The organism is Azotobacter chroococcum, from assembly GCF_004339665.1.
In the GTDB taxonomy this organism is placed as follows: Bacteria; Pseudomonadota; Gammaproteobacteria; order Pseudomonadales; family Pseudomonadaceae; genus Azotobacter; species Azotobacter chroococcum.
Genome location: NZ_SMMU01000010.1, coordinates 1 through 115,343, shown reverse-complemented (window position 1 = coordinate 115,343; position 115,343 = coordinate 1). Strand labels below are relative to the sequence as shown.

Annotated in this window: 92 protein-coding genes, 1 pseudogene and 1 riboswitch (1 of these 94 running past the window's edge); of the genes and pseudogenes, 55 read left to right on the top strand and 38 right to left on the bottom strand. The window is 67.2% G+C overall.

Going from position 1 to position 115,343, the window contains the following annotated elements:
* The 3 genes from EV691_RS10970 to EV691_RS10960 all read right to left on the bottom strand — a co-directional run.
* On the bottom strand, positions 1-126 hold the start of the coding sequence (locus tag EV691_RS10970) for an SPOR domain-containing protein (protein ID WP_131296722.1). The gene continues 726 nt to the left of window position 1, outside the view; 126 of the gene's 852 nt are visible here — the first part of the coding sequence; the start codon lies at positions 124-126; its stop codon lies off the left edge, out of view.
* A 22-nt stretch (positions 127-148) separates the two neighbouring features.
* Positions 149-1,888, bottom strand: a complete 1,740-nt coding sequence (gene argS / locus EV691_RS10965) for an arginine--tRNA ligase (protein ID WP_131296724.1) — start codon at positions 1,886-1,888, stop codon at positions 149-151.
* 151 nt (positions 1,889-2,039) lie between these two features.
* The gene (locus EV691_RS10960) at positions 2,040-4,259 is read right to left on the bottom strand and encodes a primosomal protein N' (RefSeq protein ID WP_131296725.1); all 2,220 of its coding nucleotides are present in this window, start codon (positions 4,257-4,259) and stop codon (positions 2,040-2,042) included.
* A 174-nt stretch (positions 4,260-4,433) separates the two neighbouring features.
* On the opposite strand from EV691_RS10960, the gene rpmE reads away from it, so the two are divergent.
* From rpmE to EV691_RS10940, 4 genes are all read left to right on the top strand, one after another.
* Positions 4,434-4,646: a 50S ribosomal protein L31 gene (gene rpmE / locus EV691_RS10955; protein WP_039801850.1), complete on the top strand. Its 213-nt coding sequence runs from the start codon at positions 4,434-4,436 to the stop codon at positions 4,644-4,646.
* Positions 4,647-4,669: 23 nt separating this feature from the next.
* Positions 4,670-5,470, top strand: coding sequence for a thermonuclease family protein (locus EV691_RS10950; protein WP_207390111.1), 801 nt, complete (start codon positions 4,670-4,672; stop codon positions 5,468-5,470).
* Positions 5,467-6,900: a M48 family metalloprotease gene (locus tag EV691_RS10945; RefSeq protein WP_131296727.1), complete on the top strand. Its 1,434-nt coding sequence runs from the start codon at positions 5,467-5,469 to the stop codon at positions 6,898-6,900. The genes EV691_RS10950 and EV691_RS10945 overlap by 4 nt, the downstream gene beginning before the upstream one ends.
* 100 nt (positions 6,901-7,000) lie before the next feature.
* A complete protein-coding gene (locus EV691_RS10940; RefSeq protein WP_131296729.1) occupies positions 7,001-8,269 on the top strand; it encodes a malic enzyme-like NAD(P)-binding protein in 1,269 nt (422 codons plus the stop codon).
* A 60-nt stretch (positions 8,270-8,329) separates the two neighbouring features.
* Here the strand turns inward: EV691_RS10940 and EV691_RS10935 are convergent, their stop codons facing one another.
* Positions 8,330-10,603, bottom strand: coding sequence for a penicillin-binding protein 1A (locus EV691_RS10935; protein ID WP_377802343.1), 2,274 nt, complete (start codon positions 10,601-10,603; stop codon positions 8,330-8,332).
* A gap of 372 nt (positions 10,604-10,975) precedes the next feature.
* Here EV691_RS10935 and EV691_RS10930 point away from each other — a divergent pair, with 372 nt between their 5' ends.
* From EV691_RS10930 to hemE, 11 genes are all read left to right on the top strand, one after another.
* Complete coding sequence (locus EV691_RS10930; protein WP_131296733.1) at positions 10,976-12,040, top strand: pilus assembly protein PilM; 1,065 nt, start codon at positions 10,976-10,978, stop codon at positions 12,038-12,040.
* On the top strand, positions 12,041-12,697 hold the full coding sequence (locus EV691_RS10925; protein WP_131296735.1) for a PilN domain-containing protein: 657 nt from the start codon (positions 12,041-12,043) through the stop codon (positions 12,695-12,697).
* Positions 12,694-13,317: a type 4a pilus biogenesis protein PilO gene (gene pilO / locus EV691_RS10920; protein ID WP_089167131.1), complete on the top strand. Its 624-nt coding sequence runs from the start codon at positions 12,694-12,696 to the stop codon at positions 13,315-13,317. Before EV691_RS10925 ends, pilO begins: the two co-directional genes overlap by 4 nt.
* Complete coding sequence (pilP, locus tag EV691_RS10915) at positions 13,314-13,838, top strand: type 4a pilus biogenesis lipoprotein PilP (RefSeq protein WP_131296738.1); 525 nt, start codon at positions 13,314-13,316, stop codon at positions 13,836-13,838. The genes pilO and pilP overlap by 4 nt, the downstream gene beginning before the upstream one ends.
* A gap of 53 nt (positions 13,839-13,891) precedes the next feature.
* Positions 13,892-16,009, top strand: coding sequence for a type IV pilus secretin PilQ (locus tag EV691_RS10910; RefSeq protein WP_165496501.1), 2,118 nt, complete (start codon positions 13,892-13,894; stop codon positions 16,007-16,009).
* A gap of 4 nt (positions 16,010-16,013) precedes the next feature.
* Positions 16,014-16,532: a shikimate kinase AroK gene (gene aroK / locus EV691_RS10905; RefSeq protein ID WP_131296743.1), complete on the top strand. Its 519-nt coding sequence runs from the start codon at positions 16,014-16,016 to the stop codon at positions 16,530-16,532.
* Positions 16,533-16,583: 51 nt separating this feature from the next.
* The gene (gene aroB / locus EV691_RS10900) at positions 16,584-17,687 is read left to right on the top strand and encodes a 3-dehydroquinate synthase (protein WP_131296745.1); all 1,104 of its coding nucleotides are present in this window, start codon (positions 16,584-16,586) and stop codon (positions 17,685-17,687) included.
* Between the two features lie 7 nt (positions 17,688-17,694).
* Entirely contained in the window at positions 17,695-19,332 is a 1,638-nt protein-coding gene (locus EV691_RS10895; RefSeq protein WP_131296747.1) for an AAA family ATPase, read from the top strand.
* Positions 19,333-19,530: 198 nt separating this feature from the next.
* On the top strand, positions 19,531-23,976 hold the full coding sequence (gltB, locus tag EV691_RS10890) for a glutamate synthase large subunit (RefSeq protein ID WP_131296750.1): 4,446 nt from the start codon (positions 19,531-19,533) through the stop codon (positions 23,974-23,976).
* A gap of 106 nt (positions 23,977-24,082) precedes the next feature.
* Positions 24,083-25,501, top strand: coding sequence for an FAD-dependent oxidoreductase (locus EV691_RS10885; RefSeq protein WP_131296753.1), 1,419 nt, complete (start codon positions 24,083-24,085; stop codon positions 25,499-25,501).
* Between the two features lie 111 nt (positions 25,502-25,612).
* Entirely contained in the window at positions 25,613-26,680 is a 1,068-nt protein-coding gene (gene hemE, locus EV691_RS10880; protein WP_089167139.1) for a uroporphyrinogen decarboxylase, read from the top strand.
* A 130-nt stretch (positions 26,681-26,810) separates the two neighbouring features.
* On the opposite strand, the gene EV691_RS10875 is transcribed toward hemE, so the two are convergent.
* The gene (locus tag EV691_RS10875) at positions 26,811-28,052 is read right to left on the bottom strand and encodes an MFS transporter (protein ID WP_131296755.1); all 1,242 of its coding nucleotides are present in this window, start codon (positions 28,050-28,052) and stop codon (positions 26,811-26,813) included.
* A gap of 131 nt (positions 28,053-28,183) precedes the next feature.
* Here EV691_RS10875 and EV691_RS10870 point away from each other — a divergent pair, with 131 nt between their 5' ends.
* Complete coding sequence (locus EV691_RS10870; RefSeq protein ID WP_131296757.1) at positions 28,184-29,107, top strand: LysR family transcriptional regulator; 924 nt, start codon at positions 28,184-28,186, stop codon at positions 29,105-29,107.
* A 69-nt stretch (positions 29,108-29,176) separates the two neighbouring features.
* Complete coding sequence (locus EV691_RS10865) at positions 29,177-29,947, top strand: ParA family protein (protein WP_131296759.1); 771 nt, start codon at positions 29,177-29,179, stop codon at positions 29,945-29,947.
* Between the two features lie 26 nt (positions 29,948-29,973).
* On the opposite strand, the gene EV691_RS10860 is transcribed toward EV691_RS10865, so the two are convergent.
* The 3 genes from EV691_RS10860 to EV691_RS10850 all read right to left on the bottom strand — a co-directional run bounded on the left by EV691_RS10860 (position 29,974) and on the right by EV691_RS10850 (position 32,406).
* A complete protein-coding gene (locus EV691_RS10860) occupies positions 29,974-30,789 on the bottom strand; it encodes a universal stress protein (protein WP_131296761.1) in 816 nt (271 codons plus the stop codon).
* 101 nt (positions 30,790-30,890) lie between these two features.
* Positions 30,891-31,325 (bottom strand): thioredoxin TrxC, encoded by a 435-nt coding sequence (gene trxC, locus EV691_RS10855; RefSeq protein ID WP_131296763.1) that lies wholly within the window; start codon positions 31,323-31,325, stop codon positions 30,891-30,893.
* Between the two features lie 103 nt (positions 31,326-31,428).
* Complete coding sequence (locus tag EV691_RS10850) at positions 31,429-32,406, bottom strand: sulfite exporter TauE/SafE family protein (protein WP_131296766.1); 978 nt, start codon at positions 32,404-32,406, stop codon at positions 31,429-31,431.
* 191 nt (positions 32,407-32,597) lie between these two features.
* On the opposite strand from EV691_RS10850, the gene EV691_RS10845 reads away from it, so the two are divergent.
* Positions 32,598-32,924, top strand: coding sequence for a DnaJ family domain-containing protein (locus EV691_RS10845; RefSeq protein ID WP_131296768.1), 327 nt, complete (start codon positions 32,598-32,600; stop codon positions 32,922-32,924).
* A 10-nt stretch (positions 32,925-32,934) separates the two neighbouring features.
* Here EV691_RS10845 and selO read toward each other — a convergent pair whose 3' ends face one another.
* The 5 genes from selO to EV691_RS10820 form a co-directional block, all read right to left on the bottom strand.
* On the bottom strand, positions 32,935-34,398 hold the full coding sequence (selO, locus tag EV691_RS10840; protein WP_131296770.1) for a protein adenylyltransferase SelO: 1,464 nt from the start codon (positions 34,396-34,398) through the stop codon (positions 32,935-32,937).
* Positions 34,399-34,457: 59 nt separating this feature from the next.
* Complete coding sequence (gene mscK, locus EV691_RS10835) at positions 34,458-37,814, bottom strand: mechanosensitive channel MscK (protein WP_131296772.1); 3,357 nt, start codon at positions 37,812-37,814, stop codon at positions 34,458-34,460.
* Between the two features lie 82 nt (positions 37,815-37,896).
* On the bottom strand, positions 37,897-39,645 hold the full coding sequence (locus EV691_RS10830; protein ID WP_131296774.1) for a potassium/proton antiporter: 1,749 nt from the start codon (positions 39,643-39,645) through the stop codon (positions 37,897-37,899).
* A 230-nt stretch (positions 39,646-39,875) separates the two neighbouring features.
* On the bottom strand, positions 39,876-40,091 hold the full coding sequence (locus tag EV691_RS10825; protein ID WP_089167147.1) for a 2-hydroxymuconate tautomerase family protein: 216 nt from the start codon (positions 40,089-40,091) through the stop codon (positions 39,876-39,878).
* A complete protein-coding gene (locus EV691_RS10820; protein WP_131296776.1) occupies positions 40,079-41,284 on the bottom strand; it encodes a YbfB/YjiJ family MFS transporter in 1,206 nt (401 codons plus the stop codon). Before EV691_RS10820 ends, EV691_RS10825 begins: the two co-directional genes overlap by 13 nt.
* Positions 41,285-41,393: 109 nt before the next feature.
* Here EV691_RS10820 and EV691_RS10815 point away from each other — a divergent pair, with 109 nt between their 5' ends.
* Together EV691_RS10815 and EV691_RS10810 are read left to right on the top strand one after the other, a co-directional pair.
* Positions 41,394-42,269, top strand: coding sequence for a LysR substrate-binding domain-containing protein (locus EV691_RS10815; RefSeq protein ID WP_131296778.1), 876 nt, complete (start codon positions 41,394-41,396; stop codon positions 42,267-42,269).
* A 48-nt stretch (positions 42,270-42,317) separates the two neighbouring features.
* A complete protein-coding gene (locus EV691_RS10810; protein WP_131296780.1) occupies positions 42,318-43,211 on the top strand; it encodes a 23S rRNA (adenine(2030)-N(6))-methyltransferase RlmJ in 894 nt (297 codons plus the stop codon).
* Between the two features lie 34 nt (positions 43,212-43,245).
* Here EV691_RS10810 and msrA read toward each other — a convergent pair whose 3' ends face one another.
* The 3 genes from msrA to aceE form a co-directional block, all read right to left on the bottom strand.
* Positions 43,246-43,896 carry a peptide-methionine (S)-S-oxide reductase MsrA gene (gene msrA, locus EV691_RS10805; RefSeq protein WP_131296782.1) on the bottom strand — a complete coding sequence of 217 codons (651 nt, stop codon included), beginning with the start codon at positions 43,894-43,896 and terminating at the stop codon, positions 43,246-43,248.
* A gap of 127 nt (positions 43,897-44,023) precedes the next feature.
* Positions 44,024-45,655 (bottom strand): dihydrolipoyllysine-residue acetyltransferase, encoded by a 1,632-nt coding sequence (aceF, locus tag EV691_RS10800; RefSeq protein ID WP_131296784.1) that lies wholly within the window; start codon positions 45,653-45,655, stop codon positions 44,024-44,026.
* Between the two features lie 11 nt (positions 45,656-45,666).
* Positions 45,667-48,315, bottom strand: a complete 2,649-nt coding sequence (gene aceE / locus EV691_RS10795) for a pyruvate dehydrogenase (acetyl-transferring), homodimeric type (protein ID WP_131296786.1) — start codon at positions 48,313-48,315, stop codon at positions 45,667-45,669.
* Between the two features lie 230 nt (positions 48,316-48,545).
* Between aceE and glnE the strand changes: the two genes are divergently transcribed.
* From glnE to EV691_RS10720, 15 genes are all read left to right on the top strand, one after another.
* Positions 48,546-51,488 carry a bifunctional [glutamate--ammonia ligase]-adenylyl-L-tyrosine phosphorylase/[glutamate--ammonia-ligase] adenylyltransferase gene (gene glnE / locus EV691_RS10790; protein ID WP_131296788.1) on the top strand — a complete coding sequence of 981 codons (2,943 nt, stop codon included), beginning with the start codon at positions 48,546-48,548 and terminating at the stop codon, positions 51,486-51,488.
* Positions 51,489-51,589: 101 nt separating this feature from the next.
* Entirely contained in the window at positions 51,590-52,513 is a 924-nt protein-coding gene (locus EV691_RS10785; RefSeq protein ID WP_039801907.1) for a branched-chain amino acid transaminase, read from the top strand.
* A 164-nt stretch (positions 52,514-52,677) separates the two neighbouring features.
* The gene (gene waaF / locus EV691_RS10780; RefSeq protein WP_131296790.1) at positions 52,678-53,727 is read left to right on the top strand and encodes a lipopolysaccharide heptosyltransferase II; all 1,050 of its coding nucleotides are present in this window, start codon (positions 52,678-52,680) and stop codon (positions 53,725-53,727) included.
* Complete coding sequence (gene waaC, locus EV691_RS10775; RefSeq protein ID WP_131296792.1) at positions 53,728-54,789, top strand: lipopolysaccharide heptosyltransferase I; 1,062 nt, start codon at positions 53,728-53,730, stop codon at positions 54,787-54,789. It abuts the gene before it with no gap.
* A 70-nt stretch (positions 54,790-54,859) separates the two neighbouring features.
* Entirely contained in the window at positions 54,860-55,984 is a 1,125-nt protein-coding gene (locus tag EV691_RS10770) for a glycosyltransferase family 4 protein (protein ID WP_131296794.1), read from the top strand.
* Positions 55,985-56,075: 91 nt separating this feature from the next.
* Positions 56,076-56,891: a lipopolysaccharide core heptose(I) kinase RfaP gene (gene rfaP / locus EV691_RS10765; RefSeq protein WP_131296796.1), complete on the top strand. Its 816-nt coding sequence runs from the start codon at positions 56,076-56,078 to the stop codon at positions 56,889-56,891.
* The gene (locus EV691_RS10760) at positions 56,888-57,625 is read left to right on the top strand and encodes a lipopolysaccharide kinase InaA family protein (protein ID WP_131296798.1); all 738 of its coding nucleotides are present in this window, start codon (positions 56,888-56,890) and stop codon (positions 57,623-57,625) included. The genes rfaP and EV691_RS10760 overlap by 4 nt, the downstream gene beginning before the upstream one ends.
* 76 nt (positions 57,626-57,701) lie before the next feature.
* Positions 57,702-59,159, top strand: a complete 1,458-nt coding sequence (locus tag EV691_RS10755; protein ID WP_131296799.1) for a lipopolysaccharide kinase InaA family protein — start codon at positions 57,702-57,704, stop codon at positions 59,157-59,159.
* Between the two features lie 14 nt (positions 59,160-59,173).
* On the top strand, positions 59,174-60,928 hold the full coding sequence (locus tag EV691_RS10750; protein ID WP_131296801.1) for a carbamoyltransferase family protein: 1,755 nt from the start codon (positions 59,174-59,176) through the stop codon (positions 60,926-60,928).
* Positions 60,915-62,042, top strand: a complete 1,128-nt coding sequence (locus tag EV691_RS10745; protein ID WP_131296803.1) for a glycosyltransferase — start codon at positions 60,915-60,917, stop codon at positions 62,040-62,042. Before EV691_RS10750 ends, EV691_RS10745 begins: the two co-directional genes overlap by 14 nt.
* A 4-nt stretch (positions 62,043-62,046) precedes the next feature.
* Entirely contained in the window at positions 62,047-63,321 is a 1,275-nt protein-coding gene (locus tag EV691_RS10740) for a polysialyltransferase family glycosyltransferase (protein ID WP_131296805.1), read from the top strand.
* 100 nt (positions 63,322-63,421) lie between these two features.
* Complete coding sequence (locus EV691_RS10735) at positions 63,422-64,078, top strand: glycosyltransferase family 25 protein (RefSeq protein ID WP_131296807.1); 657 nt, start codon at positions 63,422-63,424, stop codon at positions 64,076-64,078.
* A 482-nt stretch (positions 64,079-64,560) separates the two neighbouring features.
* Entirely contained in the window at positions 64,561-65,544 is a 984-nt protein-coding gene (locus EV691_RS10730; RefSeq protein ID WP_131296809.1) for a glycosyltransferase family 8 protein, read from the top strand.
* A 74-nt stretch (positions 65,545-65,618) separates the two neighbouring features.
* Positions 65,619-66,641, top strand: coding sequence for a UDP-glucose 4-epimerase GalE (galE, locus tag EV691_RS10725; RefSeq protein ID WP_242672457.1), 1,023 nt, complete (start codon positions 65,619-65,621; stop codon positions 66,639-66,641).
* A gap of 166 nt (positions 66,642-66,807) precedes the next feature.
* Positions 66,808-68,046, top strand: a complete 1,239-nt coding sequence (locus EV691_RS10720) for an O-antigen ligase family protein (RefSeq protein WP_131296811.1) — start codon at positions 66,808-66,810, stop codon at positions 68,044-68,046.
* Positions 68,047-68,077: 31 nt separating this feature from the next.
* Here EV691_RS10720 and EV691_RS10715 read toward each other — a convergent pair whose 3' ends face one another.
* Positions 68,078-68,728, bottom strand: coding sequence for a protein kinase family protein (locus tag EV691_RS10715; RefSeq protein WP_131296813.1), 651 nt, complete (start codon positions 68,726-68,728; stop codon positions 68,078-68,080).
* 33 nt (positions 68,729-68,761) lie between these two features.
* Here EV691_RS10715 and msbA point away from each other — a divergent pair, with 33 nt between their 5' ends.
* From msbA to EV691_RS10700, 3 genes are read left to right on the top strand one after another with little or no spacing between them, the layout of a single operon-like run.
* Positions 68,762-70,552 carry a lipid A export permease/ATP-binding protein MsbA gene (msbA, locus tag EV691_RS10710; RefSeq protein WP_131296815.1) on the top strand — a complete coding sequence of 597 codons (1,791 nt, stop codon included), beginning with the start codon at positions 68,762-68,764 and terminating at the stop codon, positions 70,550-70,552.
* On the top strand, positions 70,552-71,448 hold the full coding sequence (locus EV691_RS10705) for a GNAT family N-acetyltransferase (protein ID WP_131296817.1): 897 nt from the start codon (positions 70,552-70,554) through the stop codon (positions 71,446-71,448). Before msbA ends, EV691_RS10705 begins: the two co-directional genes overlap by 1 nt.
* Positions 71,449-71,452: 4 nt before the next feature.
* Positions 71,453-72,937, top strand: coding sequence for a PIG-L deacetylase family protein (locus EV691_RS10700; RefSeq protein WP_131296820.1), 1,485 nt, complete (start codon positions 71,453-71,455; stop codon positions 72,935-72,937).
* A 23-nt stretch (positions 72,938-72,960) separates the two neighbouring features.
* On the opposite strand, the gene EV691_RS10695 is transcribed toward EV691_RS10700, so the two are convergent.
* On the bottom strand, positions 72,961-73,791 hold the full coding sequence (locus EV691_RS10695) for a lipopolysaccharide kinase InaA family protein (protein ID WP_165901250.1): 831 nt from the start codon (positions 73,789-73,791) through the stop codon (positions 72,961-72,963).
* Between the two features lie 91 nt (positions 73,792-73,882).
* Here EV691_RS10695 and hldE point away from each other — a divergent pair, with 91 nt between their 5' ends.
* A complete protein-coding gene (gene hldE / locus EV691_RS10690) occupies positions 73,883-75,307 on the top strand; it encodes a bifunctional D-glycero-beta-D-manno-heptose-7-phosphate kinase/D-glycero-beta-D-manno-heptose 1-phosphate adenylyltransferase HldE (RefSeq protein ID WP_131296824.1) in 1,425 nt (474 codons plus the stop codon).
* A 93-nt stretch (positions 75,308-75,400) separates the two neighbouring features.
* Entirely contained in the window at positions 75,401-77,425 is a 2,025-nt protein-coding gene (locus tag EV691_RS10685; protein WP_242672458.1) for an acyltransferase family protein, read from the top strand.
* A 60-nt stretch (positions 77,426-77,485) separates the two neighbouring features.
* On the opposite strand, the gene EV691_RS10680 is transcribed toward EV691_RS10685, so the two are convergent.
* Genes EV691_RS10680 through EV691_RS10670 form a run of 3 tightly spaced genes read right to left on the bottom strand, consistent with a single transcriptional unit; the run spans position 77,486 to position 80,448 of the window.
* Positions 77,486-78,415 (bottom strand): metal ABC transporter ATPase, encoded by a 930-nt coding sequence (locus EV691_RS10680; protein ID WP_131296826.1) that lies wholly within the window; start codon positions 78,413-78,415, stop codon positions 77,486-77,488.
* Positions 78,416-78,457: 42 nt separating this feature from the next.
* The gene (locus EV691_RS10675; protein WP_131296828.1) at positions 78,458-79,276 is read right to left on the bottom strand and encodes an aldo/keto reductase; all 819 of its coding nucleotides are present in this window, start codon (positions 79,274-79,276) and stop codon (positions 78,458-78,460) included.
* The gene (locus EV691_RS10670) at positions 79,273-80,448 is read right to left on the bottom strand and encodes an NAD(P)/FAD-dependent oxidoreductase (RefSeq protein ID WP_131296830.1); all 1,176 of its coding nucleotides are present in this window, start codon (positions 80,446-80,448) and stop codon (positions 79,273-79,275) included. Before EV691_RS10670 ends, EV691_RS10675 begins: the two co-directional genes overlap by 4 nt.
* A 250-nt stretch (positions 80,449-80,698) precedes the next feature.
* Between EV691_RS10670 and waaA the strand changes: the two genes are divergently transcribed.
* Both waaA and thiC read left to right on the top strand, forming a co-directional pair.
* A complete protein-coding gene (gene waaA, locus EV691_RS10665) occupies positions 80,699-81,973 on the top strand; it encodes a lipid IV(A) 3-deoxy-D-manno-octulosonic acid transferase (RefSeq protein ID WP_131296832.1) in 1,275 nt (424 codons plus the stop codon).
* 65 nt (positions 81,974-82,038) lie between these two features.
* Positions 82,039-82,143, top strand: a riboswitch (TPP riboswitch).
* Between the two features lie 90 nt (positions 82,144-82,233).
* The gene (gene thiC, locus EV691_RS10660) at positions 82,234-84,120 is read left to right on the top strand and encodes a phosphomethylpyrimidine synthase ThiC (protein ID WP_131296834.1); all 1,887 of its coding nucleotides are present in this window, start codon (positions 82,234-82,236) and stop codon (positions 84,118-84,120) included.
* Between the two features lie 162 nt (positions 84,121-84,282).
* Here the strand turns inward: thiC and EV691_RS10655 are convergent, their stop codons facing one another.
* Positions 84,283-85,014 (bottom strand): DUF3298 and DUF4163 domain-containing protein, encoded by a 732-nt coding sequence (locus EV691_RS10655; protein ID WP_131296887.1) that lies wholly within the window; start codon positions 85,012-85,014, stop codon positions 84,283-84,285.
* A gap of 187 nt (positions 85,015-85,201) precedes the next feature.
* On the opposite strand from EV691_RS10655, the gene EV691_RS10650 reads away from it, so the two are divergent.
* The 3 genes from EV691_RS10650 to EV691_RS10640 all read left to right on the top strand — a co-directional run bounded on the left by EV691_RS10650 (position 85,202) and on the right by EV691_RS10640 (position 88,080).
* A complete protein-coding gene (locus EV691_RS10650; RefSeq protein WP_131296836.1) occupies positions 85,202-85,819 on the top strand; it encodes an NUDIX domain-containing protein in 618 nt (205 codons plus the stop codon).
* The gene (locus EV691_RS10645) at positions 85,810-86,265 is read left to right on the top strand and encodes a DUF1249 domain-containing protein (RefSeq protein WP_089167178.1); all 456 of its coding nucleotides are present in this window, start codon (positions 85,810-85,812) and stop codon (positions 86,263-86,265) included. Before EV691_RS10650 ends, EV691_RS10645 begins: the two co-directional genes overlap by 10 nt.
* Positions 86,266-86,487: 222 nt before the next feature.
* Positions 86,488-88,080: a diguanylate cyclase domain-containing protein gene (locus tag EV691_RS10640; protein WP_242672459.1), complete on the top strand. Its 1,593-nt coding sequence runs from the start codon at positions 86,488-86,490 to the stop codon at positions 88,078-88,080.
* 18 nt (positions 88,081-88,098) lie between these two features.
* Here the strand turns inward: EV691_RS10640 and EV691_RS10635 are convergent, their stop codons facing one another.
* Together EV691_RS10635 and EV691_RS10630 are read right to left on the bottom strand one after the other, a co-directional pair.
* Entirely contained in the window at positions 88,099-88,815 is a 717-nt protein-coding gene (locus tag EV691_RS10635; protein WP_131296838.1) for a 2OG-Fe(II) oxygenase, read from the bottom strand.
* Between the two features lie 46 nt (positions 88,816-88,861).
* Positions 88,862-89,884: a glycosyltransferase family 2 protein gene (locus tag EV691_RS10630; protein ID WP_131296840.1), complete on the bottom strand. Its 1,023-nt coding sequence runs from the start codon at positions 89,882-89,884 to the stop codon at positions 88,862-88,864.
* 140 nt (positions 89,885-90,024) lie between these two features.
* On the opposite strand from EV691_RS10630, the gene EV691_RS10625 reads away from it, so the two are divergent.
* Entirely contained in the window at positions 90,025-91,095 is a 1,071-nt protein-coding gene (locus tag EV691_RS10625; RefSeq protein ID WP_131296842.1) for a phosphotransferase, read from the top strand.
* Between the two features lie 31 nt (positions 91,096-91,126).
* On the opposite strand, the gene EV691_RS10620 is transcribed toward EV691_RS10625, so the two are convergent.
* Positions 91,127-91,945 (bottom strand): metallophosphoesterase family protein, encoded by an 819-nt coding sequence (locus tag EV691_RS10620; RefSeq protein ID WP_131296843.1) that lies wholly within the window; start codon positions 91,943-91,945, stop codon positions 91,127-91,129.
* A gap of 177 nt (positions 91,946-92,122) precedes the next feature.
* Here EV691_RS10620 and EV691_RS10615 point away from each other — a divergent pair, with 177 nt between their 5' ends.
* Both EV691_RS10615 and EV691_RS10610 read left to right on the top strand, forming a co-directional pair.
* A complete protein-coding gene (locus tag EV691_RS10615; protein WP_131296845.1) occupies positions 92,123-94,489 on the top strand; it encodes an ELM1/GtrOC1 family putative glycosyltransferase in 2,367 nt (788 codons plus the stop codon).
* 78 nt (positions 94,490-94,567) lie between these two features.
* Complete coding sequence (locus EV691_RS10610) at positions 94,568-95,335, top strand: aspartyl/asparaginyl beta-hydroxylase domain-containing protein (protein ID WP_089167185.1); 768 nt, start codon at positions 94,568-94,570, stop codon at positions 95,333-95,335.
* A 57-nt stretch (positions 95,336-95,392) separates the two neighbouring features.
* Here the strand turns inward: EV691_RS10610 and EV691_RS10605 are convergent, their stop codons facing one another.
* The 6 genes from EV691_RS10605 to lptF form a co-directional block, all read right to left on the bottom strand.
* A complete protein-coding gene (locus EV691_RS10605; RefSeq protein ID WP_089167186.1) occupies positions 95,393-96,157 on the bottom strand; it encodes an aspartyl/asparaginyl beta-hydroxylase domain-containing protein in 765 nt (254 codons plus the stop codon).
* A 72-nt stretch (positions 96,158-96,229) separates the two neighbouring features.
* Positions 96,230-97,204: a hypothetical protein gene (locus tag EV691_RS10600; protein ID WP_131296847.1), complete on the bottom strand. Its 975-nt coding sequence runs from the start codon at positions 97,202-97,204 to the stop codon at positions 96,230-96,232.
* Positions 97,205-97,212: 8 nt separating this feature from the next.
* Positions 97,213-98,181, bottom strand: a complete 969-nt coding sequence (locus EV691_RS10595; RefSeq protein ID WP_131296849.1) for a diacylglycerol/lipid kinase family protein — start codon at positions 98,179-98,181, stop codon at positions 97,213-97,215.
* Complete coding sequence (locus EV691_RS10590) at positions 98,174-99,280, bottom strand: CDP-alcohol phosphatidyltransferase family protein (protein ID WP_242672460.1); 1,107 nt, start codon at positions 99,278-99,280, stop codon at positions 98,174-98,176. Before EV691_RS10590 ends, EV691_RS10595 begins: the two co-directional genes overlap by 8 nt.
* A gap of 153 nt (positions 99,281-99,433) precedes the next feature.
* Complete coding sequence (gene lptG / locus EV691_RS10585) at positions 99,434-100,504, bottom strand: LPS export ABC transporter permease LptG (RefSeq protein WP_131296853.1); 1,071 nt, start codon at positions 100,502-100,504, stop codon at positions 99,434-99,436.
* A complete protein-coding gene (gene lptF / locus EV691_RS10580; protein ID WP_131296855.1) occupies positions 100,501-101,574 on the bottom strand; it encodes an LPS export ABC transporter permease LptF in 1,074 nt (357 codons plus the stop codon). The genes lptG and lptF overlap by 4 nt, the downstream gene beginning before the upstream one ends.
* A gap of 146 nt (positions 101,575-101,720) precedes the next feature.
* Between lptF and EV691_RS10575 the strand changes: the two genes are divergently transcribed.
* Positions 101,721-102,500 carry a phosphocholine cytidylyltransferase family protein gene (locus tag EV691_RS10575; protein WP_242672461.1) on the top strand — a complete coding sequence of 260 codons (780 nt, stop codon included), beginning with the start codon at positions 101,721-101,723 and terminating at the stop codon, positions 102,498-102,500.
* Here EV691_RS10575 and EV691_RS10570 read toward each other — a convergent pair.
* The gene (locus EV691_RS10570; protein ID WP_131296857.1) at positions 102,491-103,321 is read right to left on the bottom strand and encodes a nucleotidyltransferase family protein; all 831 of its coding nucleotides are present in this window, start codon (positions 103,319-103,321) and stop codon (positions 102,491-102,493) included. The genes EV691_RS10575 and EV691_RS10570 overlap by 10 nt on opposite strands.
* On the bottom strand, positions 103,305-104,459 hold the full coding sequence (locus EV691_RS10565) for a GNAT family N-acetyltransferase (protein WP_242672462.1): 1,155 nt from the start codon (positions 104,457-104,459) through the stop codon (positions 103,305-103,307). Before EV691_RS10565 ends, EV691_RS10570 begins: the two co-directional genes overlap by 17 nt.
* 363 nt (positions 104,460-104,822) lie before the next feature.
* On the opposite strand from EV691_RS10565, the gene EV691_RS10560 reads away from it, so the two are divergent.
* From EV691_RS10560 to EV691_RS10540, 5 genes are all read left to right on the top strand, one after another.
* The gene (locus EV691_RS10560; RefSeq protein WP_131296859.1) at positions 104,823-106,568 is read left to right on the top strand and encodes a fatty acyl-AMP ligase; all 1,746 of its coding nucleotides are present in this window, start codon (positions 104,823-104,825) and stop codon (positions 106,566-106,568) included.
* 6 nt (positions 106,569-106,574) lie between these two features.
* Complete coding sequence (locus tag EV691_RS10555) at positions 106,575-107,486, top strand: NAD-dependent epimerase/dehydratase family protein (protein WP_131296862.1); 912 nt, start codon at positions 106,575-106,577, stop codon at positions 107,484-107,486.
* Positions 107,487-107,526: 40 nt separating this feature from the next.
* Positions 107,527-107,790: an acyl carrier protein gene (locus tag EV691_RS10550; protein WP_039801983.1), complete on the top strand. Its 264-nt coding sequence runs from the start codon at positions 107,527-107,529 to the stop codon at positions 107,788-107,790.
* Complete coding sequence (gene spt / locus EV691_RS10545; RefSeq protein ID WP_165496503.1) at positions 107,774-108,976, top strand: serine palmitoyltransferase; 1,203 nt, start codon at positions 107,774-107,776, stop codon at positions 108,974-108,976. Before EV691_RS10550 ends, spt begins: the two co-directional genes overlap by 17 nt.
* A gap of 93 nt (positions 108,977-109,069) precedes the next feature.
* Entirely contained in the window at positions 109,070-110,824 is a 1,755-nt protein-coding gene (locus tag EV691_RS10540; RefSeq protein WP_242672463.1) for an ABC transporter ATP-binding protein, read from the top strand.
* Positions 110,825-110,896: 72 nt separating this feature from the next.
* Here EV691_RS10540 and EV691_RS10535 read toward each other — a convergent pair whose 3' ends face one another.
* The 4 genes from EV691_RS10535 to EV691_RS10520 form a co-directional block, all read right to left on the bottom strand.
* Positions 110,897-111,775 (bottom strand): YsnF/AvaK domain-containing protein, encoded by an 879-nt coding sequence (locus tag EV691_RS10535; RefSeq protein ID WP_131296864.1) that lies wholly within the window; start codon positions 111,773-111,775, stop codon positions 110,897-110,899.
* A 62-nt stretch (positions 111,776-111,837) separates the two neighbouring features.
* Positions 111,838-112,257: a YsnF/AvaK domain-containing protein gene (locus EV691_RS10530; RefSeq protein ID WP_131296866.1), complete on the bottom strand. Its 420-nt coding sequence runs from the start codon at positions 112,255-112,257 to the stop codon at positions 111,838-111,840.
* A 403-nt stretch (positions 112,258-112,660) separates the two neighbouring features.
* On the bottom strand, positions 112,661-113,002 hold the full coding sequence (locus tag EV691_RS10525) for an FKBP-type peptidyl-prolyl cis-trans isomerase (protein ID WP_089167198.1): 342 nt from the start codon (positions 113,000-113,002) through the stop codon (positions 112,661-112,663).
* A gap of 115 nt (positions 113,003-113,117) precedes the next feature.
* Complete coding sequence (locus tag EV691_RS10520) at positions 113,118-113,813, bottom strand: spermidine synthase (RefSeq protein ID WP_131296868.1); 696 nt, start codon at positions 113,811-113,813, stop codon at positions 113,118-113,120.
* Between the two features lie 657 nt (positions 113,814-114,470).
* On the opposite strand from EV691_RS10520, the gene EV691_RS10515 reads away from it, so the two are divergent.
* A complete protein-coding gene (locus EV691_RS10515) occupies positions 114,471-114,827 on the top strand; it encodes a DUF2141 domain-containing protein (protein WP_207390113.1) in 357 nt (118 codons plus the stop codon).
* Between the two features lie 405 nt (positions 114,828-115,232).
* Here EV691_RS10515 and EV691_RS10510 read toward each other — a convergent pair.
* Positions 115,233-115,343, bottom strand: a pseudogene (locus EV691_RS10510) (IS1595 family transposase); the annotation flags it as partial.

Here is a 115,343-nt window from a genome sequence, read left to right as displayed (position 1 = left end):
GGTCAGAAACATCGCGAAGCCGCCGACGGCCAGGCCGCAGGCCAGCCAGAGCCAGCTCGGTATCTCTCGCCGGTGCGGCGGCGGGGTGCGGCTGGCGCCGCGCTTGGGGGCAGTGTTCTTTGCCATGCTGGTGGGTAAGTCCCTTTACTTACATGCGTTCCAGGGTTTCCAGGCCGAGCAGTTCCAGGCCCTGCCGGAGAGTGCGGCCGGTCAGCGCGGCCAGCAGCAGACGGCTCTGCTGGCGGGCCGGGGTGTCGGCAGCGAGGATCGGGCAGTTCTCGTAGAAGCTGGAGAACAGCCCGGCCAGATCATAGAGGTAGGCGCAGAGCAGGTGCGGCAGACCCTTCTCGGCGACGTTGCCGAGCACCTCGCCGAACTGCGCCAGCCGGGCGGCCAGTGCCTGCTCCTGGTCGGCCTCGAGGACCAGGCTGCCGTCGATCTCGGCGAAGCCCTTGCCCAGCTTGCGGAACACGCTGGCCACGCGGGTGTAGGCGTAGAGCAGGTAGGGCGCGGTGTTGCCCTCGAAGCTCAGCATCAGCTCGAAGTTGAAGCTGTAGTCGCTGGTGCGGTGCTTGGACAGGTCGGCGTACTTCACCGCGCCGATGCCGACCGCGCGGGCGATGCTGCGCAACTCGTCCTCGGGCAGGTCAGGGTTCTTGCCCTTGACCAGAGCGTAGGCGCGCTGTTCGGCCTCGTCGAGCAGGTCGATCAGCTTCACCGTGCCGCCGTCGCGGGTCTTGAACGGGCGGCCGTCGGCGCCGTTCATGGTGCCGAAGCCCATGTGCTCGAGGTCCGTGCCCTCGTGCACGAAGCCGGCGCGGCGCGCCACCGCGAAGGCCATCTGGAAGTGCAGGGCCTGGCGCTGGTCGACGAAGTAGAGCACGCGGTCGGCCTCGAGCACCTTGCTGCGGTAGCGCATCGCGGCGAGGTCGGTGGTGGCGTACAGATAGCCGCCGCCGGCCTTCTGCACGATCACCGGCAGCGGGTTGCCCTCGGCATTCTTGAATTCGTCGAGGAACACGCACTGGGCGCCGTCGCTCGCGGTCAGCAGACCCTTGTCGCGCAGGGCCTGGACGATGCCCGGCAGTTCGTCGTTGTAGGCGCTCTCGCCGCGGATGTCGTCCGCGCTCAGGCGCACGCCGAGGCGCTCGTAGACTTCCTGGCAGTGCGACAGGGAGACCTCGTTGAAGCGCTGCCACAGGCGCAGGCATTCCGCATCGCCGGCCTGCAGCTTGACCACCAGTTCGCGGGCGCGGTCGGCGAAGGCCTCGGACTCGTCGAAGCGCTTCTTCGCGGCGCGGTAGAACTGTTCGAGGTCGGCCAGCTCGCTCTCGGCGGAGGCCGGGTTCTCCTCCAGGTGGGCCAGCAGCATGCCGAACTGGGTGCCCCAGTCGCCGACGTGGTTCTGGCGGATCACGGTGTCGCCGAGGAACTCCAGCACCCGCGCCACGGCGTCGCCGATGATGGTCGAGCGCAGGTGGCCGACGTGCATCTCCTTGGCCAGATTGGGCGAGGAGAGGTCGACCACCACGCGCTGCAGGTCGCCGTGCTTGCGCACGCCGAGGCGCTCGTCGGCCAGCGCCCGCTGCAGGCGCTGGGCCAGGGCATCGCTGTTCTGGAAGAAGTTGAGAAAGCCCGGGCCGGCGATTTCCACCTTGCTGATCGAGGCACTGGCCGGCAACGCGGCGATCAGCTTCTCGGCCAGCTCGCGCGGCTTCAGCCCGGCCGGCTTGGCCAGCATCATGGCGATGTTGCTGGCGAAGTCGCCGTGGCTCTTGTCCTTGCTGTTTTCCACCTGGATCGCCGGCGTCAGGCCCGCGGGGAGCACGCCGTCATCGGTCAGGCGGGTCAGGGCTTGCTGGATCAGCTGGCGAATCGTGTCTTTCATGGTCTGCTCGTGGCCGCGGAGGGGCGCTGCACCGGGAAGGCGGGTTGTGAAAACCGGGCATTATCCGCGGCAGGGGCGGGCTTGCCAACCGGTGCGAGTCCGGGCGGCGGCCGTGCCGATCGACAGGCCGGCTGGCGCCAGAGTTCGTGTCTCAGTACAGGTCGACCGGGTCGACATCCAGCGACCAGCGTACCGTGCGGGCGCCGGGCAGGCGTTCGAGAACCGCCAGCCACGGCCCGAGCAGGCGGCGCAGCGGCGCACGGCTGGCGGCCTGCAGCAGCAGCTGGGCGCGGTAGCGGCCGGCGCGGCGCTCCATGGGCGCCGGCACCGGGCCGAGCAGTTCGATACCGGAGAGCTGCAGCGCATCGAGCAGGTGCTGGGCCTCGGCGGCAGCCTGTTCGAGGAAGTCCTCGGCCTGGCCCGGCCGGTGCGCCTCGGCGCGCAGCAGGGCGAGGTGGGAGAAGGGCGGCAGGCCGGCGGCGCGGCGCTCCTCGAGGGCCTGCTCGGCGAAGGCCAGATAGCCCTGTTCGGCGAGCTGGACCAGCAGCGGGTGGTCGGCCAGGTGGCTCTGGATGATCACCGTGCCCGGCTCTTCGGCACGCCCGGCGCGCCCGGCGACCTGCACGATCAACTGGGCCATGCGCTCGCTGGCGCGGAAATCGGCGGAGAACAGGCCGCCATCGGCATCGAGGATCGCCACTAGGGTGACCCGCGGGAAGTGATGTCCCTTGGCGAGCATCTGCGTGCCGACCAGCAGGCAGGGTTCGCCGCGGTGGATGATGGCAAGCAGCCTGGGCAGTGCGTCCTTGCGCGCGGTGCTGTCGCGGTCGACGCGCAGCACCGGGTAGTCGGGAAACAGGATGGCCAGGCGCTCCTCGGTGCGCTCGGTGCCGGCGCCGACCGGGCGCAGGTCGACCCGGGCGCACTGCGGACAGGCGGTCGGCTGGCGCTCGACGTGGCCGCAGTGGTGGCAGCGCAGCTCGCGCTGGCGCTGGTGCAGGGTCATGCGCGCGTCGCAGCGCGGACACTGGGCGATCCAGCCGCAGTCGTGACACAGCAGGGTCGGCGCGAAGCCGCGGCGATTGAGGAACACCAGCACCTGCTGGCCGGCGGCGAGGGTGCGGGCGATGGCTTGCTGCAGGGGCGGGGAGATGCCGGCGTCGAGCGGACGGCTCTTCACGTCCAGGCGCAGGAAGCGCGGCGGGCGGGCGTGGCCGGCGCGCTGGCGGAGCTGGAGCAGGGCGTAGCGGCCGGTGTGGGCGTTGTGCAGGCTCTCCAGTGAGGGCGTGGCGGAGCCGAGCAGGATCGGGATCTCCTCCTGCCGGGCGCGCACCACGGCGAGGTCGCGGGCGTGGTAGCGCAGGCCTTCCTGCTGCTTGTAGGAGGCGTCGTGCTCCTCGTCGACGATGATCAGGCCGGGGTGCTTGAGCGGAGTGAACAGCGCCGAGCGGGTGCCGATGACGATGTCCGCCTCGCCGTCGCGGGCCGCCAGCCAGGCGTCCAGGCGCTCGCGGTCGCCGATGCCGGAGTGGAGCAGGGCGATCCGTGCGTTGAAGCGGCGGGTGAAGCGCTCCAGGGTCTGCGGTCCGAGGTTGATTTCCGGGATCAGCACCAGTGCCTGCCGGCCGGCCTCGAGTACCTGGCGGATCAGTTGCAGATAGACCTCGGTCTTGCCGCTGCCGGTGACGCCAGCGAGGAGGAAGGCGTTGAAGCCGCCGAAGCCGGCGCGCACCGCCTCGAGCGCCTCGCGCTGTTCGTCGTTCAGCGGCAGTTCGGCCTGGAGCAGCCAGCTGCCGTGCCGTTCGCGGGGCGCGTGCTGGCGTACCTCGGTGTGCAGCAGGCCCTTGGCCAGCAACAGGTCGAGGCTGGCCCTGTTCAGCTGCAGCTTGCCGAGCAGCGTCTGGGGCACGCCGTGGGGGTGCTGGGCGAGGACCTGCAGGGCCTCGCGCTGGCGCGGCGCGCGGGCCAGGCGCGGGTCGTCCGGGCGGGCGCCTTCGGCCAGATGCCACCAGCGCTCCTCGCGCCGCTCGGCCGGCTCGCCCTGGCGCAGCAGCGCCGGCAGGGCCCAGCCGAAGGTATCGCCGAGGCTGTGCTGATAGTAGTGGGCCGTCCACCGGCACAGCCTGAGCAGGCTCGTCGGCAGCGCGGGCCTGGGATCGAGAAGCTCGAGGGCGGCCTTCAGTTTGTCGGCCGGCACCTCGCTGTGCCCGCTCAGCTCGACCAATACGCCGACCACCTCGCGCCGGCCGAAGGGTACGCGCAGGCGCACGCCCGGCTGCAGGAGGGCAGGTGGCACGCCAGGCGGCGCGCGGTAGTCGAACAGGCGGCGCAGTGGGGAGGGCAGGGCGAGACGGAGGATCGGGGCGGGCACGCGGGCAGTCCTTGGCGGGGAGCAGCGATCTTAGCAGGCAACGAGATCGGTACGGCGACCAGCCGGCTTTGCGCGCTTGCATCAGGGCAGTGCTCTGGTATCATCCGCCGCCTGTTTCCGTACGGTGCCTGACATAGGGTCGGGTGGCGGTACGCCAGAGTCGAGGACTTTTCCATGAAAGCCGATATCCATCCGAATTACGTCGAGATCGAGGCGACCTGCAGCTGCGGGAACGTGATCAAGACCCGCTCCACCCTGGGCAAGAACCTCAGCATCGACGTGTGCTCCGAGTGCCATCCGTTCTATACCGGCAAGCAGAAGGTGCTCGACACCGGCGGCCGTATCGACCGCTTCAAGCAGCGTTTCGGTGTGTTCGGCGCCAAGTAAGCGCCGATGGCCAGGACGGCCTGATGGACTGTTTCGAGCTGCTGAAAAAGGCGCCCCTCGCGGGCGCCTTTTTCGTTTCCGTCGTCTGGGGATTTCCGGCCCAGGCGTTCTGTCCGGCACCGGGCAAACTGTCGACCGCTCGCGTGGAGCAGGTGCTGGACGGCGATACCCTGCGCCTCGCCGACGGTCGCCGCGTGCGGCTGATCGGCCTCAATACGCCGGAGCGCGAACGCCGGGGGCGGCCTGCCGAGCCTTTTGCCGAGGCGGCGCGCGAGCGCCTGCGGCAACTGGTGACAGCCAACGACAGGTGGGTCGGCCTGCAGCCGGGGACTCAGGCCAAGGATCGCTATGGACGCACCCTGGCCCATGCCTATGACGGGCGCGGGCGCAACTGGGAGGCGCAGCTGCTTGCCGAGGGGCTAGGCTATCAGGTGGCGATGACGCCGAACGTGGCGCTGGCGGGCTGTCTGCAGGAGGCCGAGCGCCACGCGCGGGCGGCCCGGGAGGGGCTCTGGCGGCGCCCGGCCTGGAAGACGCCGGAGCAGTTGCAGCGTGGCGGCTTTGCCCTGATCCGCGCGCGGGTGAGCGGGGTCGAGCGCAATCGCGGCGGTCTGTGGATCGAGCTGGACGGGCCGCTGGTCCTGCGCATCGAGCCGGAACGGCTCGGCCTGTTCGACCTGCCCGCTCTGCAGCGCCTGCCGGGACGGCACATCGAGGCGCGCGGCTGGGTGGTCGACCACTCCCGCCGCGAGCGCATGGACGGGGGGCAGATGCGCTGGATGCTGCCGCTGACCCATCCGCTGATGCTCGAGGTGCCGCCATGAAGCCATGTCTGGTCCTGTTGCTGCTGGGGTTGCTGGCAGGTTGCGCGACCAATCCGGTCAGTGGGCGCAGCGATTTCGTCATGCTGAGCGAGCGTCAGGAACTGGAGATCGGTCGTCGCCTCCACCCGCAGGTCCTCGAGCAATATCCGCGCTATGCCGACGAGCGGCTGCAGGACTATGTGCAGCAGGTCGGCGAGCGGGTCGCCCGCTACAGTCACCGCAGCGCCCTGGATTACCGCTTCACCGTGCTCGACTCGCCGGATCTGAACGCCTTCGCCTTGCCCAGCGGCTATGTCTACATCCATCGCGGCCTGCTGGCCTACCTCAATTCGGAGGCTGAGCTGGCGGCGGTGCTCGGTCACGAGGTCGGGCATGTCACGGCGCGCCACGGGGTGCGCCAGCAGAGCCAGGCGAGCGCCTGGAGCATCGTCAGCCAGGTCATCGCCATCGGTACCGGGGTGGGCGCGGCGGGCGATCTGACCAGCATGCTCGGCAGTGCCCTGGTACGCGGCTACGGGCGGGACATGGAACTGGAGGCCGATGGCCTCGGCGCGCAGTATCTGGCGCGGGCCGGCTACGATCCCGAGGCAATGATCGCGGTGGTCCGGCTCTTGAAGAACCAGGAGGACTTTGCCCGCCAGGAGGCCGCCCAGCGCGGCGAGCCGCAGCCGGAGTCGGGTTATCACGGACTCTTCGACAGCCATCCGGACAATGATCGGCGCCTGCATGAGGTGGTCGGGTCTGCGCGGGGGCTGGTCGCGGTGCGCCAGGAGGTGAATCGGGAGGGCTTTCTCGAGCAGATCGAGGGCCTGCCCTTCGGCGATTCGGAGGCCTCGGGGGTGGTCCGCGGACAGGCCTTCTATCACGGCCCGCTGGACTTCACCCTGAGCTTTCCGCAGGGCTGGGCGCTGCTCAATCGGCCGGATGCGCTGGTCGGGCTGATGCCGGATCGCCAGGGGCTGATCGCCATGACCATGGAGCCCGTCGATCCGCAGCTGGCGCCGGAGGCGTTCCTGCAGCAGCGCATCGGCGATCGCCGTCTGCTCGAGGGCAGCCCCCTGCGCCAGCAGGGGCTGCAGGGGTATACCGGCCTCATGCCCGGTACCCCAGCCCGGCGGGTCGCGGTCCTGTACCGGGAGCGCCAGGCCTTCCTGTTCGTGGCGGCGCTCAAGGGCAAGTCCGGCCTGGGGGCGGCGGATGCTGACTTTCTGCGGGTGATTGGGAGTTTCCGGCCGCTGCAGGACACCGAACGGAAGCTGGCCCAGCCGTTGCGGTTGCGCCGGGTGCGGGTCGGCGAGGGGCAGCGGCTGGCCGGATTCAGTCAGGCCAGCGGGGTGGCGGAGGCATCCGTGATGCGCTTGCGGCTATTGAACAATCTTTATCCGGACCTTGAGCCACGTCCGGGAGAGTGGCTGAAAGTCTTATATTAGAGGCCTTGACATGCGGCGTTGAGTGCTATTGTTGGTACTCGTCGTCTTGCCGTATGCTCATCCTGCAAGTCGCAACATAATAAAAATGGAAACTATAAATATGTCCGATCTCAAAACCGCCGCCCTCGAATACCACGCTCATCCGCGCCCCGGAAAGCTGAGCGTGGAACTGACCAAACCCACCCAAACCGCCCGCGACCTGTCGCTGGCCTACAGCCCCGGCGTTGCCGAGCCGGTACGGGAAATCGCCCGCGATCCCGAACTGGCCTACACCTACACCGGCAAGGGGAACCTGGTCGCCGTCATTTCCGACGGTACCGCGATCCTCGGCCTGGGCAATCTTGGCCCGCTGGCCTCCAAGCCGGTCATGGAAGGCAAGGGCGTGCTGTTCAAGCGCTTCGCCGGCGTCGACGTGTTCGACATCGAGGTCGACGCGGAGAGCCCGCAGGCCTTCATCGATACCGTCAAGCGCATTTCCATCACCTTCGGTGGCATCAATCTGGAGGACATCAAGGCGCCCGAATGCTTTGAGATCGAGCGGGCCCTGATCGAACAGTGCGACATCCCGGTTTTCCATGACGACCAGCACGGCACCGCCATCGTCACCGCGGCCGGCATGCTCAATGCACTGGAAATCGCCGGCAAGAGCCTGCCGACTGCCAGGATCGCCTGTCTCGGTGCCGGTGCCGCGGCCATTTCCTGCATGCGCCTGCTGGTCAGCCTGGGCGCCAAGGTGGAGAACATCCACATGATCGACCGTCAGGGGGTCATCCATTCCGGGCGCGACGATCTGAACCAGTACAAGGCGGTGTTCGCCCACGAAACCGACAAGCGCACCCTGGCCGACGCCCTCGACGGCGCCGACGTCTTCGTCGGCCTGTCCGGCGCCAATCTGCTGAGCCCGGAAGACCTGCTGCGCATGGCGCCGAACCCGATCGTCTTCGCCTGTTCCAACCCGGACCCGGAGATCAAGCCGGAACTGGCGCATGCCACGCGCAGCGACGTGATCATGGCCACCGGTCGCTCCGACTACCCGAACCAGGTCAACAATGTGCTGGGCTTTCCCTTCATCTTCCGCGGCGCCTTGGACGTGCGCGCCACCCGCATCAACGAGGAGATGAAGATCGCTGCGGCCCACGCCCTGCGCGAGCTGGCCAGGCTGCCGGTGCCCAAGGAAGTCTGCGAGGCCTACGGGGTCTCCGGCCTGGAGTTCGGTCGCGAATACATCATTCCGAAGCCCATGGACCCGCGGCTGATCACGCTGGTGTCCGACGCCGTGGCCAGGGCCGCCATCGAGAGCGGCGTGGCCTCCCTGCCCTATCCGAAGCACTACCCGCTGCAGTCGGTGGATGCGGTGTTCAGCGGCTGATCCGCAATTCTCTCAACAAAAAGGAACCCCGCCTCGAGCGGGGTTCCTTTTTTATTGGACTCAGAACAGGTCGATCGGCGGAGCGGAATCTTTCGCCAGGCTGCCTTGGCTGGACTCCTCCTCGCTGGCCATGGGAGGCGGAGCCTCGTTCTTGAACAGCTCGAAGAAGGCTCCGGGGGTGCCGGGTGAGGCGATGCGGCCGCTGCTTGGGTTGATGCGCAGGGTCAGCAATCCTTCGGGTTCGGCCTGCAGGTGGGGCGGTTTGTCCTTCAGGGCGGCAGACATGAAGCCCATCCAGATCGGCAGGGCCACGGTGCTGCCGTATTCGTGGCTGCCCAGGCTTTCCGGCTGGTCGAAGCCGGCCCAGACGGTGGTGACGTAGTCGGCGTTGTAGCCGGAGAACCAGCTGTCCTTGGATTCGTTGGTGGTCCCGGTCTTGCCGGCCAGGTCGCTGCGCCCCATTTCCAGGGCGCGACGGGCCGTGCCGCGCTTGATCACATCCTGCAGCATGCTGGTCATGATGTAGGTGGTGCGGGCATCGACGATGCGCTCGGCGGCAATCGGCTCGGGCGCTACGGGAGGCTGGCTGGCTGGCGTCGGCTGGGCATTCTCCGGAAGGTCGCCGCTGGTGGTGTCTGGTATTGAGTCCTCGGTGGCGGCCGACGTATTGACGAAGGCGCCGGGTGCCGGCTGCTCTCCCGGCACGCGGGGCGGATTGGCCTGATAGAGGAGCTTGCCGTCGCGATCTTCGATGCGCTCGATCAGGTAAGGCTGGGTGCGGTAACCGCCGTTGGCGAAGGTACTCCAGCCGCCGGCGATTTCCAGCGGGGTCAGGTTGGCCGTGCCGAGCGCCAGGGACAGGTTGCGCGGCAGGTCCCGCTTGTCGAAGCCGAAGCGGCCGATGTAGTCGAGGGTATAGTCGATGCCCGTGCTTTGCAGCAGGCGAATCGACACCAGGTTGCGCGACTTGTACAGGGCCTCGCGTATGCGGATCGGGCCGAGGAAGGTGTTGGTGTCGTTCTTCGGGCGCCAGACCGTGTCCAGATATGGATCGACGAAGACGATCGGTGCGTCGTTGATCAGGCTGGCGGCGGTAAAGCCGCGATCCAGCGCCGCGCTGTAGATGAAGGGCTTGAAGCTCGAGCCAGGCTGCCGTTTGGCCTGGGCGGCACGGTTGTAGTGGCTCTGCTCGAAGGAGAAGCCGCCCACCAGGGCGCGTATGGCTCCGTCCCGCGGATCCAGGGAAACCAGGGCGCTCTGGGCGGCGGGGATCTGGCTGAAGGCGAGGCTGCCGTCCTCCTGGCGCTGGACGCGGATCAGGTCGCCGATCTTGACCACCTGGCCCGGCTGCTGCGGTTTGGGGCCCTGGCTGTCGGCGCTGATGAAGGGGCGAGCCCAGCTCATGCTCTCCCAGCTCACTTTTTCTTCGTTGCCGCTGCGCGTCAGGACATGGATGGCGCTGCTGCCGATCTGGGTGACGACGGCGGGCTCGAGGTTGTTGATGATGCGCCGCTTGTTCAGCTCCTCCAGCCAGGCGTCCCTGTTCGTGCCGGGCAGTCGAGCCTCGGGGCCGCGGTAGCCATGGCGCCGGTCGTAGTCGAGCAGCCCCTGGCGCACGGCCATGCTGGCTGTCTCCTGCAGGTCGCTGGGAACCGTGGTGGTGACCCGAAATCCTTCGGTATAGGCATCGCTGCCATAGCGGCCGACCAGTTCGGCGCGGGCCATTTCGGCGATGTAGGGCGCATTCAGCTCGGGAGTGGCTACGTGATAGCTGGCTTCCGCAGGCTCGGCGAGGGCCTGCTGGTAGCGGGCCTCGTCGATGTGCCCGAGCTTGTGCATGCGCCCGAGGATCCAGTCGCGCCGCTCCTTGCTGCGTGCCGGATTGGCCAGCGGGTTGAAGCGCGACGGGGCTTTCGGCAGGCCGGCGATCATCGCCAGCTGCGCCAGACTCAGTTCGCGGATGGGCTTGCCGTAATAGACCTGGGCTGCGGCCTCGATGCCATAGGCGCGGTTACCGAGGTAGATCTTGTTGACATAGAGCTCGAGGATCTCCTCCTTGCTGAGTTCCCGTTCGATCTGCAGGGCAAGAAGGATTTCGTTGGCCTTGCGCGAGAAGCTCCGCTCGCTGGTCAGGAAGAAATTCTTCGCCACCTGCATGGTGATGGTGCTGCCCCCGGTCTGAATATGCCCGCTGCTCAATAATTGCGTGGCAGCGCGCATTAGGCTGGCAAGGTCAACGCCATAATGGCTGGCGAAGTTATCGTCCTCCGCAGCCAGCAGGGCATGGATGAAGTCCGGGGGAATGTCTGCATAGCGGATGGGGGTGCGGCGCATTTCGCCAAACTCCGCAATCAGCTTGGCATCGCTGCTGTATATCCGCAGGGGGATCTGCAACTGGATGGTGCGCAGCGATTCGGCCGACGGAAGGCTGGGTCCCAGATAGAGGAAGGCTCCGCTCAGACCGAGCAGCAGGCTGCTGAAAGTGGCGACGAAAGTCCAGCCGAAGAATTTAAGCAAACGCATCAAGGCCGCGGGGTTTCCAGATGAAAGAGGGACGGATTTTCAGGCAAGGCGAAAAGCGAAAAGCTGGTCACATTATATGCGGTTTTTCTGCTGGGTAGCCATTTACGCTTCTGTCAAGCCTGTTATCTAATGCGCCATTACATAAATTGTCCGTAAGTTACGGATACAGCAAGGAAATTGGTTGTGCTAGGGCTCTTCAACAAGAAAGCGGGTTCATTACTGGGGATCGATATTAGTTCGACCACGGTCAAGCTTATCGAATTGAGTCGTTCGGGTAACCGTTACCGGGTAGAGGCCTACGCTGTCGAGCCGCTTCCTGCCAATGCCGTCGTCGAGAAGAACATTGTCGATCTCGATGGTGTCGGCCAGACCTTGAGCAAGGTGCTGGCCAAGGCCAAGACCGGAACCAGGAACGCGGCCGTGGCCGTGGCGGGTTCCGTGGTGATTACCAAGACCGTCGAGATGGATGCCGGGCTTTCCGAGGATGAAATGGAAACCCAGTTGAAGCTTGAGGCCGACCAATACATTCCCTATCCCCTCGAGGAAGTGGCGATCGACTTCGAGATCCAGGGGCCGCTGCCACGCAGCCCCGGACGCGCCGAGGTGCTGCTCGCCGCCTGCCGCAAGGAGAACGTCGAGGCCCGCGAGGCGGTGCTGGCACTGGCCGGCCTGACGGCCAAGGTCGTCGATGTCGAGGCCTATGCCATGGAGCGCGCCTGCGGCCTGCTGGTCGACCAACTGGGCGGCGATCCGGCGGGATTGATCGTAGCTGTCGTCGATATCGGCGCGACCATGATGACGCTCAGCGTAATGCATCACGGTCGCACCCTCTATACCCGCGAGCAACTGTTCGGCGGCAAGCAACTCACCGACGAAATCCAGCGCCGCTATGGCCTGTCCATGGCCGAAGCCGGTCTGGCCAAGAAAAAAGGCGGACTTCCGACAGACTACGACAGCGAGGTTTTGCAGCCGTTCAAGGATGCTGTCGTACAGCAGGTTTCCCGTTCGCTGCAGTTCTTTTTCGCGGCGGGCCAGTACAACCAGGTCGACTACATCCTGCTGGCGGGAGGGACCTCTTCCCTGCCGGGGCTTGATCAACTGATCCAGCAGAAGACCGGGACCCGGACGCTGGTGGCCAACCCGTTTGCCGAGATGGCGTTGAGCCCCAAGGTGAATGCCTCGGCGCTGGTCAGCGATGCTCCGGCCATGATGGTTGCCTGCGGTCTGGCGATGAGGAGTTTCGATTAGATGGCGCGGATCAACCTTCTACCCTGGCGCGAGCAGCTTCGCGAGGAGCGTCGCCAGCGTTTTCTGGTCACGCTGGGGGCGGTATTGCTGGCTGCTGGCGGCCTGGTTTTCCTGGGGGACCGATACCTGAATGCGAGCATCGAGGCGCAACGTGTGCGCAACGATTTCATTCGCAAGGAGATCGCCGTGCTCGATGCGCGGATCAAGGAGATCAGCGAACTCAAGACCCGTCGCCAGCAATTGCTGGAGCGGATGAAGATCATTCAGGACCTGCAGGGCAATCGGCCGATCATCGGTCGGGTCTTCGATCAGTTGGTTCGCACCTTGCCCGATGGCGTGTATTTCACCTCCCTGAAGATGACCGGCAAGAACATCGCTATCGAGGGGGCGGCCGAATCCAACAACCGCGTCTCGAACCTGATGCGCAATCTGGATGGCTCCGAATGGCTCGAGGCGCCGAACCTGACGGCCGTGAAGGCCGTGACGGCCGGCGCCCTGGATCAGGCCAACGTATTCCAGTTGACCGTCCAGCAGGTGCGGCCGGGACAGGAGGATGAGGCGCAGGGCACAGGGGGCGCGCAAACCGGAGCTGCCACTGTTCGTGGCTCGGCGGCTGATTCGAAAGGTGCGCAGAAGAAAGAAGGAGCGCGGAAATGAATCTGTCCGAGTCCCTGGAAAGTTTGCGCAAGATCGACCTGTCCGACCTGGATCTGAATAACCTCGGATCGTGGCCGGCACCAGTGAAGGTCATCACCTGTCTGCTGCTGCTGATCGGCGTTCTGGCATTGGGCTACAACTTCCATCTCAAGGATTTGCAGGAACAGCTCGAGCGGGTGCGTGGCGAAGAGGGCACCCTGAAGCAGCAGTTCGCCACCAAGGCCTTCCAGGCGGCGAACCTGGAGGCCTACAGGCGGCAGATGGCGGAGATGGAAACCTCCTTCGGTGTCCTGTTGCGACAGCTGCCGAGCGATACCGAGGTGCCGGGACTGCTCGAGGACATCACCCGTACCGGCTTGGGCAGTGGACTGGAGTTCGAGGAGATCAAACTTCTCCAGGAAGTTGCCCAGCAGTTCTATATCGAATTGCCGATACAAATATCTGTAGTGGGCAGTTATCACGATCTGGCCACTTTTGTCAGCGGAGTTGCCAGTCTTCCGCGAATAGTCACATTGCATGACTTCGAAATAAAACCCGTGGCCTCGGGAGACAACACGAAGTTGCGCATGAAAATACTGGCCAAGACTTATCGCTATAACGACAAGGGACTGCAGAAATGAGGGGCGCCCGTCTGATTTGCATTGCGGCCCTTGTCGGACTTTCCGGTTGCAATGTCGGTAATGAGTTTCAGGATTTGCAGATCTATATGGACGAGGTTCGTGCGCGGCCCAAGGGAACGATCGAGCCGCTGCCGGAGTTTCAGCCCTACGAGGCCTTCACCTACAGTGCGGCAGCCATGCGCAGCCCATTCCAGCCACCGGTGAAAATCGACCTGGCCACCCAGCAGAGGGGCTCGAAGGACATCCGTCCGGATGAGAAGCGGGTCAGGCAGTATCTCGAGGGCTTCAACATCGAAGTCTTCGAGATGGTCGGCACGCTCTCCAACGGGGAGGGCGTGCAGGCCCTGATGCGCGGGGCGGGCGCTGTCCATCGGGTGAAGGTGGGCGACTATCTGGGGCGCAACCATGGTCGCATCGTCAAGATCAACGAGGCCTCCATCGATGTCGTGGAAATCGTTCCTGATGGCGAAGGCGGCTGGCTGGAGCGTCCGCGCAGTCTCACTTTGAAGGAGCGCTCGTGATGGGCGCATCCAGCATGAAGAAAAATTCCCGGTCTGCATTACGGAACCAGTCAATGAACAGCACCCTTTCGCGTCTTGGTATTTCAGTCCTGGCTGCCCTGCTGTCGCCGGAATTGTTGGCGGCCGACCTCAAGGCTCTGGATGTGGCCGCCCTGCCTGGCGATCGGGTCGAGCTCAAGTTGTCCTTCGACGAGCCCGTGCCGGCGCCGCGCGGCTATACCATCGAGCAGCCGGCCCGGATCGCCCTGGATCTGCCCGGTGTAGCCAACAAGCTGGGGACCCGGTATCGCGAGCTGGGCGTCGGCAATGCCCGCAGCGTCACCCTGGTCGAGGCGGGCGGCCGCACCCGGATGATCGTCAACCTGGCGAGCCTGTCGCCCTATAGCACGCGAGCCGAAGGCAACAACCTCTATGTGGTGATCGGCGAGTCGGCCGCCGCGCCCCAGCAGGCCGGCACTGCGCCGTCACCGGTCGCCACGGCGGCTCCGGCTCCGTTGGTCAAGCCCTATGCGCCGGCCGGCAAGACCGTCCAGGGCATCGACTTCCAGCGCGGCGAGCAGGGCGAAGGCAACGTTATCATCGATCTGTCGAGTCCGGGCATGAATCCCGATATCCAGGAGCAGGGTGGCAGGATTCGCCTGGACTTCCCGGGTGCGCAGTTGCCGGAATCCCTGCGGGCACGTCTGGATGTCAAGGATTTCGCTACGCCCGTGCAGTTCGTGAGTGCTTCGAGTGAGGGTGGCAAGGCCAGCATTCTGATCGAGCCGACCGGCATGTACGACTATCTGGTCTACCAGACCGACAACCGCCTGACCGTCAGCGTCAAGCCGCTGACCCAGGAAAATGTCGCCAAGCGCAATGCCGACCGCTTCGCCTATACCGGCGAGAAGCTGTCGCTGAACTTCCAGGATATCGATGTCCGCTCGGTCCTGCAGCTGATCGCCGACTTCACCAACCTCAACCTGGTGGCCAGCGACACCGTGCAGGGCAATATCACCCTGCGCCTGCAGAATGTGCCCTGGGACCAGGCGCTCGATCTGGTGCTCAAGACCAAGGGGCTGGACAAGCGCAAGGTCGGCAATGTCCTGCTGGTGGCGCCGGCCGACGAAATCGCGGCGCGCGAGCGTCAGGAGCTGGAGGCGCAGCAGCAGATCGCCGAGCTGGCTCCCCTGCGCCGCGAGCTGGTCCAGGTGAACTACGCCAAGGCAGCGGATATCGCCAAGCTATTCCAGTCGGTCACCAGCGGCGAAGAGGGTGAAGAGCAGCGCGGTTCCATCACCGTCGACGAGCGGACCAACAACATCATCGCCTACCAGACCCAGGAGCGTCTGGACGAGCTGCGACGGATCGTCGCCCAGCTGGACATTCCGGTGCGCCAGGTGATGATCGAGGCACGCATCGTCGAGGCCAATGTCGATTACGACAAGAGCCTGGGGGTTCGCTGGGGCGGCAGCTTCGTGAACGACCAGTGGAGCCTGTATGGCAAGGATGGTGCGCAATCCGTCGATGACGGGCAGGTGTTTCTGCCCGGGACCGATCAGGTCGGCAACTTCACGCTGGAGGATGGCGTGGCGCCGGTCCCCTTCGTCGACATGGGCGTGGCGAACAGTACATCGGGTCTCGGCATCGGCTTCGTTTCCGACCACCTGATTCTCGACCTTCAACTGTCGGCCATGGAAAAGACCGGCAATGGAGAGGTCATTTCCCAGCCCAAGGTTCTCACTTCGGACAAGGAGACGGCGAAGATTCTGACCGGCGAGGAGATCCCCTACCAGGAGGCCAGCTCCAGCGGAGCGACCAGCACCTCCTTCAAGGAGGCGGCGCTGTCGCTGGAGGTGACGCCGCAGATCACCCCCGACAACCGCATCATCATGGAGGTGAAGGTGACCAAGGATCAGGCGGACTTCTCCAAGGCGATAGGCGGAGTGCCGCCGATCAACAAGAACGAGGTCAACGCCAAGGTGCTGATCGGCGATGGCGAAACCATCGTGATCGGCGGAGTCTTCTCCAATACCCAGGCCAAGTCCGTGGACAAGGTGCCCTTCCTCGGCGACCTGCCGTTCATCGGACGTCTGTTCCGCCGCGACGTGGTCGCCGACAGCAAATCCGAGCTGCTTGTTTTCCTGACTCCGCGTATTCTTAACAACCAGGCTATTGCGGTGAGTCGTTGAGTCAGTGCGAAATGTGATCCTCGTGGGCCCGATGGGCTCGGGCAAGAGCACCATCGGGCGTTTGCTTGCCAAAGAATTGCGGTTGACGTTCAAGGATTCCGACAAGGAAATCGAGCAGCGTACCGGCGCCGACATTCCCTGGATCTTCGACGTGGAAGGGGAGGCGGGCTTTCGCGAGCGCGAGCAGGCGATGATCGGAGAGCTTTGCGCCAATGACGGCATCGTGCTCGCCACGGGCGGCGGTGCCGTGCTGCGCCCCGAGAATCGCGTCGCCCTGCGCGCGGGCGGGCGAATCGTCTACCTGCATGCCTCGGTTGCCCAGCAACTGGAGCGCACGTCCCGCGACCGCAACCGTCCGCTGCTGCGCTCCGCCGATCCGGGGCGCGTGCTGAGCGATCTGATGCTCGTCCGGGACCCCTTGTACCGGGAGATTGCCGATCTGGTGGTGGAAACCGACGAGCGTCCGCCGCGCATGGTCGTGGAAGAAATTCTCGATCGCCTGCACACACTGCCGCCGCGGTAAAGCCGCACGCAACTGCGCTATCCTAGCGCCCTTTCCAAAGCGGGGGCTTTCATGCAGACGTTACAGGTTGATCTCGGCGAGCGCAGCTATCCCATCTATATTGGAGCCGATCTGCTCGGTCGGGCGGAATGCATCGTTCCGCACCTGGCCGGCCGCCAGGTGGCGATAGTCACCAACGAGACCGTCGCGCCACTCTATCTGGACAAGCTGGCGCGGGTGCTGTCCGGCTGCGATCTGACCCCCATCGTGCTGCCGGATGGCGAGGCCTTCAAAAACTGGGAAACCCTGCAGAAGATTTTCGACGGCCTGCTCAAGGCGCGGCACGACCGGCGTACCACCCTCATTGCCCTGGGCGGCGGGGTCATCGGCGACATGGCCGGATTTGCTGCCGCCTGCTACCAGCGAGGGGTCGACTTCATCCAGATTCCGACCACCCTGCTGTCCCAGGTGGATTCCTCCGTGGGGGGCAAGACCGGCATCAACCACCCGCTGGGCAAGAACATGATCGGCGCCTTCTATCAGCCGAAAGCCGTGGTGATCGACACCTCCACCCTGGCTACCCTGCCGGCGCGGGAGTTGTCTGCCGGGCTGGCCGAGGTGATCAAGTACGGCCTGATCTGCGACGAGCCCTTCCTGGGCTGGCTGGAGGCGCACATGGAGGCGCTTCGTGCGCTGGATGCGGCGGCCCTGACTGAGGCCATTGCCCGCTCCTGTGCGGCCAAGGCGCAGGTGGTCGGCGCCGACGAGCGCGAAACGGGAGTGCGTGCCACCCTGAACCTGGGACACACCTTCGGTCATGCCATCGAAACCCACATGGGCTACGGTTCCTGGCTGCATGGCGAGGCCGTGGCTGCGGGCACCGTCATGGCTCTGGAGATGTCCCGGCGCCTCGGTTGGATCGACGAGGCCGGACGCGATCGCAGCATCCGCCTGCTGCAGCGGGCAGGGCTGCCCGTGGAGCCGCCGGCGGAAATGACCGCAGATGATTTCCTCAGGCACATGGCCGTCGACAAGAAGGTGCTGGGCGGCCAGCTGCGGCTGGTGCTGCTCAAGCGCCTGGGCGAGGCGGTGGTAACTGGAGATTTCCCGCGTGAGGCCTTGCAGGCTACCCTGGATACCGACTACCGGATGCTGATGGAACAGACCAGTCACTGAGAAAGCCATGACCAGTTTGCATGCAGATGAAGCTCTCCTGACCTACTACCAATTCAGTCACGACCCCTTTGCGCCGCGAACGCCGGGTTTCAAGTTCTTCCCGGCACAGCGCAAGCAGGTGCTTGGCCAACTGCATCACCTTGCCCGCTACAGTCGCTTGCTGCTGGTGGTCAGCGGGCCGCTGGGCAGTGGCAAGACGCTTTTGCGGCAGGCTCTGGTGGCCAGCAGCAACAAGCAGTCGGTGCTGTGCGTCGTGGTTTCCGCACGGGCCTCGGCGCGGGTCGATGGTTTGCTGCGGCAGATCGCCCTTGGGCTGGGGCTGGGGCATGCGGACGAGCAATCGATCCTGGGCCAGGTCGAGCAACTGGCTGCCACGGGCCAGGAGCTCTACCTTCTGGTGGACGATGCGGAGTTGCTGGAAACGGCCGCCCTCGATGCCCTGCTGGCCCTGGCTGCAGGCACGGCCATGGGGCGGCCCCACGTGTTCCTGTTCGGCGAGCCGGAACTGGTGGCGCGCCTGCAGTCTCTGGCTGACGGCGAGGAGCGCTTCCATGTGCTGCGGCTGAATCCCTATGCGCTGAATGACACGCGCGAATATCTGGCGCTGCGTCTGGAGGGGGCGGGCAGCGATATCGGGGTGTTCAGCGACGAGCAGATCGAGGCGATTCACCACGAGTCCGGTGGCTGGCCGGGAGAAGTCAACCGGCTCGCCCGTGAGCTGCTGCATGAAGAGATGCAGTCCGGATACGCCGAGGACGACGACTCGCCGGGCCTGATCCTGCCGAAGAAGCATCTGTTGGCCCTGGCGGTGGTCGCCGTGGCCGTGGCTGCGGCCTGGTTCGTGCGCGGTGGAGCGGAAGACGAGGCGCCGGTTGTGGCGCAGCAGTCGCTGGCGGAGGCGCCGAGCGCTCCGGCTGCCGAGCCGGCTGATGTTGTGCCCTCGCAGTCCGTGGCGGACGAAATCCAGCCGGTGCTGCGCGAGCCGCTGGCCCAGGCGGCGAGCGAGGCGGACGTCGCGGATGTCGGGATTGCCGGTCCGGCTGCGGTCGTGGCGGCCACCACCACTGCCGCGCTTGCGCCGAGCACGCAGGCTCCGGTCGCGCCGTCAGCGCCGGCGCCGAAGCCTGCGCTCAGGGCGCCTGCGGTGGTGCAGTCGGCGCCGGCACCCCAGCCCAAGCCTGCGGTTCAGTCGCCAGCCGCCGTCGCGAAGCCGGTCTCGCCCCCCGCACAGCCTGCTCCTGCGCCTCGGGTTGTGGCGAAGCCCGTCGCGCCAGTCCCGGCTCCGGCCGCTTCTGCTGCGCCGGTCGCCGCGAAGCCGGCCCCGGCGACCCCGCCTTCTCAGGTTGCGCCAAAACCGGCGCCTCAGCCGGCTGCCGCCGTTCAGGCTGCTTCGCGCTACACCCTGCAGGTACTGGGCACGCGCTCGGAAAGCAGTGCGAGGGCCTTCGTGCGTGCCCAGGGGGCAGGTTACCGCTATTTCCGCAAGCTGCATCAGGGGCAGCCGCTGTTCGTGGTCACCTACGGCAGTTTCGCCAGTCGCGCCGAGGCGCAGGCGGCGATCAAGACTCTGCCGGCGGCGGTACAGTCGAGCAAGCCCTGGCCGCGTACCTTCGCCAGCATTCAGCAGGAGGCCGGCGTGCGCTGATATCGCTCTAACACGACAGGTTCGATTTATCTTTCAAGATCGCGACACCCTGCTACGAGAAAACGACTCGGACGTTTGTGGTGTGTAGTCGGGTGTGCGACAATGGTCGCCCTTTTTGTCTGCCCGGCGGCGAGGCTGATCTCGGTCGCGCAGGCAGGCACTGTTTGAAAGCAAAGAATCTGCCCGGTGAGAGTGTCTATGAAAGCAGGTCTGTACCATCCTGAAGAATTCAAGGATAACTGCGGCTTCGGTCTGATTGCCCACATGCAAGGCGAGGCGAGTCATCACCTGCTGCAAACCGCCATTGAAGCGCTGACCTGCATGACCCACCGCGGCGGCATCAACGCCGACGGCAAGACCGGCGACGGTTGCGGCCTGCTGATGCAGAAGCCGGACGCCTTCCTGCGCGCCAAGGCGCAGGAGCACTTCGGCGCCGAGCTGCCCGGGCAGTATGCGGTCGGCATGATCTTCCTCAGCCAGGATGCCGGCCAAGCCGAAACGGCGCGCGCGCGCGTGAACGAGGAAATCGCCGCACAGGGTCTGACCTTGGTGGGCTGGCGCGAGGTGCCGGTGGATACCTCGGTGCTCGGCCCGCTGGCCCTGGAGCGCCTGCCGCGCATCGAGCAGGTGTTCGTCGCCGGCGATGGCCTTTCCGACCAGGAATTCACCATCAAGCTGTTCTTTGCCCGCCGTCGCGCCGAAGTCGCCCTCAAGGACGACCCGGACTTCTACGTCTGCAGCCTGTCGCACAAGGACATCATCTACAAGGGCCTGATGATGCCCGCCGATCTGGCGCGCTTCTATCCGGACTTGGGCGATGAGCGCCTGGCCACGGCGATCTGTGTGTTCCACCAGCGCTTCTCCACCAACACCCTGCCGCGCTGGCCGCTGGCTCAGCCGTTCCGCTTCCTTGCCCATAACGGCGAGATCAACACCATCACCGGCAACCGCAACTGGGCCCAGGCGCGCCGCCTGAAGTTCACCAACGAGCTGCTGCCCGATCTGGAAGGCCTGGCGCCGCTGGTCAACCGGACCGGCTCCGACTCCTCGAGCATGGACAACATGCTCGAACTGCTGGTCACCGGCGGCATGGACCTGTTCCGCGGCCTGCGCATGATCATTCCGCCGGCCTGGCAGAACGTCGAGACCATGGACGCCGACCTGCGCGCCTTCTATGAATACAACTCCATGCACATGGAGCCCTGGGACGGCCCGGCCGGCGTGGTGCTGACCGACGGTCGCTACGCCGTCTGCCTGCTCGACCGCAACGGCCTGCGTCCGGCGCGCTGGGTGACCACCCAAAACGGCTACATCACCCTGGCCTCGGAAATCGGCGTGTGGAACTACGCGCCGGAGGACGTCATCGCCAAGGGCAGGGTCGGCCCGGGGCAGATCCTCGCCGTGGACACCGAAACCGGCGAGATCCTGCATACCGACGACATCGACAACCGCCTGAAGTCGCGCCACCCCTACAAGAAGTGGCTGCGCCAGAACGCCCTGCGCATCCAGGCCAACCTGGACGAGAGCGAAGGCACCTCGGCCTACGACGCCGAGCAGCTCAAGCAGTACATGAAGATGTTCCAGGTCACCTTCGAGGAGCGTGACCAAGTGCTGCGGCCGCTCGCCGAGCAGGGCCAGGAGGCGGTCGGCTCGATGGGCGACGACACCCCCATGGCCGTGCTGTCCAAGCGCGTGCGCTCGACCTACGACTATTTCCGCCAGCAGTTCGCCCAGGTCACCAACCCGCCGATCGACCCGCTGCGCGAGTCCATCGTCATGTCCCTGGAAACCTGCCTGGGCGCCGAGCGCAACGTCTTCGAGGAAACCGCCGAGCACGCCAACCGGGCGATCCTGACCACGCCGGTGATCTCCCCGGCCAAGTGGCGCAGCATCATGAGCCTCGAGCGCGAAGGCTTCGAGCGGCATTTCATCGACCTCAACTACGACGAGGCGCTGGGGCTCGAAGCCGCGGTGCGCAACATCGCCGACCAGGCCGAGGAAGCGGTGCGCGGCGGCAAGGTGCTGCTGGTGCTGTCCGACCGCCACATCGCTCCCGGCAAGCTGCCGGCGCATGCCTCCTTCGCCGTCGGTGCGGTGCACCACCGCCTGGTCGAGAAGGGCCTGCGCTGCGACTGCAACATCCTGGTGGAAACCGCCACCGCCCGCGACCCGCACCACTTCGCCGTGCTGCTGGGCTTCGGCGCCACCGCGATCTATCCGTTCCTCGCCTACGAGGTGCTGGCCGACCTGATTCGTACCGGCGAAGTGCTGGGCGACATGGACGATGTGTTCAAGTACTACCGCAAGGGTATCTCCAAGGGCCTCTTGAAGATCCTCTCGAAGATGGGCATTTCCACCGTGGCTTCCTACCGCGGCGCCCAGCTGTTCGAGGCGGTCGGCCTGGCCGACGAAGTGGTCGGGCTGAGCTTCCGTGGCGTCGCCTCGCGCATCAAGGGCGCGCGCTTCGTCGACCTGGAGGCCGAGCAAAAGCTGCTGGCCGCCGAGGCCTGGAGCAAGCGCAAGCCGATCCAGCAGGGCGGCCTGCTGAAGTTCGTCTACGGTGGCGAATACCACGCCTACAACCCGGACGTGGTGAGCACCCTGCAGGCTGCCGTGCAGCAGGGCGACTACGCCAGGTTCAAGGAGTACAGCGCGCTGGTCGACCAGCGTCCGGTGTCGATGCTGCGCGACCTGCTCAAGGTCAGAGAGACCGCCCAGCCGCTGGCGCTGGACGAGGTCGAGCCGCTGGAGGCGATTCTCAAGCGCTTCGATTCCGCCGGCATCTCCCTCGGTGCGCTGTCGCCGGAGGCTCACGAGGCCTTGGCCGAGGCGATGAACCGCCTGGGCGCGCGCTCCAACTCCGGCGAGGGTGGTGAAGACCCGGCGCGCTACGGCACCGCCAAGAGCTCGAAGATCAAGCAGGTGGCCACCGGCCGTTTCGGCGTGACCCCCGAGTACCTGGTCAACGCCGAGGTGCTGCAGATCAAGGTGGCCCAGGGCGCCAAGCCCGGCGAGGGCGGCCAGCTACCGGGTGGCAAGGTCAACGGCCTGATCGCCCGCCTGCGCTATGCGGTGCCCGGCGTGACCCTGATCTCGCCGCCGCCGCACCATGACATCTATTCCATCGAGGATCTGGCGCAGCTGATCTACGACCTCAAGCAGGTCAACCCGCAGGCGCTGGTCTCGGTGAAGCTGGTGGCCGAGCCGGGCGTCGGCACCATCGCCGCCGGTGTGGCCAAGGCCTATGCCGACCTGATCACCATCTCCGGCTACGACGGCGGCACCGGCGCCTCGCCGCTGACCTCCATCCGCTACGCCGGCAGCCCCTGGGAACTGGGCCTGGCCGAGGCGCACCAGACCCTGCGCGGCAACGACCTGCGCGGCAAGGTGCGGGTGCAGACCGATGGCGGCCTGAAGACCGGTCTCGACGTGATCAAGGCGGCCATCCTCGGCGCCGAGAGCTTCGGCTTCGGCACCGCGCCGATGATCGCCCTGGGCTGCAAGTACCTGCGCATCTGCCACCTGAACAACTGCGCCACCGGCGTGGCCACCCAGAACGACAAGCTGCGCAAGGAGCACTTCATCGGCACCGTGGACATGGTGGTGAACTTCTTCACCTACATTGCCGAAGAAACCCGCGAGTGGCTGGCCCGCCTCGGCGTGCGCAGCCTCGGCGAGCTGATCGGCCGCACCGACCTGCTCGAAGTGCTGCCGGGCGAGACCGCCAAGCAGGGCAACCTGGATCTGACCCCGCTGCTCGGCAGCGACCATATCCCGGCCGACAAGCCGCAGTTCTGCGAGGTGGAGAAGAACCCGCCGTTCGACCCGGGCCTGCTGGCCGAGAAGATGGTCGAGCTGGCCCTGCCGGCGATCAAGGCCAGGGCCGGCGGCGAGTTCGCGCTGGACATCTGCAACTGCGACCGCTCCATCGGCGCCCGGGTTTCCGGCGAGATCGCCAAGGTCCACGGCAACCGGGGCATGGTCGCGGCGCCGATCACCTTCCGCTTCAAGGGCACCGCGGGGCAGAGCTTCGGCGTGTGGAACGCCGGCGGCCTGAACCTCTACCTGGAGGGCGACGCCAACGACTACGTGGGCAAGGGCATGACCGGCGGCAAGCTGGTGATCACCCCGCCCCAGGGCAGCGTGTTCAAGAGCCAGGAGTCGGCCATCCTCGGCAACACCTGCCTGTACGGCGCCACCGGCGGCAAGGTGTTCGCCGCCGGTACCGCCGGCGAGCGTTTTGCCGTGCGCAACTCCGGTGCCCATGCCGTGGTGGAAGGCACCGGCGACCACTGCTGCGAATACATGACCGGCGGCTTCGTCTGCGTGCTGGGTCGGACCGGCTACAACTTCGGTTCCGGCATGACCGGTGGCTTCGCCTATGTGCTCGACCTGGACAACGGCTTCGTCGACCGGGTGAACCACGAACTGGTGGAAATGCAGCGGATCAGCGGGGAGTCCATGGAGGCTCATCGCAGCCACCTGCAGCAGGTGCTGGCCGAGTACGTGGCCGAGACCGGCAGCCAGTGGGGCGCCCACCTGCTGGAGAACCTGGACGACTACCTGCGCATGTTCTGGCTGGTCAAGCCGAAGGCGGCGAGCCTGAAGTCGCTGCTCTCCAGCACCCGGGCCAACCCGCAGTAAGCAGCTTCGGCCGCAGCCTCGCGCAAGGCGCGAGGCTTGCCGGCTCATCCTGATGTGTCTTGCAGCTGCAGCTTGAGGCTCGCAGCCGCTGTATAGAGGTTTTGAAATGACTGAACGTCTGAACAACGACTTCCAGTTCATCGAAGTCGGGCGCAAGGATCCGAAGAAGAAGCTGCTGCGTCAGCGCAAGCGGGAATTCGTCGAGATCTACGACCTGTTCAAGCCGCAGCAGGCCCAGGATCAGGCGCATCGCTGCCTCGGTTGCGGGAACCCCTACTGCGAGTGGAAGTGCCCGGTGCACAACTTCATCCCGAACTGGCTGAAGCTGGTTTCGGAGGGCAACATCCTCGCCGCCGCCGAACTGTCGCACCAGACCAACACCCTGCCGGAAGTCTGCGGCCGGGTCTGCCCGCAGGACCGCCTCTGCGAGGGCGCCTGCACCCTGAACGACGGCTTCGGTGCGGTGACCATCGGCTCGGTGGAGAAGTACATCACCGACACCGCCTTCGCCATGGGCTGGCGTCCCGACATGTCCAAGGTCACCCCGACCGGCAAGCGTGTCGCGATAGTCGGTGCCGGTCCGGCCGGCCTCGGCTGCGCCGACATTCTGGTGCGTAACGGGGTGACTCCGGTGGTGTTCGACCGCAACCCGGAAATCGGCGGCCTGCTGACCTTCGGCATCCCCGAGTTCAAGCTGGAGAAGAGCGTGCTGAGCCGCCGCCGCGAGGTGTTCGCCGGCATGGGCGTCGAGTTCCGCCTGAACACCGAGGTGGGCAAGGACGTGACCATGCAGCAGCTGCTCGACGAGTTCGATGCCGTGTTCATGGGCATGGGCACCTACACCTACATGAAGGGCGGCTTCCCCGGCGAGGACCTGCCGGGCGTGCACGACGCGCTGGACTTCCTGATCGCCAACGTCAACCGCAACCTCGGCTTCGAGAAGTCCCCGGAAGACTTCATCGACATGAAGGGCAAGAAGGTGGTGGTGCTGGGCGGCGGCGACACCGCCATGGACTGCAACCGCACCTCGATCCGCCAGGGCGCCAAGAGCGTGACCTGTGCCTACCGCCGCGACGAGGAGAACATGCCGGGTTCCCGTCGCGAGGTGAAGAACGCCAAGGAAGAGGGTGTGAAGTTCCTCTACAACCGCCAGCCCATCGCCATCGTCGGCGAGGACAAGGTGGAAGGCGTCAAGGTGGTCGAGACCCGTCTCGGCGAGCCGGATGCCCGCGGCCGGCGCAGCCCCGAACCGATCCCCGGTTCCGAGGAGATCCTCCCGGCCGACGCCGTGGTGATCGCCTTCGGCTTCCGCCCGAGCCCGGCGCCGTGGTTCGAGGAGCTGCAGATCAAGACCGACAGCCAGGGCCGGGTGATCGCGCCGCAGGACAACAGGTTCAAGCACCAGACCAGCAACCCGAAGGTCTTCGCCGGCGGCGACATGGTGCGCGGCTCCGATCTGGTGGTCACGGCGATCTACGAAGGCCGCCAGGCGGCCGAGGGCATCCTCGACTACCTGGGCCTCTGAGACGGCCGCGGCACGCCGCAGGCATCGGGCAGCAAGAAGGCACGGCACCCGCCGTGCCTTTTGCGTTGGGCTTTGCGAAAATGCCCGGCACTCTCTCGCTGGAACCCTGCCATGACTGTCCTGAAGAACGACCGCTTCCTCCGCGCCCTGCTCAAGCAACCCGTCGACGTCACCCCGGTGTGGATGATGCGCCAGGCCGGCCGCTACCTGCCGGAATACCGGGCGACCCGGGCCAAGGCGGGCGACTTCATGAGTCTGTGCATGAACCCCGCGCTGGCCTGCGAGGTGACCCTGCAGCCCCTGGACCGCTATCCGCAGCTGGATGCGGCGATCCTCTTCTCCGACATCCTCACGATTCCCGACGCCATGGGCCAGGGCCTGTACTTCGAAAGCGGCGAGGGGCCGCGCTTTCGCAAGGTGGTCTCCAGCCTGGCGGACATCGAGGCCCTGCCGGTGCCCGATCCCGAGCAGGATCTCGGCTACGTGATGGAGGCGGTGCGCACCATCCGCCGCGAGCTGAACGGCCGGGTGCCGCTGATCGGCTTCTCCGGCAGCCCCTGGACCCTGGCCACCTACATGGTCGAGGGTGGCTCCAGCAAGGACTTCCGCAAGTCCAAGGCGATGCTCTACGACAACCCGCAGGCCATGCACCTCCTGCTCGACAAGCTGGCCCGGGCGGTCACCAGCTATCTCAACGGACAGATCCTGGCCGGCGCCCAGGCGGTGCAGATCTTCGACTCCTGGGGCGGCAGCCTGTCGTCGGCGGCTTACCAGGAGTTCTCCCTGGCCTACATGAAAAGGATCATCGACGGCCTGCTCCGCGAGCACGAAGGCCGGCGCGTGCCGGTGATCCTCTTCACCAAGGGCGGCGGTCTGTGGCTGGAGGCCATGGCCGAGAGCGGCGCCGAGGCGCTGGGCCTGGACTGGACCTGCGACATCGGCAGCGCCCGCGCCCGCGTCGGCGACAGGGTCGCCCTGCAGGGCAACATGGACCCGAGCGTGCTCTATGCCAACCCGGCGGCGATCCGCGCCGAGGTGGCGCGCATTCTCGCCAGCTACGGCGAAGGCACGGGGCATGTGTTCAACCTCGGCCATGGCATCACCCCCGAGGTCGACCCGGCCCATGCCGGCGCCTTCTTCGAGGCGGTGCACGAGCTGTCGGCGCAGTATCACCGCTGAGCCATCTTTCCGTAGGCTGGGAAACGGCCGCAGGCCTTTCCCGCCATCGGTGCCCCAGACGGAAAAGCGCTGCGCGCGTTTTCCACCCTCTCAGGCCAGCCCGGCTGTGCGCTGCCGGGCAAGGCCTGTCTCAGGCGCTGGGCTGCTTCGGCGGCAGGCGCGACAGATGCAGGGCCACCCCCAGGGCCAGGCTGAGCAGCGCGGCGATGAACAGGCCGACGCCCGTCCAGCCGCCGTGCTGCCAGAAGTAGCCGCCCGCCGTGCCGGCCACGCTGGAACCCACGTAGTAGCTGAACAGGTACAGCGACGAGGCCTGGCCGCGGGCCTGCAGGGCGCGGCGGCCGACCCAGCTGCTGGCCAGCGAGTGGGCGGCGAAGAAGCCGAAGGCGAACAGCAGCATGCCGGCCAGGATCAGCCCCAGCGGGGCGCACAGGGTCAGCAGCACGCCGCCGAGCATCAGCAGGATCGCCGGCCAGAACACCCGGTGGCGGCCCAGGCGGTCGGCCAGCAGTCCGGCCTGGGTCGAGCTGTAGGTGCCCGACAGGTAGACCACCGAGAGCGTGCCGAGCAGGCTCATGCTGAGGTTGTAGGGCGGCTCGAGCAGGCGGTAGCCAATGTAGTTGAACAGGGTGACGAAGCCGCCCATCAGCAGGAAGGCCTCGAGAAACAGCCAGGGCAGGCCGCGGTCGGAGAGGTGCAGGCGCAGGCCGTGGGCCAGGTTGGCGAAGCTCAGCGGCGTCGCGCGGAAATGCCGCGAATCCGGCAGCAGGCGCCAGAACGCCAGTGCCACGAGCAGCGCCAGAGCGCCGAGGGCGGCCAGCGCCGCCTGCCAGGAGAAGAAGTCCAGCAGCACGCCGCTGACCAGCCGGCCGCTCATCCCGCCCAAGGCGTTGCCGGAGATGTACAGGCCCATGGCCAGGCCCAGATGCTGGGGGTGGATCTCCTCGCTGAGGTAGGACATCGCCACCGCCACCAGGCCGCTGAGCGACAGGCCGACCAGTGCGCGCATCAGGAGCAGGGCATGCCAGCCGGGCATCAGCGGACCGAGCAGGGTGAACAGCGCCGCCGCGCAGAGCGCCGCGACCATCACCGGCTTGCGGCCGATGGCGTCGGACAGCGGGCCGGTGAGCAGCAGGCCGACGGCCAGGGTGATGGTCGAGATCGACAGCGCCAGACTGCTCTGCGCCGCACTCAGGGCGAAGGCGGCGGAAAGCACCGGCAGCATCGGCTGCACGCAGTAGAGCAGGGCGAAGGTAGCGAAGCCGCCGGCGAACAGCGCCCAGTTGGTGCGGCGGAATTGCGCCGTGCCCTTTTCGATCAGGGGAGCGGCTGCGCTGCAGGCGGGTACGGGCTGGGCGGCAAGGGTGTTCATCTCGACCTCGGTGCGGGCGATGGCCGGCCGGCGGTCCGGCGGGATGCCGCTCAGGATAGGTGAGGCGATATTCTCGATTCCAATATATTGTTCGACTGGTTTGATATGTCTTGCGAATCAATGGGGCCGCCATGGAACTCCGCCACCTGCGCTACTTCATCGCCGTCGCCGAGGAGCTGCACTTCGGCCGTGCCGCCGAACAGCTGGGCATTTCCCAGCCGCCCCTGAGCCAGCAGATCCAGGCACTGGAAGAGGAGCTTGGCGTGCGCCTGTTCGAGCGCACCAACCGCCGGGTGGCGCTCAGCGAGGTCGGCCGGCTGTTCCTGCCCGAGGCGCGCCAGGTGCTGGCCCAGCTGGAGCAGGCGGTCGCCGTGGCCCGGCGCGCCCAGTGCGGCGAGCTGGGCGAGCTGAAGGTCGGCTTCACGTCCTCGGCGCCCTTCACCTCGACCATTCCACGGGCGATCCGCGCTTTTCGCCAGGCCTGTCCGGAGGTGCACCTGGACCTGCGCGAGCTGAGCAGCCGCGGGGTTGCCGAAGCGGTCCACGAGGGCCGGCTGCAGGTCGGGGTGCTGCGCCCGCTGGCGCCCCTGCCGGAGGAGCTGGTGGCCCTGGAGCTGTTCGCCGAGCCGTTGGTGGTGGTCCTGCCGGTCGGCCATCCGCTGGCCGGCGGCGCCGACGGGGTGCCTCTGGCAGCGTTGGGCGAGGAGCCCTTCGTGTTCTTCCCGCGCAGCTTCGGCACCGGGCTCTACGACCAGTTGCTCGAGCTGGCGCGAGCCGCCGGCTTCGTACCGCGCATCGTCCAGGAGGCCAGCGAGGCCATGACCCTGATCGGCCTGGTGGCCACCGGCCTGGGCGTCACCGTGCTGCCGGCCTCGTTCAGCCGCATGCGCATCGACGGGGTGGTCTGCCGCACCTTGCTCGATCCCGGCGCCACTACCGCGGTGTGGCTGGTGCGCCGGCGGAATGAGGACTCGCCGCTGGTCCGGCGCTTCGCCGAGCTGCTCGAGCGGGAGGCGCGCGAGGCGCAGGCGCTGCGGGAGGCCACCAAGGGATAGGCGCACGCGCGTGCGGAAATGGGGTTAAATGCGGAGTCTGCAGCGAACAGGCCGGAAGGAGGGAGCGGTATGCGGCGCGTGGTGTTCAATCAGAAGGGCGGCGTCGGCAAGTCGAGCATCGCCTGCAACCTGGCGGCGGTGAGCGCGGCGGAAGGCTATCGCACCCTGCTGGTCGATCTAGACAGCCAGGCCAACTCCACCCACTACCTCAGCGGACTCTGCGGCGAGGCCATTCCGCTGGGCATCGCCGACTTCTTCAAGCAGGTCCTCGCCGGCGGGGTGGGCAAACGGCCGAAGGTCAAGGTGACCGAGACGCCCTTCGCCAACCTCGACCTGATCACCGCCTCGGCCGAGCTGGCCAGCCTGCAGCCCAAGCTGGAGGCCAAGCACAAGATCACCCGCCTGCGCAAACTGCTCGACGAGCTGGCCGAGGATTACGAGCGGATCTATCTGGACACCCCGCCGGCGCTGAATTTCTACACGGTTTCCGCGCTGATCGCCGCCGACCGCGTGCTGATTCCCTTCGACTGCGACAGCTTCTCGCGCCAGGCGCTGTACGGCCTGCTCGCCGAGATCGACGAGCTGCGCGAGGACCACAACGAGGATCTGCAGGTCGAGGGCATCGTGGTCAACCAGTTCCTGCCGCAGGCGGCGCTGCCGCAACGCATGCTCGACGAGCTGATCGCCGAGGCGCTGCCGCTGCTGCCGGTGTACCTCGGCAGCTCGGTGAAGATGCGCGAGTCGCACCAGGCCTGCACGCCGCTGATCCACCTCGACCCGCGACACAAGCTGACCCGACAGTTCGTCGCGCTGCACGACCTGCTGGAGGCGGCCGACTGACTGTCGCGGAGTAGTGTCAACAGGCCCTAACGCACCACCAGCAGGTCGCAGGGCGGGTTGTCTAGGTAGTGACGGGTCAGGCTGCCGAGCAGCCGCTCGCTCAGCGCGTCGCGGCTGTGTCCGCCGAGGGCGAGCAGCTGCGTGGCCTGGTCGGCGAGCGCGGCATCCAGGCAGGCTTGGCGCTCGCCGCTCTGGAAGTCGTGGCCGAACTGCACGGCGCGCGGCGGCAGGGCGGTGAATTCGGCGCCGATGAAGCGCTCGAAGAGCGACTGCTGGAAGGCGCGCTCGTCCGGATTGTCCGCGGCACGGATGGTGGCGACCTCCTGCACGTGCAGGGCCTTGAGCTGTGCGCCGGGCGGCAGCAGCTGCCAGGCGGCGCGCAGGGCGCGGCTGGCGCAGGGGGAGAAGTCGATGGCGGCGAGGGCGTGCGCGTAGGGCGCGCCGGCCGGATCGACCGCCACCAGCACGGGAGTCGGGCTGGCCTCGAGGATGCGTTCCTGGACGCTGCCGGCGAAGCCCAGCGTCGGCTGCCGATGGTGGCTGCCGAGCACCAGCAGATCGCAGTTGCCGAGGCTGATGTACTGCAGGATGAGTTCGGCGGGGTGGGGCCCCACCTCCAGGCGCAGTTGCACGTCGAGTGGCGGCTGGCCCTGCAGATGGGTGGCCAGGGTCCGTTCCTCGGCGCTGCGCAGCCGGGCCAGCAGGGCCGGCGAGGGCTGGCTGGAGGCCACGTGCAGCAGGGTCAGGCGCGCTCGCAGTTGGCCGGCCAGCTGGATGGCGCGACGCAGGGCGATATCGGCTTCCGGGCTGAGATCGTGGGCGATCAGAATGTGCTTGACCATGGCGCTTCCTCCTGAAGGGGGCTCAGTCTGGCGGCAAGCCGGGGGCGGGACCTTGACCTGCGGCAAGCCCGCCGCCGCCGTGATGTGACGCTGGCGATGCTTCAGACGCCCTGCTGGCGCAGCCAGGCGAGCAGCTGCGGCAGCGGCAGGGCGCCGCTCTGGCGGGCCACTTCGCGGCCGTCCCGGAACAGGATCAGGCTGGGAATCGAGCGGATCCCCAGCTGTCCGGCCAGCTGCGGCTCGGCCTCGCTGTCCAGCTTGGCCAGGCGCACCCGTCCGCTCAGTTCCCGGGCGGCCTGCTCGAAGACCGGCGCGAAGGCCTTGCACGGCCCGCACCAGTCGGCCCAGACATCCAGCAGCAGCGGCAGGTCGCCCCTGAGCTGGGCGGCGAAGCCGGCGGCGTCGACGGCGAAGGGGCTGCCGGGCAGCACGGGGCTCTTGCAGCGTCCGCAGCGCGGCGCTTCGCCCAGGCGCGCGGCGGGGAGGCGGTTGAGGCTGTGGCAATGCGGGCAGGGGATCAGCAGGGCTTCGATCATGGCGGGCTCCGGAGGCGTTCGTTCCCTATCTGGAGCCGCGGGCGGGGAAATCAAGGGAGGCTGCTGCCGAGCGGACCCGGTGGCAGCGGAGGGGCTCCGTGCCTCAGGCCAGGCCGATATAGATGTTGTAAGCGCTGATCAGGGTGATCAGGCAGCCAACGATGGTCAGCAGGGTTCGGGCCGACAGCTTTTTGCACAGCATGGCGGCGAAGGGGGAGGCGAACAGGCCGCCGAACACCAGGCCGGCGACCAGCTTCCAGGTATCCGGCTGCCCGGCCAGCAGGATGAACGAGGTGGCGCTGGAAAGGGTTAGGAAGAACTCGGCGAAGTTGACCGAACCAATGGTGGTGCGCGGGTCGCTGCCGGAACCGAGCAGGCTGCTGGTGACCACCGGACCCCAGCCGCCGCCGCCGGCGGCATCGACGAAGCCACCGAACAGGGCCAGCTTAGCCACATGCTTGGGCGCCTTGCGCTGGATCACATGGCGGTACGCCTTGCTCAGGATGTACAGGCCCATCAGCAGCAGGTAGGCGGAAATGAAAGGCTTGAGCACCTTGCCGTCGAACTGGGTGATCAGCACCGCGCCGAGTACTGCGCCGATGATCCCTGGCAACAAGAGACGCAGAAACAGCGACTTGTTGACGTTGCCCAGCTTGACGTGAGCGATACCGGATAGCCCGGTGGTGAACACCTCGGCGATGTGTACGCTGGCGCTGGCCGCTGCCGGCGAGGCGCCGGCACTGAGCAGGAAGGTAGTGGCCGTGATGCCGTAAGCCATGCCCAGCGCGCCATCGATTATTTGCGCGAAGAAGCCAACGGCAACGGCGCTCCAGAAGGTCGGGCTGGCCAGGGTCTGCTCGATGATCTCCAGACCAGTGATGCCGCCGTTGTCGCCGAAGAACAGGCGCCAGGTGAGAAATACCACCAGCCCGGCCAAGATCAGCGCGGCCGTCCACATGGCTGCGCGCAGGACGGGGTGGTTGTCCGGGTGCGAAACGAAGTCTTCTACGGGAGGTAATCCCAGTGCCTGGTGCTCCGCGTTGAGCAGACTTGGGCTGAGATCGAGATCGCGGATTTTCATGCAGTTGCGCCTGACAGTGGGTTGTAGAACAGGCAAAAGCGAGGCCGCCGCAAAGATAAGCGGCTTTTTTTAGATAGTCTAAGAATGTTTGAGAAGGTTTATATGCCAAATAGGATTAAATGCGCCTGATTGTCTGCCTTGTCCGGCGTGCGGCATTCTAAATTTTTGTGCCACGTCCGGCAGGAGACGTCATGAAAGCACTGGATGATGAAATCGGCCGCCAACTGGCCTGGGCGATCGCCGCCGGTCAGTTGCGCGGCGGAACGGGCAAGCCGCTGGAGATCGATGAAGCCTGGCTGCAGACCCCGCCCGGGTTGCGCATGGCCTTCCAGGTCATGAAAAGCGCCGGGGTGCCGCCCGCGGAAGTGGAGCTGTTTCGGCTGCGTGCCAGCCTGCGCGCCAGCCTGGCGGCGGCCGACGACGAGGCCACCCGCCTGCGCCTGCAGCGCCAGCTGGCCGAACTGGAGCAGGACATCGCCTTCCGTCTGGAGGCGCTGCGCAGGTTGGGGCAGGGCTGAGTTCGTCGGCTCAGGACGAACAGCTGATCTCCAGGTGCTTGCCCCATTCCGGCGGGCGCTCGGCATAGCGTTCCATCCCCGGCTGTTCGTCGAAGGGGAGCGAGAGCACGGCGTGCAGTTCGCGCACCGGGCCGTAGTCGCCCCGTTCCGCCGCCTCGATGGCCTGCTGGGCCAGGTAGTTGCGCAGGATGTACTTCGGGTTGACGGCGTGCATGCGCGCGCGCCGCGCCGCTTCGTCCGTCTCGCCCTCGCGGGCCAGGCGCGCCAGATGGTCCTCGGCCCAGTCGTCGAAGCCGGCCAGGTCGACGAAGTCCTCGCGCAGGCGCTGCAGGGCGATGGGGGCCGGGCTGTCGCCCAGCTCGCGAAAGAAGCGGCTGTAGTCCACCGCGCTGCCCTGCATCAGCTGCAGCAGGCGCTGCACCCGCTCGCGGTCGTCGGCTTCCGCGGTGGCGAGGCCGAGGCGGCGGCGCATCAGCTCCAGCCAGGCGCCGCGGAACAGCGGCAGGAAGCGCTTGAGGCTGTCCAGCAGGGTGTCCTTGTCGACGAACGGCGTCAGCGCCTGGGCCAGTGCGGAGAGATTCCAGTGGGCGATCGGCACCTGGTTGTCGAAGGAGTAGCGCCCGGTGTCGTCGGAGTGGTTGCAGACGAAGCCCGGGTCGAAGTCGTCGAGGAAGGCGTAGGGGCCGAAGTCGAAGGTGATGCCGAGAATCGACATGTTGTCGGTGTTCATCACTCCGTGGCAGAAGCCGTAGGCCTGCCAGCGGGCGAGCAGCGCGGCGGTGCGCTCCAGCACCCGGTCGAAGAAGGCGCGGTAGGGATCGGGCTGGGCGAGGCAGTCGGCGAAGTGCTCGGCGATGACATAGTCCAGCAGCTGGCGCAGCGCCTCGTGCTGGCGGCTGTAGTAGAAGAACTCGAAATGGCCGAAGCGCACGTGGCTCGGCGCCAGGCGCAGCAGCATGGCGGCGCGCTCCTCGGTTTCCCGCCACACCGGGGTGTCCGAGGCGGTCACGCAGAGCGCCCGCGAGCTGGGGATGCCGAGGGCGTGCAGGTGTTCGCTGGCGAGGAATTCGCGGATCGAGCTGCGCAGCACCGCGCGGCCGTCGCCCATCCGCGAGTAGGGGGTCTTGCCGGCGCCCTTGAGGTGCAGTTCCCAGCGCTCGCCGGCGGTGTTGATCGCCTCGCCGAGCAGCAGGCCGCGGCCGTCGCCGAGCTGGGGGTTGTAGAAGCCGAACTGGTGTCCGGAATAGACCATGGCGCGCGGCTCGGCGCCGGGCCACGGGGATTGTCCGGAGCACAGCGCGACGAGTTGCGGATCGTCGGCCGCGGCCGGCTCGAGATCGAGCAGTGCCAGTGCCGCCGGGCTCGCCACCACCAGTCGCGGCGCCGCGATGGGCAGCGGCGCCACGGCGGTGGAGAAGGCCTCGCCGAGGCGGGCGAAGCGGTTGTCGAGGGTGAGTTCGCTCAGGCGTTTCACGCTGTTCTTCCGGGGCTACCTGGGAGAACCCACCATAACACGCTCGCCCGCCGTCGGAGTCAGGCCTGCCCGCCCGCCGCGGGCGGGGCGCTGGGTTTGACGGCCGCGGCGCCGAGGGCGGCCTGGAGTTCGCCGCTCTCGAGCAGCTGCTCCTGGCCCTTGGGGTTCTTGACGAACACCTCGACCTGACGGAAGGCGATGTCGATGTGGTGCTCGCGGAACAGTTCGTCGATGCGCCGGTTGATCTCGTCGGTGGCGCGGCCGCGGTCGGCCAGTTCGCGCACGTGGATGATCAGGTCGTGGTCCAGGGTGCTCTCGCCGAAGGTCTGGAACAGCACCAGCGGCGGCGGCTCGCGCAGTACCCGCGGGTTCTCGTTGGCGGCCTGGTAGAGCAGTTCGCGCACCCGGTCCAGGTTCGAGCCGTAGCCGACGCCGACCTTGAGCACCAGGCGGGTGACGGTGTCGGCCAGGGTCCAGTTGGTCAGCTGGCTGGTGATGAAGGTCTTGTTCGGGACGATCACCACCTTGCGGTCGGCGTCGATGATGTGGGTGGCGCGGATGCGGATCTTGCTCACCGAGCCGCTGACGCCGCCGACGGTGACCAGGTCGCCGATGCGCACCGGGCGCTCGAAGAGGATGATCAGGCCGGAGATGAAGTTGGCGATGATCTCCTGCATGCCGAAGCCGATGCCCACCGAGAGCGCGGCGACCAGCCACTGCAGCTTGTCCCAGCTGACCCCGAGGGTGGACAGGGCGCTGACGATGCCGAAGCCGAAGATCACGTAGTTGAGCAGGGTGGTGGTGGCATAGGCGCTGCCCTGGCCCAGGTTCAGCCGCGACAGGATGAGCATTTCCAGCAGGCCCGGCAGGTTGCGGGCGAGGACCACGGTGAGGGCGGCGATCAGCAGGGCGGCGAGGACGTCGCGCAGGCTGATCGGCACCAGGCTGGCGGTCGCGCCGCTTCCGCTGGTGAATTCGTAGAGGGTGACGTTGTCCAGGTAGTCGACCACCGTGATCAGGTCGGCCCAGACCCAATACAGGACGCCGAGCAGCAGGCCGAACAGGGTCAGGCGGATCAGCCGCAGCGACTGCTGGTTGACCTGCTCGATATCCAGCGCCGGCTCCTCCACCGCTTCGCCGCTCTCGGCGCCGTCCGCCGCGGCGGCCTGCCGCTTGGCCAGCGCGCGCTGGTAGGCCAGGCGGCGTGCCGCCACCGCCAGGCCGCGCACCAGAGTGGCTTCCGCGACGACCCAGACCAGCAGCACATAGAGGCTTTCGACCAGACGATCGCCGAGGCGCAGGGCGGTGTAGTAGTAGCCGAGTGCCAGGCCGACGATCAGGCCGACCGGCAGCAGGGTGAACAGGATGCCGACCAGCAGGTTGAGGAACGAGGGTTTGTCCTTTTCCGGGCCGCGCAGCAGGAGCTTGCCGAGCATCCAGGCCAGCAGCGCGTAGCCGGAGAGCAGCACGAGGATGCCGAGCACGTCGTTGTCCAGGGCGCCCGGCTGGTTGCGAGCGAAGCCGATCACCCCGACCAGGGCCAGCACGACCAGGGTGAAGTGGCGGATCTGCCGGCGCAGGAAGGCGACCTGCGGTCGCGGCCAGCCGAAGTGCAGTTCGGCGACGCCGCCTTCGGCAAGGATCTTGTAGGTGCCGTAGAGCACCAGCCAGGCCAGCGCCATGTCGTTCAGCGCGGCCCCGAGGTAGGGATTCTGGCCGCGGGCGTCCATCTGCAGGGTGTAGCCACCGAGGGCGAGGAACAGGGTGCCGGGCAGGGCCAGCAGCAGGTTGAGGAGCAGTGCCTTGGGGGTATGCCGCTGGCTGTCGCGGCGGTAGTGGCCGATGTCGGCGTGCAGCGTGTCGAGCTTGCGGGTGATGGCGCCGCGCTGCCAGACCAGCACGCCGATCAGCAGCAGCAGCGGCAGGAAGATCAACGGCCGCTGGATCAGGCCGGTGCCCAGATCCTTGAGAATGGTCGTCCACGAGGTGTCGGCGATCTGCTCCTGGAGACGCTGCGGGGCGGTCTTCAGCCAGTCCAGGTCGAGCGGCTTGTTGCTGGGAATCCAGAACAGCTGCTCTTCCAGGGTGGCCGCCATCTTTTTCGCGGTATCGAGCAGCTGCTTCTGGTTCAGCTGCAGGGTGATCGCCTCGTTGAGCAGGGCGTTGAGTTCGCGGTCGAGACGATCGATCAGCTCGCTGCGGCTGTTCACCAGTTCCAGCAGGGCGCTGCGCAGCGCCGGATCGGCCGGCGCTTCCCCTTCTGCCGTCTGCTTGGCCAGCAGGCGGTCGACATAGGCGGACGGATTGCCGATGTCGCTGCGCGTCTGGCCGAGTTCGAACTGGGAGAGACGGATGTCGCCGATCTCGTCGGTGAGACGGCCGTTGGTCTGCACCTGGGGCAGGGCGAGCTTCTGCTGGAGGAGGATCTTGGCCAGCAGCAGACTGCCGCGCAGGACCTCGATCTGCTCCTCAAGGGCCTGCTCGTTCTGGACGAGGCTGTCCAGGGTATGCTTGGTTTCCAGGTTCTGCCGGGTGCGCTCGTTGAGCTGGTCGGTGGTGCGCAGCAGGGTGTCGGACAGCTTCAGGTTGGCGGCGGTTTCCTTGGCCAGCAGGCTGTCGGAGCCGGCCGCGCTGGCATCGCGGGAGAGCGCGGCGAAGGTTTCCTCGGACATCGCCAGGCGTTTTTCGTTGATCACCGCCTGCATGGCGGCGATCTCCTGCGTCAGGCGCTGGATGCGCTCCTGCAGCAGGTCGCGCTGGCTGGCGCCCAGCTCCAGCAGCTGGCTGTTGCCGGCGAGCTCCTGGCGGCGCAGCGCGGTCTTGGCTTCCAGGGCGGCCAGCTCGGCCTCCAGCAGGCCGCGGCCTTCCGCGCTTAGCGCCTTGCCGTCCTGCTTGCCGCTCTTGAGCAGGGCGTTGATTTCCAGGGTGCGGGCCTGGTTGGCGGCGATTTCCGTCTGCGCCCGCTCTGGGCGGGTCTGCGAGCTGACCAGCAGGCTGTTGGCGTCGTTCAGCGCCTGCTGCCATTCGGCCAGCTGGGCGTTGCGGGCGGTCAGCTGGTCCATCAGCCGCGGCAGCGGGGTATTGCCGTTCGGCGGGCTCACCGGCTTCTGCGCGGCTTCCTTGAGGCTGGCCAGCTCGCGCTGGGCGGCCTTGGTCTGCTGCGGCGCGGCGGCCAGCTGGCGCTTGAGTTCGGTCATCGCCTGCCCGCTCTCCTGGAGGAGATCGAGCTGGATCAGGGTCTGCTCGAGCTGCTGCTTGACGGCGGCCTGTTCGGCCTCCGGCAGCTTGCGCTCGGCCAGCCCTTCCAGGCTGGTCTGCACGGCCTTGCGGCTGGGCGGCTCGGCGGCCTGCAGGCCGGGAATCTGGAGGCAGAGCGCGAGAAGAAGAACGCTGAACAGGGAACGCGAAACAGTCATGGCGTCTGGGTCTTTCGGCTGAAAAAGGCCCCAGTGTAGCAAACGATGCCTTTTTCGCACGCCCGTCCGACGAGCTCGCCTCTCAGAGGAACAGGGCCGGTCCCGAACGGCTGCCGTCCTCGGGGAACTTCAGGCCGACCTTGCACACCCGGTCGCCCTCCATGGCCGCCACGGTCCAGGTCATGCCGTTCCATTCCACGTGGTCGCCGACCACCGGATGGCCGCCGATCAGCCCGGCGATGAAGCGGCCGAGCGACTGCTGGCCGTCGATGCCGTCGAGCTTCAGGCCGTAGAGCGCCGCCAGGGCGCCCAGCTCGGCCTCGCCCTCGAGCACGAAGTCGCCGAAGAAGCGCAGGTCCTGGCCGCGCTGCGGCGGCTGGCTGAACAGCTTGCCGAGACTCGGCAGGTCCTCCTCGTGACCGATCACGCAGAGCAGGTCGCCAACCTCCAGGCGGGTGCTGCCGGACGGGTGGAGCAGCTGCCGGCCGCGGAACAGCGCGGCGATGCGCGTGCCGTCGGGCATCTTCAGGTCGCGCAGGGCGGCGCCGATGCACCACTTGTTGGCGCTCAGGCGATAGATGAACAGCTCCCACTGGCTGGTGGGGTGGATCTGCAGGCCGGTCCGCGAGATCGGCGTGGGCGAGGGCGGCACCTCGACCCGGGCCTTGCGCGCCGCCCAGCCGAGGGTGGTGCCCTGCAGCAGCAGCGACACCAGCACGATGAAGAAGGCCACGTTGAAGTACAGGTTCGCCTGGGGCAGCCCGGCCATCAGCGGGAAGACCGCGAGGATCACCGGCACCGCGCCGCGCAGGCCGACCCAGGAGATGAACAGCCGCTCGCGCAGGTGGAAGTTGGGAAACGGCAGCAGGCCGAGGAACACCGACAGCGGGCGGGCGACGAGGATCATCCACAGCGACAGGCCCAGCGCCGGCAGGGCGATGGGCAGCAGGTCGCTGGGGGTGAGCAGCAGGCCGAGGACCAGGAACATGCCGATCTGGCTGATCCAGGCCAGGCCGTCGAACATGTGCAGGATGCCGTGGCGGTTGCGGATCGGCCGGTTGCCCATCAGCAGCCCGCAGACGTAGACGGCGAGGATGCCGCTGCCACCGATCGCGCCGGCGAGGGCGTAGATCATGATGCCGCCGCTGACCGCCAGCAGCGGATAGAGGCCGTCGGCCACATCCAGACGATTGATCGTTTTCAGCAGCAGCCAGCCGCCGGCCAGGCCGAGGGCGATGCCGATGCCGAACTGCTGCAGCAGGCTGACCAGCACGCCCCAGCCGGAGCCGGTCTGGCCGGAGGCGAGCATGTCGATCAGCGTCACGGTTAGGAACACCGCCATCGGGTCGTTGCTGCCCGATTCGATTTCCAGGGTGGCGCCGACCCGCTCGTTGAGGCCCTTGCCGTTGAGCAGGTTGAACACCACCGCGGCATCGGTGGAGCCGACGATGGCGCCGATCAGCAGGCCCTGCAGCAGGCTGAGGTCGAACAACCAGGCGGCGGCCAGTCCGGTCAGCCCGGAGGTGACCGCCACCCCCAGGGTGGCCAGCGACATTGCCGGCCAGAGCGCCACGCGGAAGGTGGCGACGCGGGTGCGCATGCCGCCGTCGAGGAGGATGATCGCCAGGGCCAGGTTGCTGACCAGGAAGGCCAGGGAATAATCGTCGAAGACGATACCGCCGATGCCGTCGATCCCGGCGAGCATGCCCACGCCGAGGAAGATCACCAGGATCGGGATGCCGAGCCGCGTGGACAGGGAACTGAGCAGGATGCTGGAGCCCACCAGCAGCGCGCCGATCAGGAACAGGGTGTTGATGGTGGCGGCATCCAAATCGGGTCTCCTGGTCGGCCGGCGGAAGGACCCACGCATATGCATTGGGCGTGCCAACGGATTAAAACCGCTGCCTTGCCCGGCTGTCAAAGGATATGTTCGGCGCTTTCGGAAGAGCGGGGAGGGCCTTTGTTCGGCTGCCTCAGAGCCTCTCGGGCAGGGGCTGGGAGGCCGCTCTGCGGCATGCGCCGGCGGCCTGTCGACAGGGCCGGCCGGCGCGCCGTTCGGAGTTATTGCGGCGGCTGTCCCTCGCTGCGCCGGCGCTCGGTGACCGGGACGCCGCCGATGCCCCAGTTGTCGGTATCCACCTCGTCGATCACCACCACGGTGGTCGCCGGGTTCTTGCCCAGCACCTCGACCAGCAGCCGGGTGGCGCCTTCGATGAGCTGGCGTTTCTGTTCGGCGGTTGCGCCTTCGCGGGTGATCTTGATGTTCACGTAGGGCATTGCTGGATTTCCTTGTGCAGAAAGTGGACGGGAATCAGCCAGGTCCAGGCGAGCGCCCAGAGCAGGGCGCCGGCGCCGAGGGCGAAACTCTGGGTCAGGCTGCCGCCCTGGCCGACCCAGAGTCCGGCGAGCCAGGGGCCGAGCAGCTGGGCGCCGCCGTACAGGGCGATCAGCGCGGCGGACAGGCGCGGTCCCTGGTGCGGTTGCAGACTGCGGGCCAGGCGCTGGGTCAGCAGCACGCTGCCGACGAAGGTCCCACCCACCAGCAGGGCGCAGAGCAGCACGCCGGTCGCCCCCGGCCAGAGCAGCGGGGCGGCGGCGCCGAGGGCCTGCAGGGCGTAGCTGGCGAGCAGCGCGCGGCGGTCGCCGAGGCGCGCGCCGAGGTGGTTCCACAGCGGGATCGACAGCAGGCAGGCCAGCGCGGTCCAGCGCCAGGCGCCTTCGAGCAGCGGATCGCCGGCCGGCAACTGCTCGCGGGCCAGGGTCGGCAGGAAGGTCATCGGCAGGATGTAGCCGAGACCGGCGCCGGCGTAGGCGAGAAACAGCGGCGTGCTGGCCCGGTCGAACAGCGCCGTGGCGGGTGCTGTGCCTTTTCCCGTGCCGCTCGCCGGGCGGGGCGGCAGCTGCAGGCGGGCCAGCAGCCAGGCGCCGAGCAGGGCCAGCGGCACGGCCAGGGCGGCCATCGGCAGCCAGCGCTGCGCGCCGGCGAGCGAGGCGGCCGGCCAGTTGGCCAGGCCGTTGGAGAGCAGCAGGCCGGCGGCGAAGCCGAGGTAGACCAGGCCGCTCAGCCCGGCGCGCTGCCGGCTGGCCAGCCATTCGAGGACCAGCGCCGGGGCGAGGACGAACACCACGCCGTTGCTGATGCCGTTGGCCAGGCGCAGGACCAGCAGCAGCGCGTAGTCGCTGGCGAAGCATTGCGCCAGAGTCAGCAGGGCGTTCAGCAGCAGGGCCAGGAACAGGCCGGGACGCAGCCGCGCCGGGGCGTGGAGGACCAGGGCGAGCAGGGCGCCGAGCAGGTAACCGACGTAGTTCCAGGTCGCCAGCTGCGAGCCCTGCTGCAGATCGATCAGGCCGTCGGCGAGAAAGTGCGGCAGCAGCGGGGTGAAGGCGAAGCGGCCGAGGGCGTGCACCACCACCAGCGCGGCGCTACCGCCGAGCAGGGCGAGGAGGATCTGACGGGGCTGAGTAGCCATGGGCAAGGCGCCTTCCGTGGTTTTTTGGCTACCTTAGCGATTGTCCGGATGTGACTGCCAGTGAAAAATACTGAAGCCAGTTTTCACTTTTTGTGTTGTCGAGGTGTCCATGTCCTCCTGGGAACGGCTCAATCCCCAACTGCTGCGCCACTTTCTCGCGGTCAGTCGCGCGGGCTCGCTGATTGGCGCGGCCCAGCAGCTGCACTGCGTGCCGTCGAACGTCTCCGCGCGGCTGCGCCAATTGGAGGCGCAGCTCGGCGTCGCGCTGTTCCAGCGCCAGGCCCAGCGCCTGCGCCTGACTCCGGCGGGAACCCGCCTGCTGCCCCATGCCGAGCGGCTGGAACAGCTCTGCCGGGCGGCCTGGAGCAGTGTTCAGGAGGATCTCTGGGCCGGCGAGCTGCGCCTGGGCTCGATGGAAACCACCGCCGCCGTGCGCCTGCCGGAGGTGCTGGCGGCCTTCCACCGGGAGGCGCCGCGGCTCGACCTGAGCCTGGTGACCGGCACCAGCGGTCATCTGCTCGGCGAGGTGCTCGCCGGCCGGCTGGACGCCGCGCTGATCGGCGGTCCCTACGAGGACCCGCGGCTGCGCGGCGAAGTGTTGTGGCACGAGGAGCTGGTCCTGGTGCTGCCGGAAGGACAGACCCTGGAGTCCCTGGCGCAGGCGCCGGTGACCCTGCTCGGCTTTCCCAGCGGCTGTCACTACCGCGAGCGCCTGGAGCGCTGGAGCGAGCGCCACCGCCTGCAGATCGGCGCGCGGCAGAGCTATGGCTCGATCGACGCGATCCTCGGCGGCGCCGCCGCCGGCATGGGCATCGGCCTGCTGCCGCGCAGCCTGCTGGAGCTGCATCCGCGCGGGCGGCTGGTGCGCTGGCAGCCGATCGAGGCCGACCTGGCGGCGGCGCCGACGCTGCTGGTGCGCCGTCGCGATGCGCCGGTGCACGGGGCGCTGGAGCGCCTGCTCGAACTGCTGCAGGCGACTGCATGAGGCGGCCGGCAAGCGGGTAAACTGTGCGGCCCGAGGAGCCCCTTTGCCATGAACTACCGTCACGCCTTCCATGCCGGCAACCACGCCGACGTCCTGAAACACTTGGCCCTGGCCCGCCTGATCGCCCTGTTGGCGCGCAAGGAGGCCCCCTTCGCCTACCTCGACAGCCATGCCGGCGTCGGCCTCTACGATCTGCAGGGCGATGCCGCCAGCCGCACCGGCGAGTGGCTGGAGGGCATCGCCCGCCTGTGGGGCGCCGCGGACCTGCCCGCGCCGGCCGCCGACTACCTGCGCGTGGTGCGCGAGCTGAACGCGGACGGCAGGCTGCGCCACTATCCAGGCTCGCCCGAGCTGGCGCGCCGCCTGAGCCGCCCGCAGGATCGCCTGCTGCTCAACGAGAAGCACCCCGAGGACGGCCGTCTGCTCAAGGAGAACATGGCCGGCGACCGGCGCGTCGCGGTGCACCTGGGCGAGGGCTGGCATGTCCCGCGGGCCCTGCTGCCGGTGGCGGAGAAGCGCGCCCTGCTGCTGATCGACCCACCCTTCGAGCAGGCCGACGAGCCGGAGCGCTGCGCCCAGGCGCTGCAGGAGGCCATCGGCCGGATGCGCCAGACGGTGGTGGCGATCTGGTATCCGATCAAGGACCTGCGTCAGCTCAAACGCTTCTATCAGGACCTGCAGAAGAGCGGTGCGCCCACGATGCTGCGTGCCGAACTCTACGTGCATCCGGCCGATGAGGCGCAGCGTCTGAATGGCTCGGGCCTGGCGATCGCCAACCCGCCGTGGGGGCTGGAGGAGGAACTGCGCCAGCTCTTGCCCTGGCTGGCCGGGCGCCTGGCGCAGAGCCGGGGCGATTGGCGGCTGGACTGGCTGATCGAGGAGCAGCCGTTCGCCGCCAAACCGGCCGCTCCGGCGGCCGGACGCAAGCGCTACAAGCCGTAGGGTGCAACCCGCCGTTGCTCTGCAACTGCCGGTTTCAGGCCGGCGGCAGGCAGACGCCGGTGCCACCCAGCCCGCAGTAGCCGCCGGGGTTCTTTGCCAGGTACTGCTGGTGATAGTCCTCGGCGTAGTAGAACGGCGGGGCGTCGGCGATCTCCGTGGTGACCGGGCCGTAGCCGGCCTTCGCCAGCTCTGCCTGGAAGCGCTCGCGGCTGGCCTCGGCGGCGGCGCGCTGGGCGGCGTCGAAGCAGTAGATCGCCGAGCGGTATTGGGTGCCGATGTCGCCGCCCTGGCGCATGCCCTGGGTCGGATTGTGGATTTCCCAGAAGGTCTTCAGCAGCGTCCGGTAATCGGTTTCCTGCGGATTGAACACCACCAGCACCACCTCGGTGTGCCCGGTCAGGCCGGAGCAGACCTCCTCGTAGGTCGGATTCGGCGTGAAGCCGCCGGCATAGCCGACCGCCGTGCTCCACACCCCCGGCTGCTGCCAGAAGCGCCGCTCGGCGCCCCAGAAGCAGCCGAGGCCGAACAGCGCCTGCTGCAGCCCGGCCGGGAAGGGCGGCGTCAGGGGATGGCCGTTGACGTGGTGGGCCGCCGGCACCGGCATGGCTTCGGCGCGTCCGGGCAGCGCCTGGGCGGGATCGGGCAGGGCCAGCTGGTGGGCGAGAATCTGCGAGCGCAGCACCATGGGGTTCTCCTTGGAGTTCGACGAGGCTTCGCCGACTATCCTAGCGCGGAAATAAAAAAGCCCCGCCACAAGGGCGGGGCTGAAGATTAAAGAGCGTGCCGGGTTCGGCTCGCTCTTTAAGGGAAGCTCACAGCAGCATCGAGCGGATATCCGCCAGCACGTCGCCGAGACGCTTGGTGAAGCGTGCCGCGGCGGCGCCGTTGATCACCCGGTGGTCGTAGGACAGCGACAGCGGCAGCATCAGGCGCGGCTGGAAGGCCTTGCCGTCCCATACCGGCTGCATGCTGGCCTTGGACACGCCGAGGATCGCCACTTCCGGTGCGTTGACGATCGGCGTGAAGCCGGTGCCGCCGATGTGGCCGAGGCTGGAGATGGTGAAGCAGGCGCCCTGCATGGCGTCGGCGCCGAGCTTCTTGGTGCGCGCCTTCTCCGCCAGTTCGGCGGCCTCGGCGGCCAGCTGCAGCAGGCTCTTCTGGTCGACGTTGCGGATCACCGGGACCAGCAGGCCGTCCGGGGTGTCCACGGCGAAGCCGATGTGCACGTACTTCTTGCGGATCACCGCCTGGCCGCCCGGGGCCAGGGAGCTGTTGAACTCCGGCAGCTCCCTGAGCAGGTAGGCGCAGGCCTTGAGCAGCAGCGGCAGCACGGTCAGCTTGACCCCGGCCTTCTCGGCGACGGCCTTCTGCGCGACGCGGAAGGCTTCCAGATCGGTGATGTCGGCCGAGTCGAACTGGGTCACGTGCGGCACGTTCAGCCAGCTGCGGTGCAGGTTGGCGGCGCCGATCTGCATCAGGCGGCTCATCGCCACCTCTTCCACCTCGCCGTACTTGGCGAAGTCGACCGGCGGAATCGGCGGGATGCCGGCGCCGCCGGTGGCACCGGCAGCCGGCGCCTCCTTGGCCTTCTGCATCATCGCCTTGACGTAGACCTGCACGTCCTCCTTGAGGACGCGACCGCGCGGGCCGGTGGCGTTCACCGCCGCCAGCTCGACGCCGAACTCGCGGGCCAGCTGGCGCACGGCCGGACCGGCATGCACCTTGGCGCCGTTGCGGGTCGGCGCGCCGACCGGCGCCGCGGCCGGGGCAGCAGCGGCCGCCGGAGCGGCAGCTGCGACGGCCGGCTGGGCCGGGGCTGCCGCGGGGGCGGGCGCCGCGGCGGCCGGAGCCGGAGCCGCTGCAGCGCCGGCGGCGCGCAGGACCAGGATCAGGTCGCCGGTGCCGACTTCGTCGTTCAGCGCGATGGAGACGCTCTCCACCAGGCCGGCGGCCGGGGAGGGGATCTCCATGCTGGCCTTGTCCGATTCCAGCACGATCAGCGACTGCTCGGCCTGGACCTCGTCGCCGGCCTTGACCAGCAGCTCGATGACCTTCGCCTTGCCGGACGAGCCGATGTCGGGAACCCGGATCTCCTGGCTGACGGCGGCAGCCGGAGCCGCCGGCGCGGGGGCGGCCGGGGCCGCGGCAGCCGGGGCCGGGGCTTCGGCAGCGGGGGTCGGCTCGGCGGGTGCGGCAGCCGGTGCGGCGGCACCGGCGGCGGCTTCCAGCTCGATGATCGCGTCGCCTTCCTTGAGCTTGTCGCCCAGCTTGACGCTCACGCTCTTGACCTTGCCGGCCCTGGGGCTGGGAACTTCCATGCTGGCCTTGGCGGACTCCAGCACCACCAGCCCCTGCTCGACCTCGATGAGGTCGCCGACCTTGACCAGCAGCTCGATGACTTCCCCATCGCCGCCGATATCGGGTACGCGGATGATTTCGCTCACGATGGTTCTCCTCAGCAGTCCAGGGGGTTGCGCTTGTCGGGGTCGATGCCGAACTTGACGATGGCCTCGGCGACCACCTTGGGTTCGATGTCGCCGCGATCGGCCAGCGCTTCCAGTGCGGCCAGCACCACCCAGTAGCGGTCCACTTCGAAGAAGTGACGCAGCTTCTTGCGGCTGTCGCTGCGGCCGAAGCCGTCGGTGCCGAGCACCTTGTATTCCTTGCTCGGGACCCACTGGCGGATCTGGTCGGCGAACAGCTTCATGTAGTCGCTGGAGGCCACCACCGGACCCTTGCGGCCGGTCAGGCACTGCTCGACGTAGCTCTGCTCCGGCTTCTGACCCGGGTGCAGGCGGTTGCGGCGCTCCACGGCCAGGCCGTCACGGCGCAGCTCGTTGAAGCTGGTCACGCTCCATACGTCGGCGGCGATGTTGTAGTCCTCGCGGAGGATCTTCGCCGCTTCGCGCACTTCGCGCAGGATGGTGCCGCAGCCGAGCAGCTGGACATGGTGCGCGGCGTCGCGCTTGTCCTCTTCCAGCAGGTACATGCCCTTGACGATGCCTTCCTCGACGCCTTCCGGCATGGCCGGCTGGGTGTAGGCCTCGTTCATCGCGGTGATGTAGTAGAAGACGTTCTGCTGCTCTTCGGTCATCTGGCGAATGCCGTCGCGGATGATCACCGCCATCTCGTAGGCATAGGTCGGATCGTAGGTGCGGCAGTTGGGAATGGTCGAGGCCATGATGTGGCTGTGACCGTCCTCGTGCTGCAGGCCTTCGCCGTTGAGCGTGGTGCGGCCGGCGGTACCGCCGATCAGGAAGCCGCGCGCCTGGCTGTCGCCGGCCGCCCAGGCCAGATCGCCGATGCGCTGGAAGCCGAACATCGAGTAGAACACGTAGAACGGCAGCATCGGCTGGTTGTGGTTGCTGTAGGCGGTCGCCGCGGCGATCCAGCTGGACATGGCGCCGGCCTCGTTGATGCCTTCCTCGAGGATCTGGCCCTTCTTGTCCTCGCGGTAGAACATCACCTGATCCTTGTCCACCGGCTCGTAGAGCTGGCCGACCGAGGAGTAGATGCCGAGCTGGCGGAACATGCCTTCCATGCCGAAGGTGCGTGCCTCGTCGGGGATGATCGGCACGATGCGCGAGCCCAGCTCCTTGTCCTTGACCAGCTGCGCGAGGATCCGCACGAAGGCCATGGTGGTGGAGATTTCGCGGTCGCCGGTGCCGTCGAGGATCGCCTTGAGGGTGTCCAGCGGCGGGGTCGGGATGCTGATGCTCTTGCTGCGGCGCTGCGGGACGAAGCCGCCCAGGGCCTCGCGGCGGCTGCGCAGGTATTTCATCTCCGGGCTGTTCTCGTCCGGCCGGTAGAACGGCAGGGTTTCCAGCTCCTCGTCCTTGAGCGGGATGTCGAACTTGTCGCGGAAGAGCTTGAGGCTCTCCACATCCATCTTCTTGACGTTGTGGGCGATGTTCTTCGCCTCGCCGGCTCCGGTGCCGTAGCCCTTGATGGTCTTGGCGAGGATCACGCTCGGCTGGCCCTTGTGGTTGACCGCCTGGTGATAGGCGGCATAGACCTTGTAGGGGTCGTGGCCGCCGCGATTGAGTTTCCAGATGTCCTCGTCGGACATCTCCTTGACCATCTCCAGCAGCTCGGGACGGGCGCCGAAGAAGTGTTCGCGGACGAAGGCGCCGTCTTTGGCCTTGTAGTTCTGGTAGTCGCCGTCGACCACCTCGTCCATGCGCTGCTGCAGCAGGCCGGCATGGTCCTTGGCGAACAGCGGGTCCCAGAAGCGGCCCCAGACCACCTTGTTGACGTTCCACTGGGCGCCACGGAACACGCCTTCGAGTTCCTGGATGATCTTGCCGTTACCGCGCACCGGGCCGTCGAGGCGCTGCAGGTTGCAGTTGATGACGAAGATCAGGTTGTCCAGCTTCTCGCGGCCGGCCAGGGCGATGGCGCCGAGGGATTCCGGCTCGTCGCACTCGCCGTCGCCCATGAAGCACCAGACTTTCTGCTTGCCGGGGGTGATGAAGCCGCGGTCTTCCAGGTACTTCATGAAGCGCGCCTGGTAGATCGCCTGGATCGGACCCAGGCCCATGGAGACGGTGGGGAACTGCCAGAAGTCCGGCATCAGGTGCGGGTGCGGGTAGGAGGACAGGCCGTTGCCGTCGACTTCCTGCCGGTAGTTCTGCAGCTGATCTTCGCTGAGGCGGCCTTCGAGGAAGGCGCGGGCGTAGACGCCGGGGGAGGCGTGGCCCTGGAAGTAGATCAGATCGCCGCCGTGTTCCGCGGTGGGCGCCTGAAAGAAATAGTTGAAACCGATATCGTAGAGGGTGGCGCTGGAGGCGAAGCTGGAGATGTGGCCACCCAGGTCCGGGTCCTTCTTGTTCGCCCGCATGACAGTGGCCAGCGCGTTCCAGCGTACCAGGGAGCGGATGCGGCGTTCCATGAACAGGTCGCCGGGCATGGGCGCTTCGTGGGTCAGCGGAATGGTGTTGCGGTAGGGCGTGGTGATCGCATAGGGCAGTTGGGTGCCCGTACGGGTGGCCAGCTCACCCATCCGGGTCAGCAGATAGTGGGCGCGGTTTTCGCCTTCGTGATCGAGGACGGATTCGAGAGCGTCCAGCCACTCCTGGGTTTCGATGGGGTCAAGGTCTTGCATGTCTTGCTCCATAGCGGAAGGCTTCCTTGAGTCGGGAGCCTGGATGCGCGGCCGGCCTTATGGGCGGCGGCGGGATTGTTGTTAGTGGTCGGCGGGTGATCCGACTGTCTTGTAGTTTTACTACAAAACAATGGCGCTTTCAGCCCCCTCCCAAGGATTTTTGTAAAATTACCCCGCGGGCCGGGACTCGAGCCGCTTGCGGACAGGCCCGGTCGAGACAGGAAACAAGCATGAGCCTACCTACGCTAGTCGCCCTTCCCCCTTCGCTGGAAACCCTGGCCGACCGCGCCCTGGCGGCGTTCGAGCCGGCCGCCGGTGCGCTCGGCGACGGCCCGGCGACGCCTTTTGCCGAGTGGCCGCCGGCGCGGCGCGCGGCCTTCGCGCGGGTCTGCGCGAACAGCGAGTTCGTCGCCGGGCAGGCGCTGCGCGATCCGGCGATGCTCCTGCAACTGGCCGACGGCGGCACCCTCGAGCGCTCCCTGGCGCCGGACGAGCTGCGCGGGCAGCTCGCCGCGCTGCTTGCCGAGTGCGGAGACGAGGAGGAGCTGGGCCGGCGGCTGCGGCGCTTCCGCAACCGCCAGCAGCTGCGCATCGTCTGGCGCGACATCAGCCGCCAGGCGGATCTGATCGAGACCTGCCGCGACCTCTCCGAGCTCGCCGACGCCTGCATCGACCTGGCCTGTCAGTGGCTGCACGTGCGGCTCTGCGCGCAGTTCGGCACGCCGCTCGGGCGCCGCTCCCGGCTGCCGCAGCAGCTGGTGGTGCTCGGCATGGGCAAACTGGGCGCCGGCGAGCTGAACCTGTCCTCGGACATCGACCTGATCTTCGCCTACCCCGAGGGCGGCGAGACGGAAGGAGAGCGGCGCAGCCTGGACAACCAGGAGTTCTTCGTCCGTCTCGGCCAGAAGCTGATCAAGGCGCTGGATGCCATCACCGTGGACGGCCAGGCCTTCCGCGTCGACATGCGCCTGCGCCCCTACGGCTCCAGCGGACCGCTGGTCTACAGCTTCAACGCCATGGAGCAGTACTACCAGGATCAGGGACGCGACTGGGAGCGCTACGCGATGATCAAGGCGCGAGTGGTCGGCGGCGACCGCGAGGCCGGGCGCCAGTTGCTGGAGATGCTGCGGCCGTTCGTCTACCGGCGTTACCTGGACTTCTCCGCCATCGAGGCGCTGCGCGACATGAAGCAACTGATCCGCCAGGAAGTGCGCCGCAAGGGCATGGCGGACAACGTCAAGCTGGGCGCCGGCGGCATCCGCGAGGTGGAGTTCGTCGCCCAGGTGTTCCAGCTGATCCATGGCGGCCGCGACCGCAGCCTGCAGCAGCGGCCGCTGCTGAAGGTGCTGGCGACCCTCCAGGGACAGGGCTACCTGCCGCCGGCGGTGGTGGCCGAGCTGCGCGAGGGCTACGAGTTCCTGCGCTATACCGAGCACGCCCTGCAGGCCATCGCCGACCGCCAGACGCAGATGCTCCCCGACAACGAGCTCGACCGGGCGCGGGTCGCCTGCATGCTCGGCTGCGCCGACTGGGAGGCGTTCCTCGAGCGGCTAGCGCACTGGCGCGAGCGGGTCGACTGGCACTTCCGCCAGGTGATCGCCGCGCCCGGCGAGGACGAGGCGCCCGAGGAGCGGCCGGTCGACACCCAGTGGCTGCCGTTGTGGGAGAGCGCCGGGGACGAGGCGTCGGCCTGCCGGCAGTTGTCCGAGGCCGGCTTCGCCGATCCGCAACAGGTCTGCCAGCGCCTCGCGGCGCTGCGCGGCGGCACTCAGGTGCGCAGCATGCAGCGCCTCGGCCGCGAGCGCCTCGATGCCTTCATCCCGCAGCTGCTGGCCCTGGCGGTGGAGCAGGATGACCCCGATCTGGTGCTGGAGCGGGTGCTGCCGCTGGTCGAGGCGGTGGCGCGGCGCTCCGCCTATCTGGTGCTGCTCACCGAAAACCCCGGCGCCCTGCAGCGCCTGCTCGCCCTCTGCGCCGCCAGCCCGTGGGTCGCCGAGCAGATCACCCGCTTCCCGCTGCTGCTCGACCAACTGCTCAACGAGGAGCGCCTGTACAGCCCGCCGCAGGAGGCAGAGCTGGCGGCCGAGCTGAACGCGCTGCTCTTGCGCATTCCCGAGGACGACCTGGAGCAGCAGATGGAGGCGCTGCGCCACTTCAAGCTGGCCCACCGGTTGCGCGTCGCCGCCTCGGAGATCGCCGGCACCCTGCCCTTGATGAAGGTCAGCGACTACCTGACCTGGCTGGCCGAGGCGATCCTCGACCAGGTGCTCACGCTCGCCTGGCGGCAGATGGTCGCCCGCCATGGCAACCCCAGGCGCTGCGACGGCAGCCCTTGCGACCTGGATTTCATCATCGTCGGCTACGGCAAGGTCGGCGGCATCGAACTGGGCCACGGCTCGGACCTGGACCTGGTGTTCATCCACGACGGCGACCCGCAGGCCGAGACCGACGGCGCCAAGCCGATCGACGGCGCGCAGTTCTTCACCCGCCTGGGCCAGCGCATCGTCCACCTGCTCACCGCGCAGACGCCGTCCGGGCAGCTCTACGAGGTGGACATGCGCCTGCGCCCGAGCGGCAACGCAGGGCTTCTGGTCAGTTCGCTCGGCGCCTTCCAGCGCTACCAGGAGCATGAGGCCTGGACCTGGGAGCATCAGGCGCTGGTGCGCGCCCGGGTGCTGGTCGGCAGCCCGCGGCTGGCCGCCGCCTTCGCGCAGGTGCGCGCCCAGGTGCTGGCCCGTCCGCGCGAGCTGGACAACCTGCGCCGCGAGGTCGGCGAGATGCGCGCGAAGATGCGCGCCAACCTCGGCACCTCGAGCACGGCCGCCGGCACGGCGGAAAACGCCTTCGAGGCGGTGGTCCCCTTCAATCTCAAGCAGGATGCCGGCGGTATCGTCGATATCGAATTTATGGTGCAATATGCGGCCCTCGCCTGGTCGCACCAGCATCCCGAGCTGTTGCGCTACACCGACAACATCCGGATTCTGGACGGCCTCGCGCAGGCCGGCCTGCTGCCCTGCGACGAGGTTCGCCTGCTGCAGGAGGCCTACAAGGCCTATCGCGCCGCCGCCCACCGACTGGCCCTGCAGAAGCAGCCGGGCGTGGTGGGCGGCGATCAGTTCCAGGACGAACGTCGAGCGGTGATGCGGATCTGGCGGGAGCTGGGATTGAGCTGAGCGGGGCGCCTGCGGGGGCCTGCCGAATATAGGGGTGGCGCGGGGCGCCGCCCGGTCTGGTGTGTATTACGTAGCGTATTCTCTTGAGGAGCAGGCTAATTATGTCGATGGCCGACCGTGATGGTGTGATCTGGTACGACGGCGAACTGGTGCAGTGGCGCGACGCGACCACCCATGTGCTGACCCACAGCCTGCACTACGGGATGGGCGTGTTCGAGGGCGTGCGTGCCTACAACACCCCGCAGGGCACGGCGATCTTCCGTCTGCAGGCGCACACCGACCGCCTGTTCGACTCGGCGCACATCATGGGCATGAAGATTCCCTTCACCAGGGACGAGATCAACGAGGCGACCCGCGCCGCAGTGCGCGAGAACAAGCTGGACAGCGCCTACATCCGCCCGCTGGCCTTCTACGGCTCGGAAGGCATGGGCCTGCGCGCCAGCGGTCTGAAGGTCCGCGTCATCGTCGCCGCCTGGCACTGGGGCGCCTACATGGGCGAGGACGCGCTGGAGCAGGGCATCAAGATCCGCACCAGTTCCTTCACCCGCCATCACGTGAACATCACCATGACCCGCGCCAAGTCCAGCGGCGCCTACGTCAACTCCATGCTGGCCCTGCAGGAGGCGATCTCCGGCGGCGCCGACGAGGCCCTGCTGCTCGATCCGGAAGGCTACGTGGCCGAGGGTTCGGGGGAGAACATCTTCATCGTCAAGGACGGCGTGATCTACACCCCCGAAGTCACCGCCTGCCTGAACGGCATTACCCGCAACACGGTGCTGACCCTGGCCCGCGAGATGGGCGTCGAGATCGTCGAGAAGCGCATCACCCGCGACGAGGTGTACATCGCCGACGAGGCCTTCTTCACCGGCACCGCCGCCGAAGTCACGCCGATCCGCGAAGTGGACGGCCGGCAGATCGGCATCGGCCGCCGCGGCCCACTCACCGAGAAGCTGCAGCGCGCCTACTTCGATCTGGTCACCGGCAAGACCGATGCCCATCCCGAGTGGCGTACCCTGGTCAAGTAACCGGCGGCAGGCTGCAGGCGTAGGGTGGGTTGGGTCGAAGACCCTAACCCACCATCCGGCCCAGGGGGCCGGCCAATGAGTAGTTCTGCGGACATCGACGGTGGGTTACGCCGCTGTCGCGGCTAACCCACCCTACGGATCTTTCCGCTTCTGGCTTCCAGTTTATGAATATCCTGATCATCGGTCCCAGCTGGGTCGGCGACATGGTGATGGCGCAGACCCTGTTCGTCTGCCTGAAGCAGCGCCATCCCGACTGCGAAATCGACGTGTTGGCGCCTGAGTGGAGCCGGCCGATCCTCGAACGCATGCCCGAGGTGCGCCGCGCGCTGAGCTTTCCGTTCGGCCATGGTGTGCTCGACCTCGCCGGCCGCCGCCGCATCGGCAAGTCCCTGGCCGGGCAGTACGACCAGGCGATCCTGTTGCCCAACTCGCTGAAGTCGGCGCTGGTGCCGTTCTTCGCCGGCATCCCCGAGCGCACCGGCTGGCGCGGCGAGATGCGTTACGTCCTGCTCAACGACATCCGCCGGCTGGACAAGGCGCGCTACCCGCTGATGATCGAGCGCTTCATGGCGCTCGCCTTCGAGCCCGGTGCCGAACTGCCGCAACCCTATCCACGGCCGGCCCTGCGCATCGAGCCGCAGAGCCGTGCGGCGGCGTTGCAGAAGTTCGGCCTGAGGCTCGGCCGGCCGCTGCTGGCGCTCTGTCCCGGCGCCGAGTTCGGCGAGGCCAAGCGCTGGCCGGCCGAGCACTACGCCGCCGTGGCCGAGGCCAAGCTGCGCGCCGGCTGGCAGGTCTGGCTGTTCGGCTCGAAGAACGACCATCCGGTCGGCGAGGCGATCCGCGCCGCCCTGGCGCCTTCGCTGCGCGAGGCGACGGCCAATCTGGCCGGGGAAACCAGCCTGGCCGAGGCGCTCGACCTGTTGTCCTGCGCCGATGCCGTGGTGTCCAACGACTCGGGGCTGATGCACGTGGCCGCCGCATTGGGCCGTCCGCTGGTGGCGGTGTACGGCTCCACCTCGCCGCAGTTCACCCCGCCCCTGGCCGAGCAGGTGGAAATCGTCCGCCTGGGCCTGGACTGCAGTCCCTGCTTCGAGCGCACCTGCCGCTTCGGCCACTACAACTGCCTGCGCGAGCTGGCACCGCAAGGGGTGCTGGACGCCCTGCAGCACCTCGCCGGCGATCCTCTGCCCGACCCGCAGCCGCAGGAGCACTGAGTGCGCGTACTGCTGATCAAGACTTCCTCGCTGGGCGACGTCATCCATACCCTGCCGGCGCTGACCGACGCGGCGCGGGCGCTGCCCGGCATTCGCTTCGACTGGGTGGTGGAGGAGGGCTTCGCCGAGATTCCCGCCTGGCACCCGGCAGTGGAGCGGGTGATCCCGGTGGCCATCCGCCGCTGGCGCCGCAGCCTCTGGCAGGCGACGACCCGCGGCGAGTGGCGGCGCTTCCGGCAGAGCCTGGGGGACGACTACGATCTGGTGATCGACGCCCAGGGCCTCCTGAAAAGCGCCTGGCTGACCCGCTTCGGCGGCGCGCCGGTGGCCGGGCTGGATCGCCGCTCGGCGCGCGAGCCGCTGGCCAGTCTCTTCTATGGGCGCCGCCATCCTGTGCCCTGGGGCCAGCACGCGGTGGAGCGGGTGCGCCAGCTGTTCGCCCAGGCGCTGGGCTATGCCCTGCCGGCGACGGTCGGCGACTACGGCCTGGACCGCAAGCGGCTGGCTGCACCGGCGGCCGCGCCCTACCTGCTGTTCCTGCATGGCACCACCTGGGACAGCAAGCACTGGCCGGAAAGCTACTGGCGCGAGCTGGCCGAGCGCATGGCCGGCGAGGGCTGGGCGGTGCGCCTGCCCTGGGGCAGCGCGGCGGAGCAGGCGCGTGCCGAGCGTATCGCCGAGGGGCTGACGGCGGTCGAGGTGCTGCCCAGGACCAACCTTGCCGGCATCGCCGGGATTCTCGCCGGGGCCAGCGCCTGCGTGGCGGTGGACACCGGCCTCGGCCACCTGGCGGCGGCGCTGGACGTGCCGACCGTCTCCCTCTACGGCCCGACCGACCCGCGCCTGACCGGCGCCTATGGCCGTCACCAGCGCCATCTGACCAGCGACTATCCGGCCTGCGTGCCCTGCCTGCAGAAGACCTGCGGCTATCGGCCGACCGAGGAGGACCGCCGCCGGCTGGATCTGAGTCGCGAGCAGCCGGTGTGCTTCAGCCGCCTCGCCCCGCCGCGGGTGGCCGGCGAGCTGCAGGCGCTGCTGAACGAGGCGGCGTGCCGATGCTGATCGTGCCGGCCCTTGCCGTCGCGCCGGCGCGCCCGGCGCCGATCCATGCTTTTGCCGACAGGACCTCCTGATGCAGCTGGCCTTCATCCTCTACAAGTACTTTCCCTTCGGCGGGCTGCAGCGCGATTTCATGCGCATCGCCCTGGAGTGCCAGCGGCGCGGGCACGCCATCCGCGTCTACAGCATGTTCTGGGAGGGCGAGATTCCGCCCGGCTTCGAGGTGCTGATCGCGCCGGTCAAGGCGCTGTTCAACCATGCCCGCAACGAGCGCTTCACCGCCTGGGTGCAGGCCGATCTGGCGCGCCGCCCGGTGGACCGGGTGATCGGCTTCAACAAGATGCCCGGACTGGATGTCTACTACGCCGCCGATCCCTGCTACGAAGACAAGGCGCAGACCCTGCGCAACCCGCTCTATCGCCTGTGGGGGCGCTACCGGCATTTCGCCGACTACGAGCGCGCGGTGTTCGCGCCGCAGTCGAAGACGCAGATCCTGATGATCTCCGAGGTGCAGCAGCCGCTGTTCGTCAAGCACTACGGCACCCCGGCGGAGCGCTTCCACCTGTTGCCGCCGGGGATCTCCGCCGACCGCCGCGCGCCGGCCAACGCCGGCGAGATCCGCGCCGACTTCCGCCGCGAGTTCGCCCTGGCCGACGACGATCTGCTGCTGGTGCAGATCGGCTCCGGCTTCAAGACCAAGGGTCTGGACCGCAGCCTCAAGGCGCTCGCCGCGCTGCCCGCCGCGCTGAAGCAGCGCACCCGGCTGATCGCCATCGGTCAGGACGACCCGCGGCCCTTCCAGTTGCAGGTCAAGGCGCTCGGCCTGTCGGAGAGGGTCGAGATCCTCAGCGGGCGCAGCGACATTCCGCGCTTTCTGCTCGGCGCCGACCTGCTGATCCATCCGGCCTACAACGAGAACACCGGCACCGTGCTGCTCGAGGCGCTGGTCGCCGGGCTGCCGGTGCTGGTCACCGACGTCTGTGGCTATGCTCACTACATCGCCGAGGCCGGTTGCGGACAGGTGCTGCCCAGCCCGTTCGACCAGGAGCGCCTGAACCGGACGCTCGCCGATCTGCTCGAAGCCGACGACCGCCGCGCGCTCTGCCGGCGCAACGGCCTGGCCTACGCCGAAACCGCCGACCTCTATTCCATGCCGCAGCGGGCCGCCGACCTGATCCTGGCGGAGCAGGGCGAGTGAACGCCTCGCCGGGTGCAGGCGCCCGCGTGCCTGCGATATCGTGGTTCGCAGCAGATCGCCAGCACGCTGGCTCCTACAGGGATGTATGTCCATGCAGTTGATTCTCTCCGAACCCTTCAAGTCCCTCTGGGCCGGGCGCGATGCCTTCGCCGAGGTCGAGCGCCTGCAGGGCCAGGTCTACCGCGAGCTGGAGGCTCGCCGCACCCTGCGCGTCGAGGTGGCCGGGTGCGGCTACTTCGTCAAGATCCACCGCGGCATCGGCTGGGCCGAGATCCTCAAGAACCTGCTGACCGCCAGGGCACCGGTGCTCGGCGCCGCCCAGGAGTGGCGGGCGCTCAGGCGTCTGACCGAGGCGGGGGTGCCGACCATGACGCCGGTGGCCTTCGGCGAGCGCGGCGGCAACCCGGCGCGCCAGCACTCCTTCCTGATCACCGAGGAACTGGCGCCGACCGTCAGCCTCGAGGATTTCTGCCTCGACTGGCCGAGCCGGCCGCCGGCGCCGCGCCTGAAGCGCGCGCTGATCGCCGAGGTGGCGCGACTGACCGCCGGCATGCACGGTGCCGGGGTCAATCACCGCGACTGCTATATCTGCCATTTCCTGCTGCACACCGACCGGCCGGTGGAGGCCAACAGCCTCAGGCTGTCGCTGATCGACCTGCACCGCGCGCAGACTCGCGCGCGCACGCCGCGGCGCTGGCGCGACAAGGACCTGGCCGCGCTGTATTTCTCGGCGCTGGACATCGGCCTGACCCGCCGTGACAAGCTGCGCTTCCTGCGCGGCTACTTCTGCCAGCCGCTGCGCCAGATACTGCGCGAGGAGGCTCGTCTGCTCGCCCGCCTGGAGGCCCAGGCCGGGCGCCTGCTGGCGCGCTTCCAGCGCAAGGCGGCGGAGGGCAATCCGCTATGAGCGCCTGGCAGCTGTCCCCTGATCTGGACTCCGCGGCGGCACGGGCCTTCGCCAGCCTGGCGGCGGTGTTCGCCCTGGACGGCGAGCGGGTTTCCCGGGATCCGCTGTCCGACGTGATCCGCGTCGAGATCGCCGGCGAGCGCTACTACGTCAAGCGCTACCGCTCGGCGGGCAAGGGCCTGCGCCGCTATCTGGGGCGGCCGCGGGTCAAGGCCGAATGGCAGAACCTCAGGCGCTTCGCCAAGTGGGGCATCCCGACCGCCTCCCTGGCCGCCTGGGGGCTGGAGCGCAGCGGCGGGGCCTTCCTGTGCGGCGCGCTGATCACCCGCGAGCTGCCCGGCACCAAGGATCTGGCCCGGCTGGCCAGGGACGACGACCCGCGCCTGGGCGACCCGTGCTGGGTGGACGGCGTCAGCCGCCAGCTGGCCCGGGCGACCCGGACCATGCACGACCATCACTTCGTCCACAACGACCTGAAGTGGCGCAACCTGCTGGTCGACGGCGAGGGCCGGCTGTTCTTCATCGACTGCCCGGTAGGCGGCTTCTGGTGGGGCCAGTGGCTGCGCTGGCGGATCGTCAAGGACCTCGCCTGCCTGGACAAGGTGGCCAAGTACAAGCTGTCGCGCACCCAGCGCCTGCGTTTCTATCTGCAGTACCGTCGGCGCAGCCGGCTGAACGCCAGCGACAAGGTGCGTATCCGGCAGATCCTCAAGTATTTCGAGGGGCGCGAATGAGCGCCTGCGTCGCCATCGCGTCGCCCATCAGACATGGACGGCTGTCGAGGCGACAGCACGAGAAGGAGTGTCGCGCATGAATCTGCGCCAGTTGAAGAGGGCCGGCCGCCAGCCGGAGCTGCCGCTGCTCGTCGAGCTGGCCGATGCCGCCGGGCCGGCCAGCCTGCGTCTGGACAGCCTGCTGCGCGTGCTGCCGGGGCAGCGCTACGTCGGCCGCGGCGAGTGGCGCGGGCAGCGGGTGCTGGCCAAGCTCTTGGTCGGCGACAAGGCGGCACGGCATTTCCAGCGCGAGCTGAAGGGTGTGCACCTGCTCGCCGGTCAGCAGCAGACCACCCCGCGGCTGCTGGCCGACGGTCTGATCGAGGGCGAAGGCGGCTGGCTGCTGTTCGACTATCTGGATGGTGCGCAAAGCCTGGCCGATGCCTGGCAGCGCGTCGAGCACGAGCCGCTGCTGTCGGACGGCCAGCAGGCGGTGCTCGGCGAGGCCTTGGCCGCGATCGCCGGTCTGCACGCCAGGGGACTGTGGCAGGCCGACATGCACCTGGACAACCTGCTGCGCCACGCGGGGCAGCTGCATGTGGTCGACGGCGGCGCGGTGCACGCGGAGACGCCCGGCCAGCCGCTGTCCCGCGAGCGGGTGCTGGAGAACCTCGGCGCCTTCTTCGCCCAGTTCCCGGTCGAGCTCGAGCAGTTCCTCGAGGAACTGCTGGTGCACTACCTGCTGGCCAACGGCGAGCACGCCCTGCCGCTGGAGGCGCTGCTCAAGGAGGTGGCCCGGGTACGCCGCTGGCGGCTGCGTGACTTTCTCGCCAAGGTCGGCCGCGACTGTACGCTGTTCAGCGTGCGGCACGGGCCCATGGGGCTGCGTGCGCAGCGACGCGACAGCGAGGCGTTGTTGCGTCCGCTTCTGGCCGCCCCCGATGCGCTCATCGATCAGGGGCATATCTACAAGACCGGCGGGGCTGCCACCGTGGCGCGGGTCGAGCTGTGCGGCCGGACCCTGGTCGTCAAGCGCTACAACATCAAGGGTTTCGCCCACTGGCTCAAGCGCTTCTGGCGCCCCAGTCGCGGCTGGCACAGCTGGGTCGCAGGCAATCGCCTGGCCTTTCTCGGCATTCCCACACCGCGCCCGCTGGCGGTGCTGGAGCGGCGTTTCTGCGGCCTGCGCGGGCGCGCCTACCTGATTACCGAATACTGCGACGGGCAGGATATACTCGCGCGTTTTCAGCCGCATCTGGACGGCGCTCCGCCGGAAGAGGAGCTGCTGGCGCTGGAGCGGCTGTTCGCCGCCCTGCTGCGCGAGCGCATCAGCCATGGCGACCTGAAGGGTAACAACCTGCTCTGGCAGGACGGCCACTGGCTGCTGATCGACCTGGATGCGCTGGAGCAGCATCACGGCGCCGCCCGCTTCGAGCGCGCCTTCGCCGAGGACCGCGCGCGCTTCCTGCGCAACTGGCCGGCCGACTCGGCGCTGCACCGGCTGCTCGACCAACGCTTACCGCGGGCAGCGGATGCCCGCACCACCGAAGAGTAAAGAGGCTAGACCCTGTGGCACTGACGATTCTCGGCCTTTCCGGCGCCCTCAGTCACGATCCTTCCGCCGCCCTGTACATCGACGGCAAGCTGGTCGCGGCCGCCGAAGAAGAGCGCTTCGTGCGCGACAAGCACGCGAAGAACCGCATGCCCTACGAGTCGGCCAAATTCTGCCTCGAGCAGGCCGGGGTCAAGCCTTCCGACGTCGACGTGGTGGCCATCCCCTTTGCGCCGATCAGCCTGTTCGACAAGGCCCGCTGGCACTACGCCAGGCGCTACTGGTACGCCCCGGACCGGGCGCTGGACGCCATCCTGATGGGCAACCGCCGCTACAAGCGCTACCGCACGCGCATCCAGTGGTGCCTGCAGCAGCTCGGCTTCGATCTGAAGAAGGTCCGGATCGAGGCGGTCGAGCACCACCTGGCCCACGCCTCCAGCGCCTACCACTGCGCGGGCTTCCAGGAAAAGACCGCGATCCTCGGCATCGACGGCAAGGGCGAGTACGCCACCACCTTCTTCGGCTGGGGCGAGAACGGCCAGATCCACAAGATCAAGGAGTTCTACGACCCGGATTCGCTCGGCGGCCTGTACGGCGCGATCACCGAGTACCTCGGTTTCGAGATGCTCGACGGCGAGTTCAAGGTGATGGGCATGGCGCCCTACGGCGACGCTGCCCGCTACGACTTCTCGCGGCTGGCCAAATTCGAGAACGGCGAGCTGACCATCAACACCGACTACGCCAACGTCATCGGCTTCCGCCGCTACAAGGACAAGGGCAAGGGCTACTACTTCTCGCCCAAACTGATCGAGTGGCTGGGGCCCAGGCGCGAGGGCGACGTCGCCGACGAACCCTACATCCACTATGCCGCCAGCATGCAGGCGCTGTTCGAGAAGCTGGCGCTGCAGATGATGGACTACTACCTCGGCGACATCATCCGCGAGACCGGGCGGATCGCCTTCTCCGGCGGCTGCGCGCTGAACGTCAAGCTGAACCAGAAGATCATCGCCCGCCCGGAGGTCAAGGAGCTGTTCGTCCAGCCGGCCTCCGGCGATGCCGGCACCGCGGTCGGCGCCGCGGCCTATGTCTCGTACCAGCGCGGTGTGCCGGTGGAGAAGATGGAGCACGTCTACCTCGGCCCGTCCTACAGCAATGAGGACGTCATCGCCGCCTGCGCCAGGCACCCGCAGAAGCCGGTCTGGAAACAGATCGACAACGTCGAGCGGCGCATCGCCAGGATCATGGTCGACGGCCATCCGGTGGCCTGGTTCCAGGGCCGCATGGAGTTCGGCCCGCGCGCCCTCGGCGGGCGCTCGATCATCGGCTGCCCGAGCGTGCCGGGCGTCGCCGACCGGATCAACGAGCAGATCAAGTTCCGCGAGCGCTGGCGGCCGTTCTGCCCGTCGATGCTCGACACCGTGGCGCCGCAGATGCTCAAGGTCGATCACCCGTCGCCGTTCATGACCTTCACCTTCGAGGTCAACGAGGCGTGGAAGGACCGCGTGCCGGAAGTCGTCCACGAGGACGGCACCTCCCGCGCCCAGGTGCTCGAGCGCCGCTTCAACCCGCGCTGGTACGACCTGATGAAGGAGCTGGAAAGCCTCACCGGCAACGGCGTGTCGCTGAACACTTCGCTGAACCGCCGCGGCGAACCGATGATCTGCTCGCCGACCGATGCGCTGAACATGTTCTACGGCTCGGACCTGCGCTACCTGATCATGCAGGACATCCTGGTGGTCAAGGACGGGATGGACTGGTATGACGCGGTCTGAAGGGCCTCGGGTGCTGCAGTTCTGCCACGGCTACGACGGTCCCTTCCTCGACTGCGCCCGGCAGTACGCGCAGCTGTTCGCCGGCACGCCGTACCAGGTCACCACCGTCTACCTGACCGGTGAGCCCAGCATCGAGGCGGAGCAGGGCAGCGCCTCCGACGAGGTGATCTTCCTCGGCTATGACAGCCAGGAGGTGCGCGGCCTCAAGCTCGCCGCCATCCGCGCGCTGAAGCGCATCCTGCACGGGCGCGATTTCCGCCTGTGCATCGCCCACCGCTTCAAGCCGGCCTACGTCGCCCTGTTGGCCAGCGACCTGCCGGTGATCGCCGTGCACCATGCCTTCGACGACTACCGGCGGCTGTCGCGGCGGCTGTTCGCCGCCTGCTTTCGCCGGCGCCTGAGCCTGCTCGGCGTATCGGATGCGGTGCGCGACGACATGCGCGCCTGCCTGCCGGGCTGGCCGGCCGGGCGCATCGAGACCCTCTACAACCGCATCGATGTGCAGGCCCTCAAGGCCACTCAGGTGGATCGCCAGGCGGCCCGCCAGGCGCTCGGGCTGCCGGCGGATGCCTGGATCGTCGGCAATGTCGGCCGGCTGCACCCGGACAAGGACCAGGCCACCCTGCTGCGCGGCTTCGCCGAGGCGCTGCCGCAGCTGCCCGCGGGCAGCCTGCTGGCGATCCTCGGCAGCGGCCGGCTCGAGGCCGAGCTGAAGGCCCTGGCCGGCAGCCTGGGCATCGCCGGGCAGGTGCGCTTTCTCGGCCAGATTCCCGAGGCCCGGCGCTACTTCCGGGCCTTCGACGTCTTCGCCCTGAGCTCCGACCACGAACCCTTCGGCATGGTGCTGCTGGAGGCGATGGCCGCCGGCGTGCCGCTGATCGCCACCGACTGCGGCGGCGGCCGGGAGGTGGTCGAGGGTGTCGGCACGCTGTTTCCGCTGGGCGATGCTGCGGCACTGGCCGCAGGGCTGGTGCGCCTCGCCGGCCTCGACGAGGCCGCCCGCGCCGCCTGCGCGCAGGCCATGGAGCGACGGCTGCAGGAGCGCTTCTCCGACCAGGCGGTGGCCCGGCGCTTCTGGGCACTGCCGATGACCGCCCCCTTCGTGCTGGATTGATCTTATGGCCGAACCCATTCGCATCGATCCGCCGGCCGAAGGCGCCTGGGCGCGCAAGGCCCGCATGCTGGATCGCTATCGCTGGCGGGTGCTGCGCGAGCGCCATGCCTGGCCGGGTGCTGCGCTGCGTTTCGGCCGCGAGGCGCTGCTCGACCTGATATTCGGCATACGGGCGCATCTTGGCCTGTCGAAAGCCAGCCGTGAAAGCGAGTCCTGCGATTTCCTGCTGTTGCAGGGCGCGCCCAAGGTGATTCCGCTGCAGCGCAAGAAGCACCTGATCGCGGCCTTGCGCGGTGCCGGCCATCACCTGGCCGAGATCGCCCAGGAAGATCCACAGGCGGTCATCGCCGGGCACCTGCTGGCGCGCCCGCCGCAGCCGGTGCCGCTGCGCTATTTCGGCTACGCCGCCTACGCCGAGTGGCTGCTCGAGCGCTACGACCCCCGCCTGCTGATCAACGACCGCAACGGCAGCCTGTGCAGCCCCTTCCTGCGCCTGTCGCTCAACCGTCGCGGCCGTCCGCTGGTGCACCTGGCCCACGCCACCACCCTGGAAAGCTCGCGGCGCCTGGGCATGACCGACTACGACTACTACTTCCTGTTCGGCCAGAGTTCGCTGGACGCGCTGCGCGAGCGGCCCCTGCGCTTCGGCGACACCCGGGCGGTGCTGTCCGGCTCGCACATGGTCGATCGCGCCTACGACCTGCCGCCGGCCGGGGTGGCGCTGCGCACCCTGCTGATCCTCGGGGTCGGCCCCGACAAGGAAAAGGAGGACGGCTACCGGCGCACCTATGCGCTGCTGCGGGACTGGGCCGCGGACAATCCGCACTATCGGGTGCTGGTCAAGGCCCATCCGCGCAGCCAGGTGCCATTCTGGCAGGAGGCAGCCGGCCATCACGCCCACATCGAGGTTCTGCCGGCCGGCTGCAGCCTGGCCGAAGCCCTCGGTCGGGCCAGCCTGGTGGTCAACATCATGTCCAACGCGGTGGTCGAGGCGGCGCTGGCGCGGCGGCCGGTCATCTATGTCAATGCCGGCGACGACCGGGATATCTTCGCCCAGGAGCGCTTCTTCGGCGTCCGGATCGACTCCCTTGCGGTATTGACGGAGCGTGTCGCCTGGATCGAAGAGCATTATCCTCCCTGCCTCGAAAAGGCACGGGAATTCGCCGAATATCACCTGACCCATGGGGTGCGTGGTCTGGAGCAGACTACCGAGCTGCTTGGCCGTCTTCTGCGCGGGGAGGCGGTCCCGGGGCAGCCACTCGGCGGCTCCGTTTCATGACCGGGTTTTACCGGACTTAATCGAGGATCACACAGTGAGCTGGCCGTTTGATTTTGCCTGCGTCATCAATCTGGATAGCAGGCCGGACCGTTGGGCTCGCATGGAGGCGACTTTACGTGACATGGGCGTGCAGGCCGAGCGGTTCTCCGCGGTTTCCCTGCACAATCTGGAGAGCGACCAGCCATCTGTGGCCTTGCGGGAGTTCCTGCTGCGCGTCGATGGCGAAAGCTCCGGATTCGAGCGCAAGCTGCTGGGAACCTGGGCCTGCATGCGCAGCCATCTCGGCGTGATCGCCCGGGCCAGGGACAACGGCTGGCCGGCGGTGCTGATCATGGAGGACGACTGCGAGTTCGAGCCCTATGCCCTGGCCGTGCTCAAGCGGGTGGAGGCCCAACTGCAGGGCCGGGAATGGGACATGCTGTATCTGGGCGGCACCTTCAAGAAGGGCGGTGTCAGGAAGCGGGTCGCCGCGAATCTGTTTTCGGCGACGCGCGTGCGCCTGACCCATGCCTACATGGTCAAGGCGGAGCTCTACGAGCGGATTCTCGCCGAGGCGCCCCTGTCGGGGCTGCCGCTCGACTGGTACTACTCTGAGGTGCTGCTGCCGGAGGTCCGGGGGCTCATGGTGAAGCCCACGCTGGCGCGTCAGCGGCTCATGGATCCGAGCGACATCGAGCAGGTGGTTCGCAAACCCAGGTTCAAGTCCCGACAGTTTCTGGAGCATCTGCTGGCCAGGATTCGTTATGGCATACTCTGAAAGATAAAGAACTGCTCTTGTATCTGTCCTATCTGCGGATTGTTAGTATGCGCAGGTTGTGGTGCTTCATGTAGGAGCGGTTGCGGGCGAGTCTGGCTCCGCTCGAGAGAGGGATGGGATTCAGTCTCCATCACTTCCGGGCAGCGGTGGCTTCTTGCTCGGGGTTGCTGGCCTGGTGGTGGGGATTATGTGTGCCGCGCAGCGGATGGCGGGATGCTGGCCGGATGTCGGTACTGAGCGCTTGCAGGATGTGGCGTACGGAATGCAGGCGTGAGGGCTGTTCCATCGTGTCTGAAAAGAATCGATACCTTTCCATGCTCTGTCAGGGAGCTTCCCGGCAGAAGCTCACCGGGGCAACAGTATTCTATATATGAAACAATTTCCCGTGATCCGGCAAATCGGCGCAGGGCTGCGACCCGGCCCTGCGGCCATTGAAGGTATCCCGTCCGGGTCGTTTGAGTGAATCAGAGGTACGGGAAGTCATGTCCGACACCGCCACGAAAAATATAAATGCTCTTCATGTCGCTTTTGGTGTGGACGAGAACTATCTCCATCCAATGGGCGTCACCATTACCTCGATCATCGAGAACAATCTTGCACTGGACTTGGTTTTCCATGTGTTTATCTCTGCGATTTCGTCAGTCAGCCGTGCTCGGGTCGAGCAATTGGAGGGCCTTTTCAGCAAACCTGTACATTTGCATATTGTCGATGAACTGGTGGATGTCAAGGATCCGGGGGCCGGCAAGGGACAGGCCTATATTTCAAAGGCCGCCTATCTCCGGCTTCTGATTCCCGAGGCGCTCAAGGATGTCTCGGACAGGGTGCTGTATCTCGATGCCGATATTCTATGCGTTGGCGATATTTCCGGACTGTTGCGGCTGGATATCGGCGACACGATTGCCGCCGTGATTCGCGATGCCGGTTCCGAGTCCAAGCGAGTTGGGTTGATTCGGAAAGGGCAGGTACTGACCGATTATTTCAACTCCGGCGTTTTGTATATCAATATCCCCCGATGGATAACGGAGAGGGTGTCCGAGAGAGCGCTGGAGAAGATAGCCGACCCAGCCCTGAATCTCCGCTATTCCGACCAGGATGCTCTCAATATCGTGCTCGATGGAAAGGTGCAGTTCATCGACAGGGTCTGGAACCATCAGTATGGCCTGACCGGCAAGCTGAGAAAAGGCAAGATCGGGATGGACGTTCCGCCGAGTACGAAGTTCGTGCACTTCATCGGCCCGATGAAGCCCTGGCGTAGCTGGAATCCCCATCAGTCGAAAGAGCTGTTTCTCAAGTATCAGGCCCTCTCGCCATGGGCCGGGGAATGCCTGGGCGACGGCTTCACGCCCAGGGAAATCTACGTTTATTCGCGCTTCATGTACCGGCTCATGTTCCAGCAGGGGCGCTGGCTGAGGGGGCTGATCTGGTATGGCAGGTTCCTGCACAAGAAGTATATGGTGGGCTACTAGAGCTGCTGCATCGGAAGCTGGCTCGGTTGGAGGTTTTGGCTGTTATCTCTTCGTTTGTGAAGGGCAGGTCGAACTTGGCGGATAAAATCTTGGTAACCGGCGGTGCCGGCTATATCGGCTCGCATGCAGTGCTGGCCTTGCTGGAGGCCGGTTTCGAGGTTGTCGTGCTGGACAACCTGTGCAACAGCTCGGCCGAGTCCCTGGTCCGGGTGGCCGGCATCTGTGGCAGGGCACCTGTATTCATCGAGGGGGATATTCACGATGCCCGCTTGCTGGATGGCTTGTTCGCCGCTCACGAGATAACTGCCGTGCTGCATTTTGCCGGACTCAAGGCCGTCGGGGAAAGCGTGCGCAAACCGCTGGAATACTACGAAAACAACGTGGTTGGCAGCGTGCGGCTGTGCCAGGCCATGAGCCGCGCCGGTGTCTTTCGTCTGGTGTTCAGCTCCTCCGCGACCGTCTATGGGGAGCCGGCCGAAATGCCGCTTTCCGAAGACAGCCCGACCGGCTCGCCGACCAATCCCTATGGCCGTTCGAAGCTGATGGTCGAGGAGATTCTGCGCGATCTGGCGGCTTCCGATCCGCGCTGGAGCATTGCCGTGCTGCGCTACTTCAATCCGGTAGGGGCGCACCATAGCGGCAAGATCGGCGAGGATCCCCGCGGTATTCCCAACAATCTATTGCCCTATATCGGCCAGGTTGCCATCGGCAAGCTCAAGGAACTGGCCGTGTTCGGGGGGGATTATCCGACTCAGGACGGAACGGGAGTGCGCGACTATATCCATGTGGTCGACCTGGCAGGCGGACACTTGAAGGCGTTGCAGGCGATCGCTTGCCAAGCCGGCTGGAGGGCTTGGAATCTCGGTGCTGGCAAGGGCTACAGCGTGCTGGATATGATCCAGGCTTTCGAACAGGCCAGTGGTTGCGTCATCCCCTATCGCATCGTTGCGCGTCGGCCGGGAGATATCCCGGTGTGCTGGGCCGATCCCGCTAGGGCGGAGCGGGAGTTGGGCTGGAAGGCGCAAAGAGGGCTCGCCGACATGATGGCCGACACCTGGCGTTGGCAATCGATGAATCCGCAAGGCTATGCGCGTTAGTGACTGCTATGTAAAGGGCTGATAGAAGTCACCGCCGCAATACCCCTGTCATGGGATGATACGTCCGTACCCTCTCATGGGGCATGCCCCGCATTGACTGATGTCGGTGCGGGGCGTAGTTCCTCTGTGGTCGAATGATTTCGAAAGATGATCGAATGGAGTCGCTGTGATTTCTACTCAACGCCTGTCCGCGTTGTCGCGGTTTGCCCAGGTCTGGCCCTATTTGCTGGGGGCCGGCCTTTTCGTGCAACTGACCGGCCTAGTGTTCAATAACGATGGCAGCCGTTACGCCACCCAGACCTATCTGTTGCTGTTCGTGCCCGCACTGTTTCTCCTGCTGGCCCGGCGCTTCTCCCCGGATACCTGGCGCCAGTGGCCGGCGCGCATCCTGCTGGCCCTGTCCGCTTGGGTGCTGCTCAGCGGCTGGTTGAATCCCGGTGCGGCGGAGGATCCCGGTCACTGGTTCAAGATCGTCGGGCTGATGCTGATTTACGTGTTCGCCGTGGCCAGCCTGGCCAAGCGGCCGCGCCTCCTGTGCGGCCTGCTGGTCGCCGCCGTGGCCGTTGCCGCGCTCTTCGCCTGGCTGACGCTCTATTACCAGTTCGGCGTGCTGGACAAGCCGCTGGATTACCAGCAAATACGTTTCACCGGCCGTCTGAGCGAACTGGGCTGGAAGGGCTTCGCGGATCTGGATCACCCGATCGTCGCCGGCCTGTACTACGGAGTCTTCGCCGTGCTGGCGACCGGACTCGTGGTCGGTCTCCCGCTGCGTGCCTGGCAGGCCGCCCTGCTGGCCCTGGGCATGCTGGGGCTGCTCGCCTATATCCTGCTCACCTTCTCCCGCGGCGCCTGGTTTGCCACGGCGGCCGGCGGCCTCGTCATGCTCTTGCTGTTTCCCAATGCCAGGTCGAAGGCCCTGCTGGGCGGCGGGGCTCTGCTGCTGCTGGTCGCCCTGTTCGTCTTCTGGCCGGAAATCCAGCATGAGCGGCAGGTGGGCTTGAGCAACCGCGAGCTGATCTGGGATGCCTGGGGTCAGCGTTTCTCCGAATTCTGGCTGATGGGCGCAGGGGCCGGGGCGGACTTCAACTTCAGTTTTCCGCCGCCCGCCACCTGGAGCGTCAAGCACGCCCACAGTCTCTACCTGCAGCTCTGGTACGAATACGGCATCGTCGGCATCCTGCTGTTCGTCGCCCTGCTCGCGAGTCTGCTGTGGAAGGGCTGGAAGTGCAGGGCGGAGCCTCTGGCCCGGTTGGGGATGGGGCTGATGGCGTTTGCCATGGTGGCGATGGTTTCGGATATCTATGCCATCTTCCACCGCCCCAGCCCCTATTGGGTGGTGTTCTGGTTCCCGGTCGGCATCCTGCTGGGGGTTCGGCGTCCGTCTTCCGCGGGCGAGACGGCCTGAGTCCCCGGGAGCCGAGCCATGTTCGCCGGCGCTATTTCGCTTTGCCGGTCGTGGCGAGTGCAGAAGGGCTGGCCTGGCTACGGGCCGGATGGCGATACAGTTCGCACAGCGCGTCGAAGGGGAAGTCGGTCAGCTTGCGCCGCTCCAGATAGCGGCGCAGATGACCGAGGTTGCGCTTCACCTGCCAGGCACTGAGCGCACCCTGCCGGCAGCGCAGGTCGAGGATGTCGATCAGGCCGAACTGGCCGTCGGGCATGCGGATGATGTTGCCCAGGTGCAGGGAGCGGAAGTAGATCCCGCGCTCGTGCAGGTGGCGAATGAAGCCCGCCAGAGCCGGCAGCAGTTCGGTGATCCGTTGCGGCTCCTGGTAGTAAAGCTGCTCCACCGAGATACCCGGCAGCGGGCGGTAGAGACAGCCGCTCAGGCCCGCCGCGCGATCCAGCCAGAATGTCTCGATGACCTGCGGCGTGCGGATGTCGCGCTGGCCGAGTTCCCCGGCGTTGCGGCAGAAGCGCTGGGCGGCGGGCTGCAGGCGGGCGAGCAGGGGATGGCGGCGGGAGTGGAAGATCTTCAGGAAGCGCCCGTCGTCCAGGGCCACGACCTTGGGGCCGCGTGCGTCCTTTTCCAGGACACGGCCGCTTTCCAGCCATTTTTCCAGCTCTTGCGCTGATACAATCCGCATCCTGTTCCTCAATCGATGTTCGAGGCTCGCCGTATGGCCAACCCTGTCCAGCAATCCAGCCTGAAAGTCTATCTGCGGTTGCTGAGGTACGTTCTGCCCTATGCGAAGGCTTTCGCCTTGAGCATCGTGGGGTTCCTGCTGTTCGCCTCGAGCCAGCCGCTGCTGGCGGAGATGCTCAAGTACTTCCTGGATGGCCTGGAGGGCTCCGGCGAGGCCATGTTGCTGGGTATCCCGCTGCTCTATGGCGTGCCCTTGCTGATTGTACTCATTGCCCTCTACCAGGGCATAGGCTCCTTCCTCGGCAACTACTACCTGGCCAAGGTCGCGCGCGGCGTGGTGCACGACCTGCGCTGCGCCCTGTTCGACAACCTGCTGACCCTACCCAACCGCTATTTCGACACCCACAACTCCGGCCACCTGATCTCCCGGATCACCTACAACGTGACCATGGTGACGGGCGCGGCGACCGATGCGATCAAGGTGGTGATCCGCGAGGGGCTCACCGTTGTTTTCCTGTTCGGCTACCTGCTCCTCAGCAACTGGAAGCTGACCCTGCTGCTGCTGGTGCTGCTGCCAATCATCGCGCTGATGGTGACTGCGGCCAGCAAGCGCTTTCGCAAGCAGAGCCGGAAGATCCAGGACGCCATGGGCGACGTCACCCATGTCGCCTCGGAAACCATCCAGGGCTACCGGGTGGTGCGCAGCTTCGGCGGCGAGTCCTACGAGCAGAAGCGCTTCCACAAGGCCAGCGCCCTCAACATGAACCGCAGCCTGAGCATGACCCGCACCCAGGCGGTCTACACGCCGCTGCTGCAGCTGGTCATCTACAGCGGCATGGCCGTGCTCATGTACATGGTGCTCTACCTGCGCGGCGACGCCTCGGCGGGCGATCTGATCGCCTACATCACCGCGGCCGGCATGCTGCCCAAGCCGATCCGCCAGCTGTCCGAGGTCAGCGCCACCATTCAGAAGGGCCTGGCGGCGGCCGACAGCATCTTCGCCCAGCTGGACGAGGAGGCCGAGGTCGACCAGGGGCATGTCGAGCGCGAGCGGGTCGCCGGCCGCCTCGAGGTTCGCGACCTGAGCTTCAGCTATCCCGGCAGCGACCGGCCGGTGCTCGGCGGGATCAGCTTCAGTGTCGAGCCGGGGCAGATGGTCGCGCTGGTCGGCCGTTCCGGCAGCGGCAAGTCGACCCTGGCCAACCTGATCCCGCGCTTCTACCAGCATCAGGAGGGGCAGATCCTGCTCGACGGCGTCGCCATCGAGGATTACAGCCTGCGCAACCTGCGCCGGCACATCGCCCTGGTGACCCAGCAGGTGACGCTGTTCAACGACAGCGTGGCCAGCAACATCGCCTATGGCGACCTGGCCGGCGCGCCGCGCGAGGCCATCGAGCAGGCCGCCGAGGCCGCCTACGCCCGGGAGTTCGTCGACAGGCTGCCGCTGGGCTTCGATACCGAAGTGGGGGAGAACGGCGTGACCCTCTCCGGCGGCCAGCGCCAGCGCCTGGCGATCGCCCGAGCACTGCTCAAGGATGCGCCGCTGCTGATCCTCGACGAGGCCACCTCGGCGCTGGACACCGAGTCCGAGCGGCATATCCAGGCCGCCCTGGATCGCGTCATGCAAGGGCGCACCACGCTGGTCATCGCCCACCGTCTGTCGACCATCGAGAAGGCCGACCTGATCCTGGTGATGGATGAGGGGCACATCGTCGAGCGCGGCACCCATGCCGAGCTGCTGGCGCTCGGCGGGCACTACGCGCGCCTGCACTCCAGACAATTCAAGGAAACCGATGAAATGCTTTCTGTAACAGGGGATGCCTGATGTTGCAGTTGTTGCGTGGCTGGCGTGAGCGTGGCTGGAATGCCATCGACCAAACGGCCTATGCCGAGGCTTGGAGCCGCCATGGCGGCAGCGTGGCGACCCATCCCGCGTTCGTCGAGCGGCTGTCCGCCCTGGCGGAAATGCCTGTCCGTTACCTGGGCTGGGAGCAGGATGGCGAGCTGCTGGCCGCCGTGCCTTGCTGGGGACGCCATCTGGCGCTGTCCAAGGACGTGCTGAAGCAGGCCGGCAAGCGCCGGCTGTTCGACCTGGGCAATGCCGAAGTGATCCTGCCGATCGCCGAGACCGCCTGCGTACCCGTGCGCCAGCAGATGAGCTACATCTCCGAGCTGAACCACGGGCGCATCGCGAACCTGCGCGAGCAGCCCGAGCAGTTGGCCATGGCCCGCCCGCCGGAGAACTACAAGGGGCGTTACCGCTACAACCTGCGCCGCGACCTGCGCCTGCTGCAGGAGGCCGGCGGTCATCTGCGGCCGATCGGCGAGGTGGCGCCTGCCGAGCGCGCCGCCATCTACGCGGAGCTGTTCGAGCGCCGCTGGAAGTTCGAGGTGCCGGGCAAGCCTCGCCTGGCCGAGGTGTTCGAGCTGATGAACGAGTTCATGGCCGGCCAGGTGGTGTTTCTCGGGGAGCGGCCCATCGCCATCCAGATCCTCTACCGGGTCGAGTCGCCCAAGTGGGTCTCCTACGAGTACATCAACGGCGGCTTCGATCCCGACTGCGACAAGCTGGCCCCCGGCAGCGTACTCACCTTCGTCAATACCCAGGACGCCTGGGCCGAGGCGCGGGCCAAGGACAAGCAGCTGCGCTATTCCTTTGGCCGCGCCGACCGTGAATACAAGGACCTCTGGTGCCACCGGGTGCCGGTCTATCAGGTCTGACGCCATGACAGCCCGCAAGCAGCAGCTGCTGAAGCGCCATCGCCGGCACAAGCGCCTTTTCATGCTGACCGCCCTGATGGCGCTGGTCCTGCTCGGCCTGCTGGTCGCCTGGTGGCTGGTGCCGCTGGCGCTGGTGCTGGGTTGGGTCGCCCACGAGGCCTGGTTCGCCGATCATCTGTTCTATCGTCCGCAGGATGATTACTGCTATGCCTTTCCGCCCGATGCCCTGGCCCTGCCGGTGCGCCTGGAGGAGGGCAGGCTGGTGGTTGAGGGCGATATCGGGGCGGCCGAGACCCTGATCCTCGAGGTGCGCGTCAGCGCCGGCCGGCTCGGGCGGCTGTTCGATCCGCAGGTGTGGATCGGCGACGACCGCCAGGATTTCGAGCGCGGCGTGGACGGGCTGCGCTACCTGAACCTGTCCGGTCAGCAGGAGGCGCTACGTGACGGGAGCCTGCGCTTTCGCGGACGCTTCTGCAGCCTGGCCGCCACGGCCACCCTGCATGCGCTGACCAACCCGGATTACGCCGAACGGCGCCTGCTGGTCATCGCCCCCCATGCCGACGACGCCGAACTGGCGGCCTTCGGCCTGTACAGCCGGGCGCGGGATGTCGCCATCGTCACCCTGACCCAGGGCGAGATCGAGGCCGAGCGCTACCGGCGTCTCGGTCTCGACCCGGCGGCCGCGGCGCGCCTCAAGGGCCGTCTGCGCAGCTGGGACAGTCTGGCGGTGCCGCTGTGGGGTGGCGTGCCGCAGAGTCGTTGCGTGCAGCTCGGCTACTACTGCCTGCAGCTGCCGGCGATGGCCGCCGAGCCGCAGCGGCCGTTCGGCTCGCGGGAATCCGGCGAGAGCGACACCCGCAGCGTGCGCCGGCACAACCCGCTGAGCCTGCCCGGCGATGCCGAGGGTGCGCCGACCTGGAGCAACCTGATCGCCGACTTGCGCGCGCTGCTTGAGCACTTTCGCCCCGAGGTGGTGGTGACGCCGCATCCCGAGCTGGATCCGCATGCCGACCACATGGCTGCCACCCGCGCCCTGCTCGAGGCGGCCGCCGCCAGCGCCTGGCGTCCCGAGACCCTGCTGCTCTACGCCAACCACCTGCACGACAACGACCGCTGGCCGATGGGCCCGGCCGGGGACGGCATCGCCCTGCCGCCAGCCATCGAGCCCTTGCCGGTCGACGGCCTGTGGAGTCCGGGCCTCGACGCTGAAACCCGCCTGGACAAGGCCGCAGCGTTGGCCATGCAGCATGACCTGCAGGCGCCGCTGCCGCTGAAGAAGCGCCTGCGCCGGCTGATTCAGCAGGCCCTCGCCGGGCGCCGCTGGCCGGCCACCGGGGCCGACGAGTTCTTCCGCAAGGCGGTGCGAAGGCATGAATTGTTCTGGGTGCGGGCGGCTGCTATACGGCCAGCAAAAGAGCAGCCGATAATCCATGCCGAGTCCCGTTTGGATGAGACGGCGCAGTATCAGTATCCTGAGCAGAGCGCATGACAACCAGATTGGTTGGGGAGGGCTTACCCGGTTATGACTGTGCCGCTATGAAAAATCTCGCGGCGCTCCTTGCGTCCGATCTTCAGATTTTTGCTTAACGCATAGAGCCTGGCGAAACGGGTTGCATCAATCTCAGGGTGGCTCTCTAGCGTGTGCTCGGTAATCTTGTCGTACTCTTGGGCAGTGAGGTGTTTCTTGATTTCTCTGTAGTAGAGGAAGCCAAATAAGAAGCCCAGAAGCTCATGGCTGTATTCGGTTTTGCCAAACTGGCAGTTTTCAAAGTCAATTATTTTTAATGTCTTGCTGTCTGGGGTTAGCATCAAGTTTCCCGCCCACATATCAAGGTGATAAGTTTCTTTCTGGTGGAGTTTTATTATCAGTTTCTGGATGGTGTCGACAAGTTCTTGGATTTTAATCTTTTCCGGGTTTGTCGAGAGCCATGTGGCAGCATCAGTATGGTCGCTCAAGTATTTTGATATTATTTCAAATTCACTGACCAATCCAAGGTTCTTTCTGTAGCCGAAGCCTACGATTTCGGGTGTGTCGATACTCTTTTGTAATGCATTCAAACTATTGGTCAGCTCGGCGATTTCCCAGTCCGGTCCGGCTTTCTTCCTGGGTAATCCAAAGGTGATTCTGAGCTTTGAATGGAGCCCTGTTAGAAGTGATCTCTTGATGAAATAGCTGTTTTTATTGCGCGGGGTTGTGGCAACTATTAAGGTGCGTTCGCCTCCAGAGCTCAGTGTCTTTTGTTGCAGGTTGCCTATATCCAGTGGCTCGGCTAGATGATATTGAAAGCCATTGCATTGTAATTTTATAGGGAATTCTTTTTCTAGATCGGCTAAAGAAGGCATATCGTTCCGGTGCGCTATTGGAGCTGGGGGTGACTCTATCGATGAATTTATCATAGAATTCTCGATGTTTTTTTCCACTCTCCGGGATCTTATGAAGCTGTCCATGCCCCGTTTCGAGCGCTCTCCCGTGCTGGTGGTCGGCGATGTCATGCTCGACCGCTACTGGCATGGCTGCACCACGCGGATCTCCCCGGAGGCGCCGGTGCCGGTGGTCAAGGTCGAGCAGATGGAGGACCGCCCGGGCGGGGCGGCCAACGTCGCGCTGAACATCGCCGCGCTGGGGGGCTCGGCCAGCCTGGTCGGGGTGACCGGTGCCGACGAGGCGGCCGACAGCCTGGCCCAGAGCCTGGCGTCGGCCGGCGTGGACGTACATTTCCAGCGCATCGCCAGCCAGCCGACCATCGTCAAGCTCAGGGTGTTGAGCCGCCATCAGCAGCTGCTGCGCATGGACTTCGAGCAGCCCTTCGCCACCGACGCCGCGGCCCTGGCCGCCGAGGTCGAGGGCCTGCTCGACGGGGTCCGGGTGCTGGTGCTCTCCGACTACGGCAAGGGTGCGTTGCAGAATCATCAGGTACTGATCCAGGCGGCGCGCGCCCGTGGCATTCCGGTGCTGGCCGATCCCAAGGGCAAGGACTTCAGCATCTACCGCGGCGCCGACCTGATCACTCCGAACCTGGCCGAGTTCGAGAACATCGTCGGCCGCTGCGCCGACGAAGCCGAGCTGGTGGCCAAGGGCGCCCGGCTGATGGCCGAACTCGAGCTCGGCGCGCTGCTGGTGACCCGTGGCGAGCACGGCATGACCCTGCTGCGCCCCGGCCATCCGGCGCTGCACCTGCCGGCGCGGGCGCGCGAGGTGTTCGACGTCACCGGGGCCGGCGACACGGTGATCTCCACCCTGGCCGCGGCGCTGGCCGCCGGTGAGGAGCTGCCGCAGGCGGTGGCGCTCGCCAACCTGGCGGCCGGCATCGTGGTCGGCAAGCTGGGCACCGCGGCGATCAGCGCCCCCGAGCTGCGCCGTGCGGTGCAGCGCGAGCAGGGCTCGGAGCGCGGCGTGCTGGGCCTCGAGCAGCTCCTGCTGGCCATCGAGGACGCCCGCGCCCAGAGCGAGAAGATCGTCTTCACCAATGGCTGCTTCGACATCCTCCACGCCGGCCACGTGACCTACCTGGAGCAGGCCCGCGCCCAGGGCGACCGGCTGATCGTGGCGGTCAACGACGATGCTTCGGTGACCCGTCTGAAGGGGCCGGGCCGGCCGATCAATTCGGTGGACCGGCGTATGGCGGTGCTCGCCGGGCTCGGCGCGGTGGACTGGGTGGTGAGCTTCGCCGAGGACACCCCCGAGCGCCTGCTCGAGCAGATCCGTCCGGACGTGCTGGTCAAGGGCGGCGACTACGGCGTCGATCAGGTGGTCGGCGCCGACCTCGTCCGCGCCCATGGCGGCGAGGTGAGGGTGCTGGGGCTGGTGGAGAACAGTTCCACTACCGGTATCGTCGAGAAAATCCGCCGGCAGCCATAAGCGCGGAAAGTTCGTCTTTCAAATCCGTCGCGCCCAAGCGCCTGCACTGCTTCGCCTGGGCATTGCGATCCGCAAGTTCCTGTGGGGAAGAGGGTGTCGCACAGCATTTCTGCATCGACCACCGGGGCCAATGAGTTCCGCCGTGACATCAATGGACTACGCGCCTGGGCCGTGATGGCCGTGGTGCTGTATCACTTCGGGATTGCTGGTTTCGGCGGCGGTTTTGTCGGCGTCGATGTGTTCTTCGTCATCTCCGGCTTCCTGATGAGCGGCATTATCGCCAAGGGCTTGCAGCGGGGCGATTTTTCCCTGTGGGATTTCTACCTGGCCCGTGCCCGGCGGATTCTTCCGGCCCTGATCGTGCTGGCGGCGGTGCTGCTGGCGGTCGGCTGGTTCTTCCTGATGCCCAAGGAGTACGAGACGCTCGGTGGGCATGCCCGGCGGACCCTGCTCTTTGCATCCAACCTGCGTTACCTGCAGGAGTCCGGCTATTTCGATGACGACGCCCACGAGAAATGGCTTCTGCATAGCTGGTCGCTGTCTGTGGAGTGGCAGTTCTATCTTCTGCTGCCCGTACTCCTGCTGGCCGTCTGGCGGTTGTTTCCGGGCCGGCGGGCAATGGTCCTGCTCCAGGTCCCGTTATTGCTCGCCTCCTTTGGTGTCTGTGTCGCACTGACTCTGAGCGAGCCGCCCAAAGCCTTCTACCTGCTGCAGTCGCGGGCATGGGAGTTTCTGGCCGGAGGTCTGCTTTTCCTGTTTGGCGAGAATCTGAGGTTTTCCGCGCGCACCAGGCTCGGTTTGGAATGGCTTGGCCTGCTCGCGATTGTCTCTGCCGTCGTCTTTCTCGACTCGTCGAGTCTCTGGCCGGGCTGGCTGGCACTGGTGCCCTGCATCGGGGCCCTGTCGGTACTGCTGGCGCAGCGCGGGGATTCGCCCTGGACCGGCAACGCTGTAGCCCAGTGGCTTGGCACCCGCTCGTACTCCATCTACCTGTGGCATTGGCCGCTGGTCGCCGGCCTTGCCTATTGCGAGAGGCTGGAAAGCCCGGCCTGGGTCCTGTCTGCTCTCTTCGCGACCCTGCTGCTTGGCCAGCTTTCCTATGCCTTGATCGAGGTTCCGGCACGGCGTGGCTTGCACGGATTGACGCCTCGTTGGGCGGCAGCCGCTCTGCTACTGGCGGTTTTTCCGCCGGCGCTGGCAGCCGCCTGGATACGTGAAACCGATGGTTTCCCGCAGCGTCTGCCCGCCGCGGTGGGCGAGATCGAGGCTCAGGCCGACAATCGCAATCCCCGGCAGGACGAATGCCTGGACAAGGGAGCCGCCTGCACCTTCGGTGGCCCTTCGATCAGGGCGCTGATGGTGGGCGACAGTCATGCCGATGCATTGGTCACGGCGGCACAGGCCGCGCTGCCCGGTTCGCAACAGGGCATCCAGTTTCGGGCTGCCCCCCTGTGTCTGCTGGTGTTCGGTGCGCACGATGTCGAGAAGAAGAATGCAGCGCCTTGTCTGGCCTTGAAGAGGGAGCTGGAGGCAGAGTTGGCCGGTGTTTCCTCCAGTCTGCCGGTCATCGTGATAAATCGAACCTCCGTGTATGCCATGGGCTACAACGAAAAATTCGAGGACAAGGAAACCGGCCGGCCCCTGGTGTTTTTCTCCTCGCCTGCCGACAGGGCTTCCCCCGAGTATCTGGAGGAATTTCGCCGGCACTATGTGGCGAGTGCTTGTGAGATCGCTAGGCATCGGCCGTTATTTCTGATGCGGCCCATACCCGAGATGGTGATAGATGTGCCCCATGCCATGGCCAAGACGATGCTGATAGGAGCTCAGAGGGAGGTCTCGATCACATTGGCGGACTACCACAAGCGCCATGCCTTCGTCTGGAGCCTTCAGGACGAAGCCCGCGAGCAATGCGGCGCCCGGATTCTCGACCCCCTGCCTTATCTGTGTGACGGCAAGGTCTGTCACGGCAGCAGGAATGGAATCCCGCTGTATGCGGACGATGATCATCTGAGCGAGTTCGGCAACCGCCTGCTGGTGCCGATGTTCGCCAAGGCTTTCGCATCCATGCAGGACGCCGGCGAGGCCTTGGCGCATCGGCGGGAGGATGCGACCAGGTAAGGGCACTGGTGTGCCCTCGGTGAGTGGCGTCCGGGGGGAGCTTCCTCCTGGGAGCTCCTCTCAGCCTACCGCCCCGCTGCGCCGCGGGGCCGGCCTGGCGAGGTTCTGCTCGGGGGCGTCCCACAGGGCCTGCCAGTCGCGCCAACTGATCCGCTCGTCGCGTACCACCCAGCCGTCCTGCGGGGCGAAGCTTTCGGCCAGCCACAGGTCGCGGGTGTCGACCGGACGCAGAACACCCTGCTGCAGGGTGTAGAGTTCGTCCGCCGGGCGCCGGTCCTGGTCGAAGGGCAGCAGGTAGAGGTCCGGGCTGTCGTGGTCGATGCGAGCGATCAGGGTGCCTTCCTCCAGGCATTCGTCGGCGTGCAGCAGGCTGAGCTGGCGCAGGTTCCCCGGCATCTCCAGGCGCATGTCGTAGACCAGCTGCAGCGAAGCGGTGGGCAGGTGCACGTAGGCCCGCGGGCGCTCCAGCAGGGGCATGCTGCCGCAGGACACCGGGCGCGCCGCGCCGGACAGCGGGCTCAGGCGGAAGGAGGTGTTGTCGCAGTAGTGCAGGACGTTCTCGTAGGGCGCCGGCAGCCAAGTGTCGCCGAAGCGCCCGGTCAGCCAGCACTGCGGGGTCTGCAGCAGGCATTCCTCGGCGACTTCCTGGATCGCCGTGAGCAGCGGCAGGTTCAGCTCGTGGGCCGGCACGTAGCCGGAGATCGGCTTGAGCACCACGTCGCCGCGGTCCTGGCGCTGCTGGCGTACCAGCAGCCAGTAGTCGCGGCCCTGCCAGGTCAGGGTCAGGCGCACGGAGACGCCCAGGTTGGCCAGTTCCAGGGCGAAGCGCTGGCTGTCGGCGACCTCGACCGGGCGACGCCGTTCGAGCATCTGGCTGAAGTTCAGCGGCTGGCCGAGAGCCTGGTAGCTGAGGCCTTCGGGGGAAGCTTCCACGAACAGGGGAAGGGTCTTGAAGGCGCGCGGATTGCGCTTGGCGATGATGGTCGACATGGCGGCTCCTTGGTCCTGGCCTGCCGCAGAAGCGGCAGGTCCTTATTGTCTTTGTTGGCGGATGACGGCTGCAGCTGCCGAGACATTATGCGACAGATGCAGCGGGTTGATGGTTCCGACGATCGCGCTGCCGACACCGGGGTGGTGGAACAGCAGCTCGAAGCTGGCGCGAACCGGGTCGATGCCGCTATCCAGGCAGGCATGGCCGCTGGCCAGGGCCTTCTTGATCAGGATGCCCTTGGCGTGGGCGGCGGCGTAGTCGGCCACCGGCAGCTCGCGCTGGTCGTCGAGATTCAGGGTGATCATGGCGCAGTCGCCTTGCTCGAGGGCCAGCAGGCCGCCCTCGACGGTCTTGCCGGAGAAGCCGAAGGCGTTGATCTTGCCCTCGCGCTTGAGTTCGGCGAGGGTCGGGTAGACGCCGCTGTCCCGCAGGATGGCGACGTCGTTGCCGTCCGAGTGCACCAGGACCAGGTCGATATGGTCGGTTTCCAGGCGCTTGAGGCTGCGCTCGACGGAGAAGCGGGTGTGCGCCGGGGAGAAATCGAAGCGCGACTGGCCATTCTCGAACTCCTCGCCGACCTTGCTGACGATCACCCAGGCGTCGCGCTGGCCGCGCAGCAGCGGGCCGAGGCGCTCCTCGCTGACCCCGTAGGCCGGCGCGGTGTCGATCAGGTTGATGCCCAGTTCGCGGGCCAGGGCGAGCAGCCGGCGGGCCTCGGCGTCGTCGGGGATGCGAAAGCCGGTCGGGTACTTCACGCCCTGGTCGCGGCCGAGCTTGACGGTGCCCAGGCCCAGCGGCGAGACGGTCAGGCCGCTGCTGCCCAGCGGGCGGTGCAGGTCGTGGAGGGTGGCGAGGCTCACGGCAGCAGCTCCTCCCAGGCCGGTCGCGCCAGCGGCGGGCGGGGCAGGGCGGGCAGCGGCGGATGTGCCGCCGGGCGCACGGCGTCCCGTTCGAGGCTGGCGAAGATCCGCTCGGTCAGATCCGGGGCCAGGGCCAGCTTGGTCGGCCAGCCGACCAGCAGGCGGCCCTGCTCGGCGAGAAAGGCGTTGTCCGGGCGCGCCAGGGCCGACTGCGCCGGCTCGGCGCGATCCACCCGCAGGGTCGCCCAGCGCGCCTGGGCCAGATCGATCCAGGGCAGCAGTTCGTTCAGTTCGCGGCGAGCCGTGGCGATCTGCTGCGCCTCGTCGCGGGCCACGCCTTCGGCCTCGGCCAGGTCGCCGCCCAGGTACCAGACCCACTGGCCGTCGGCGGCCGGATGGCTGGTGACGGTCAGCCGCGGCTTCGGCCCGCCGCCCAGGCAGTGGGCGTAGAGCGGCTTGAGGGTCGGCGCCTTGAGCATGACCATGTGCAGCGGGCGCCGCTGCATGGCCGGCTGGCTCAGGCCGAGCGTAGCCAGCAGTTCGGCATTGCCGGCGCCGGCGCAGAAGACGATGCGCTGGGCGCGGATCTCCCGACCGTCGACACTCAGCCCGACCAGCTCGCCGGCCTCGCGCAGCGGGGCGATCTCCCGCGCGGCCAGCAGGCCTGGGCCTGCCAGCTCGGCGAGGCGGGCGATCAGGCCGGGCACGTCCAGCACCAGCTCGTCCAGGCGATAGACGCTGCCGCGAAAGTCCGCATGCTGCAGCGCCGCGGGCAGGGCCTCGCCCTTCACCGGCTCGACCCGCGCGCGCACCGCCTTGCTGGCGAAGAAGCTGGTGAGCTTGCCGGCCAGGGTGCCGGGTGACCATAGATAGTGGGCGTCGGACAGCCGGCGCACCCCGGAGAGGTCCAGCTCGCCGCTGCCGGCCAGCGCCTCGCGCCAGCGCCGCGGCATGTCGGCGATCGCCTCGGAGGCGCCGCTCAGCGCGCCGTGCAGGGCGTACTTGGTGCCGCCGTGGATGATCCCCTGCGACTTGACGCTCTGTCCGCCGCCCAGGCTGGCGCTTTCCACCAGCAGGGTGGCGTAGCCGGACTGGCGCAGACGGGCGTTCAGCCAGAGGCCGGCGATACCGCCGCCAACGATCAGGACGTCCGTGCTGAGGGCTGGGAACATGGCTGCTCTCGTTGAGTAAAAGAGTCGGATTATAGCGGCTGACTCGAGGTCGTGGGTTCCGGTTATCCGACGGGCTCGGACTGGGACCATAGGAGATAAGGCGTAGCCAGTTTATTGATCCTGGTCAGCATGAAGCGTGCCATTCGTCAGTCTTTTATTGGCGAGTCGGTCACGACCTTGGTCGTGCAGGCGGGGCGCCGCCACCAACCCTGCAGCCGCCGGGCGCCTTGTTTTGTTAAGCTGCGCCGCCATGAATCGGACCTTCTATACCCTGCTGCTGCATCTCGCCCTCCCGCTGATCCTCCTGCGCCTGGCCTGGCGAGCCTGGCGCGCGCCGGCCTATGCGCGGCGCGTCGGCGAGCGCTTCGCCCTCGGCCTGCCCGAGCTGCGCCCGGGCGGCATCTGGGTGCATGCGGTGTCGGTGGGCGAGAGCATCGCCGCCGCGCCGCTGATTCGCGCCCTGCAGGCGCGCCATCCGGAGCTGCCGCTCACCGTCACCTGCATGACGCCGACCGGTTCCGAGCGCATCCGCGCGCTGTTCGGCGACCGCGTGCAGCACTGCTACCTGCCCTACGACCTGCCGTGGGCGGCGGCGCGCTTTCTCGACCGCCTGCAGCCGCGCCTGGCGGTGATCATGGAAACCGAGCTGTGGCCCAACCATGTGCACCAGTGCGCACGGCGCGGCATTCCGGTGGCGCTGGCCAACGGCCGGCTGTCGGCGCGTTCGGCGCGCGGCTACGGGCGCTTTGCCCGGCTCACCGGCCCGATGCTCGCCGAGATGCGCTGGCTGGCGGTGCAGAGCGAGGCCGAGGCCGAGCGTTTCCGCGCGCTGGGCGCCGGCGGCGAGGCGGTGACGGTGACCGGCTCGATCAAGTTCGACCTGGCCGTCGACCCGCAGTTGCCGGAGCGGGCGGCGGCGCTGCGCGCCCACTGGAGCGCGGCGGATCGCCCGGTATGGATCGCCGCCAGCACCCATGCCGGCGAGGACGAGATCGTCCTCGCCGCCCACCGCCGGCTGCAGGCAGATTTTCCTGAGGCGCTCTTGATCCTGGTGCCGCGCCATCCGGAGCGTTTCGACGGCGTCTTCGAGCTGTGCCGCCGCGAGGGCTTGGCCACCGCGCGGCGCTCCGCCGGCGAGGCGGTCGAGGCCGGAACCGCGGTGCTGCTCGGCGACACCATGGGCGAGCTGCTGTTCCTCTACGCCCTGGCCGACTGCGCCTTCGTCGGCGGCAGCCTGGTCCCCAGCGGCGGGCACAACCTGCTGGAGCCGGCGGCGCTGGGCAAGCCGCTGCTCAGCGGGCCGCACCTGTTCAACTTCCTCGAGATCGCCGCGCGGCTCGACGAGGCCGGCGCCCTGCGCCAGGTGAGCGATGCCGGCTCGCTGGCCGCGGCGGTCGGCGCCTTCTGGAGCGAGCCGGCGGGCGCCGCCCGGGCTGCGGCGGCCGGAAAGGCGGTGCTCGAAGCCAACCAGGGCGCATTGGCGCGGCTGCTGGAAGGGCTGGAGCGGCTGCTGGTTAGGCCCTGACCGCCTTTTCCGACGAGGCGCCCTGCGCCTGTTGGTTTTCTGTACGCACCTTGTTTAGACTCAGCCGGTACTTGTCGGGGTGCCCCAGCGGGGGCTGAGATCGGCGCAGGCCGGATCCCGTTGAACCTGATCAGGGTGAAACCTGCGTAGGGAACAAGACGTCCTCGCCGTTCGGCGGGGGCCTCTCGATGCTTCGGCATGCCCGCGTCCGCCCCGATCGACTCCGACAATCCATGCCCCGGACGAAGTGGAGTGCCTTGATGAGCGTGATAGAACAACAGAAGAACCTGAGCGAGTCAGCCCAGGTCGACCAGCAGTCCGTACAGCCCTTCCCGCGTTCGCGGAAGATCTACGTCCCCGGCTCGCGCCCGGACATCCGCGTGCCGATGCGCGAGATCAGCCTGGACGTGACCCCCACCGCCTTCGGCGGCGAGATCAACGCCCCGGTGCTGGTCTACGACACCTCCGGCCCCTACACCGACCCCGACGTGCAGATCGACGTGCGCAAGGGCCTGGCGGACGTGCGTTCGGCCTGGATCGCCGACCGCGGCGACACCGAACTGCTCGCCGGGCTCAGCTCGCGCTTCGGCCAGGAGCGCCTGGCCGATCCGGAGCTGACCGCCATGCGCTTCGCCCACGTGCGCCACCCGCGCCGTGCCAAGGCAGGCGCCAACGTCAGCCAGATGCACTACGCGAAGAAAGGCATCATCACTCCCGAGATGGAATACGTCGCCATCCGCGAGAACATGAAGCTCGCCGAGGCGCGCGCCGCCGGCCTGCTCACTGCGCAGCATCCGGGGCAGAGCTTTGGGGCGAACATCCCCAAGGAAATCACCCCCGAATTCGTCCGCGAGGAAATCGCCCGCGGCCGCGCGATCATCCCGGCGAACATCAACCACACCGAGCTGGAGCCGATGATCATCGGCCGCAACTTCCTGGTGAAGATCAACGGCAACATCGGCAACTCGGCACTGGGTTCCTCCATCGAGGAAGAAGTGGCCAAGCTGACCTGGGGCATCCGCTGGGGTTCGGACACCGTGATGGACCTGTCCACCGGCAAGCACATCCACGAGACCCGCGAATGGATCATCCGCAACTCGCCGGTGCCGATCGGCACCGTGCCGATCTACCAGGCGCTGGAGAAGGTCGGCGGCATCGCCGAGGACCTGACCTGGGAGCTGTTCCGCGACACGCTGATCGAGCAGGCCGAGCAGGGCGTGGACTACTTCACCATCCACGCCGGCGTGCTGCTGCGCTACGTGCCGCTGACCGCCAAGCGGGTCACCGGCATCGTTTCCCGCGGCGGCTCGATCATGGCCAAGTGGTGCCTGGCGCATCACCAGGAGAATTTCCTCTACAGCCACTTCGAGGAAATCTGCGAGATCATGAAGGCCTACGACGTCGCCTTCTCGCTGGGCGACGGCCTGCGTCCGGGCTCCATTGCGGATGCCAACGACGCCGCGCAGTTCGGCGAGCTGGAAACCCTCGGCGAACTGACCAAGATCGCCTGGAAGCACGACGTGCAGACCATGATCGAAGGCCCCGGCCATGTGCCGATGCACATGATCAAGGAGAACATGGACAAGCAGCTCGAATGCTGCGACGAGGCGCCGTTCTACACCCTCGGCCCGCTGACCACCGACATCGCGCCGGGCTACGACCACATCACCTCCGGCATCGGCGCGGCGATGATCGGCTGGTTCGGCTGCGCCATGCTCTGCTACGTGACGCCCAAGGAGCACCTCGGCCTGCCGAACAAGGACGACGTGAAGACCGGGATCATCACCTACAAGATCGCCGCCCACGCCGCCGACCTCGCCAAGGGCCATCCCGGTGCACAGATCCGCGACAATGCACTGTCCAAGGCGCGCTTCGAGTTCCGCTGGGAGGACCAGTTCAACCTCGGCCTCGACCCGGACACCGCGCGCAGCTACCACGACGAGACCCTGCCCAAGGACTCGGCCAAGGTGGCGCACTTCTGCTCGATGTGCGGGCCGAAGTTCTGCTCGATGAAGATCACCCAGGAAGTGCGCGACTATGCCGCCGAGCACGGGCTGTCCGAGGAAAGCCAGGCCGTCGAGGCCGGCTTCAAGGAGCAGGCCGAGCGCTTCAAGGAAGAAGGCTCGGTGATCTACAAGCAGGTCTGAAGCGCCGCCCGGCTCTTCCCGGAGTTCGGGCACGCGGTTCGCGGGGGTAGCCAGCTTGCTGGCCCTGCAGGCTGTAGGGTGGACAACGCCGCAGGCTTGTCCACCCTACCGACCTTGCGGGCGATCCGTTGCCGCGAAAAAGCATCGCCAGCAAGCTGGCTCCTACTTGCTGCGCGGGAAGAGCTCCGGCCTGAGAATGCCGTTGAGCTGCGGGTAGGGCACCACCAGCAGCGGATGACCCATGGCGTAGGGGGCGATGCGGTAGGTGTCGTACATCAGCAGCACGCCGACCTTTGCCAGGGCGATGTGGCGGGTCTTCTGGAACGGCCAGGTGGCGATGAACTCCGCATCCTCGCCGACGCCCTGGGCCGCCAGCCAGCGCTGGTGGGCCTGTCCGGCCTTCGCCCAGAAGGCCTCCTCCTGACCCGGCAGCAGCAGGTCGCGCAGCTCCAGGGCCTTCTGCCGGCGGCGATCGAAGTCGATGAAGGCGCGCCGCGGCATGCCGTGGGCGCCGCCGGTGAAGCGGTAGCTCGACAGCTCGACGAGAATGCGCCCATTGTTCTGCTCGAGCACCTTGGCTTGCAGGTAGCTGCTCCAGCCCGGTTTGGCGCCGGCCAAAAAGTCCCGCTCGTGGCTCTCCAGCGAGGCCGGCAGCGGCATGCCTTCGGCTTCGCGGGTCAGCTCCAGCAGGCCCTGGTCGATCAGCCGGTTCAGCGTCGGCTCGTCGGCGAAATGCACGGTGTCGATGTTCACCAGCGGGCACTCGCGTCCTTGGCATCCGGCTTGCAAATGTTCCCAGGCCGTGCGCTTGTAGACGGCTGGCTGGCTCGAGGGGGACAGGCTCTGGCAGGCTCCCAGGAGCAGGGCGAGAGCGGCGAGGGCGAGCGATTTCATGGGGGTCACAGCGTTCATCTGGGCTTTCGGCGTCGTTGAGGAATATCTCGCCAGACGCCCGGATCGGCGCGCTGGCGGACTGGCTAGGGTCGCAGGTCCTCGGCCGTCTGCAAAGGGGCTGCGCCGCTCGAGAGGGCAGGTTAGGATGGCAGCCGACTTCGGTTCACTAGACGAGTGAGTGTGCAGGATGAGCGAATTCTTCAAGCCGGATGCGGATGCCGTGGAAATCGTGCGGCGCGAGCCCTGTTTCAGCGGTTTCTACCGACTCGAGCGCGTGCACCTGCGCCATCGCCAGTTCTCCGGCGAGATGGGCCCGGTGCTCAGCCGCGAACTATTCGTGCGCCACGATGCGGTCTGCGTGCTGCCCTACGATCCCGTGCGCGACTGCGTGGTGCTGAACGAGCAGTTCCGCGTCGGAGCGATGGACAAGTCGGAGAATCCCTGGATGCTCGAGATGGTCGCCGGGCTGATCGACAAGGACGAGGAGCCCGAGGAAGTCGCCCACCGCGAGGCCCTCGAGGAGGCGGGCCTCAAGCTCGAGGCGCTGTGGCCGGTGACCGTCTACTACCCGTCGCCCGGCGGCAGCAACGAGAAGGTCTACCTTTATGTCGGGCGCTGCGACAGCGTGGGGGCCGGCGGCGTTTATGGATTGCCCGAGGAGGGGGAGGACATCCGCGTGCACGTGCTGTCTTTCGAGGACGCGCTGCAGGCGGTCAAGGATGGCAAGATCAACAATGCCGCCAGCATCATTGCCCTGCAGTGGCTGGCGCTGAACCGTGTCGAGGTACGAGGACTGTGGGCGTAAGTCTGATGCGCGAGCGTTACCGGGTCGACCTGGTCGACCTGCAGGCGACCTGCGAGGCCAACTATGCGCGGCTGATGCGCCTGCTGCCGGAGATGCGCAGCACGCCCGCGGCGGCGCGCCGGGTGGGGGTGAGCCAGGGCGAGCGGCTGCTCGGCGTGCTGGCCCTGGAGGTGCTCGAGGACTGTCCCTACACCACCACCCTGAAGGTCTGCCAGGAGCACAGCCTGCCCTGGCTGCCGGCACCGCGGATGGAGGTGCGGGTCTACCACGACGCGCGCATGGCCGAGGTGGTCTGTGCGGAACAGGCCCGGCGCCTGCGCAGCCGCTATGTCTACCCCAACGCGGCGATGCACCAGCCGGACGAGAAGAGCCAGCTCAACCTGTTCCTCGGCGAATGGCTGAGCCACTGCCTGTCCTGCGGCCACGAGGTGGAACCGGTCGTCTGAGGCGGCGTCGGCCGGCAGCACCGAGCCGCCGGCGCTCACCCCGGGAAGCTGCTCTCTGCGAAAGACCCTTTGCGCCACTCCCCACTGCCGCCCGGCCGTCCCGGCAGGCTTCGTGCGGCTACCGAACACTCTGGCCCATCATGCGATCGGCCAAGGGTGAAAATGTGCGTTCGCTCATATAATTCGTAGCCTCTATGGCGGCGACTCCAGGCGAAGGCGTGAATGGTGGGGGTGGATTGGCGCGCGCGGCGCGGGTACTGGGCCAGGTTGCTGGCGGTGGGCGGGCTCGGGGCGCTGATCTCGGTGGTCGCCTACCTGTACAGCTCCGCGCTGGAGCGGCGCGTGCAGGCTGGGGAGTTCCAGCGCCTGGCGCATGTCCAGTTCAACAATGTCCAGAATCTGCTCGACCATTCTCCCCAGGTCCTGCTGGCCTTCCGCGGCCTCTTCATCTCGGCCGAGACAGTCGAGCCTGCGGAGTTCGCGAGCTTCGCCCGCGAAGTGCTGCCGAGTTATCCGGAAATCCTCGCCATGCACTGGGCGCCGCGGGTCCTGCACGGCGAGCGCGGCGAGTTCGAGCGCGTTCTGCTGCCGTTCCAGGAGCGGCGCCTCGGCATCTTCGACGTAGCCGCCGATGCCCGGTTGCCCGTGTCGGCTCCCGCCCGCGAAGAGTATCTGCCGATCCGCTACGCCGAGCCGTTCGAGGTGAATCGCCGGGTGCTCGGGCTCGACGTCCTGGCGCGTCCCTACAACCGGGAGGTGGCGCGCGCTGCGGCCCGCCTGGGCGTGCAGCGGACCACGCCGGTCTTTCCGTTGCTGCAGGACCCGAACGGGCCGCCGGCGGTCGCCATCTATCAGCCGGTATACCGCAAGGGCATGCCGGTGGCGGGCGCCGAGCAGCGCTGGCAGGCCCTCGAGGGCCATCTGATCCTGATGCTGCGGCCCAGCGTGCTGCTCAATAATCTGTCGTTCGGGCCGCAGAAGGTGGAGGTGCGCCTCTACGACCTGGCGGACGGGCAGCCGGTCGCCATCCATCCGCGCGGCGCCGTCCCGCAGGAGCCCGGGAATGGCGTGGTCCAGCACCGGCTGAGCATCCCCGGGCGGCAGTGGCTCATCGAGTTCGTCGCCCCGCAGGACTTCGGCGGTTTTCCGGTCAGCATCCTGCCCCTGCTGCTGATGTTCTCGCTGCTGGCGCTGACCCTCGTCCTGCTGCTCCTGCTCGACCGTTCCCATTGCGGCACCCTTGCCCTGGAGCGGCTCAACGGCGAGCTGCTGAGCCGGCAGAAGGAGCTCGACGGCCTGGCCTACTACGATGCCCTGACCGGCCTGCCCAACCGTCTGCTGCTGTTCGACCGCATCAACATGGCGCTCGGCCTGCAGCATCGCGAGGGCGGCCGGCTGGCGGTCTGCGTGCTCGACCTGGACGGCTTCAAGGCGGTCAACGACCACTTCGGCCACCAGACCGGCGATCTGCTCCTGAAGGAAGTCGCGCAGCGCATGCAGGCCGTGCTGCGGCCCTCCGACACCGTCGCCCGGCTCGGCGGGGACGAGTTCGTGGTGGTGCTGCCGGGGGCGAACGATCAGCCGACGCTGGACAGCATTCTGCAGCGGCTGATCGAGCAGGTGAGCCGGCCCGTCGCCCTGAGTGCCGGACAGCCGGCGGTCGCCGTTTCCGCGAGCATCGGCGTGGCCTTCGCCGACGCGTCCAGCGACGCCAACAGCCTGGTCCGCGAGGCCGACCTCGCCATGTACGAGGCCAAGCACGCCGGCAAGGCCTGCTACCGGATCTTCGGGGCGGGGCAGGCGACGAGCGTCTGAGTCCGGTTGGCGTTCGCTTCAGGCGGCACGCTTGAACAATTCCTTGATCCGCCGGGAGAGCTGCCTGAGCGGCCGGCGTTCGTCGATGACCACGATGAAGACCTTGCGGTAATGGCCCGGCGGGCAGCTGAGTTCGCGCACACCGTGCCAGGAGTTGCCGCGTCGGCAGAACAGGAAGCTGTAGTTGCCCAGCGCCTGGGATTCGATGGTGCGGTCGAAGTCCTCGAAGGCCGGCGCGCTCTTGCTGTCGAAGCGGCCGTTATCGTCGAGCACCAGGGTCTGCCCGCCCCACTCGGCTTGCCAGTCGTCTTCCGTATTGAAGTAGAAGATATGCGATCCCAGCTTGTCGCGGGCATCGCAGTGCGGCGAGACCGAGCAGCCGGCCGGCGTGTAGTGCCAGTGAAAGCGCAGCCGGAAGGCACGCGTACCGAGCATGCGGGCCATGAAGCGCCGGTAGTGTGGACCGGTCAGCTCGTTCATGAACGCCTGCCAGTGTGGTGAGAGCGCCAGCTCCGGCGAATATTCCAGTGCCAGGCGGTCATGGGACTGCTGGCCGTAACGGCGCACCTTGCCGAATACCTCGGTGAACTGTTCCATGGCGGGCAGGCTTTCGCGCAGCGCCGCATAGCCTTCAGGGGTCAGCAGGCCGGCCGGGTTGGCCCAGGGGTAGGGGTGCTGCTCCTGAAACGCCCTGGCGTCCATGCGTTCCAGGGCCCCGAAATCCAGATAGCGCATGTCACGCTCCTCATTGCTGGTTCGTGGGGGGTGGGATCGTGCCGGGTCAGGTCGCCAGCGGACGAGGTGCGCGCAGGAAGCGCAGGAACGCCGCCGGCAGGCGCCGGGCCAGCGGCGAACGCAGCAGGCGCAGATAGGCGCCCGGCCCGAGCTGGCGGCGCGCCTGCAGGGACAGCTGTACCCAGCGCTCGGTCATGACGCGCAGGAGCGCTTCGGGCACATAGCGCTGCGTGCGCCGGTTGGCGGCATCGAGCCGGGCCAGCCACTGTTCGGTCCAGTCGAGATAGTCCCGGTTCAGATCGGCGCCGAGCTTCTGCGGGCGCGACAGGGCATAGTGGCGGTCGAGGTCGTCCTCGCTCGGCTCGATGCCGAGTTCGAGCAGCGCCCGCCGGCAGATCTCGCGCTTGCGGTCGAGGCCCAGCGCCTGGTTGTTCCGGGTGAAGCGACCGGGATGTTCGCGTCCGCAGACCAGCACGTCGGGAAGGTTGGCCATGCGCCACTTGCGTGCCAGGCGCTGGTGCAGCTCGTAGTCCTCGCAGCTCGGGAAGTCCTCGCTGTAGCGGTATTCGCGCAGGATGGCGGTGCGCCCCATGATCGTGCGGTTGGTCAGCGCGCAGTAGAACGCCAGGCTAGCATCCACCTCGTCGGGGGCCAGCGGGCGGCGGCGCACCCGGTCGAGGCGCCGGCCCTCGGCGTCCATGAAGTCGCAGGCGCTGCCGATCTGCACCAGCTCGGGATGCCGGTCGAGCACCTCGACCTGGCGAGCGAGGCGGTTCGGCCAGGCCTTGTCGTCGCTGTCGAGCAGCGCGATGTATTCGCCGCGGGCCAGCTCCAGGCCCCGGTTGCGGGTCCCCGGCAGGCCCAGGTTGCGCGGGTTGCACTCCACGCGCAGGCGAGGGTCCCGGTAGTGTGACAGCACCTCGAGGGTGGCGTCGGTCGATCCGTCGTCGACGACCAGCAGCTCGAAGTCCTCGAAGGTCTGCGCCAGGATGCTGTCGACGGCGGTGGCGATGTAGCGCTGACGGTTGTGTACCGGAATGAAGACGGTCACACGCGGTATTCGAGACATGGCGAGGTTTCCCGGGCGAATGGGCCGGCGCCGAAGCCGCGGGCTGCAGCGCAAACCTCGCCAGATTAACGCAACGGGGCGACGAAGTGGCCTTTGGCGACATATCCTTCGATCGCATTCATGGCATCGGAGTGAAGTGAATGAGGTTGCATGCAGAGCGCTTCGCTGCCGGCTGGCCAAGGCCGTGCTTTCTGACCGCCCGGTTCGCCGGTCCGCTGGCGTTTTCCGGCTCGGGGTGGCGCTGGTGGCTGGCCGACGAGGACGCGCAGGTCCCGGCCCGGCTGTTCGACCGCTTCCTGCTGGAGGGCGATCCGGCGGGGGTCACGCTGCTCCGCGAGCGGGCGGAGAAGGACAAGTCGCGGCGCATCTACCGGCTGGTGCCCCCGGAGCGGCCGGACGTGCCCGGCTATTTCGTCAAGCAGATGACCCTGATCCCGCGCAAGCGTCTCGGCGCGCTGCTGGGCTGCAGCAGCCCGCTGGTGGGCATGAGCCACGGCACCGCCGAGCTGGCGCACAACCTGGCGCTGAGCGAGCGCACCGCGCACGGGGTCCGGACCTTCGCCTTCGGCGAGTACTTCCGCTGCGGTCTGCCGGTGCGGCAGGTGCTGCTGCAGGAGTATCTGGCCGGCTGGCAGGGGTTCAGCGACGTCTGGCTGCAGCACGAGGACGATGCCGCGCGCCGCCGGGCGCTGCTCTGGCAGTTGATGGACGTGCTGGCGGCGCTGCGCGAGGCCGGCATCTGCCATCTCGACCTGCATCCCGGCAATCTCATGGTCTCGCCCGATCCCCGGGCACCGCTGCGGGTGATCGATTGCGGGCAGATGTGCATGGACGCCGATCCCGCCGTCTCGGCGGCGCTGCACCTGGGTGTGTTCCTGCACGAGCTCAACGGCAAGCGCACCTCGCCGTCGCCGCGGCTGGCGCAGGCGGCGTGCCGGCTGCTGAAGCGCCTGGCAGGCAGCGACGCAGGCCTGGGCGGCGCCGAGCGGCTGCTGCCGCTGCTGGTGGGCCATTCGACCAAGAAGCCGTTCTCCAGGCGTCGTCTGCTGGGGCGGGATGGCCTCGACCCCGTCGCCCTCGAAAAGCGTCTGCAGACGCTGGCGCAGGAGCGGCCTCCCTCCCACCGGGCCAGCGGCGCGCCGGCCCTCGGCGAGCAACGGGAGCGGCGGCTGATCGCGTCCATCGAGGACATGCTGGCGACGCCGCGCTGAGGGGGCCGGGCAGCCCGCCTGCAGCCCTCGCTCAGCGGGGCGGCCAGTGCAGGTCGAAATGCCCGCCGAGCACGAAGCGGCCGGCCGGCGGGTGGTAGTCCCAGCGCTCGACCCATACCTGTTTGTCCTGTGCCTTGTCCAGGTGCAGCCGGTTGAACGAGTTCGGCAGGCGGCCGCGCAGCCGCGAGGACAGCGCGGTGCCGGCCTGCACCGTCCAGATCTCCCGCGCCAGCTCGGGATACTGGCCAGTCAGCGGCAGCACATAGGGCAGGTGGATGTGCCCGCCCATCACAATGTCCAGACCCGCCTCGGCCCAGCGCGTCAGCGCCGCCTGCGCGCCATGCTGCAGGTTGCGCAGGTCCGAGGGCACTATCGAGCCGAACGGCTGATGGGCCACCACGATGCGCAGCTTCGCCGGGTCGCAGCGGCGCAGCTGCGTGCAGACCGTGCGCACCTGGGCGTCGGTCACCCGGCCGTCCTTGCGCCGCCTCGGATGGGTGGTGTTCAGGCCGATGACCAGCAGCTCGTCGTTCTCGAAGGCCGGCTCCAGCTCCGTGCCGAAATAGCGCCGGTAGTTGCGGTAGGGAGACAGGAAGCGCGCCAGCAGGTTGTGCAGCGGCAGGTCGTGGTTGCCGGGAATCACCAGGCTTTGCGGGATGCCATAGCCTTCCAGGCGCCGGACGAAGGCCTGGGCCGCATCGAACTGGGCGCGACGCGCACGCTGGGTGATGTCTCCCGACAACACCAGCAGGTCGGCGCCCTGTTCGCGCACATGCGACTCCAGGGCCTCTACCACGGGTTGCTGCTCTGTGCCGAAATGGGTATCGGAAATGTGTAAGATGCGCGTCATGGTGCCGGGAGCCGCCTGAGTGCGGAGGAAATACGCGCGCACCTGCCGGGAAGATGGCCGTGCTCCGCGAGGGGCGCCCGGACCATTGCCGCCTGTGCGCGCAATGGGCGAACTATATTCAGCGGGAACAGCCAGGCCAAGGCTCTGCCGCCGTACTCGCAAGGGATGAGAGGACGCATGACCTTCTTTGCACTGAAAATCAACGCGGCAGTGCGGAAACTCCTGACTTTCCACCGTCAGTCGCTGGCCTCCTGCACGCAGCCCGACGCTTCCCGGCCGGGGTCCGCCGCCGCGCGCGATGGCGTCGACGAGTCGCTGGCGGTGCCGAGCATCGTTCCCGTCGTGCTGGAGGCCCGGCCCGGCGCGCCAGAAGCGCCGGCGGTGCGGATCTTCCTCGGCACCCAGCCGGCGCAGCACCGCGCCGAGCGCATCTTCTTCTATTCCCTCGAGCGGGTGCGCAATCCGCTGCGGCGCTACGAGGTCTACCGCATGACCGGCCTGCCGGGGTTCGACCGGCAGGGCTGGCGCACCGGCTTCACCAATTACCGCTTCGCCATCCCGGACCTCGCCGGACGCCAGGGCCGGGCGATCTACAACGACGTCGACCAGATCTTCACCGCCGATCCCGCGGAGCTGTTCGACCAGCCCATGGGCGAGCATGGCTACCTGGCGTTGCTGCCCGAGGACACGGCGGTGATGCTGATCGACTGCGAGCGGATGGCCCGCTGCTGGACCTTCGCCAAGGCCTGCCGCGAACCCAAGAAGGCCCTGTGCGCCGAGGCGGCCGCCGAGCCGGGGCGCTGGGGCGCGCTCGATCCCCGCTGGCATGCCAGGGACTTCGAGTTCCGGCCGGGCGAGACCAAGCTGCTGCACTACACGGCCCTGCACCTGCAGCCCTGGCGGCCCACGCCCGAGCAGTACTCGTACCAGATCCATCCGCTTGCCGAGCACTTTCTCAGCCTCGAGCAGGCGGCCGAGCGGGAAGGCTATGAAATCTACACGGCGGCGCATCCCAGCCCCGCTTTCGCCAGCGGCTGCGAGCAGGCGGCGCGGATGCCGCCTGCGCCGCCGGCGGACGTCTGTCGCCAGGCACAGGCGGCCGGCGTCGTGCAGCTGGCGCTGGTCGGTGCCTGGGGCGATGCCGATGCCGGCGATCCGTCCCAGGTGCGCTGGCCGCTGGAGGCACTCGGCCGCGATGACCTGCCGGCGCAGGAGGCGATCGCCGCGAACGGCCTCGAGCAGCTGCCGGTGGAGGATCTGCCCTGGCTGGTGGACCGGCTGTTCCGGCTCGGCCGCCAGTGGGTCTTCGTCAGGACGGAGCTGGGCGCCGAGGAGTCGATGATCGACAGCCTGGACGGCTGGCGGACGCTGCTGCGCCGGGTGGCGCTGCGCTATCCGGATCGCTGCTGGCAGCTCGACTGCCAGGATCGCCAGGGACGCACCCACCGCTTCCGGGCGGACTTCGCGCAGCGCAGCCGGGGCGGGCAGGTGCTGCCTAGGGTCTGGGTGCTGCAGGGCGGGCGTGCCGGCGACAATGCGCAGCTGACGGACATCGCCGAGGCCCTCGGCTGGCCCTACGAAATCAAGCGCCCGGAGAGCCTGGCAAGCGCAGGCGCTACCGACGCCTGGCCGGACCTGGTGCTCAGCGCGGGCCGGCACACGGCCGTCGTGGCCCGCCGGATACAGCGTCAGTCGCAGGGCCATGCACGCCTGGTGGTGCTGGGCCGGCCGCGCGCGCCGCTGGCCGACTTCGACCGGGTGGTGACGACCCCGCAATACGGCCTGCCGCTGCGCCAGAACGTCGTCGACCTGCCGGCCCCCTTCATCGGCGAGCATCCCCTCGACGAGGCGACGCTGGAAGCCTGGCGGCAGCGTTTCGCCCATCTGCCGCGGCCGTGGATCGCGCTGCTGGTGGGCGGCGACAGCATCCCCTACCGGCTCGACGCACAGACCGCTGCGGCGCTGGGCCGGGAGGCCGGCGCCGCGGCCAGGGCCCGCGGCGGCTCGCTGCTGCTGTCGACCAGTCCGCGCACGTCGGCAGGCGCGACCGACGCCCTGCTGGCGGCCATCGATGCGCCGCTGTGGAGCTACCGCTTCGGCAGCCAGGGCGACAATCCCTACCGGGCGCTGCTGGCGCTGGCCGATGCCTTCGTCGTGACCGGCGAAAGCGTCTCGATGCTGACCGAGGCCTGCATGAGCGGCCGGCCGGTGGCGGTGTTCCCCCTGCCGGTGCAGCGGCACCGCAAGGCGCGGCTGCATCATGAGCTCGAACGGCGGCTGGGCGTCATCGAACGGGTCGCCGGCAGCCGCGGCGTGCCGAGGCAGCAGAGCCGGCTCGGGCGCCTCTACGACGAACTGGTCGCGGCGGGCTGGATCAAGCGCGAACGCTGCGTGGAGCAGGTACACCAGGCCCTGGGCGTGGCGCCTCTGCCGGAGGGTCTGGATCACCTGCCGGGACTTTCTCCGGCGCTGCTTGCCACCTCCCGCGAGCGCGCCCTCCAGGCGATCCGCGAGGTCATGCAAGCGGAGCGCCCCATTTCTTGAGCGGCAGGCGCCCGAGGCGGTTTCTGCCCGGGCGCCGCCGCTGCCCGACCGCCCACAGCCTGCAATCAGGACATCTGCATGAGTGAAATGGCTTCAGCCGAGGTAGTGAAAGACAAGGTCAAGCGCAGTGCCTTGTACCGGACCGGCAAGAAACTGCGGCCGCTGATCAACCGCTTTCTGGCGCGCAATTCCCTGGTGGGGGATCCACCGTTCTTCGACAAGCAGCTGTTCCCCTGGGTCGCGGAGCTGGAGGCCGCCTGGCCGGTCATCCGCGCCGAGCTCGACCAGCTGCTCGAGCAGCGCACGCCGATCCCGGCCCTGCGCGATATTTCCCCGGACCACCGACGCATCGCCACCTGCAATGCCTGGCAGTCGTACTTTCTCTGGGGCTACGGCTACCGGATCGACAGCGGCTGCCAGCAGTGCCCGGAGACGGCGCGGATTCTCTCGGCCGTGCCCGGGCTCAACAGCGCCTTCTTCTCGATCCTGGGTCCCGGTGCCCATATTCCGCGGCATACCGGGGTGACCAAGCGCATCCTGACCTGCCATCTCGCGCTGGTGACGCCGACGCCCGCCGAGCGCTGCCGCATCCAGGTCGCCGAGCAGACCGCCAGCTGGCGGGAAGGCGAGTGCCTGGTCTTCGACGACACCTATCCCCACGAAGTCTGGAACGACACGGAAGAGACCCGCGTGGTGCTGCTGATCCAGTTCAAGCGCCCCTTGCGCCTGCCCGGACGACTGCTCGGTGACCTGTTTCTCGGCGCGGTGCGCCGCAGTCCCTTCGTTCAGGAGGCGCGACGCAATCTGTCGGCCTGGGAGCAGGCGCACAAGCGGCTGGACGACTGAGCCCTGCGGTTTTCCCCTTCTCCCCGGCGGGGAGAGGGGGCAATCCGGCAAGGCGTTCTAGCGCTCCAGCCCCTGCTCCCAGGCGCGATGGTTGCGCCGCGCATCCTGGATGAAGGGCGACCAGCGGATGAGCCGGAGCACCACCTTGTTGAGCAGCCTGCCCGGCCAGGCCAGCGGCCGCTGCACGTCCAGGAACAGCACGACGCGGGTGCCGTCGGTCTCGTTCCACACCTGATGCCGGTAGGTGTCGTCGAAGATCATGCACTTGCCGGGCTCCCAGGAGCGGATCTGGTCGCCCACCCGAATCCGGCAGTTTTCCCGGGGCTCCGGCACGAGCAGGCCCAGGTGCGCCCGCAGCAGGCCGTTATAGGGGCCGCGGTGCTCGCGAATGGTCTTGCCGGGTTCGAGGATCGAGAAGAAGGCGGTGAACATCCCCGGGATCGACTCGACCAGCCTGGTCGTCTCCGGGCAGCGCTCGCAGTTGCCCTCCATCTTGTAGCCGTAGCCGTAGAGAAAGAAGGTCTTCCAGCGGTCGTCCTGGGTGAGGCTGCGCTGGTCCCTGGAGATGTCCTGGAAGTTCGGGAGGCGTTCGCGATGTTGCAGAACCTGCTCGAGTTCCTGGCGGATGGTTTCCCAGTTGGCCTCCAGCGCGGGGACCCAGGGGAACTGCCGGGTATCGAAGAACGGCGGGTTGCCCAGGATCGAATAGCGCCTGATCACATTCTCCAGGCGCTTGATGATCCAGAAGCCGATGGCCACGCTGGGACGATGCTTTCGTTTGCGTTTGGGCTCCACGGCGATCTCTTCTTTGACCTGTCCCATGTAGTACCTCCCTTCCAGGATGAATTAAGCCGAGCCGGCGATATGTGAAGCGTTGGAGCAAGTATGCGGCAGCTAGCGCAGGCGCCGCTCCCGCAGCAGCCGCCAGAGCAGCGGCCAGCCGAAGATCAGCGGATGGCGGCGCAGGCGCGGGCTGATCTCGATGGGCTCGCCCAGATGCCGCTGCAGTTTCCAGACGACGTAGTCGACGCCCTGCTCGAAGGTGAAGGAAGCCTTCACCAGACGGACCACGTTCAACAGCCGTCCCTGCAGGCGCCGCAATCGCCAGCGCCGGCGGCCCTGCCGGCAGGCAGCGGCAGGCAGGCGGTTGCGATAGCGGTCGGTCTCGCCGGCAATGGCTTCCAGGCCGGCCAGCGCCGGGGCGGCGGCCAGGGTCAGGCGCCGGTAATGCTCGCGGTCGTGCCGCACCAGCTGGACCGGACGGTCGGCGGCCTCCGGGCGCAGCTCGCAGCCATAGCTCAGCGCCAGCGCCTGCTGCCAGAGGCGTTCGCTGTCGAACTGCCCCGGCTGGCAGGGCAGGGCCTGCTCCAGCAGGGTCAGGACGGCCCGCGCCAGCGCCGTCTGCACCCGCCGTTCGACCTGCGCGTCCCGGCAATGGACCAGCCGCGACGGCTGGGCGAAGCGTCCCCACAGGTAGCTCTGGAACCAGCGGGCGGTACCCCGCTCGAGATCCTGCAGCGACAGCACCGCGCATTTCGCCTGCAGCAGCCGGCCATCCGCCATGTGCGTGCGCAGCAGCAGGACGTTGGGCGGCAGCCAGGCATTCGCCAGCTGCAGCAGGCGGCTGGGGTGGGCGCGGGAATAGTCGTCGACGATCGCATAGAGATCGACCAGGCCTTCGCCCGGATCGCCGCTGCGCAGGCAGGAGCCGTAGAACAGCAGCGCCAGCAGGGCATCGCCGAAGCGGGCGCGCACCTCGTCGCAGAGCTGCTGCAGCTCCGCGGCAACCGGCAGGGAACACTGGCCGGCGACTTCGGCGAGCAGGGCCGCTGGCGGTGCCGGCAGGGGGTAAGCGTCGGGTATCGGCATCGGCTGCCTCAAAAGGTCAGAAAGCGCAGCGGGGGCGTGCTGGACAGGCGAATGGGCTCGCGGGCCTGGAACAGTTCGCCATCGAGCAGGAAGTCCTCGGGGCCGCTCAGCTGCAGTGTATCGAGATTGCGGCTGAGGTAGCCGTCGTGCTCGCGGGCGACGGCCGCACCGCGTCCGCACAGCAGGGCGGGCAGCACCCGGAGCAGACGGCGCGGGCGATGCGCGACGGCGGTGAAATGCACGGGGGCCGGTTCCGCACCCCAGTAGGGACGGCAGCCGACCAGCAGCCGGTCCAGGGTCGAGGCCAGCACCAGCAGCCAGTCGTCCTGCCAGTCGGCGCCCGGCGTGCTCAGCCGGGCCGGCATCGCCGGCAGCAGCGGGTGCGGCCGGTTGCCCAGCAGCGAGAGCAGCATGCGGCCGAAGGCCAGTGCCGGTCCCAGCGCTCCGCGCACGCCGCTCGGACGGATGTGCCGGTGGAAGTAGCGCACGCCGCCGAGGATGGCGCCGGCCCCGAAGAACATGCCGAACTGCGGCCCGAGGTCCGTCTCGCCGTCGACGCGCAGCACCGCCCGCTCCACCAGTCTCGGCGCCGGTCCGGCGCCCTGCAGCCAGGCGCCCAGGGCGCGCAGCGCGGCCTCGGGTTTCCGGCGTGCGCCCAGGTCGGCCGCGCTCATGTTGGTGGTTCCCCCCGGCACCACCAGCAGCCCGGGCAGGTCGCCGGCCGGCTCCTGGAGGAGGGCGGTCAGGGTGGCCTGCAGGGTGCCGTCGCCGCCGAGGATCACCAGCAGGTCCTGCGGCCCGGCCTGCCAGAGCCGCAGCGCCTGCTCGATCTCCCGGGGACCGGAAACCTCCTGCAGCAGGGCCTCGGGCAGTGCGGCGGCGATCCGGCGCAGCGCCGGCAGCCGCCGGCGGACGCGCCCGCTGCCGGGGTTCAGCAGGATGCCGACGCGCGCCGGCGTCGCGCGGGTCTCAAGCATCGCTCAGACCGGAGCGGGGCGCGAACAGGCGGACGATCGGGCGATGGCCTTCGGCGCGCAGGTCGATCTGGCTCAGCCAGGGCTGCAGTTCCGTGCCGCGCCGGCGCAGGAGCAGCGCCCAGGCTACCCGCGCACCGAGCACCAGGGTGGACAGCACCGTCCAGAGCGCGACCAGCAGCAGGCCGACGTCGTCGGCGCCCAGCCCCCAGGCGAGGGTCAGGAGCAACAGGTTGGGGTTGCGGCGGGCGGTCACCAGGCGATTGAGGGAGTCGAAGGGCCGCCAGAGGAACAGGGAGAAGGGCGCGGCGAACTTGAAGGCGCCTTCGCACAGGCGGCCGGCGACGTAGCCGATGAAGATGGCCCAGAGCACCATGCCCAGGGGCATGTCGAAGCCCCAGGCCGCCCCCAGTCCCATTCCCCAGGCGATGTACCAGATCGGCGGATGCACTAGGTCCAGCGCATGGTCGAAGATGTTGCCGAAGCGGGTCGAGGTGACCGTGACGCGCGCCAGCTTGCCGTCCACCGTGTCGAGGAAGGTCATGATCCAGCCGGCGATCAGGCCCAGGCCGTACTGTCCCTGCCAGAACCAGTAGCCGGCGAGGATTGCCAGCACGTAGCTCGCGGTGGTGACATGGTTGGGGCTCAGCCCCATCCGCACGCACCAGCCGGTGACCCAGCGCGCCGGCACCGGCCAGACGCAGCGCGTGACGAAGTCGGTGACCCCCTTGTAGGCGCCGTTGAACAGGGACTTTTCCAGCTGCTCGCGCTCGCTTCCGGTGATGCGGATGACCCACGGCGGGTCGAACTTGCGCAACTGCGCCTGCAGGCCCGAGGCCACCGTATCCGGGCGCACCTGGCGCAGCCTCTCGATCGCCGGGCCTTCGAGGCGGGGCGTTCCCGCCAGGTCCTCGACCGCCAGACGGGCCGCGACCACGGTCCCGTCGCGCGGGTCCTGCAGGGCGACGTCCTCGGCATCCAGGAGCCCGCGCAGCACCCGCGGGTCGTACAGATAGTCTTCGCGCAGGAGCAGCACACTGCCGGTTTGCGGCAGGGGCTCGTCCGGCCCGCACAGGCGTGCCTTGGGGTTCTTGCGGAGCATTCGCTCGAGCCTTTCCCGGGAGCTCAATCCCCACAGGGGTACGTTGCAGCTGCCCACCAGATGGACGCATATCGTCATGTTTTTGCCTTGAGCGGATAATTGCGATGTGTCGACTTCATGAAAGCATGTCAGGAGCCTGCATGGCGGCTGCCGTCAGGGCTTGCTCCGATCGAACCGGCGCACCAGGGCCAGGGCCATGCCGAGCAGGACCAGTGCCGGCAGCACTCCGACCAGCAGGGCGTTCAGTTTGAACAGCTGGCCCAGGCTGACCAGGATCTCGTTGCTGATGTAGACCAGCAGCCCCATGACCGCGCCGAGCGCCAGCCTGCTGCCGAGCCCGTTCGAACGCACCGGCCCGAAGCTGAAGGGAACCGCGAACAGGATCATCGCCAGGATCAGGATCGGCACGCCGAGCTTCTGCCACAGGGCGATCTCGAACTGGATCGCCGGCTGGCCGGTACTTTGCAGAAAATGCACGTAGCCGCGCAGTTGCCGGGCCGAGAGGCTCTCGGGCGGAAGGGTAACCTCGTCCAGGGGGGTATCGGGCAGAATGGCGTGCCAGGGCAGCTGCTCGAGCTGCTGGACGCTTTCCGACTCGCCGTCCCAGCGCTTCAGCTGGACGTTGTGGAGCTGCCAGATTCCGCCGGGCTGGATCTCGGCATGCTCGGCCAGGATGTATTCCTGCAACCGGTTGCGCTCGTCGAACTGGAAGATTTCCAGATGGTTGGGCACGCGCCCGGTACCCAGACTGCCGATGCGGACGACCTGCCCGTCCTTGCGCGCCCAGATGCTGTCGTCCTTGTCGGTGTCCGGCTTGGCGTGCGCGCGCATCTGCACGGCCTTCTGCTGCAGGGGCGAGGCCAGGAACTCGTCGACTGCGCCCAGCGCGCCGGCCAGCAGCGCGCCGGCCAGCAGGGTGGTGAGGCCGATCCGGGTGGCGGAGATGCCCGCCGCCCGCATGATGCTGAGCTCCTGCGACAGGGCGAGCTGGCCGAGGGCCGCGATGCCCCCCAGCAGGGCGATGAAGGGCCCCAGCTCCACGGCGCGGCGCGGCATGGTCATCAGCACGACCTGGAGCGCCTGGGCCAGCCGGTAGCCCTCGTCGCCGATGTCGTCGAGTTCGCCGACCAGGTCCAGGGTGCTGAACAGCGGCAGCAGCAGGGCTGCCGCGGCGATGAAGCCGAGGAAGACATTGCGCAGGATGTACAGGTCGAGAGTCTTCATGCCGCCTTCACCCGGACGATGGCCCGCTCGCGGACGACCAGGCCAATCAGCACGAGCCCCATGGCCAGGGGTACCAGCCAGAGTCCGGGCGTCAGCGGCAGCGAGCCGTTCGCCACCAGGCTCTTGCAGATGTCGCCGGCGTAGAAGATCACTGCATAGACGGCCGTCACCGGCAGCAGGGTGGCGAAGCGGCCCCGCCGGGGAGCGGTCCGGCTGAGCGGAATGGCCAGCAGGGCCAGGATGAAGGTGCTGACGCCGCGGGATTCGCGCCATTGCAGTTCCGCCCGCTCGGGAAGCGCCGAGGAGGCTGCGAGCTCCTGCCAGGGGGCGGCCTTCCTGCGGAACTCCGCGGTCGTTTCGAGGGGGGCGAGGTGGATGTTCATCCGTTTGAACAGGATCCGCTTGTCCTGGATACCGCTGTGCTGCAGAGAATAGGCGGTGCCATGCGTCATCTCGATGGCCGGATCATAGGGGTCGGGGTCGGCGATCCAGGCTTCCTGGGAGCGGTACAGGCGGGTTTTCCGCTCGCCGCCATCGAAGATCAGGACGTCCTGCAGCCGGCCGCTCTGGTGATCGATGTGTTCAGCCAGGATCATCCGGCCGTTTTCGGCATTGACGTTGAAGCGCCCCGCCAGCAGGTGGTGGATATCCAGCTCGCTCTTCGACTCCTGTTCGAGCCGGTAGGCATTGGCATAGGCCCAGGGGCGCCCGTACAGCGACAGGGCGGCGACGCCAACGGCGATGGGGAGCGCGAGAATGGCCACCGCCTTGTAGATCCGCAGCGGACTCATGCCCGCGGCGGCCACGGCGGTGATTTCCGAGTCGTGATACAGGCGCCCCAGGCTGAGGACCACCGATACGTACAGGGCCACCGGAATCAGTACTTCCAGCGCAATCAGGACCTTGTACACGACGATGTCGAAAACCACCCTGAGGGCCAGGGTGCCGTTGGCGGCTTCTGCCAGATAGCGCTCGGCGGAATAGGCCGCGAAGATGAAGACCAGAATCCCCAGCATGACCAGCAGCGGCCGGCGTGCCTCGGTGATGACGTAGCGCTCGATCAGAAGCATGAATACTCGAACCTTCTCCTCGCCGGTCGTGTCATGCGTCCGGTCATGCAAGATAGGCTATCCTGAATGCCTTGGTCTATTCGAGGGGAAACGCGGTGTTGTCCGCACGGAATGGGCCGGGTTTTAGAACAGTGACTGGAGATTGCATGAATCTTTTCAAGCGGAATGAGCTCCGTCGGGCCGTCATTCTGAGCGCCGGCCAGGGACGTCGCCTCCTTCCCTTCACCGAAAACAGCCCCAAGTGCCTGCTCGATATCGCCGGGCGCAGCGTCATCGAGTGGCAGATCGATGCGTTGCTGGCCGCCGGCATCGGGCATGTCACGGTGGTCGTGGGATACGGCGCGGAGCAGGTCGAGCGCGTGCTGAGCGATCGTTATGGGACGGGCACCGTCGCGACGCTGTACAACCCCTTCTTCGAGGTGGCGGACAACCTGGCCAGCTGCTGGATGGCCCGGCAGGCCATGCAGGACGAGTTCCTCCTCCTGAACGGCGACACCCTGTTCGAGCTGGCGGTCCTGGAGCGCTTGCTGGAGGCGCCGCCACGGCCCATCACCCTCGCCATCGACCGGAAGGCCGGCTACGACAGCGACGACATGAAGGTCTGCCTGGACGGCGAGCGGCTGACGCGGGTCGGCAAGACGCTGCCGCTGGCCCACATCGACGGCGAGTCCATCGGCATGATGTATTTCCAGCCGCAGGGCGCGGCGCTGTTCCGCCAGACGCTCGAGGCGCAGATGCGCCGCCCGGAGGCGCTGCAGCGCTGGTACCTCAGCATCATCGACCAGCTGGCGCAGGACACGGGCCAGGTGTTCGTGCAGTCCATCGAGGGGCTGAGCTGGGGAGAGCTGGACTTCCCGGCGGATCTGGAGTCCGTCCGGGCCAAGGCCCGCTTCTGGAACATACCGATGGCCGCGATTCAGGACTGAGCGCTCCTCTGCGTCGTCCGCTGCGCCAGAATCCGTTCGACCAGGGCGAGATCCGCCCGGGAGTCGACGTCGATGGCGGCTTCGGCGAAGGGCAGCACGACGGCGCCGATCTTCACCCCGAGCTTGCGCGACAGCTGCGCCAGGGCCTGTTCCAGGGTCAGGCGGCCGAGCAGGTAGCGGAGGGTGGCCGCCGGGCCCAGCGCGCCGGCGATCACCCGCCAGGGACGCTTGCGCTCCTGTTCGACCCGGCGCCAGAAGGTCGCCAGCTCGCGGCCCCGCCCGCTGGTGAAGGCGAACAGGTTGCAGCCGCAGTACGGCCCGCCGCGCAGCCGGATGGCGGTGCGCCGGGTGTCGGGATAGCCCGCCTGCACGGTGTCCAGGCGGGCCACGCCGACGACGAAGTCGCAGTCGCCGGCCAGCGCCCGTTCGAGAAAGTGATCGACGATGGCCGGGCTCAGCAGGGCGTGATCGGCCGTGGTCAGCAGCACCGGCTGTCCGGGGGCTGTGCCTTCCAGGGCGCGTGCCGCGCTGGCGCTCGGCGAGCCGGCGTTTTCCAGCCAGCCCAGGCTGCCGTCGGCCAGGCTATGTTCGAGTTCGGCATCCTGGCGCAGCAGGTCGCGGGCCGGGCCGACCAGGCTGATCCGGCCGACCAGACGGCTTGTCCGCAGGCTCTGGATGACCCGGTGGACCATGGGTACGCCGCCGACCGGCGCCAGGGCCTTGCAGGCGACGCCGGCTGCGCTCGCCACGGCATCGTCCGCATGCCGGTCGGCCGCCAGCACCAGTGCGGCGCAGCGTCCTGCCTCAGATTCGCTTTTCATAGACCCGATACCTTTTGTAGGGATACGCCCCGATATGTTCGAGGATGTTCCGCATGCCGCGGTTGCTTTCCAGAATCCATGACATCTCCAGCGCCTCGAGCCCGCGCCGGACGAAGGGCGGCTTGAGCGCCTCGATCAGGTACAGGGCCAGCACGGAGCCCAGGCGGCTGCGCTGATGCGCCCGGCGCACGCCCATCAGCGGGACGCGGGCGGTACGCAGGCCGCGGACCTTCAGCCGCCACAGCAGGCGGAGCCAGCCGAAAGGCAGCAGGCGCCCGTGCAGGGGCGCGATCGCTTCGTTGAGGTTGGGGAGGGCGACGATGAAGGCGCTGGGTTCGCCGTCGACCTCGGCGATGTACAGCAGGTCGTCCGGCACCAGCAGCTTGAGGTGGTTGCCCACGGCCTCGAATTCCGCCTCGGTGAAGGGGACGAAGCCCCAATTCTCCGCCCAGGCGTCGTTGAAGATGTCGCGCAGCAACTGGATCTCCTCCGCGAAGCGCCGTCGATCCAGCGGGCGGATGCGCACGCGGTCGCGCCATCGCTCCATCAGGTGGCACAGCGGGGGCGGGAAGTTCAGCTCGTCCGTGCGCATCCAGTAGGCCAGCAGGTCCGCTGCCGGGCGGTAGCCCAGGGCCTCGACCCGGGCGCCGTACCAGGGCTGGCCGTGGCCCATCATGACCGAGGGAGGCCGGTCGAAGCCTTCGACCAGCAGGCCGCTTTCCTCGTTGATGGTCAGGCTGAAGGGGCCGGTTATCCGCCGCGCGCCGTGCTCGAGCAGCCAGTGCTCCGCGGTCGCCATCAGGGACTCGAAGACGGTGGGATCGTCGACCGCCGCCAGCATGCCGAAGTGGCCCGTATCCGGACCGTGCAGTTGGCGATGCAGTCGGTCCACCTGCGCGCTGATGCGTCCCACGGGTTCGCTTCCCGACCAGGCGATCCAGGCCTGCCATTCGAGATGGGCGAAGATGGGGTTCTTCGGCGAAAGCTGGTCGCGGCGTTCGGCGTGGAGGGGTTCCACCCAGTGCGGGTCGTTGCGGTGGAGCCTGCCCGGCAGGGCGATGAAGGTATCAAGATCGGCCTTGTCCAGCACCGGTCTGGTAACGAGCGGTCCATGCCCTCTGAAGGGAGGTTGATTCAAACCGGGGCTCCTCTGGCTCGACTGGCCATTCCTGACCGTTTGCCGATCGGCTGCGAAGGCGTGGTTCGGCGGCGCATGGCTTTTTCCATGCCCTCTGGAATGGTTATTTGGGGGTGCTTTGGGTAAAAGGAGGGAAGTGTAGTCGAAGTTGGGTTATATAGAGCGCCCTAACCGGGCCGGGAGGGGTAACCTCCCCGTCATCTTTTGTCTAGCCTACGGTTTGAGCGGTCGGAATGGACTACTCTGGTCTGATCGTGTTCAATCGCGCTTTGTTGATTTTTATGATTCCAGATGCTGCCGGCCTCGCTGAGCGATCCGCTGCAGGGAACGGTTGTTGCGCTGAAAAATGCCAGGACTGGAATGATGGCCAAACCCGCTATGTCTGCAACTCCTACGCAAAACGCCCTGGCTCCGCGCCTGGCAGACTTCTCGACACTGGCAGAGGCCCTCGATTACGCGGCGCTGGGGCATACCGGCCTGAATTTCTATGACGGGCGCTGCCGCCTGACGGCTGTGGTTCCCTATGCCGAGGTGAGGCGGGAGGCGCGGGCTCTGGCCAGGCGCCTGCATGGGCTCGGGTTGCGCCGGGGTGACCGGGTAGCCTTGATCGCCGACACTGAGCCGGGATTCATGGAGGCCTTCTATGGCTGCCAATATGCCGGGTTCATTCCGGTGCCGCTGCCCATTCCGTCCGGGCTGGGCAGTCATGCCGCCTATGTCGAGAAACTCGCCACGCTGCTGAAGAGCTGCGAACCCTCCGCCGTCCTGGCGCCTGCCGCGTGGCTGCCGTTCGCGCAGGAGGCGGCCGCGTCTTTCCGCACGATCTTCGTCGGCTCGGTCGAGGAGATGAAGGGGCGGGCGGTTCCGCCGGTGGAACTGGAGCCTTCCCGGCCGGACGAGGTGGCCTATCTGCAGTACACCTCGGGGAGCACCCGCTTCCCGCGCGGCGTGGTGGTGACGCAACAGGCGGCCATGGCCAACCTGCAAGGCATGATCCGCGACGGGCTGGGCGTGCGTCCCGGCGACCGCTGCGTCTCCTGGCTGCCGTTCTACCACGACATGGGACTGGTGGGCTTCGTGCTGGGCCCGATGGCCTCGCAGTTGTCGGTGGACTACCTGCGTACCCAGGATTTCGCCATGCGGCCCCGGCAATGGCTCAACCTGATCAGCCAGAACCGCGGCACCATCTCGTTCGCGCCGCCCTTTGGCTATGACCTGTGCGCCCGTCGCGTTCGGGAGGGCGAAGCGGCCCAGTTCGACCTCTCCAGCTGGCGCATTGCCGGTACCGGCGCGGAGCCGATTCGCGCGGAGGTGCTGGAGCGTTTCGCCGAGCAGTTCGCCCCGGCGGGCTTCGCGCGGACGGCCTTCCTGCCCTGCTATGGCCTGGCGGAGTGTACGCTGGGCGCCAGCTTCGGCCGTCGTGGCGCGGGGGTTGTGGTGGACCGCATCGAGCGCCATGCCCTGGAGCATCAGTCGATGGCCGTACCCTTCGGCGGCGAGGACAGCCAGGCCAGCACCTTCGTCAACTGTGGTGCCGTGCTTCCCGGGCACCGCCTGGAAATTCGTGACGAGGCCGGACGCTCCCTGCCGGAGCGTCGAGTCGGGCGGGTGATGCTGCAGGGGCCGAGCGTGATGTCGGGGTATTTCCGCGACGAGGAATCCACGCAGGCGGCTCTGGACGGCGGCTGGCTGGATACCGGCGATCTTGGCTATCTGAGCGCTGGCGAGTTGTTCATCACCGGCCGGCAGAAGGATCTGCTGATCGTGCGTGGCCGGAACATCTGGCCGCAGGACGTCGAATATCTGGTCGAGTCCCAGTCCGAGGTGCGGCCGGGCGACGTGATCGCCTTCCTCGTTCCCGCGGTTCCCGATCCCCAGGTCGTGGTGCAGGTCCAGTGCCGGGTCAGCGACCTGGAAAGGCGCGAGCAACTGGTGCGCGCCCTGGCCGGGCTGATCAGCAGCGAATTCGGCTTCATCGCTTTCGTGGAGCTGGTTCCGCCCCATTCCCTGCCACGCACCTCGTCGGGCAAGCCCTCGCGGGCCGAAGCGCGCAAGCGTTTCCTGGCTCAGGCACAGTCTGCGTCCGGGCTGTCCATGGTCTGCGGGTAGCGGCCCATGGCGCGGATCGTTGCCCTGACGGGGGCGACCGGCTTCATCGGCGGTGTCCTGCGCCGGCAGCTGATGCAGGCGGGCGTGCCGCTGCGCGCCTTGAACCGTCAGCGAGACGGTTTCGAGGACGGCACCGAATGGATACGCGGAACCCTCGAGGACGAAGACGCCCTGGCCAGGCTGGTCGCCGGGGCGGATACGCTCATCCATTGCGCCGGCGCGGTGCGTGGCGGCACGCCCGAGCATTTCAACCGGATCAATATCGACGGCAGCCTGCGCCTGATCGAGGCCGCCCGGAACGGTGGCTGCTGTGAGCGCTTCCTGTTGATGTCGTCGCTGGCGGCACGTCATCCGGAGCTGTCCTGGTACGCTCATTCGAAGTTCGAGGCGGAGCGCCGGGTCAGGCAGGCGGCCGGGGACATCGCCGTGACGGTGTTCCGGCCCACGGCGGTGTACGGGCCGGGCGACCGGGAAATGCGTCCCCTGTTCGACTGGCTGCTGCGCGGCTGGCTGTTCACGCTGGGGCAGGGCGATGCACGGCTCAGCTTTCTGCACGTCGAGGATCTGGCGCGCGCCGTGCGACAATGGTTGGATTCGCCGCAGGCGCCTGCCGCCACCTACGAACTGAATGATTGCCAGCCGGGCGGTTATGATTGGAACAGCATCGCCGCCATCGCCGCAGAGATTCGCCAGGGTCCGGTGCGCCGGATCACGGTTCCAGCGCCACTCCTGAAGGGGCTCGCCCGAGTCAATCTGCTCGTTTCACAGCTGAGCAGCCACGCGCCCATGCTGACGCCGGCGAAGGTGGGCGAGTTGACCCATCCCGACTGGTCCTGCAGCAATGAGCCCATTCGCAGCGCCCTGGGCTGGGAGCCCCGGATAGCGCTGAGAAACGCCTTGCAGGAGCGTTGGTTCTAGTCAGGCAAGAAGCATCTCCAGAATCGATAGAGGACCGACCATGATTTCCCAGGAACAAATACTGGAGCGGCTTTTGGCCTATCTCAGGCCTCTGGCGCCGCCCGGAACGCCGCTGCACCCGGATATCGACCTGAAACAGGAGCTTGGCCTGGACTCCGTCAAGGTCATGGACCTGCTGATGGAGCTCGAGGACGAGTTCGATATCTCCATTCCCCTGAACGTATTGGCAGACGTGCACACTCCCGCCGAACTGGCACGGGCTGTCTTCTCGCTGACGGAGCATGCCGATGGCCTTGTTCGATAGGTTCGCGAAGCTGGCGCAGGCGCGTGCCGATCTGGTGCAGGGCCGCCTCAATCCGTTCGGCACGCGCATCGACGAGATCCTTTCCCCCACCGAAGGGCGTATCGGCGAGCACCGGGTGATCCTGGCCGGCACCAACAACTACCTCGGGCTGACCTTCGAGCCCGCCTGCATCCAGGCGGCGCAGCAGGCGCTCGAGCAGCAGGGAACCGGGACCACCGGTTCGCGCATGGCCAACGGCAGCTATGGCAGCCACATGGCCCTGGAGGCCGAACTGGCCGATTTCTTCGCGCGCCGTTCGGCGATCGTCTTCTCCACCGGCTACATGGGGAACCTCGGCGTCATCGCCTCCCTGGCCGGTCCGGACGATATCGTGCTGCTCGACGCGGACTGCCATGCCAGCATCTACGATGCCTGCAAGCTGGGCGGCGCCCAGGTCATCCGCTTTCGCCACAACGATGCGGCCGACCTGGAGCGGCGCATGCGCCGGCTCGGCGAGCGCGCGCGCAACGCCCTGATCCTGGTGGAAGGCATCTACAGCATGCTGGGCGACCAGGCGCCGCTGCGCGAGATCGTCGAGATCAAGCAGCGCCTGGGCGGCTACCTGCTGGTCGACGAGGCCCATTCGGTCGGCGTGCTGGGCGCCCATGGCCGTGGCCTGGCCGAGGAACTGGGCGTCGAGGCGGAGGTGGACATCGTCACCGGCACCTTCAGCAAGAGCCTGGGGGCGATCGGCGGCTTCGCGGCCAGCCATCACCAGGACATGGATCTGCTGCGCTACGCGAGTCGCCCGTACATCTTCACCGCCTCGCCGTCGCCGTCCGCCATCGCCTCGGTACGTGCCGCCCTGCAGACGATGCGCGACCGGCCGGAGCTGCGCGAGCGCCTCTGGAGCAATGCGCGGCAGCTGTACCGGGGGCTGGATGCGCTGGGATACCGGCTCGGCCCGCAGCCGAGCCCGATCGTTCCCGTGCTGCTGGGCTCGCCCGAGGAAGGCGTGGCCTTCTGGGAGAGCCTCGTCGAACGCGGCGTGTACGTGAACCTGGTGCCGCCGCTGGCGACCCCCGGCGGCCAGGCGCTGGTGCGCTGCAGTGTCAGTGCCGCACACACGCCCGAACAGATCGAGCGCATCGTCCAGGCCTTCGCTGCGCTGCGCACCCCTGCCGGCAAGGCCCTTGCCGGTGCCTGAAGGGCCCGGCCGGCCTTGCCGGCCGCTGGCTTTTTCCGCGGATGCCGGCTGTCTGTTGTCCAGCCGGAATGCCTTTTTTCCTGAAGGATGACCATGCGTATTCTGCTTGCCTTTGGTCGGACCTATCCCGCGCGTACGGCGCTCATGCTGATCAGCCTGTTCCTGGCCGGCCTTGCCGAAGGCGTCGGCCTGACCACCCTGCTGCCCCTGCTGTCGGTGGCGCTGGGCGATGAGACGCACTCGGAGTTCTCCCTCGAGGTCATCGCGATCCTGCAGATGTTCGGCCTGGAGCCGACCGTCGTGACCATGATCACCGTGATGGTGCTGGGCATGATCGTCAGCAGCGCACTGGTCCTGCTGGGCAATCGCCAGGTCGGCTATACCGTGGCGCATGTCGCCACCGACCTGCGCGTCGCCCTGATCCGCGCCCTGCTCGGCAGCCGCTGGGAGTACTACCTGCGCCAGCCGACGGGGGCGCTGGCCAACTCCGTCGCCACCGAGGCCTTCCGCGCCTCCACCGCCTACGAGCACGCCGCCAACGCCCTGGCCCTGTTCATCCAGGCCATGGTCTACGTGGTCATCGCCCTGTTCGTGTCCTGGCAGGCGGCCGTCCTCTCCCTGATTCTGGGCGTCTTCCTGCTGCTGGCCCTGCAGAAACTGGTGAAGACCTCGCGTCTTGCCGGCAAGAGCCAGACCCGCCTGATGCGCGAGCTGCTGGCCCACCTGACCGACACCCTGGGCTCGGTCAAGCCGCTCAAGGCCATGGCCCGCGAGGATATCGCCGACTCGCTGCTGCGGCACCGGGCCGACGAGCTCAACCACGCCATGGAGCGCGAGGTCATGAGCCGCGAGGCGCTCAGGGCGCTGCAGGGGCCGATGCTGGCGACTCTCGCGGCGGGAGGACTCTATGCGGGGCTGGTCGTGCTGAAGCTGCCCCTGTCGTCGGTGATGGTGCTGATCTTCCTGGTGGTGCGGATCCTGAGCCTGCTGCACAAGGCCCAGCAGCGCTACCAGCGCGTCGCCTCCCAGGAAAGCGCCTACTGGGCGCTGCAGAAAGCGATCGAAACCGCGCAGGCCGATGCCGAGCCCGGCGGCGGCAACCGGGCTCCCAGCCTGCAGGACGCCATCGTCTTCGAGCGCGTGTCCTTCAGCTACGGCGACCGGCCGATTCTCGATGCCCTCGACCTGACGATCCCCGTTGGTGCCTTCACCAGCCTGGTCGGGCCCTCCGGCGCCGGGAAAACCACGCTCCTCGACCTGCTCTGCGTGCTGCTGGCCCCGCAGTCCGGCAGCATCCGGGTCGACGGCGTCCCCCTGGAGGAGCTGGACCGCCAGCGCTGGCGACGGCTGATCGGCTACGTGCCCCAGGAAACCCTGCTGCTCCACGACAGCATCCTGGCCAACGTGACCTTGGGCGATCCGGCGCTGACGGTCGCGGATGCGGAGCGGGCGCTGAGGCAGGCCGGTGCCTGGGAGTTCGTGGAGAAGTCTCCCGAGGGCATGCAGACGGTCGTCGGCGAGCGCGGCGGCAAGCTGTCCGGCGGCCAGCGCCAGCGCATCGTCATCGCCCGGGCGCTGGCCCACCGGCCCCGGCTGCTGATCCTGGACGAGGCGACCAGCGCCCTGGACCCCGAGTCGGAAGAGGCGATCTGCCGGACCATGAAGCAGCTGACCCCGGAGATCACCGTCATCGCCGTTTCGCACCGGCCGGCGCTGATCGAGGTCGCCGACCAGGTCTGGCGCCTGCAGGAGGGGCGGCTGGTGCGCATCAAGGGGCCCCGCGAGACCTGCCGGCGTTTCGGCGAGCGGGCCCCGATCGGGCCGGAAGGCGGCGCGCCCACGGCCTGAGGGGCAGGCAGGCGACTGCGGAGAGAGGGCCCCTCTCCCGCAGGCGGGGAGAGGGGATCGCTCTCAGGCCGCTCAGGGCCGGTTGCGGAAGGGCGTGTCGGGATCGATCGGCCGGTCGCCGGCGGTCGGCCGGGTTTTGCGGATGTCGCTGTCCCTCTCGATGTCCACGTCGGTACGCCGCACCGTGTCGTGCACGGTTTCCTCGCGCTGGGTGGTTTCCTTGCCGACCATGACCTCCTCGACCACCCGGGCGGTCTTGGAGACCACGGGCTCTTCGGCGGTTTCCTGGATCTCGATGGTGCCCTCGTGGAAGGTGGACAGCTCTTCCTGCGAGGCCGGGCGATCGGCCGGGCGGCGCTCGACCACGGCGTGCTGCTCGGTCAGGCTCACCGTCTCCTCGACCGGGCGCTCGGTCATCCGCGACACGATGCGGACGCGCCCCAGGGCGTTCTCCCGCTTGCCGACCTTGAGCTGCTCCTCCATGATCGGAATGGCCGTGCGCTCGGCCGTCCCGCTGGTGGTCGTGGCGGTTTCGGCCGAGCCGAGCTGTTCCGTATGCTGCAGACCCCAGCCGGCGCTGCGCTCGTCGATGTCGATGGCGCCGTTGTGCTCCATGATCTCCTCGACGACGCTAACCTGGTCGTCGTCGTTGACGGTGACGGTCACCACGGTGGAGCCGTGGCGTACCGCCTCGGCATAGCGCTGGCTGGTGGCGTCCTCGTCGCTGAAGATCGAACGGAAGAACTCGCTGATCCTGTCGCCCAGGGACTGGTCCTCCCGGCGCGTGTCGTAGGTGGTGTCGGTGCGCAGTGCCGTGTCCTCGCTCATGCTGATGTCGTTCGAGGCAGCCAGCTGGATATCGGTCTGCGACACGCCGCTACTCATCAGCTCGCGCTTGACCTGTTCGGCTTCGTCGTAGTGGTCGAATGCGCCAATCAGAATGTGTTGCATGGTCCACCTCTATAAATTCGGCAGCCTGGGCTGCAAGGCGATAGCGGTGTTGCGGTAGATGTCTACCGGGTTTGGGAGGGCGGGACTTCTGCGGGGGTGCGCTCGACCGTCACCTGTTCGCGCCGCAGCGTGACGGGCACGCTGTGAGGCTCCTCGTGCACGACTCGCCGGACACGCAGCTCTTCCTTGAGTACCAGCCGTTTCTCCACGACCAGCACTTCCTCGAGCACGGGAATGACGGTGACGTCGCCCTCCTGGCGAACCTGGGGGGGATGGGCCGGATCGACTTCCGTCCCGCAGGAAACCCGCTCGACCTGTACCTCGTCGTGGAGCAGGGACTCCTCCAGGAGACAGTCCTCGATTTCCACCGACTTGGTGATCCGCACGCGGCCGGACTCGACCTGGCGCTTGTGCAGGACGGCCTCCTCGACCATCACCGGAATCGTCTCGCTTTCCAGTCTCTTGGGTTCGTCTGCAGGCATCGTCTCCCATCCTTCGCTCGGCCGAGCGTTTCACGCCCTCCTGGGAACTAGAGTTCGCCCCGGCTTTGTTGGTTCAGGAAACTTTGCAGTCGATCCGACAGGCTGTCGGATTGGCGGTGACGAATGAACGAACAGCGGAAATCGCCTGTTTCGAAGTTGCCACCACAGGCAGGCTGAAGTTCCGCTGGACAGCGGCCCGCCTGCCTGCCGGCCACTTTCCGCACAACTTGCCTGTTGTGCAGGGACTCATTGTTTTTGATCGTTGAATACCGCCCTGACGCGGCGAAAGAGCAAGGATGGATAACGGGAAAGTTCCGGGAGACGAGTCTTGCATGGCAAGTGCAAGACCTGGAATACCCACTTTCCGGCCTTTTCTCCGAAAGGAAATTCTGCCGGGGATTCCTCAATCGTCCCGGGTCAGCACTTCCAGCAGCTCGATCTCGAAGATCAGGTTCGAATTCGGCTTGATGTGCGCGCCGATCTGCCGCTCGCCGTAGGCGAGATGCGCCGGCACGAAGAGCCTGCGCTTGCCACCGACCTTCATGCCCATCAGCCCCTGGTCCCAGCCCTTGATCACCCGCCCGGTGCCGATGACGCACTGGAACGGCTTGCCTTTATCGTAGGAGGAATCGAACCTGGTGCCGTCCTCCAGAAAGCCGTTGTACTGGGTGGTGATCAGGGCGCCCTTGACCACGGCCTTGCCGTCGCCCAACTGGATGTCCTCAACCTGCAATTCGTCGCTCATCGCTCGCTCCGTTCAGTCGGCAGCCCGTGGGGGGATGCCTGGATGGGCAGCGTTTTTCGCAGGAATTGCATGGCCTGGCAACCGTGGGGGATGGGTGTCGGTCGTTGCCAGCACTTCAGGAGCGTCTGCCTGGGAGCAACTCTGCAATCCAGATGGTGTGCCGGGTACCCTTGTTGCCGTGGGCGAAGACCTGAACCTCTTCCGCCCGGAAGCCGGCCTTGGCAAGCCGTCCGGAAAAGGCCCGGTCGGCGCTGGCCGACCAGACGGCCAGCACGCCCTTGGGCCGCAGGGCCTGCGCGCAGGCGTTCAGGCCGTCCAGCGAGTAGAGCCAGCTGTTCACTTTCTGCGTCAGCCCCTCGGGCCCGTTGTCGACATCCAGCATGATCGCGTCATACCCCCCTGGCTCGCGCGCGAGGACTGCCGCGACGTCCTCGTTGAGCAGGGTGGTGCGCGGGTCGCGCAGCGGATGACCGGCCTTCTCGCCCAGAGAGCCGCGGTTCCACTCGATCACGCCGGGCACCAGCTCCGCCACCTGCACCTCCGCATCGGCACCCAGCGCCTTGAGCGCCGCGGCCAGGGTGAAGCCCATCCCCAGCCCCCCGACCAGCACGCGCGCCTGCGGGTGTGACGCGACTTTGCGGCAGGGGATCTGGCCAAGGGCGTCCTCCGATCCGTGCATGCGGGTATTCATCAGCTGATTGCCGCTGCCGCCCTGGATCTTGATGACGAAATCCTCGCCATATTCGTACAGGCACAGCGCACCACCGTTTTCCGGAATGGGGGCTGTGCCGATCAGGACGAAACGTTTCATGGGCATCTCTACAAGGAGGGCGGCAGTGAGCCGGAGAGCGGGGCAGCCAACGCCGCCGCGAAGAACGTCGCCAGAATGCGGGGCGGAGGCGACCGGTGCGGCAGCTTGTCATGGACGGGTGGCGGCCTCAAGGAGAAACCGGCCCGTCCTGGCCCCGATCCGGCCTTGCAGGTTCAGGCTTTGCGCGCATGTCTGCGCTGGGCAATGAGTCCAATCATTTGTTGATTGAATGGATGGACTGCGTAGGCTCCTGCTCGGCGGCCAAAAGCTGGGGAGATCTGTCTTGTGTAGGCAATGCCGGCTTTCGACCCGTACCGGTCTTTCACGCCCATTGATCGGCGCGGCTCAACTCAGCAGAAAGCGGCCAGTCGCACAGTTCCAATCAATTGTTGATCAGCGAGGCTGACCACGATATGGCTGCTGCGATTCAGCACCTACGAGCAATCTCTCGAACCAATCATCGGAAAGAATAACTGCGCCTATGCGTATCAGCCCGGCTACAGGAGTTTTCGGGCATCGGCGTCTAAGCTAATAATTCATCAAGGAGCCAGAGATGCGAGTCCTATGCGATTTCGATGCATAGTCTTATATGTAGTAGCGGTGTTTGCGACTCTTCCCGCCATCACCCTGGCCCAATCAGCATGTCCTGGCATTCACGTGAAGATTCTGAACATTAGAAACAGCACTGGAGTCATAGCTTGCGCGCTTTTTGAATCACCAGTCGGCTTCCCTACAGAGTTCCTACGCTCCGCTATCAATATCATGGTGATTAAAATCAAGCATACACAGGCACGCTGTGACTTTGAGGAAATTCCGCAGGGAACGTATGCGCTTGCCGTCATCCATGATGAAAATATGAACGGCAAGCTTGACACTAGCCGGCTTGGGGTTCCGACAGAGGGCTACGGCTTTTCAAATAACGCAAAAGCCTTCTTGAAGGCTCCTTCATTCGGCGCCGCCCGCTTTCCGTACGGCGGGCAAAATGTAGCCTTAACGATCAGCTTAAGTTACTGAGTGCTCGTTATATAAACATTGAAGAGTTCTATCTATTTTGTTTAATCCAACACGCCTATTCAGGGTCGCTGCGCCTAACAAGGTATATAGACTCTCTCCGCAAGTGACGAAAAACGTGCGGCTGAGTTTGAGCATTAAGTGTCCGCTATCTAGCATACGCTAGCTGAGCTCATTCTAAAGTAAATGACTGCACTTGGCCGATTTCTGCCACGCATTTCGCTGACGTTGTTCAACTCTCAATGAAATGCCAGATACATCTTGATTCTGACGGGTTCCACGCTTCTGCGTGGAACCCTGACTGATCGACGCTCTGCGTCCCCGGCGGCGACCTACGCAGGAGCACAGATACGATCAGTTGTTCCACCGGCCCCATCTGGCCGACGCCTGCCACGCCTTTTCACAAGGCTATGTCTGAGTTAGCTGTTGCATAGCTACTCGCCCTAGCGCCTCCCTCAAGCAAATCAATGGATTGAGCTGCGTCTTGTAGCGTTCGAGCAGGCGGCGCCATCCCAGGTA

Bases quoted from the DNA above. Each gene is read 5' to 3' on its own strand.
- argS (WP_131296724.1), bottom strand. From the start codon at position 1,888: ATGAAAGACACGATTCGCCAGCTGATCCAGCAAGCCCTGACCCGCCTG.
- rpmE (WP_039801850.1), top strand. From the start codon at position 4,434: ATGAAAGCCGATATCCATCCGAATTACGTCGAGATCGAGGCGACCTGC.
- EV691_RS10950 (WP_207390111.1), top strand. From the start codon at position 4,670: ATGGACTGTTTCGAGCTGCTGAAAAAGGCGCCCCTCGCGGGCGCCTTT.
- EV691_RS10945 (WP_131296727.1), top strand. From the start codon at position 5,467: ATGAAGCCATGTCTGGTCCTGTTGCTGCTGGGGTTGCTGGCAGGTTGC.
- EV691_RS10940 (WP_131296729.1), top strand. From the start codon at position 7,001: ATGTCCGATCTCAAAACCGCCGCCCTCGAATACCACGCTCATCCGCGC.
- EV691_RS10935 (WP_377802343.1), bottom strand. From the start codon at position 10,603: ATGCGCCGCACCCCCATCCGCTATGCAGACATTCCCCCGGACTTCATC.
- EV691_RS10925 (WP_131296735.1), top strand. From the start codon at position 12,041: ATGGCGCGGATCAACCTTCTACCCTGGCGCGAGCAGCTTCGCGAGGAG.
- pilO (WP_089167131.1), top strand. From the start codon at position 12,694: ATGAATCTGTCCGAGTCCCTGGAAAGTTTGCGCAAGATCGACCTGTCC.
- pilP (WP_131296738.1), top strand. From the start codon at position 13,314: ATGAGGGGCGCCCGTCTGATTTGCATTGCGGCCCTTGTCGGACTTTCC.
- EV691_RS10910 (WP_165496501.1), top strand. From the start codon at position 13,892: ATGAACAGCACCCTTTCGCGTCTTGGTATTTCAGTCCTGGCTGCCCTG.
- aroB (WP_131296745.1), top strand. From the start codon at position 16,584: ATGCAGACGTTACAGGTTGATCTCGGCGAGCGCAGCTATCCCATCTAT.
- EV691_RS10895 (WP_131296747.1), top strand. From the start codon at position 17,695: ATGACCAGTTTGCATGCAGATGAAGCTCTCCTGACCTACTACCAATTC.
- gltB (WP_131296750.1), top strand. From the start codon at position 19,531: ATGAAAGCAGGTCTGTACCATCCTGAAGAATTCAAGGATAACTGCGGC.
- EV691_RS10885 (WP_131296753.1), top strand. From the start codon at position 24,083: ATGACTGAACGTCTGAACAACGACTTCCAGTTCATCGAAGTCGGGCGC.
- hemE (WP_089167139.1), top strand. From the start codon at position 25,613: ATGACTGTCCTGAAGAACGACCGCTTCCTCCGCGCCCTGCTCAAGCAA.
- EV691_RS10875 (WP_131296755.1), bottom strand. From the start codon at position 28,052: ATGAACACCCTTGCCGCCCAGCCCGTACCCGCCTGCAGCGCAGCCGCT.
- EV691_RS10870 (WP_131296757.1), top strand. From the start codon at position 28,184: ATGGAACTCCGCCACCTGCGCTACTTCATCGCCGTCGCCGAGGAGCTG.
- EV691_RS10865 (WP_131296759.1), top strand. From the start codon at position 29,177: ATGCGGCGCGTGGTGTTCAATCAGAAGGGCGGCGTCGGCAAGTCGAGC.
- EV691_RS10860 (WP_131296761.1), bottom strand. From the start codon at position 30,789: ATGGTCAAGCACATTCTGATCGCCCACGATCTCAGCCCGGAAGCCGAT.
- trxC (WP_131296763.1), bottom strand. From the start codon at position 31,325: ATGATCGAAGCCCTGCTGATCCCCTGCCCGCATTGCCACAGCCTCAAC.
- EV691_RS10850 (WP_131296766.1), bottom strand. From the start codon at position 32,406: ATGAAAATCCGCGATCTCGATCTCAGCCCAAGTCTGCTCAACGCGGAG.
- EV691_RS10845 (WP_131296768.1), top strand. From the start codon at position 32,598: ATGAAAGCACTGGATGATGAAATCGGCCGCCAACTGGCCTGGGCGATC.
- mscK (WP_131296772.1), bottom strand. From the start codon at position 37,814: ATGACTGTTTCGCGTTCCCTGTTCAGCGTTCTTCTTCTCGCGCTCTGC.
- EV691_RS10825 (WP_089167147.1), bottom strand. From the start codon at position 40,091: ATGCCCTACGTGAACATCAAGATCACCCGCGAAGGCGCAACCGCCGAA.
- EV691_RS10820 (WP_131296776.1), bottom strand. From the start codon at position 41,284: ATGGCTACTCAGCCCCGTCAGATCCTCCTCGCCCTGCTCGGCGGTAGC.
- EV691_RS10815 (WP_131296778.1), top strand. From the start codon at position 41,394: ATGTCCTCCTGGGAACGGCTCAATCCCCAACTGCTGCGCCACTTTCTC.
- EV691_RS10810 (WP_131296780.1), top strand. From the start codon at position 42,318: ATGAACTACCGTCACGCCTTCCATGCCGGCAACCACGCCGACGTCCTG.
- msrA (WP_131296782.1), bottom strand. From the start codon at position 43,896: ATGGTGCTGCGCTCGCAGATTCTCGCCCACCAGCTGGCCCTGCCCGAT.
- aceE (WP_131296786.1), bottom strand. From the start codon at position 48,315: ATGCAAGACCTTGACCCCATCGAAACCCAGGAGTGGCTGGACGCTCTC.
- glnE (WP_131296788.1), top strand. From the start codon at position 48,546: ATGAGCCTACCTACGCTAGTCGCCCTTCCCCCTTCGCTGGAAACCCTG.
- EV691_RS10785 (WP_039801907.1), top strand. From the start codon at position 51,590: ATGTCGATGGCCGACCGTGATGGTGTGATCTGGTACGACGGCGAACTG.
- waaF (WP_131296790.1), top strand. From the start codon at position 52,678: ATGAATATCCTGATCATCGGTCCCAGCTGGGTCGGCGACATGGTGATG.
- EV691_RS10770 (WP_131296794.1), top strand. From the start codon at position 54,860: ATGCAGCTGGCCTTCATCCTCTACAAGTACTTTCCCTTCGGCGGGCTG.
- rfaP (WP_131296796.1), top strand. From the start codon at position 56,076: ATGCAGTTGATTCTCTCCGAACCCTTCAAGTCCCTCTGGGCCGGGCGC.
- EV691_RS10760 (WP_131296798.1), top strand. From the start codon at position 56,888: ATGAGCGCCTGGCAGCTGTCCCCTGATCTGGACTCCGCGGCGGCACGG.
- EV691_RS10755 (WP_131296799.1), top strand. From the start codon at position 57,702: ATGAATCTGCGCCAGTTGAAGAGGGCCGGCCGCCAGCCGGAGCTGCCG.
- EV691_RS10745 (WP_131296803.1), top strand. From the start codon at position 60,915: ATGACGCGGTCTGAAGGGCCTCGGGTGCTGCAGTTCTGCCACGGCTAC.
- EV691_RS10740 (WP_131296805.1), top strand. From the start codon at position 62,047: ATGGCCGAACCCATTCGCATCGATCCGCCGGCCGAAGGCGCCTGGGCG.
- EV691_RS10735 (WP_131296807.1), top strand. From the start codon at position 63,422: ATGGAGGCGACTTTACGTGACATGGGCGTGCAGGCCGAGCGGTTCTCC.
- EV691_RS10730 (WP_131296809.1), top strand. From the start codon at position 64,561: ATGTCCGACACCGCCACGAAAAATATAAATGCTCTTCATGTCGCTTTT.
- EV691_RS10715 (WP_131296813.1), bottom strand. From the start codon at position 68,728: ATGCGGATTGTATCAGCGCAAGAGCTGGAAAAATGGCTGGAAAGCGGC.
- msbA (WP_131296815.1), top strand. From the start codon at position 68,762: ATGGCCAACCCTGTCCAGCAATCCAGCCTGAAAGTCTATCTGCGGTTG.
- EV691_RS10705 (WP_131296817.1), top strand. From the start codon at position 70,552: ATGTTGCAGTTGTTGCGTGGCTGGCGTGAGCGTGGCTGGAATGCCATC.
- EV691_RS10700 (WP_131296820.1), top strand. From the start codon at position 71,453: ATGACAGCCCGCAAGCAGCAGCTGCTGAAGCGCCATCGCCGGCACAAG.
- EV691_RS10695 (WP_165901250.1), bottom strand. From the start codon at position 73,791: ATGCCTTCTTTAGCCGATCTAGAAAAAGAATTCCCTATAAAATTACAA.
- hldE (WP_131296824.1), top strand. From the start codon at position 73,883: ATGAAGCTGTCCATGCCCCGTTTCGAGCGCTCTCCCGTGCTGGTGGTC.
- EV691_RS10680 (WP_131296826.1), bottom strand. From the start codon at position 78,415: ATGTCGACCATCATCGCCAAGCGCAATCCGCGCGCCTTCAAGACCCTT.
- EV691_RS10670 (WP_131296830.1), bottom strand. From the start codon at position 80,448: ATGTTCCCAGCCCTCAGCACGGACGTCCTGATCGTTGGCGGCGGTATC.
- waaA (WP_131296832.1), top strand. From the start codon at position 80,699: ATGAATCGGACCTTCTATACCCTGCTGCTGCATCTCGCCCTCCCGCTG.
- thiC (WP_131296834.1), top strand. From the start codon at position 82,234: ATGAGCGTGATAGAACAACAGAAGAACCTGAGCGAGTCAGCCCAGGTC.
- EV691_RS10655 (WP_131296887.1), bottom strand. From the start codon at position 85,014: ATGAAATCGCTCGCCCTCGCCGCTCTCGCCCTGCTCCTGGGAGCCTGC.
- EV691_RS10650 (WP_131296836.1), top strand. From the start codon at position 85,202: ATGAGCGAATTCTTCAAGCCGGATGCGGATGCCGTGGAAATCGTGCGG.
- EV691_RS10640 (WP_242672459.1), top strand. From the start codon at position 86,488: ATGGTGGGGGTGGATTGGCGCGCGCGGCGCGGGTACTGGGCCAGGTTG.
- EV691_RS10635 (WP_131296838.1), bottom strand. From the start codon at position 88,815: ATGCGCTATCTGGATTTCGGGGCCCTGGAACGCATGGACGCCAGGGCG.
- EV691_RS10630 (WP_131296840.1), bottom strand. From the start codon at position 89,884: ATGTCTCGAATACCGCGTGTGACCGTCTTCATTCCGGTACACAACCGT.
- EV691_RS10625 (WP_131296842.1), top strand. From the start codon at position 90,025: ATGAGGTTGCATGCAGAGCGCTTCGCTGCCGGCTGGCCAAGGCCGTGC.
- EV691_RS10620 (WP_131296843.1), bottom strand. From the start codon at position 91,945: ATGACGCGCATCTTACACATTTCCGATACCCATTTCGGCACAGAGCAG.
- EV691_RS10615 (WP_131296845.1), top strand. From the start codon at position 92,123: ATGACCTTCTTTGCACTGAAAATCAACGCGGCAGTGCGGAAACTCCTG.
- EV691_RS10610 (WP_089167185.1), top strand. From the start codon at position 94,568: ATGAGTGAAATGGCTTCAGCCGAGGTAGTGAAAGACAAGGTCAAGCGC.
- EV691_RS10605 (WP_089167186.1), bottom strand. From the start codon at position 96,157: ATGGGACAGGTCAAAGAAGAGATCGCCGTGGAGCCCAAACGCAAACGA.
- EV691_RS10600 (WP_131296847.1), bottom strand. From the start codon at position 97,204: ATGCCGATACCCGACGCTTACCCCCTGCCGGCACCGCCAGCGGCCCTG.
- EV691_RS10595 (WP_131296849.1), bottom strand. From the start codon at position 98,181: ATGCTTGAGACCCGCGCGACGCCGGCGCGCGTCGGCATCCTGCTGAAC.
- EV691_RS10590 (WP_242672460.1), bottom strand. From the start codon at position 99,280: ATGCTCCGCAAGAACCCCAAGGCACGCCTGTGCGGGCCGGACGAGCCC.
- lptG (WP_131296853.1), bottom strand. From the start codon at position 100,504: ATGAAGACTCTCGACCTGTACATCCTGCGCAATGTCTTCCTCGGCTTC.
- lptF (WP_131296855.1), bottom strand. From the start codon at position 101,574: ATGCTTCTGATCGAGCGCTACGTCATCACCGAGGCACGCCGGCCGCTG.
- EV691_RS10575 (WP_242672461.1), top strand. From the start codon at position 101,721: ATGAATCTTTTCAAGCGGAATGAGCTCCGTCGGGCCGTCATTCTGAGC.
- EV691_RS10570 (WP_131296857.1), bottom strand. From the start codon at position 103,321: ATGAAAAGCGAATCTGAGGCAGGACGCTGCGCCGCACTGGTGCTGGCG.
- EV691_RS10560 (WP_131296859.1), top strand. From the start codon at position 104,823: ATGGCCAAACCCGCTATGTCTGCAACTCCTACGCAAAACGCCCTGGCT.
- EV691_RS10555 (WP_131296862.1), top strand. From the start codon at position 106,575: ATGGCGCGGATCGTTGCCCTGACGGGGGCGACCGGCTTCATCGGCGGT.
- EV691_RS10550 (WP_039801983.1), top strand. From the start codon at position 107,527: ATGATTTCCCAGGAACAAATACTGGAGCGGCTTTTGGCCTATCTCAGG.
- spt (WP_165496503.1), top strand. From the start codon at position 107,774: ATGGCCTTGTTCGATAGGTTCGCGAAGCTGGCGCAGGCGCGTGCCGAT.
- EV691_RS10540 (WP_242672463.1), top strand. From the start codon at position 109,070: ATGCGTATTCTGCTTGCCTTTGGTCGGACCTATCCCGCGCGTACGGCG.
- EV691_RS10535 (WP_131296864.1), bottom strand. From the start codon at position 111,775: ATGCAACACATTCTGATTGGCGCATTCGACCACTACGACGAAGCCGAA.
- EV691_RS10530 (WP_131296866.1), bottom strand. From the start codon at position 112,257: ATGCCTGCAGACGAACCCAAGAGACTGGAAAGCGAGACGATTCCGGTG.
- EV691_RS10525 (WP_089167198.1), bottom strand. From the start codon at position 113,002: ATGAGCGACGAATTGCAGGTTGAGGACATCCAGTTGGGCGACGGCAAG.
- EV691_RS10520 (WP_131296868.1), bottom strand. From the start codon at position 113,813: ATGAAACGTTTCGTCCTGATCGGCACAGCCCCCATTCCGGAAAACGGT.